General features: G+C 42.9%; 111 protein-coding genes and 2 tRNA genes (1 of these 113 running past the window's edge). 48 read left to right on the top strand and 65 right to left on the bottom strand.

Annotated elements, in window-relative coordinates; translation table 11 throughout:
* From CH373_RS09845 to CH373_RS09810, 8 genes are all read left to right on the top strand, one after another.
* Window positions 1–20: the end of a HEAT repeat domain-containing protein gene (locus CH373_RS09845; RefSeq protein WP_100713423.1), read on the top strand. 1462 nt of this gene lie to the left of the window's left edge; only the last 20 of its 1482 coding nucleotides appear in the window; its start codon lies beyond the left edge, outside the window; its stop codon occupies window positions 18–20.
* Between the two features lie 21 nt (window positions 21–41).
* Window positions 42–620: an LIC_11959 family protein gene (locus CH373_RS09840; protein WP_243393343.1), complete on the top strand. Its 579-nt coding sequence runs from the start codon at window positions 42–44 to the stop codon at window positions 618–620.
* Entirely contained in the window at window positions 617–1117 is a 501-nt protein-coding gene (locus tag CH373_RS09835) for a hypothetical protein (protein ID WP_243393342.1), read from the top strand. The genes CH373_RS09840 and CH373_RS09835 overlap by 4 nt, the downstream gene beginning before the upstream one ends.
* A 56-nt stretch (window positions 1118–1173) precedes the next feature.
* A tRNA-Ile gene (locus CH373_RS09830) sits at window positions 1174–1247 on the top strand.
* 589 nt (window positions 1248–1836) lie between these two features.
* Window positions 1837–3714, top strand: a complete 1878-nt coding sequence (locus tag CH373_RS09825) for an alpha/beta hydrolase (RefSeq protein ID WP_100713422.1) — start codon at window positions 1837–1839, stop codon at window positions 3712–3714.
* 59 nt (window positions 3715–3773) lie between these two features.
* On the top strand, window positions 3774–4349 hold the full coding sequence (locus tag CH373_RS09820; protein ID WP_100713421.1) for a bifunctional nuclease domain-containing protein: 576 nt from the start codon (window positions 3774–3776) through the stop codon (window positions 4347–4349).
* Between the two features lie 92 nt (window positions 4350–4441).
* Entirely contained in the window at window positions 4442–4798 is a 357-nt protein-coding gene (locus tag CH373_RS09815; protein WP_100713420.1) for a phasin-related domain-containing protein, read from the top strand.
* A gap of 88 nt (window positions 4799–4886) precedes the next feature.
* Window positions 4887–6188 (top strand): MFS transporter, encoded by a 1302-nt coding sequence (locus tag CH373_RS09810; protein WP_100713419.1) that lies wholly within the window; start codon window positions 4887–4889, stop codon window positions 6186–6188.
* Window positions 6189–6193: 5 nt separating this feature from the next.
* Here CH373_RS09810 and CH373_RS09805 read toward each other — a convergent pair whose 3' ends face one another.
* The 7 genes from CH373_RS09805 to CH373_RS18645 form a co-directional block, all read right to left on the bottom strand.
* The gene (locus CH373_RS09805) at window positions 6194–6802 is read right to left on the bottom strand and encodes a hypothetical protein (protein ID WP_100713513.1); all 609 of its coding nucleotides are present in this window, start codon (window positions 6800–6802) and stop codon (window positions 6194–6196) included.
* Window positions 6803–6938: 136 nt separating this feature from the next.
* A complete protein-coding gene (locus tag CH373_RS09800; protein ID WP_100713418.1) occupies window positions 6939–8126 on the bottom strand; it encodes an Lsa36 family surface (lipo)protein in 1188 nt (395 codons plus the stop codon).
* A gap of 34 nt (window positions 8127–8160) precedes the next feature.
* On the bottom strand, window positions 8161–9291 hold the full coding sequence (locus tag CH373_RS09795) for an acyl-CoA dehydrogenase family protein (RefSeq protein ID WP_100713417.1): 1131 nt from the start codon (window positions 9289–9291) through the stop codon (window positions 8161–8163).
* Window positions 9292–9308: 17 nt separating this feature from the next.
* Window positions 9309–11459: a cAMP/cGMP-dependent 3',5'-cyclic-AMP/GMP phosphodiesterase gene (locus CH373_RS09790; protein WP_100713416.1), complete on the bottom strand. Its 2151-nt coding sequence runs from the start codon at window positions 11457–11459 to the stop codon at window positions 9309–9311.
* A 33-nt stretch (window positions 11460–11492) separates the two neighbouring features.
* The gene (trxA, locus tag CH373_RS09785; protein WP_100713415.1) at window positions 11493–11807 is read right to left on the bottom strand and encodes a thioredoxin; all 315 of its coding nucleotides are present in this window, start codon (window positions 11805–11807) and stop codon (window positions 11493–11495) included.
* Between the two features lie 49 nt (window positions 11808–11856).
* A complete protein-coding gene (locus CH373_RS09780; RefSeq protein WP_100713414.1) occupies window positions 11857–12666 on the bottom strand; it encodes a hypothetical protein in 810 nt (269 codons plus the stop codon).
* A 4-nt stretch (window positions 12667–12670) separates the two neighbouring features.
* The gene (locus CH373_RS18645) at window positions 12671–12844 is read right to left on the bottom strand and encodes a hypothetical protein (protein WP_165778811.1); all 174 of its coding nucleotides are present in this window, start codon (window positions 12842–12844) and stop codon (window positions 12671–12673) included.
* Between the two features lie 123 nt (window positions 12845–12967).
* On the opposite strand from CH373_RS18645, the gene CH373_RS09775 reads away from it, so the two are divergent.
* The 3 genes from CH373_RS09775 (at window position 12968) to rktP (ending at window position 15189) form a co-directional block, all read left to right on the top strand.
* A complete protein-coding gene (locus CH373_RS09775; RefSeq protein WP_100713413.1) occupies window positions 12968–13201 on the top strand; it encodes a Sec-independent protein translocase subunit TatA/TatB in 234 nt (77 codons plus the stop codon).
* Window positions 13202–13280: 79 nt separating this feature from the next.
* On the top strand, window positions 13281–14081 hold the full coding sequence (tatC, locus tag CH373_RS09770; RefSeq protein ID WP_100713412.1) for a twin-arginine translocase subunit TatC: 801 nt from the start codon (window positions 13281–13283) through the stop codon (window positions 14079–14081).
* A 4-nt stretch (window positions 14082–14085) separates the two neighbouring features.
* Window positions 14086–15189: an Arg-Lys translocation region protein phosphatase RktP gene (gene rktP / locus CH373_RS09765; protein WP_100713411.1), complete on the top strand. Its 1104-nt coding sequence runs from the start codon at window positions 14086–14088 to the stop codon at window positions 15187–15189.
* Window positions 15190–15196: 7 nt separating this feature from the next.
* On the opposite strand, the gene clpX is transcribed toward rktP, so the two are convergent.
* The 8 genes from clpX to CH373_RS09725 all read right to left on the bottom strand — a co-directional run bounded on the left by clpX (window position 15197) and on the right by CH373_RS09725 (window position 20966).
* Window positions 15197–16468, bottom strand: a complete 1272-nt coding sequence (gene clpX / locus CH373_RS09760; RefSeq protein WP_100713410.1) for an ATP-dependent Clp protease ATP-binding subunit ClpX — start codon at window positions 16466–16468, stop codon at window positions 15197–15199.
* Between the two features lie 18 nt (window positions 16469–16486).
* Window positions 16487–17080, bottom strand: a complete 594-nt coding sequence (gene clpP, locus CH373_RS09755; RefSeq protein ID WP_100713409.1) for an ATP-dependent Clp endopeptidase proteolytic subunit ClpP — start codon at window positions 17078–17080, stop codon at window positions 16487–16489.
* On the bottom strand, window positions 17077–18432 hold the full coding sequence (tig, locus tag CH373_RS09750; RefSeq protein ID WP_100713408.1) for a trigger factor: 1356 nt from the start codon (window positions 18430–18432) through the stop codon (window positions 17077–17079). The genes clpP and tig overlap by 4 nt, the downstream gene beginning before the upstream one ends.
* 39 nt (window positions 18433–18471) lie before the next feature.
* Window positions 18472–18543 (bottom strand) — tRNA-Gly (locus CH373_RS09745).
* Window positions 18544–18639: 96 nt separating this feature from the next.
* Window positions 18640–19281 carry a molybdenum cofactor guanylyltransferase gene (locus tag CH373_RS09740; protein WP_165778810.1) on the bottom strand — a complete coding sequence of 214 codons (642 nt, stop codon included), beginning with the start codon at window positions 19279–19281 and terminating at the stop codon, window positions 18640–18642.
* Window positions 19259–19705, bottom strand: coding sequence for a molybdenum cofactor biosynthesis protein MoaE (locus CH373_RS09735; protein WP_100713406.1), 447 nt, complete (start codon window positions 19703–19705; stop codon window positions 19259–19261). The genes CH373_RS09740 and CH373_RS09735 overlap by 23 nt, the downstream gene beginning before the upstream one ends.
* 5 nt (window positions 19706–19710) lie before the next feature.
* Window positions 19711–19953 carry a MoaD/ThiS family protein gene (locus CH373_RS09730; protein WP_100713405.1) on the bottom strand — a complete coding sequence of 81 codons (243 nt, stop codon included), beginning with the start codon at window positions 19951–19953 and terminating at the stop codon, window positions 19711–19713.
* Window positions 19954–19955: 2 nt separating this feature from the next.
* A complete protein-coding gene (locus CH373_RS09725) occupies window positions 19956–20966 on the bottom strand; it encodes a GTP 3',8-cyclase MoaA (RefSeq protein WP_100713512.1) in 1011 nt (336 codons plus the stop codon).
* 88 nt (window positions 20967–21054) lie between these two features.
* On the opposite strand from CH373_RS09725, the gene CH373_RS09720 reads away from it, so the two are divergent.
* Both CH373_RS09720 and CH373_RS09715 read left to right on the top strand, forming a co-directional pair.
* Window positions 21055–22146, top strand: coding sequence for a HesA/MoeB/ThiF family protein (locus CH373_RS09720; protein WP_100713404.1), 1092 nt, complete (start codon window positions 21055–21057; stop codon window positions 22144–22146).
* Window positions 22147–22311: 165 nt separating this feature from the next.
* Window positions 22312–22956: a hypothetical protein gene (locus tag CH373_RS09715; RefSeq protein WP_125169952.1), complete on the top strand. Its 645-nt coding sequence runs from the start codon at window positions 22312–22314 to the stop codon at window positions 22954–22956.
* On the opposite strand, the gene CH373_RS09710 is transcribed toward CH373_RS09715, so the two are convergent.
* Window positions 22953–25115 carry a molybdopterin-dependent oxidoreductase gene (locus CH373_RS09710; protein WP_100713511.1) on the bottom strand — a complete coding sequence of 721 codons (2163 nt, stop codon included), beginning with the start codon at window positions 25113–25115 and terminating at the stop codon, window positions 22953–22955. The two genes, CH373_RS09715 and CH373_RS09710, sit on opposite strands and share 4 nt — an antisense overlap.
* Before the next feature lie 54 nt (window positions 25116–25169).
* Entirely contained in the window at window positions 25170–25766 is a 597-nt protein-coding gene (locus CH373_RS09705) for an arylesterase (RefSeq protein WP_100713510.1), read from the bottom strand.
* 267 nt (window positions 25767–26033) lie between these two features.
* Between CH373_RS09705 and CH373_RS09700 the strand changes: the two genes are divergently transcribed.
* Both CH373_RS09700 and hemW read left to right on the top strand, forming a co-directional pair.
* Window positions 26034–27797 carry a glycoside hydrolase family 3 N-terminal domain-containing protein gene (locus CH373_RS09700; protein ID WP_100713402.1) on the top strand — a complete coding sequence of 588 codons (1764 nt, stop codon included), beginning with the start codon at window positions 26034–26036 and terminating at the stop codon, window positions 27795–27797.
* Entirely contained in the window at window positions 27794–28969 is a 1176-nt protein-coding gene (gene hemW / locus CH373_RS09695) for a radical SAM family heme chaperone HemW (protein WP_100713401.1), read from the top strand. The genes CH373_RS09700 and hemW overlap by 4 nt, the downstream gene beginning before the upstream one ends.
* 73 nt (window positions 28970–29042) lie before the next feature.
* Here the strand turns inward: hemW and CH373_RS09690 are convergent, their stop codons facing one another.
* Window positions 29043–29423 carry a TIGR04452 family lipoprotein gene (locus tag CH373_RS09690; RefSeq protein WP_100713400.1) on the bottom strand — a complete coding sequence of 127 codons (381 nt, stop codon included), beginning with the start codon at window positions 29421–29423 and terminating at the stop codon, window positions 29043–29045.
* 458 nt (window positions 29424–29881) lie between these two features.
* Here CH373_RS09690 and CH373_RS18640 point away from each other — a divergent pair, with 458 nt between their 5' ends.
* Complete coding sequence (locus CH373_RS18640; RefSeq protein WP_165778809.1) at window positions 29882–30037, top strand: hypothetical protein; 156 nt, start codon at window positions 29882–29884, stop codon at window positions 30035–30037.
* An 11-nt stretch (window positions 30038–30048) separates the two neighbouring features.
* A complete protein-coding gene (locus tag CH373_RS09685; RefSeq protein WP_100713399.1) occupies window positions 30049–30588 on the top strand; it encodes a GNAT family N-acetyltransferase in 540 nt (179 codons plus the stop codon).
* Between the two features lie 56 nt (window positions 30589–30644).
* On the opposite strand, the gene ilvN is transcribed toward CH373_RS09685, so the two are convergent.
* The gene (gene ilvN, locus CH373_RS09680) at window positions 30645–31124 is read right to left on the bottom strand and encodes an acetolactate synthase small subunit (RefSeq protein WP_100713398.1); all 480 of its coding nucleotides are present in this window, start codon (window positions 31122–31124) and stop codon (window positions 30645–30647) included.
* A complete protein-coding gene (gene ilvB / locus CH373_RS09675; RefSeq protein ID WP_100713397.1) occupies window positions 31121–32830 on the bottom strand; it encodes a biosynthetic-type acetolactate synthase large subunit in 1710 nt (569 codons plus the stop codon). Before ilvB ends, ilvN begins: the two co-directional genes overlap by 4 nt.
* Window positions 32831–33208: 378 nt before the next feature.
* Between ilvB and CH373_RS09670 the strand changes: the two genes are divergently transcribed.
* Window positions 33209–34333, top strand: a complete 1125-nt coding sequence (locus CH373_RS09670; protein WP_100713396.1) for a tetratricopeptide repeat protein — start codon at window positions 33209–33211, stop codon at window positions 34331–34333.
* Here the strand turns inward: CH373_RS09670 and CH373_RS09665 are convergent.
* Window positions 34330–35310 (bottom strand): metallophosphoesterase, encoded by a 981-nt coding sequence (locus CH373_RS09665; RefSeq protein ID WP_100713395.1) that lies wholly within the window; start codon window positions 35308–35310, stop codon window positions 34330–34332. The genes CH373_RS09670 and CH373_RS09665 overlap by 4 nt on opposite strands.
* A gap of 166 nt (window positions 35311–35476) precedes the next feature.
* Here CH373_RS09665 and CH373_RS09660 point away from each other — a divergent pair, with 166 nt between their 5' ends.
* Complete coding sequence (locus CH373_RS09660; protein WP_100713509.1) at window positions 35477–35749, top strand: hypothetical protein; 273 nt, start codon at window positions 35477–35479, stop codon at window positions 35747–35749.
* A 29-nt stretch (window positions 35750–35778) separates the two neighbouring features.
* Here CH373_RS09660 and CH373_RS09655 read toward each other — a convergent pair whose 3' ends face one another.
* The gene (locus tag CH373_RS09655) at window positions 35779–37782 is read right to left on the bottom strand and encodes a phenylalanine--tRNA ligase subunit alpha (protein ID WP_100713394.1); all 2004 of its coding nucleotides are present in this window, start codon (window positions 37780–37782) and stop codon (window positions 35779–35781) included.
* Between the two features lie 202 nt (window positions 37783–37984).
* Between CH373_RS09655 and CH373_RS09650 the strand changes: the two genes are divergently transcribed.
* Genes CH373_RS09650 through CH373_RS09625 form a run of 6 tightly spaced genes read left to right on the top strand, consistent with a single transcriptional unit; the run spans window position 37985 to window position 45826 of the window.
* On the top strand, window positions 37985–39286 hold the full coding sequence (locus CH373_RS09650; RefSeq protein WP_100713393.1) for an ABC1 kinase family protein: 1302 nt from the start codon (window positions 37985–37987) through the stop codon (window positions 39284–39286).
* Complete coding sequence (locus tag CH373_RS09645; protein ID WP_100713392.1) at window positions 39283–39525, top strand: FeoA family protein; 243 nt, start codon at window positions 39283–39285, stop codon at window positions 39523–39525. The genes CH373_RS09650 and CH373_RS09645 overlap by 4 nt, the downstream gene beginning before the upstream one ends.
* The gene (gene feoB / locus CH373_RS09640) at window positions 39522–41669 is read left to right on the top strand and encodes a ferrous iron transport protein B (RefSeq protein WP_100713391.1); all 2148 of its coding nucleotides are present in this window, start codon (window positions 39522–39524) and stop codon (window positions 41667–41669) included. The genes CH373_RS09645 and feoB overlap by 4 nt, the downstream gene beginning before the upstream one ends.
* 42 nt (window positions 41670–41711) lie before the next feature.
* Entirely contained in the window at window positions 41712–43688 is a 1977-nt protein-coding gene (locus tag CH373_RS09635; RefSeq protein ID WP_100713390.1) for an LTA synthase family protein, read from the top strand.
* On the top strand, window positions 43689–44708 hold the full coding sequence (locus CH373_RS09630) for an N-acetylneuraminate synthase family protein (RefSeq protein ID WP_100713389.1): 1020 nt from the start codon (window positions 43689–43691) through the stop codon (window positions 44706–44708). It abuts the gene before it with no gap.
* Entirely contained in the window at window positions 44705–45826 is a 1122-nt protein-coding gene (locus CH373_RS09625) for a M23 family metallopeptidase (RefSeq protein ID WP_100713388.1), read from the top strand. The genes CH373_RS09630 and CH373_RS09625 overlap by 4 nt, the downstream gene beginning before the upstream one ends.
* Here CH373_RS09625 and CH373_RS09620 read toward each other — a convergent pair whose 3' ends face one another.
* The 3 genes from CH373_RS09620 to CH373_RS09610 form a co-directional block, all read right to left on the bottom strand.
* Window positions 45827–46558, bottom strand: coding sequence for an SGNH/GDSL hydrolase family protein (locus CH373_RS09620; protein WP_100713387.1), 732 nt, complete (start codon window positions 46556–46558; stop codon window positions 45827–45829).
* A gap of 220 nt (window positions 46559–46778) precedes the next feature.
* Complete coding sequence (locus tag CH373_RS09615; RefSeq protein WP_100713386.1) at window positions 46779–47690, bottom strand: DUF4349 domain-containing protein; 912 nt, start codon at window positions 47688–47690, stop codon at window positions 46779–46781.
* A 67-nt stretch (window positions 47691–47757) separates the two neighbouring features.
* The gene (locus CH373_RS09610; protein WP_100713385.1) at window positions 47758–48474 is read right to left on the bottom strand and encodes a TrmH family RNA methyltransferase; all 717 of its coding nucleotides are present in this window, start codon (window positions 48472–48474) and stop codon (window positions 47758–47760) included.
* Between the two features lie 220 nt (window positions 48475–48694).
* Here CH373_RS09610 and fliF point away from each other — a divergent pair, with 220 nt between their 5' ends.
* The 7 genes from fliF to CH373_RS09570 all read left to right on the top strand — a co-directional run bounded on the left by fliF (window position 48695) and on the right by CH373_RS09570 (window position 55713).
* Window positions 48695–50395, top strand: coding sequence for a flagellar basal-body MS-ring/collar protein FliF (gene fliF, locus CH373_RS09605; RefSeq protein ID WP_100713384.1), 1701 nt, complete (start codon window positions 48695–48697; stop codon window positions 50393–50395).
* On the top strand, window positions 50395–51366 hold the full coding sequence (locus tag CH373_RS09600; protein WP_100713383.1) for a FliG C-terminal domain-containing protein: 972 nt from the start codon (window positions 50395–50397) through the stop codon (window positions 51364–51366). The genes fliF and CH373_RS09600 overlap by 1 nt, the downstream gene beginning before the upstream one ends.
* A gap of 3 nt (window positions 51367–51369) precedes the next feature.
* Entirely contained in the window at window positions 51370–52293 is a 924-nt protein-coding gene (gene fliH / locus CH373_RS09595; RefSeq protein ID WP_100713382.1) for a flagellar assembly protein FliH, read from the top strand.
* 195 nt (window positions 52294–52488) lie between these two features.
* Window positions 52489–53853, top strand: a complete 1365-nt coding sequence (locus tag CH373_RS09585; protein WP_100713380.1) for a FliI/YscN family ATPase — start codon at window positions 52489–52491, stop codon at window positions 53851–53853.
* A gap of 3 nt (window positions 53854–53856) precedes the next feature.
* Window positions 53857–54429, top strand: coding sequence for a flagellar export protein FliJ (gene fliJ / locus CH373_RS09580; RefSeq protein ID WP_100713379.1), 573 nt, complete (start codon window positions 53857–53859; stop codon window positions 54427–54429).
* Window positions 54430–54607: 178 nt separating this feature from the next.
* The gene (locus CH373_RS09575; RefSeq protein ID WP_100713378.1) at window positions 54608–55249 is read left to right on the top strand and encodes a periplasmic-type flagellar collar protein FlbB; all 642 of its coding nucleotides are present in this window, start codon (window positions 54608–54610) and stop codon (window positions 55247–55249) included.
* A 116-nt stretch (window positions 55250–55365) separates the two neighbouring features.
* Window positions 55366–55713, top strand: a complete 348-nt coding sequence (locus tag CH373_RS09570; protein ID WP_100713508.1) for a transporter — start codon at window positions 55366–55368, stop codon at window positions 55711–55713.
* A gap of 24 nt (window positions 55714–55737) precedes the next feature.
* Here CH373_RS09570 and gmk read toward each other — a convergent pair whose 3' ends face one another.
* The 18 genes from gmk to asd form a co-directional block, all read right to left on the bottom strand.
* Entirely contained in the window at window positions 55738–56274 is a 537-nt protein-coding gene (gmk, locus tag CH373_RS09565) for a guanylate kinase (RefSeq protein WP_279305867.1), read from the bottom strand.
* Between the two features lie 17 nt (window positions 56275–56291).
* A complete protein-coding gene (locus tag CH373_RS09560; protein WP_100713376.1) occupies window positions 56292–56573 on the bottom strand; it encodes an extracellular matrix/biofilm biosynthesis regulator RemA family protein in 282 nt (93 codons plus the stop codon).
* A gap of 1 nt (window position 56574) precedes the next feature.
* A complete protein-coding gene (locus CH373_RS09555) occupies window positions 56575–57741 on the bottom strand; it encodes a V-type ATP synthase subunit I domain-containing protein (protein WP_100713375.1) in 1167 nt (388 codons plus the stop codon).
* 112 nt (window positions 57742–57853) lie between these two features.
* Window positions 57854–58219 (bottom strand): hypothetical protein, encoded by a 366-nt coding sequence (locus tag CH373_RS09550; RefSeq protein WP_100713374.1) that lies wholly within the window; start codon window positions 58217–58219, stop codon window positions 57854–57856.
* Window positions 58220–58225: 6 nt separating this feature from the next.
* On the bottom strand, window positions 58226–60211 hold the full coding sequence (locus CH373_RS09545; protein ID WP_100713373.1) for a FapA family protein: 1986 nt from the start codon (window positions 60209–60211) through the stop codon (window positions 58226–58228).
* Window positions 60212–60227: 16 nt separating this feature from the next.
* The gene (whiG, locus tag CH373_RS09540; protein WP_100713372.1) at window positions 60228–61028 is read right to left on the bottom strand and encodes an RNA polymerase sigma factor WhiG; all 801 of its coding nucleotides are present in this window, start codon (window positions 61026–61028) and stop codon (window positions 60228–60230) included.
* Window positions 61029–61184: 156 nt separating this feature from the next.
* Complete coding sequence (locus CH373_RS09535; RefSeq protein ID WP_100713371.1) at window positions 61185–61673, bottom strand: hypothetical protein; 489 nt, start codon at window positions 61671–61673, stop codon at window positions 61185–61187.
* The gene (locus tag CH373_RS09530) at window positions 61670–62584 is read right to left on the bottom strand and encodes a MinD/ParA family protein (RefSeq protein ID WP_100713370.1); all 915 of its coding nucleotides are present in this window, start codon (window positions 62582–62584) and stop codon (window positions 61670–61672) included. Before CH373_RS09530 ends, CH373_RS09535 begins: the two co-directional genes overlap by 4 nt.
* Before the next feature lie 38 nt (window positions 62585–62622).
* The gene (flhF, locus tag CH373_RS09525) at window positions 62623–63909 is read right to left on the bottom strand and encodes a flagellar biosynthesis GTPase FlhF (RefSeq protein WP_100713369.1); all 1287 of its coding nucleotides are present in this window, start codon (window positions 63907–63909) and stop codon (window positions 62623–62625) included.
* A gap of 58 nt (window positions 63910–63967) precedes the next feature.
* Window positions 63968–66091, bottom strand: a complete 2124-nt coding sequence (locus tag CH373_RS09520; protein ID WP_100713368.1) for a flagellar biosynthesis protein FlhA — start codon at window positions 66089–66091, stop codon at window positions 63968–63970.
* A gap of 17 nt (window positions 66092–66108) precedes the next feature.
* On the bottom strand, window positions 66109–67308 hold the full coding sequence (locus CH373_RS09515; RefSeq protein WP_100713367.1) for an EscU/YscU/HrcU family type III secretion system export apparatus switch protein: 1200 nt from the start codon (window positions 67306–67308) through the stop codon (window positions 66109–66111).
* Window positions 67305–68087: a flagellar biosynthetic protein FliR gene (gene fliR, locus CH373_RS09510; protein WP_100713366.1), complete on the bottom strand. Its 783-nt coding sequence runs from the start codon at window positions 68085–68087 to the stop codon at window positions 67305–67307. The genes CH373_RS09515 and fliR overlap by 4 nt, the downstream gene beginning before the upstream one ends.
* Before the next feature lie 9 nt (window positions 68088–68096).
* Window positions 68097–68360, bottom strand: a complete 264-nt coding sequence (gene fliQ, locus CH373_RS09505; RefSeq protein ID WP_100713365.1) for a flagellar biosynthesis protein FliQ — start codon at window positions 68358–68360, stop codon at window positions 68097–68099.
* On the bottom strand, window positions 68357–69130 hold the full coding sequence (fliP, locus tag CH373_RS09500) for a flagellar type III secretion system pore protein FliP (protein ID WP_100713364.1): 774 nt from the start codon (window positions 69128–69130) through the stop codon (window positions 68357–68359). The genes fliQ and fliP overlap by 4 nt, the downstream gene beginning before the upstream one ends.
* A 78-nt stretch (window positions 69131–69208) precedes the next feature.
* Window positions 69209–70027: a flagellar biosynthetic protein FliO gene (locus CH373_RS09495; RefSeq protein WP_100713363.1), complete on the bottom strand. Its 819-nt coding sequence runs from the start codon at window positions 70025–70027 to the stop codon at window positions 69209–69211.
* Window positions 70027–71094 carry a flagellar motor switch protein FliN gene (gene fliN / locus CH373_RS09490; protein ID WP_100713362.1) on the bottom strand — a complete coding sequence of 356 codons (1068 nt, stop codon included), beginning with the start codon at window positions 71092–71094 and terminating at the stop codon, window positions 70027–70029. Before fliN ends, CH373_RS09495 begins: the two co-directional genes overlap by 1 nt.
* A gap of 280 nt (window positions 71095–71374) precedes the next feature.
* Window positions 71375–71722, bottom strand: a complete 348-nt coding sequence (locus CH373_RS09485) for a DUF971 domain-containing protein (RefSeq protein WP_100713361.1) — start codon at window positions 71720–71722, stop codon at window positions 71375–71377.
* Between the two features lie 2 nt (window positions 71723–71724).
* The gene (gene asd, locus CH373_RS09480; RefSeq protein WP_100734090.1) at window positions 71725–73947 is read right to left on the bottom strand and encodes an archaetidylserine decarboxylase; all 2223 of its coding nucleotides are present in this window, start codon (window positions 73945–73947) and stop codon (window positions 71725–71727) included.
* A 56-nt stretch (window positions 73948–74003) separates the two neighbouring features.
* On the opposite strand from asd, the gene CH373_RS09475 reads away from it, so the two are divergent.
* The gene (locus CH373_RS09475; RefSeq protein ID WP_243393341.1) at window positions 74004–74954 is read left to right on the top strand and encodes an LIC_11366 family protein; all 951 of its coding nucleotides are present in this window, start codon (window positions 74004–74006) and stop codon (window positions 74952–74954) included.
* A 38-nt stretch (window positions 74955–74992) separates the two neighbouring features.
* Here CH373_RS09475 and CH373_RS09470 read toward each other — a convergent pair whose 3' ends face one another.
* The 8 genes from CH373_RS09470 to CH373_RS09435 form a co-directional block, all read right to left on the bottom strand.
* Window positions 74993–75649, bottom strand: a complete 657-nt coding sequence (locus CH373_RS09470; RefSeq protein WP_100715062.1) for an START domain-containing protein — start codon at window positions 75647–75649, stop codon at window positions 74993–74995.
* Window positions 75650–75738: 89 nt separating this feature from the next.
* Window positions 75739–77901, bottom strand: coding sequence for a 7TM diverse intracellular signaling domain-containing protein (locus CH373_RS09465; protein WP_100715061.1), 2163 nt, complete (start codon window positions 77899–77901; stop codon window positions 75739–75741).
* Window positions 77902–77996: 95 nt separating this feature from the next.
* A complete protein-coding gene (locus CH373_RS09460; protein WP_100715067.1) occupies window positions 77997–79178 on the bottom strand; it encodes an acyl-CoA dehydrogenase family protein in 1182 nt (393 codons plus the stop codon).
* 103 nt (window positions 79179–79281) lie between these two features.
* A complete protein-coding gene (locus CH373_RS09455; protein ID WP_100715060.1) occupies window positions 79282–80475 on the bottom strand; it encodes a sterol desaturase family protein in 1194 nt (397 codons plus the stop codon).
* Window positions 80476–80496: 21 nt separating this feature from the next.
* Window positions 80497–81279: an SDR family NAD(P)-dependent oxidoreductase gene (locus tag CH373_RS09450; protein WP_100715059.1), complete on the bottom strand. Its 783-nt coding sequence runs from the start codon at window positions 81277–81279 to the stop codon at window positions 80497–80499.
* 165 nt (window positions 81280–81444) lie between these two features.
* Window positions 81445–82242, bottom strand: a complete 798-nt coding sequence (locus CH373_RS09445) for a hypothetical protein (protein WP_125170044.1) — start codon at window positions 82240–82242, stop codon at window positions 81445–81447.
* Between the two features lie 4 nt (window positions 82243–82246).
* Window positions 82247–83008, bottom strand: coding sequence for a hypothetical protein (locus tag CH373_RS09440; protein WP_100715057.1), 762 nt, complete (start codon window positions 83006–83008; stop codon window positions 82247–82249).
* A gap of 3 nt (window positions 83009–83011) precedes the next feature.
* Window positions 83012–83629, bottom strand: a complete 618-nt coding sequence (locus CH373_RS09435; RefSeq protein ID WP_125170043.1) for a hypothetical protein — start codon at window positions 83627–83629, stop codon at window positions 83012–83014.
* Between the two features lie 100 nt (window positions 83630–83729).
* On the opposite strand from CH373_RS09435, the gene CH373_RS09430 reads away from it, so the two are divergent.
* Window positions 83730–84383, top strand: coding sequence for a glutathione S-transferase family protein (locus tag CH373_RS09430; protein WP_100715055.1), 654 nt, complete (start codon window positions 83730–83732; stop codon window positions 84381–84383).
* Window positions 84384–84452: 69 nt separating this feature from the next.
* Window positions 84453–84689 carry a hypothetical protein gene (locus CH373_RS09425; protein WP_100715054.1) on the top strand — a complete coding sequence of 79 codons (237 nt, stop codon included), beginning with the start codon at window positions 84453–84455 and terminating at the stop codon, window positions 84687–84689.
* A gap of 26 nt (window positions 84690–84715) precedes the next feature.
* On the opposite strand, the gene CH373_RS09420 is transcribed toward CH373_RS09425, so the two are convergent.
* Window positions 84716–86680, bottom strand: coding sequence for a M3 family metallopeptidase (locus CH373_RS09420; RefSeq protein ID WP_100715066.1), 1965 nt, complete (start codon window positions 86678–86680; stop codon window positions 84716–84718).
* A 122-nt stretch (window positions 86681–86802) separates the two neighbouring features.
* On the opposite strand from CH373_RS09420, the gene lsa23 reads away from it, so the two are divergent.
* Window positions 86803–87396 carry a surface adhesion protein Lsa23 gene (gene lsa23 / locus CH373_RS09415; protein WP_100715053.1) on the top strand — a complete coding sequence of 198 codons (594 nt, stop codon included), beginning with the start codon at window positions 86803–86805 and terminating at the stop codon, window positions 87394–87396.
* Between the two features lie 98 nt (window positions 87397–87494).
* Window positions 87495–88673 carry a MaoC family dehydratase gene (locus CH373_RS09410; RefSeq protein WP_100715052.1) on the top strand — a complete coding sequence of 393 codons (1179 nt, stop codon included), beginning with the start codon at window positions 87495–87497 and terminating at the stop codon, window positions 88671–88673.
* Between the two features lie 88 nt (window positions 88674–88761).
* Here CH373_RS09410 and CH373_RS09405 read toward each other — a convergent pair whose 3' ends face one another.
* The 3 genes from CH373_RS09405 to metK form a co-directional block, all read right to left on the bottom strand.
* On the bottom strand, window positions 88762–89076 hold the full coding sequence (locus CH373_RS09405; RefSeq protein WP_100715051.1) for an ATP-dependent Clp protease adaptor ClpS: 315 nt from the start codon (window positions 89074–89076) through the stop codon (window positions 88762–88764).
* Between the two features lie 65 nt (window positions 89077–89141).
* A complete protein-coding gene (locus CH373_RS09400; protein ID WP_100715050.1) occupies window positions 89142–90104 on the bottom strand; it encodes a transketolase family protein in 963 nt (320 codons plus the stop codon).
* The gene (gene metK / locus CH373_RS09395) at window positions 90104–91264 is read right to left on the bottom strand and encodes a methionine adenosyltransferase (protein ID WP_100715049.1); all 1161 of its coding nucleotides are present in this window, start codon (window positions 91262–91264) and stop codon (window positions 90104–90106) included. Before metK ends, CH373_RS09400 begins: the two co-directional genes overlap by 1 nt.
* Window positions 91265–91460: 196 nt before the next feature.
* On the opposite strand from metK, the gene CH373_RS09390 reads away from it, so the two are divergent.
* The 3 genes from CH373_RS09390 to CH373_RS09375 all read left to right on the top strand — a co-directional run bounded on the left by CH373_RS09390 (window position 91461) and on the right by CH373_RS09375 (window position 95127).
* Window positions 91461–91859 carry a ParB N-terminal domain-containing protein gene (locus CH373_RS09390; RefSeq protein WP_100715048.1) on the top strand — a complete coding sequence of 133 codons (399 nt, stop codon included), beginning with the start codon at window positions 91461–91463 and terminating at the stop codon, window positions 91857–91859.
* Window positions 91860–92187: 328 nt separating this feature from the next.
* Window positions 92188–92994 carry a major surface lipoprotein LipL32 gene (gene lipL32 / locus CH373_RS09380; RefSeq protein WP_100715046.1) on the top strand — a complete coding sequence of 269 codons (807 nt, stop codon included), beginning with the start codon at window positions 92188–92190 and terminating at the stop codon, window positions 92992–92994.
* A 369-nt stretch (window positions 92995–93363) separates the two neighbouring features.
* Window positions 93364–95127, top strand: a complete 1764-nt coding sequence (locus tag CH373_RS09375) for an acyl-CoA dehydrogenase family protein (protein ID WP_100715045.1) — start codon at window positions 93364–93366, stop codon at window positions 95125–95127.
* A 154-nt stretch (window positions 95128–95281) separates the two neighbouring features.
* On the opposite strand, the gene CH373_RS09370 is transcribed toward CH373_RS09375, so the two are convergent.
* The gene (locus tag CH373_RS09370; RefSeq protein ID WP_100715044.1) at window positions 95282–95998 is read right to left on the bottom strand and encodes an oxidoreductase; all 717 of its coding nucleotides are present in this window, start codon (window positions 95996–95998) and stop codon (window positions 95282–95284) included.
* Window positions 95999–96218: 220 nt separating this feature from the next.
* Between CH373_RS09370 and CH373_RS09365 the strand changes: the two genes are divergently transcribed.
* Complete coding sequence (locus CH373_RS09365) at window positions 96219–97496, top strand: adenylate/guanylate cyclase domain-containing protein (protein ID WP_100715065.1); 1278 nt, start codon at window positions 96219–96221, stop codon at window positions 97494–97496.
* Window positions 97497–97513: 17 nt separating this feature from the next.
* Here CH373_RS09365 and CH373_RS09360 read toward each other — a convergent pair whose 3' ends face one another.
* Window positions 97514–97849 (bottom strand): Mpo1-like protein, encoded by a 336-nt coding sequence (locus CH373_RS09360; RefSeq protein WP_100715043.1) that lies wholly within the window; start codon window positions 97847–97849, stop codon window positions 97514–97516.
* 254 nt (window positions 97850–98103) lie between these two features.
* On the opposite strand from CH373_RS09360, the gene groES reads away from it, so the two are divergent.
* Together groES and groL are read left to right on the top strand one after the other, a co-directional pair.
* Window positions 98104–98391: a co-chaperone GroES gene (gene groES / locus CH373_RS09355; RefSeq protein ID WP_100715042.1), complete on the top strand. Its 288-nt coding sequence runs from the start codon at window positions 98104–98106 to the stop codon at window positions 98389–98391.
* A 22-nt stretch (window positions 98392–98413) separates the two neighbouring features.
* Complete coding sequence (groL, locus tag CH373_RS09350; RefSeq protein WP_100715041.1) at window positions 98414–100051, top strand: chaperonin GroEL; 1638 nt, start codon at window positions 98414–98416, stop codon at window positions 100049–100051.
* 84 nt (window positions 100052–100135) lie between these two features.
* On the opposite strand, the gene CH373_RS09345 is transcribed toward groL, so the two are convergent.
* From CH373_RS09345 to lipB, 6 genes are all read right to left on the bottom strand, one after another.
* Window positions 100136–105769: an LA_1737 family protein gene (locus CH373_RS09345; RefSeq protein WP_100715040.1), complete on the bottom strand. Its 5634-nt coding sequence runs from the start codon at window positions 105767–105769 to the stop codon at window positions 100136–100138.
* 25 nt (window positions 105770–105794) lie between these two features.
* Complete coding sequence (locus CH373_RS09340) at window positions 105795–106016, bottom strand: DUF167 domain-containing protein (protein WP_100715064.1); 222 nt, start codon at window positions 106014–106016, stop codon at window positions 105795–105797.
* Window positions 106017–106039: 23 nt separating this feature from the next.
* Window positions 106040–107629 carry a murein biosynthesis integral membrane protein MurJ gene (murJ, locus tag CH373_RS09335; protein ID WP_100715039.1) on the bottom strand — a complete coding sequence of 530 codons (1590 nt, stop codon included), beginning with the start codon at window positions 107627–107629 and terminating at the stop codon, window positions 106040–106042.
* The gene (locus tag CH373_RS09330; protein ID WP_100715038.1) at window positions 107629–108336 is read right to left on the bottom strand and encodes an STAS domain-containing protein; all 708 of its coding nucleotides are present in this window, start codon (window positions 108334–108336) and stop codon (window positions 107629–107631) included. The genes murJ and CH373_RS09330 overlap by 1 nt, the downstream gene beginning before the upstream one ends.
* Window positions 108337–108342: 6 nt before the next feature.
* The gene (locus CH373_RS09325) at window positions 108343–109419 is read right to left on the bottom strand and encodes an LIC_12071 family protein (RefSeq protein WP_100715037.1); all 1077 of its coding nucleotides are present in this window, start codon (window positions 109417–109419) and stop codon (window positions 108343–108345) included.
* Between the two features lie 90 nt (window positions 109420–109509).
* Window positions 109510–110175 carry a lipoyl(octanoyl) transferase LipB gene (gene lipB, locus CH373_RS09320; protein WP_243393339.1) on the bottom strand — a complete coding sequence of 222 codons (666 nt, stop codon included), beginning with the start codon at window positions 110173–110175 and terminating at the stop codon, window positions 109510–109512.
* On the opposite strand from lipB, the gene CH373_RS09315 reads away from it, so the two are divergent.
* From CH373_RS09315 to CH373_RS09305, 3 genes are all read left to right on the top strand, one after another.
* Window positions 110174–110707 carry a type II toxin-antitoxin system antitoxin SocA domain-containing protein gene (locus CH373_RS09315; protein WP_100715035.1) on the top strand — a complete coding sequence of 178 codons (534 nt, stop codon included), beginning with the start codon at window positions 110174–110176 and terminating at the stop codon, window positions 110705–110707. The two genes, lipB and CH373_RS09315, sit on opposite strands and share 2 nt — an antisense overlap.
* A 13-nt stretch (window positions 110708–110720) precedes the next feature.
* Window positions 110721–111086 (top strand): aspartate 1-decarboxylase, encoded by a 366-nt coding sequence (panD, locus tag CH373_RS09310; RefSeq protein ID WP_100715034.1) that lies wholly within the window; start codon window positions 110721–110723, stop codon window positions 111084–111086.
* A 160-nt stretch (window positions 111087–111246) separates the two neighbouring features.
* On the top strand, window positions 111247–112107 hold the full coding sequence (locus CH373_RS09305) for a hypothetical protein (protein WP_100715033.1): 861 nt from the start codon (window positions 111247–111249) through the stop codon (window positions 112105–112107).
* A gap of 71 nt (window positions 112108–112178) precedes the next feature.
* Here the strand turns inward: CH373_RS09305 and CH373_RS09300 are convergent, their stop codons facing one another.
* Both CH373_RS09300 and CH373_RS09295 read right to left on the bottom strand, forming a co-directional pair.
* Window positions 112179–112409, bottom strand: coding sequence for a hypothetical protein (locus tag CH373_RS09300; protein ID WP_100715032.1), 231 nt, complete (start codon window positions 112407–112409; stop codon window positions 112179–112181).
* A gap of 80 nt (window positions 112410–112489) precedes the next feature.
* Window positions 112490–112783, bottom strand: coding sequence for a hypothetical protein (locus CH373_RS09295; RefSeq protein WP_100715031.1), 294 nt, complete (start codon window positions 112781–112783; stop codon window positions 112490–112492).
* 119 nt (window positions 112784–112902) lie between these two features.
* Here CH373_RS09295 and CH373_RS09290 point away from each other — a divergent pair, with 119 nt between their 5' ends.
* Both CH373_RS09290 and CH373_RS09285 read left to right on the top strand, forming a co-directional pair.
* A complete protein-coding gene (locus CH373_RS09290) occupies window positions 112903–114384 on the top strand; it encodes an HDOD domain-containing protein (RefSeq protein WP_100715030.1) in 1482 nt (493 codons plus the stop codon).
* Entirely contained in the window at window positions 114371–115177 is an 807-nt protein-coding gene (locus CH373_RS09285) for an ABC transporter ATP-binding protein (protein ID WP_100715029.1), read from the top strand. Before CH373_RS09290 ends, CH373_RS09285 begins: the two co-directional genes overlap by 14 nt.
* The last annotated feature ends 166 nt before the right edge of the window (window positions 115178–115343 follow it).

Below are 115343 nucleotides of genomic sequence, written 5' to 3'. Positions count from 1 at the left end.
AGGAGCTGGAGGGTCCCTGACCTGAGCGCCCAAACAGAGAAATGAGAAGTTTCTCAGACAATCGGTTCTGGTGGTTCGAAAACTTAGGGAAAATTCCTTTACTCCAACGTATATTAGGAATTCATTCTATTCTTATTTTTCTTAGCTTTTTTCTCGCAATTTCCTTTGCGACTCCGAATCTTCTTTCGAATTTGAATGCAGACTCGATTGAAAGTACTTATCGCGGAACCATTTCCTTGGAAGAGGCCAGAACCTTAGATATCAAAATGGGTCTTTCGGAATCCACTCCAGATTTTCCGGATAAGCAAAGGTTATTTTTCCAAGGGTTAGAAGGAAACTATGCGATCTTTTATGATTGGAATGGTCACACTGTTTATTATCAGTATAGAGAAAACAAGTTTGATCGGAGATACAGAAAATATGTTTCCAGACTTTCTGGAGGAGCTCCTTATTTAGTCTCCGGAGAGTATTTAGGGGTGTTTGTTTTCGAAAACGGAGTCGTGCGAAGACTAAAGAAAAAGGGTCAAGACAACCTCGCCGATCGAAAAGAGAAATACTCCATTCCGATTTTTCAGCTGAAGGAATACAAAGAATTGATATTGGAAGAGATCTTATTTTGATCAGAAGTTTCCTTTTGTTTTCTCCTTCTATTTTTTGGATCCTTCTTTTTGCTTTTCCCTTGACCTCCGTTCCGTTGGATCCGGACCAAAAAGTATATCATCTGGAAGAGACCTTCCAAAAAGATTTCTTTCAAATCTCTTTTCCAGAAAACTCGCTAGTTCGATCTGAATCCAGAAATCGTTGGAGAGCCGTCCCGTTAAAAGGCAGGAGTTGGTTAGTTGTTTGGCGAAAACTAGATAGAACGGGAGAATTCGAATCTGCAAAAAAATCTTTGGCAGAAGTATTTCCAGGCAAAGCGCCCGAACAATTTTCTGTTCAAGGAATAGAAATTTTCAGATGGGAAAAATCGGATCTTTCTGGCGGAAACCCTCTCAAAATATTCTTCTTTTTACTCCAGAATCAATCCTTTGCCTATTCGGTGTATGTAAGCTTTTTTCCAGACCAAAAGAATCTAGAAGATTGGTTTGGCGTTCCGAATCGCTACGTGAAACCTTAGCCGAGAATGGGATTTACGCTTGAATCCGATCGCCTTCCGAAAAAACTGGAACTGTCGGGCCTATAGCTCAGTTGGTTAGAGCGGCAGACTCATAATCTGCGGGTCGAAGGTTCAAGTCCTTCTGGGCCCAAAATATTTCATTTCTCATTGTTCTGTGCCGCAGAACACAATCTCCGGGTTGCCGGTTCAAGTCCTTCTGGGCCCAAAATATTTCCTTCCTAGTAACAATTTCAAAGGACTTGAAGCTTTCGAGCGAAAGCGATTGCAGCGACCCATAGGGAGCGTAAGCAATCGCGGACCGAGTCCATGGATGGACTGAGAAAGACGCCGTGGAGCCCAGTTCGACACGAAGTCGGACTGCGTAACGGCAAGTCCTTCTGGGCCCCTTGAGATCAGCTTGCCCGGCGTTGCCCGGCGGTACTTTTTACTGGAAAGCCCCACCCGATTTGGGAGGGGGCCGGAGCGGCAGCGGTGGTACCCCAGCTCAGTTTCACAAATTTCCTTTTTCGGCAACCAAATTTTTCTGCCAAATCCGTGTAGGAGCTCCTACAAATGGATTTCCAAGTTTTGATTAGGAGATTCTAATTCAATTAGCAGCGTTTAGTTGGTCCGCGAATAATACTGGAGTGCTAGAAATTGATTTTTATTTCCAATTTTCGTTTCAAAGAATCGAATGAATCCGTATTGCCACGGAACAGAGCACTTTAAAAACTTATTCTATGGATCAAGTTGCTACACGAAAACCAGTGTCCAAGTCCAAAAGAAAAGCAAATGCCTATACCGTAGCGGCGGATGATATTTACATTTTTCCGATCCCCGAGTCTACGAATCTATTCCTCATGAAAGTGTGGAATTCCTTCGTGAACAAAATGGTCGCTATGACTTTTCCCAATGGAAAACCGATCTTTCAGTATGCAGTTTTCGAAGCAATCCAATCCAAGAATCTCAAGATAGTTGCTTCTTCTACTCATTTTAAAATGAAGGAAGTCACGGATCGAATCGGACTAGAATCGATTGAAGATTTTATTCGTAAGACGCTTCCGATTTCAATATCAGATCCTGATAACGTTTCTGCAAAATACCTAAGAGAAGCGATCATTTCGGTGGAAAAAAAATCCAGACCAGAAGTGTATTTTCACAGTCTTCATGACGAAAGGCTTCACCCGAATCTAAAGCAACTTCTTACAAAGACAATGAACTACGCTGCGGGAATTCCTCTTTTTGTAAAAGGAGTTCCGATCGGAATGCTCTGGGGAATCCGACGGGATAATATGAGCGAAGTGCAAGAGGAAGAAGTCAGGCAGCAGCTATTTTCGCTGTATGATGTGATCGATTTCGTAATTTCTCGGGAAATGGATGATAAGGGAGATCCTTACTATGCGAGAAAAAACATTGAAAAGGCGGATTTGTTTTCTCGCGCAAAGCATCTTTTTTATACGAGGGGCTTTGGACAAAGCGAGCCAGTGACCACGATCGTATTCGATTCACATACTTACGATCGTTCCTATCGATTGGATGCGAGCTATCTTATACCTTCCGGCGATGGGTTTTCGGTTAGCTTGAAGCGAATGGAGCCCAAGGAGAAGAACGACACTAAGAAAAATCTGCTTATCATTCCTGGATTCTTCTGTCGCAGATCCGTCATGGACCGAGTCGCTCGAGAATTGGCCCTGAGACATGGATACAGAGTCTTTTCCATGGATATGAGAGGAAGATCCAGAAGAACCCTACCTTTTCTGGGAATCCGAGAAGGTTGGACTGTCGACGATTTTATCCAGGAAGATTTTCCTGCAGTCCTTTCTTGGATCTCTGAAAATTTCCCCAACGAGGAACTAGTAGTCATCGGCCACAGTATGGGTGGAATGATCCCAAGATTTTACTGCTCTGCATACGAAGAGATCGTACGTAGAAAACCTAACTCCAAAGTTCCACTCCCAAAACCAGAAGGACTTATATCAGGAATTGTATCGATCACTTCGCCGAACTTTATTCGACTTCAGGCGCAAATTCCAGGGCTGAATGTTCTGAAGACCGGATTGAAACTTCTGCCCTCCAAGATGATTTCCGATTTTCTCTTTGACCTGACTTCCTTTTCTCTGCAGACCACTTTGCCTACCGTGGATCTGAACAAATTCTTCAAATTTTTATTGGGAATGCATTCCTCTTTAAGAGGGATGTCTTTTGACCTGCAGACCAAGGTCGTAAACTTGAGGGACTTCGTAGGTTACAAACAAATCTCTCCACCGGAATGGTATTTGCTGATCGAAGATATTTTTTGCGAGGAATCGACGAAAGTGGTTTTGCAATTCCTAAAATCTCAGCTCAGCCAAGATCATTCCTTTCTTTCGTACGATGGAAGCTTAGACTATACCGCGCTTCAAAAAAATCTGAAGATTCCGATATTTTCCATTCTAGGATCTCTCGATAAAGTAGTTCCGAGCGAGACGATTCGCAAAGATCTAGCAGCACTTCCGCAGGAAAAAAATCGAATTATTTCCTACGAGCAGGGTCACCTGGGTATCGTATTTCACATGCCAACCGTCAGAGAAATGTGCGCAGAAGTAGACACTTGGATCCGCGATTTGGACAAGGATTGAATCTGAGGGTTAGAATACTTGACATTTCGGGAAACCAACTATAGTCTCGAAAACTAGGAATGGATCTAATCGAAGCGACAATATACAATATCTCCCTGACAAACGTCGGATTTGCAGTTTTCTTAAAAGCGAAAGACGATTCTGATCAAAGGGTGGTGCCGATCTTTATAGGTCCTCTGGAAACTCATTCGATCACCTCAGTATTAGAAGGAACGAAACCTCCTCGCCCAATGACCCATGATTTAATGACGATCCTCTTGACTACTTTGGGAATCCAAATTGTAAAAATTGCGATCGAAGAAATCATCGATAATACTTTCTACGCAAAAATCACCTTGCGAAAGGATGAAGAGTTGATCGTGCTGGATGCTCGTCCGAGCGATTCCATTGCCCTAGCTCTAAGAGCAAGCGCTCCAATTTTCTTGGCCAAAAAAGTAATCGAGGAAGCTGGAATCGTAATGAAGGACGATGAGATTCCTGGAGAGACCATCGGAAAAGAAAAAATCTCCCAGCTTCCTAAATCACAACTGGAAATTCTTCAGGATTCTCTAGACAACGCATTAAAAGCCGAAGATTACGAGACGGCCGCTAAAATCAGAGACCAAATCCGAAAGCTGTTAGAAAATCCCTCCTAATTCCAATTCTAAGAATAGAAATTCTTCGATTTCGCTTGTAGGAATTCCAACCAAGAGTTAGGGTTGGAAACCCAATTCAAAGGAGGCGAGCTATGGAAAAGGCAGTAATGGATTTATTAAACGCAGGAATCGCGCTATTTCAATCTGGTGAAGGAAAGCTCAAACAAACCTTGCACGATGTGGAAAAGGTGTACGATGAGCTAAAAGCAAAAGGAGCATTGGATCAATCGGAACAAGCAAATCGCTTGAGAGATTTGGTACAAAAAACGGTTGCAGATGCTCAATCTAAATTGCATACAGCTAGCGAAGGAAGCCAAGCAGTGTACCAACAACTGAAGGACAATTTTCAGAAAATTTCTGTTCAAGTGGAAGAAATGGTTCCTCCCGATCTGAAGGCAAAGGCAAAGAGCGCATTAGACGAATTAAAAAAATTAACGAAGAAACCTTAGCTTCGGTTCCCTCTGGGCGGCAGAAAATTTCGGGACAAACAAAGCCCGATTCAGATACTAGGCGAAGCAATTGGATCGCCGACCGCCCATGAGGAAACAGACTTTTATTCTAGTCTTAACTGTACTGATCGACATGATGGGGTTCTCCCTCATCTTCCCCATTTTCCCTGAAACTCTATCTCATTTTCTAGCGCAAGCAGGAGATCCAATTCTGGATCTTTTCACGAGCTGGACTTCTACTCTTCTGACTCGGGGAGAAACTGACTGGAAACTATTCGTTGCACTTTTCGGTGGGATCGTTGCTAGCTTATACTCGATTTTGCAATTTCTGTTTGCTCCGATCTGGGGAAAACTTTCCGATCGCGTCGGACGTAGACCTGTCTTAGTCTTTACATGCACCGGAAGTTTGATCGGATACTTTGTCTGGTTACTGTCCGGAAGTTTTTCTTTATTCGTATTATCCAGAATCATTACAGGATTAATGGGTGGAAATATTTCCGTCGCGACCGCAGCAATGGCCGACACCACGGATGAAAAAAATCGGGCAAAAGGAATGGGAATGATCGGCGCCGGAATCGGCCTTGGATTCATCGCAGGTCCATCTATCGGAGGGATCTTGGCACATACGAATCCTTCTGGCTTTTTGCCATTTATTCCCTGGGAAAGTATGACGATCTTTCCATCTGTTGCATTAGCTGCATTCGGCGTTGCGCTGCTGAATTTGCTCCTCGTATTTTTCTATTTTCACGAAACTCTACCAATCGGAATCAGAAAAAAACCGGAAGGAAGGCTGCATCCAATATTAGGAGTTCTTGATATTGGTTCCAGAGAAGTGTTAAGCGCGAGTCTATTGTACTTTTTGTTCGTTTTCGCCTTTTCCGGTTTTGAATTTTCTCTCAACTTTTACCTCAACCAGTTCTTAGGATTTAGTCCCAAGTCAATTGGATACACCTTCGTCTACATAGGTATGATCATCGTACTCGTTCAAGGTGGAGTGGTTCGAAAACTGTCTGGAAAAGTTCCGGAGAAAAAGATCGGCATTTTTGCGGGGATTCTGCTCATAATCGGATTCTTCCTGCTTTCTGTAGGAAACTCTCATTTTTATCTATTTTTGGCTCTTACTTTCTTAGCTACTGGAAGTGCGCTCTTGCACCCTGCTCTTTCCACGATCGTTTCTCTTTTTTCACTTCCTCAAGACCAAGGGAAGAATTTGGGCATTTTTCGCAGTTTAGCTTCTTTGGGAAGAGGAATCGCTCCTATCGCGTTTTGCTTAATCTACTCCCAAGAAGGACCAGAAAAGTCCTTTTTTGTGTCAGGAATTTTGAGCGTATTCTTTTTGGTACTGTTTGGTTTCATCAAACAGCCGTTACACGGCAAGACGAATCACTAATTCATCTACAAAACAGAAAGCAATGCGTCTTTCAATTTGGGAAAAAGACTCTTTTCGTCTAGCTTAGAACCGTTTTCCATTCTAAGTAAAAATGTATCTCTTACTTGACCGGACTCCGTAACCGCCTTGAAAGACAGAATATCTACTCCGAAGAGAAAGAATATTTGAGAAATTTCGAATATAATCCCCAAACGATCTTTCATCCGAAGATCCATCACAGTCGAATCGCTGATATCAGAATTGAACAAGAATATCTCTGGAGTCTCACCGGTTCTGGATCTCAATCCTTCGGTTTTTTCGGGATAGCGACTGAGATAGTTCATTACGGATAAACCTCCGTAAAATAATTCCTTCAAATCCGAATAGATATTCTCTAAATCAGCATCGGTCATATCAGACCCGTCTACCCTTCGAACGATAAAGATGTCTTGAATATAACCGTCCTGAGACGTTTCCGCGATGGCTTCTTCTATATTCCAGCCTCTGACATACAGCACTGCCGTGACTCGGTAGATAATCCCTACTTCGTTCTTAGAGATATTTACTTTTAGGGCATATGAGTTCCCCCTGGGAATACAGGAAATATGAAGAGGTTTATCAGGGGTTTGTATCATTTTAAATCCTCTTTTATGCGGAATGCTGAACAAATACGCAGCAAATGCAATTATCCAGGCAAGCAAGCATGCTTACATTAAAACTGCAAAACACGTGCCTGGAAATACTTTTTAGGAAAAAAACTTTGTGAAATTGTTAAAGAGCGAATTTTACGCCAATATTACCTGAATAAACTTTTTCAGAGGCCATGGCTTCGACGAGAAGCTTAAAGGCAAAAAGGTTCAACTCTATCCCGCCCAGAATGTAGGAAGTCTGGCTCCTTACTTCAGCAGAGCCGTTAGTTCGAATGGTAAGAGTACCGCTCGCACCGCCTGAATACATTTGTATGAGCTGAGGAGGGAGATTGTAAGCCGCCGGATCCACCGTCAGATACAACGGACCGGTTCTTTCTAAATGGATTTTGGTATTGCCAGTGTTGTTGCTAACGCCTAACCCGGCAAAGACGGTAAGAACATAAAGCGCGCGGAACCCAGTTCTGATATCAACAGGAACCGATTGAACATAAGAGCGGTAGCCAAAATTCACGTCTCCATCCCATTTTCCCGCGGCATTTCCGAAGCTAATGCTTGTCGCAGAACCTGGATGGTAAATCAAGTTTAACTCTTCCCACTTTCTGTGAAAACCTATCCCTAAGCTTAATCCAGTGAATCCGAACAAATCCGCCTTCGTGTACCTTTCCCGAATGAGCTGGAACCTCAATGTGGCACCGAATGAATTGATATTACCTAGTAAATCTATGTCCTTGGAAGACTGTCTAGTGAGTGCCCTTAGATCTCCGGAATTCAAATCGGATTGGAATCCGTGCACGTACAAGCTAAGTCTATGCAAAAAGGATCTTTTAGAATCTTCCTGGTCTGACTGGCCTTGCGCGGTTAGCCAACCTAAATTGACTGCTGCCATAAAGGAAGGGTTCAGAGAAAATCCTACATTTGGAAACTTCGGAATATTCGTATCTTTATATTTTACTGTGATATCGTCGTTCTGTACACCCGAGATACTGATCCCAGCACCTACTTGAAAACGATTTACAATTCCAGGTCCCATCATAGAGGCATTAATATTCGATAATACAGAAGCTTCCGCCATCGACTTGGTAACTTCGTTTAAGTACTGAGTACGAATAGCCTCTTCCAATCCGTTGAAATCGTTTTTAACATTTGCAGGAATTACAGAACAAACCGAGGGGCCACTTGCCGGAGGAGTACAAAAAATTTGAGCTTCGAGTTGCCCTGGAGCAACATACGCCAGTAATGTTCCTATGAGCACAGCGGCACTTGACAAGTACCGCTTTGTAAAATTCTTATGGAGAGCCATCACGTCCATCCTATCCTTAGACGATGGCATTGTCCAGGTTCTTTCAGAGACCTAAACTACTGCCAATAATTTCTTTCATAATCTCGGTCGTTCCGGCATAAATGGTCTGAATTCTGGCATCTAAATATGCTCTAGCGATCGGATATTCCATCATATAACCGTAGCCACCGAAAAACTGAAGGCAAAGATCCGTATGTCTTTTTTGCATTTCTGTCGCGTAATATTTCGCCATGGATGCTTCGACAGTCACTTTTTTTCCTTTCATCAATTCGATCACAACCTTATCGACGAATGTGCGGCACATCTCTAATTCAGTAACCATTTCCGCCATTTGAAATTTTATGTGCTGGAAGGTTCCGATCTTTTTGCCGAAAGCTTGTCTTTCTTTAATATATTGTAATGTCATTTTGTGAACAAGAGCAGTACTTTCCACAGCTGCAACAGCCAGGACCAAACGCTCTTGCGCAAGTTTTTGCATTAAATATCTAAATCCTTGGCCGGTTTTCCCTATTACATTCTCTTTCGGAACCTTTACTTCGTGAAAATAAAGTTCAGAAGTATCTTGGGCCTTCAAACCCATCTTCTCAAGATTTCTTCCTCTTTCGAAACCTTTCATTCCTTCCTCTATCATCAAGAGAGAAATGGTCCCATTATCATGTTTAACAGCTGTGATCACTAGATTTGCAAGCTGTCCGTTAGAAATGAAAGTTTTTTGACCGTTTACTAGAAAATAATCACCTTTGTCGACCGCAGTCGTACGGATATTTTTCAGGTCGGATCCGGCTCCCGGTTCTGTCATTGCAACCGCGAGAATATTTTCACCGGAACAACACCCAGGGAGCCATCTCTTTTTTTGCTCGTCGTTGGAATACGCACTAATGTAAGGTGCGATCACATCGTTGTGCAGAGAGATAAAGAATCCGCTGTTTCCTACTTTAGAGGATTCTTCTATTACAACTATATTATATAGAAAATCCGCTCCCGAGCCACCATATTCCTCCGGAATATCCGGACAAAGCAAGCCCGTATCCCCCGCCTTTTTCCAAAGTTCCCGAGGAACCATTCCGACTTTTTCCCAATCGTGGTGAAATGGAGCAACTTCTGTTTCGAAAAATTTCTTTGCGACACCACGAAAGGTTTCGTGTTCTTCCGTAAATTGCAGGACTCTGTCCATGAATCGACCTCCGTCGTTTAATACACGGTATTCATTCTCATGTAAACGCCGGGATTTTTCTTGATGTACTGGATAAGCTCGTTTTGAGAGATGGAATACAATTCGGTTTCCGTTTCTGCAGTAAACGTATAATTCGAAGCCAGTTTTTTAGAGATCACGTAAATCTCTCCGACAAAATCGCCGTCACTCAGTTCGGCCAGTTTTTTGCCTCCCTGATAAACGCTTACTTTTCCATCACGGATAATATATGCCTCGTCGTAAAATGCTTTTTCCTTCACCAATACTGAACCTGCGTTCACTCTAGAAAGCCTCATGATCATTTCCAACTGGGTGACTTGATGGCTTGTCAGCCCTTTAAAATGTCGGGATTCGATTAACGTTTTCCAGGAATTACTATCCCGAATGCTGTTTAAGCGTATTAAATTCTGCCTAAGGTCCGTATTCCGGATAAATTGTAGGAACTTATTCTTTTCGATAGTGAGCGCAAGAACATCCGTTTCTGCGAATACATCGGCAGCCCTAGGCAAATCTAGTACCAAAGAAGCTTCTCCGAAATATTCGTATTGTCCGTACCTTTTTATAGGCACCAATTCGGAACTTCCTTCTAATCCTTCAAATTTGACGTTCCCGGACGCAATAATATAGAATTTATCGCCTAACGTACCTTTTTTGATAATCTGATCGCCGCGTTTGTATTTTTCCTCACGAACCATCAGCAAAAACTCTTTCGCTTTTTCGATCGGAAAGCCGCTAAATATATCAATTTGACTTAATATATCTAAAAGATTGTAAGCTTCGATATGCCTTGGAGGAGTAATTTCGGGATATACTGTATTTTCTATCCCGAACTTAGCCAGTTTCAAACGAGTACCCGAAGGCATATCCTTTTTCGCGATATGATATACAGTGATCTTGTCCTGAATTTCTGCAGGCAGGCTCGCCAAATAACTAATTCTAGTGTGTAACGGAGGAATTCCAGCTTCGTGATATATGATCCTTCTATCCCAGGGAAATTCTTTTAAAAACTTCCAGCGAGATTCGGGCAAAAAACCACCCTTGTACATTTTGTCATGGATTTCCGGTTCGTTCAAATGGTCCGATGTGTACACAAAGGATTGGTCCTGAAAAAAGAACTCAAATCCTACGGACGGAATGGAATGGAGTGCATAATGAAAATTGAATTCACCTCCATTGATCATCACCGGCTTGCCAATAATTATTGGCTGAAAGTGAAACAATTCTAAAAGTTCTTTCTTCGGAATCTTGGTAAGCGCGGAGTATTTTCTAAGAAAACTTTCCATGACTGTCGCGGTCGCATGGATTGTGATCTTGTTTTCCTCTAGGATTTTCTGGAATGTACCCGCGTCATGATCAGCGTGGCAGTGGGTCAAGATGACGTGATTGATCAGTTTTGGATTTACGTTCGAATCCCTGAGCCATTCTGTAGAGTTTACCGGAGGATCCACCATGATTCCTTGGTGATTCAACCAGATAATAAATCCGGAAGTGTTATCCTCAGGATCAAATCCGTGAGAAGGTCCCAAACAAGTAATTCCCAATAAAGGTGCTTGGAACGGTTCCTCCAGCCTTTGTCCGATATCGAACTTGATATTAAAGCCTACTTCTCCTGGGATCTCGGTTCTCTTAGAGCCGTCCCGAATGGAAAAATCTCCTGAAGGTAGCTTGTGAATGACTACGTCCCCGATGGAAACTTCATTAGAACCATTGAATACTTTAAAATCTACTACATCATCGAGACCTTTGTAGCTCCTAAAGTAATTCATCTCCGCCTTCATATCGGGGAAGCCATAAGCTTCCGCTCCGGAAAGATATTCAGACTCCAAGTTGATTTCCTCGGGACCCATTAAGGATTCCTTAAGTACCGTCAATAACTGATCTTTCTGTTCGGAAGTACAGATGATGGTGGTCTTTTTCTGGCGCAAAAAGAAGTTAAAGTAAATCGGAAATTCTAGCTCGGCGGTGCTAATTCCTTTTTCTACGTGAAAGAATTTATTCGGTAGAATGAATACGAGAGGAGTTCTTTTCTCCGCCATCGTATCCTTAATAGTTTCAGGCGGAGATCCAATTTGAAAGTAACCTTGGCTGGTCTCTACAAGATATCCACCTCTCGGTAGTTCTACATAACCCTTAGTTTGCTCTTTTAGCATATACAATTTCCGTACGGCACTAGCCGTCCCGATTTATTTGTGTCTTTCTATAAAATTCCGAATTTGCGCCTTAGGTAGGGCTCCTATAATCTTATCGACCAACTGACCTTCCTTAAATAAGAGCAGCGTAGGTAAAGATTGAATGCCAAGCTTTTGAGCAGTGTCTTGATTATCGTCCACATTGAGTTTCTTAATTTGTAGGACTTCCTTCATTTCTCCGGAAAGCTCCTCCAATACTGGGGAAACCATTCTGCAAGGTCCGCACCATTCTGCCCAACAATCTACCAGGACCATCCCGTTAGATATTTCAGTAGTAAAATTTGAATCGTTAATTTCTGGCAGTGCCATTCTTTACTCTAACTCCTTTTCTCCAGTCTTTATAACAGATAAACAAGGTCTATTTTTTCTTTTTCTTCTTCTCTTTCTCGGCTTCGATCAATTCTACTTTTTCCTTTAAAGATTCGATCAAAGTCTTCGTTTTGCCTAAGTCTTCGGTTTCACCTGTGGTTTGTAAAATTTTCCTGTTTACCTCTAAAAGAACAATGGATTTCTTTAGGTCGCTCGCGTCCTGAGTGGATAAATCGAATTTAGCCCGATATTCCTGAGCGGCATGGTTACATAGTTCCAAGACCAAATTGTAGTGTTCTTGTCTAGGGTAAAAGTATGGATTTTCTAAATCTCTTTCTTTTTCGAAAGCGCGGAAGTCGAAAAGATTTTTACTTAAAATCGCGATCTTAAAATGAATTTCCGGAAAACTCCATTTCCATTTTGAATTCGCGCCAAAAGCCTCGATCGTGTTATTCGTGCTCAATCTGAGCCCTTTTACAAAGTTCAATCTCTGGATCGGATTAAACTCTTGGATTTTCAAAAGAAGATCCTTATTCTCAGCCAAACCTGATTCGTAATCTACTCCGACCACTTTTTCCATATACGAGATCGCGCTATAAATTTCTTTCCTGCCCTGGTTTAGATACGTATCCGATTTTAAATCCAAAATCGACACAGAGATTTCATTGATGAGCAAGCAAGTGTTGATATTCTTAATCGAATTTACGGAAAGAGCAATATTAAAATATGGCTCCATTTTGGGTTCTTTTCTGGACTGGGATTTTAGCAGATTCGTTTCTTTCTTTAGGTCTTCCAAAAAGTTTCTGAAATCTACAAGTTTCTCCTGAAATTCCTGTTTCTGTTCTTTCGTTAAGGCCATTCCATCATACCTGAATATTGATAAGGCTTCCCGTGGATAGAGCGTACATATAGTCAGAGTGGACCGACTCTTCTTCCCTTGTAGAATGTTCGGGATTTTCGATGGTCGGTTCGGATCCTTGCGGCATCACAACCGGAACCGCGTAAACTGCCTCTAACGGGCCTGGTTCTACTCTCATTTTTGCTCTCTGACTTAGTCCTTATTTCGCTCGAAAGGGACTCCCTTAGAATTATCGGTATTTACCTACTATCTATTTGACAGATAAAAAGGACCGGAAATCCTAACAAAGGAGGATCTTCGAATGTACTCACCACTGGCATTTGTGAACCTGGGATGGCCGGAAATCGTCATTATTCTGTTTTTAGCTCTCCTGCTTTTTGGAGGCAAGCGTCTTCCCTCTCTCGCAAAGGATTTAGGAGACGGAATTCGCTCTTTTCGTAAGTCGATTTCGGGCGAACCGGACGATCAGCCTCCAAAACTAACGGAAAAAGAACCGGAACCTACGAAAAAGTCGAAAGGCAAAAAATCGGCCTGATCTGCGGAATTGCCGAAATCTACTTCATAAAACCATTATAAACGAAGCATTTTAAGAGCGGACATTCTTACTCTACAGAATGGCAGTAAAAAAAACTAAGCCGAAAGTCCTTTCCGTAAATACACCTTCCCCGGCACCAGAAGCAGTGCCATCCAACGATAGAGAAAAATTCATGACCTTGGGAGAGCATCTCGAGGATTTGCGGATGGCGCTAATACGGACGTTGATCGTATTCTCCATATTTTTCGTGGCTTCTCTGTTTTTCGGAGAAGAGGTTCACAAGATTTTCTCTAAACCCTACAAAAACGTACTCGGACCAAACGCTACATTCTACCAAATCAAGTTAATGGCTCCATTCATGGTCTATCTAAGGACCAGCTTTATGTTGTCCGTTCTGTTTAGTTTTCCTTTTACACTGTATTATCTTTGGGGATTCGTTTCTCCGGCATTCGAACCAAAAACAGAAAAGCTAGGAAAGGTACTCATTCTATTCTCGACCGCCTTATTCTGGTTAGGTATTTGGCTTTGCTGGACTCAAGCTTTTGAGAATCTTTTGAGAATCTTCCTGGTGGCGTTGAGACCCTTGGACATAGAAACAAAGTTACCGATCGACGAATATTATGATGTATTTTTTAACATTCACCTAATATTCGGATTGGCCTTTCAGCTACCGGTTGTACTTGTTTTACTCGGCGCAATAGGAATCTTAAAGTCGTCGTTTTTGATTGCACATTGGAGAGAAGCATTAATGGGACTTGCAGTTGCTTCAGCCGCACTCTCTCCCGGTCCAGATGTGATGTCGATGATGATGCTATTTATACCTTTAATTTTTCTATTCGCTATCTCGTTAATTTTGATGAAAGTAGTAGAACGAAGGTAATCCGTTGTTTCAACTGCATCCTAAATATAAACTAGCCTTAGCGATCTTTACGGCATCCTTTTCTTTCTTTCTCGTATTCGTGCTGATAGACGATCTATTTTTAGGAGACGTAAATCGAATCGAATTTCGAAAATTTTTGTGGATACGATTACTCGCCGGTTTTGCATTTTCTATTTTGTTAGGCGGTCTTACATTTTATTTTGTAAATCTAATTTACCGATCTTTAAAATCATTGGCTCATCTCTTCCGCGCTTGGAGTGCAGAACAAGATCCAGAAGAAGAATTCGGGATTACCGGTGGAAATGACGAAATCGGCGAATTATCGAGAAGCTTTCGTCTCGCCTTGTTTCAAAGAAGCGAAGAAGAAGTATCCGAGCAAACAGAATCCAAATTGCACCAGGAAAAAGAGTACGCGAACAAACTCCAGTCTCTATTCTTCAAAATTAAACTTCATAAAATTAGAAATCTGGATATTACTGTATTTCCTAGATCCTCCGAAAACGGAGAGACTGATTATGCGAATATCATTCCGACCGCTGATGGTTGTATGGGAATTCTCGCAGGATTTCCGAACTCAGGTTATATAGAAGCAGGCTTGAAAGCACGAATCGAAGGGATGGTTTCTTTAGCTCAGGAAATGACCGGAGTCAGAGGAGAAGACTTGGTCTACAAGTTGGATCGATCGATTCGTTCCACACCGATTTCCGGTTTGAACCTGACGCTATTTTATCTGGAAACAAGAAACGGAGAATTAGGATATTTGCAGTACCAAGAGACTCCGATCCTGATTTATAAGAATGCCAGGATTTCGGAACAAGAAGTATCTAAGCACAGGTTCTATGACTTTCAGTCTGCGGGAAAGGAAATCCGAAAATTAAACCTCAAGCCGAACGAGTATTTTATCCTCGTGAGCGATCGAGTACCTGAAATTTGGAACAATAACATTGCGATCTCTCTGCAAAAAATAAAAACCTGGTCCGAAGGAAAAGATTACAAGAATTCTAGAGAAGTCGTACTAGACTTGGCGAGATGCCTAGAGTCCGAAGTCGGCAGGTCTGAAATGTCTAAAGCCGCAATTCTTTGTGTACAAAGAGTGCGGAACTCTTGAAAAATAATTAAGCGATCTTAGGCTCTTTCTTCAGGATCAACTTCGGAGGCTTGATTCCATTAACGGAATCTTCTGTAATCACAACCTCTTCTACGTCTTTCCGAGATGGAATTTCGAACATAAGATCCAGCATCAGGTTTTCCACGATCGCACGAAGTCCTCTTGCACCTGACTCTCTTTCAATTGCAAGTTGCGCGATCCTGTCTATGGCAGGCTCTTCGAACGTAAGTTTTACATTTTCCATCTCTAGCATTTTTGCATACTGACGCAAAATGGAATTCTTAGGCTCTCGGAAGATTCGCTTGAGTATATCCACATCCAAATCTTGCAAAGTAGCGATCACAGGCATACGGCCGATGAACTCAGGAATCAGTCCAAACTTCATTAAATCTTCCGGGATCACTTGAGAAAGTAATGCTCCCTTGGAATCCGCCCTCAGAACCTTTGTCTCTTTTTCATCTGAGCCGAATCCGATGGTCTTTACACCGGTTCTAGTCTTGATGATATTTTCCAGGTCCACAAAAGCTCCGCCTAAAATAAACAGTATATTCTTGGTATCTACCTGCAAATATTCCTGATGCGGATGTTTTCTTCCTCCTTGAGGAGGCACATTTGCGACGGTTCCTTCTATAATTTTCAGGAGAGCCTGCTGCACTCCTTCTCCGCTCACGTCTCTAGTGATAGAAGCACTATCCGATTTGCGAGCGATCTTATCCACTTCGTCAATATAGATGATTCCGATTTCTGCTTTCTTGATATCGTTGTCCGCGTTCTGGATGAGCTTTAGGATAATGTTTTCTACATCTTCTCCTACATAGCCGGCCTCTGTCAAAGCAGTGGCATCCACGATCGCAAAGGGAACTCGAATGATCCTAGCTAAGGTTTGAGCCAATAAGGTTTTCCCTGAACCGGTAGGACCAATCAATAATATATTCGATTTCTCTAATTCAATATCGGACTTCTTATCTTTGAGTGAAATTCTCTTGTAGTGGTTGTAAACTGCTACCGAGAGAGCTTTTTTTGCGTGGTCCTGACCGATTACATATTGGTCTAGGATTGTCTTGATCGCAGCGGGATTCGGGACCTCTCCCAAAAGCTCTGTGCGTTCTTTATCCTGCTCAGGCTCTTCTGCGATGATCTCGTTACAGAGAGAAATACATTCGTCGCAAATATAGACTCCGGGACCGGCCACTAGTCTTTTTACTGAATCTTGTTCTTTTCCACAAAAAGAACAGAAAAGCTTTTGTTTGCTACTGGTTCCGGTCGGTTTCTTTGCCACGATTCTAATCCTACTGAATTAATCCTTTTTGCGATCGATAGAAATTACGTTATCGATAATGCCATATTCCTTGGCTTGGTCTGCAGTCATGTACAGATCCCTCTCCGTGTCCTTTTGAATCTGGTCCACGGACTTACCGGTATGCTTTTGATAGAGTCCGTTTAAGGATTCCTTCAACTTCAATACTTCTTTTGCCTGGATCGCTATATCCGAAGCCTGTCCCGTCGCCCCGCCCATTGGTTGGTGCATCATGATTCTGGAGTGTGGAAGCGCAGATCTCTTACCTTTTGCACCACCAGCTAATAATAACGCAGCCATAGAGGAAGCTTGCCCGACGCACAGAGTCCGAACATCCGCCTTAATATACTGCATTGTATCATAAATTGCAAGCCCCGCAGTCACATAACCGCCGGGAGAATTGATATAAAGATAAATATCTCGATCCGGATTTTCAGCGTCCAGAAACAGAAGCTGAGCGATGACAACATTCGCGTACTCGTCAGAGATTGGATTTCCTAAAAAAATGATCCGATCTTTTAAAAGACGAGAATAAATATCGTAGGATCTTTCACCTCGTCCCGTTTGCTCAATGACGACTGGAATTACGCTCATACTCCTCCACTTTCCTTATTTGACAGGAATTCCTTGAGTTGACGGATACTCATCTTTTCGTTGTATTTCTTTTCTACAAGCTCGAAGAGCGTATCGTCTATCTTTTTTGACAAAAAAGTATCCCGGTAGTTCGCCAGAAGTTTTCCTTTTTCTAGCTCTTTCCTAAAATCGGCTTCCGACATGCCGTATCTTGAGGCAAGAGAGGTGATTTCCCGATCAAACTCCTCATCGGAAAGAATAATCCCCTCCTGTGCTGCCAACTTTTGTCTCGCAAAATACCCTTTTAGTCGGTTTTCTGCGATTGTTCGGAAGGAGGATTTGACTTCTTCCAAACTCTTCTTGGCCATCTCCGCATATTGCTCCATTGTAATACTTGGCAAACGCAATTCTTGGATCATGTTCTGGAATACATGTTCCGATTCCTCGTTCAAATAAGATTCCGGGAAAATGAATTTGGAATCCGTAACCAATTCCTTGTAAATCTCTTCCATCTTTTTGTTCTTAACCGCATCAGAATAATTTTTCTTTAGGTTTTCGCGTAATTTGTCTTTAAGAGAGGATAATGTTTCTGAACCGTCAAATTCGTTCGCTAGGTCATCGTCTACTTCAGGTAACACTTGTTTGTAGATCGCTTTTAGACTCATGTCAAATTCTAAAGTTTTTCCTGCGAGATCTTCCCGCGGATAATCTGCAGGATATGTGTAAGCGAAGGTTTTTTCTTCTCCTACTTTTAGTCCGTAGAGATGGTCATCAAATCCCGGCAAATTATTGGACTCTCCCAATTTATAATCCGAAGATCCGTTCTTAGCACTTTTCGGCTCCTGGCCTTCTTCCTTAACTAAGAATTCCATATCCACGATATCGCCAGCTACCGCACCTTCTTCCGGTTCGCGCAAAAGTTTGCGCGCTAGTTGCTTGCGAATCTGCTCGATTTCGTCCTGGAGATCGTCATCTACAACTTGTACTTCTGGAAGCTTTATCTTGATTTTCTTATATTTTCCTAAGCTAACTTCTGGCTCAGTATCATAGACCGCGGTCGCAATCAAAGTCTTTCCAGGTTGATAATCTTGGATCTCAAACTTGGGAAATCTGACCATCTTGTGTTCCAAATTTCCAGAGATCGAGTTCATACTGTCTACGAGTAGAATTTGAATTGCGTCACTCGCCACTGAATCGCCTAAGTGACGCTTTACCATCGGCAACGGTGCCTTGCCAGGTCGAAAGCCCGGAATTTTTAGTTCTTTTTGTTTTTGAAGATATGCCTTATCAAAAGCTTTATCCAGATCGCTTTGATCAAAGGTGAGCTTAATGTCTACGGATGCGTTTTGGTTTTTTTTTGTCTTGAATTCCATTGGTCAGAAAAAGCGCAGAAGCGCGCATAAAATAGAAAAAGCGGGAAACGGGACTTGAACCCGCGACCCCCTCCTTGGCAAGGAGGTGCTCTACCACTGAGCTATTCCCGCGTACTTGGTACCAACCATCTTTTTGTCCTATTTATGACTGTAAACCGGTTTTTAAAAAGAACTTTGGATGTTTTTCCATTTTATAGGATGTAGACTCTAATCCGTACTTTTAGGAGTCAGGTTTTGGTGCTCACTAGGGGTATTGACATTTCTAAAGAATTTCTTTTCGTTTTCAGGAAGTTCGAGCAATCTAGGACCTAGCTTTTCCAGTAATTCCTTGGGAGAAAAAGTACTGAGTCGACCGGAATCTAGGAGGCGAGATAGGTTATCTAGAGTTTGAGAATGATACAGACCGCAGAGTGGTTCCAATTGATTCTCCGTTTTGTAAAACACTCCAATCTGAGAAGACACTTGTTCTCTTATCAATCTTTCCAGTGTACGAATTCGGACCAAGGGCATATCGACCGGAACCACTAGAATCGATTCCATTGTTCCATTCTTTTTTAAGAAACGATAGGTACTCAAGATCCCTTTCAAGGGTCCTTCGAGAGGTAGCTCTTCGTCCAAAATCAGATTTTCAGGAGAGATTGCAGAAAGATAATCCGAAACCTGCTCCTTTCGAAGAGAAATGTAAACTGTCTCACATAAGAATGATACTCTTTGCAGAACAGACTGCAGAAATGTTTTCGAATCGAAATTGGATCGGACGCGCAGAAAGGATTTGTCCTCTCCCATTCTGGAAGAGAATCCTCCCACAAGAATGAGTGCGATTGTTCTAGTTTTGTTTTTTGTGTTCATGGACACAGCCCACTGCCCAAGCTGTGGATCCATCCGTATAGGTTTCTTTCTTCCAAATCGGAACTTCGTGCTTTACTCTATCTATGATATAACGATTGGAAGCGTAACACTCGTCTCTGTGCAGTGATCCTGTCGTAACTACGACAGCGAGTTCTCCGATTTCCAACTTTCCGAGTCTGTGTTGGCAATCTGCGTACAATAAATCCCATTTGGATTTCGCTTCCTCGAGAATTTCTCGGATCATCTTTTCGGCCATTTCCGGAAATGCTTCATATTCTAAGAATGCTACTTTCTTGCCTTCATTGACATTCCGAACGATTCCTGTGAAAACCAGATAGGCTCCTGTCTCCGGAATATCCGGAACTGTTTTCGGAAGTTCTACAGCTTGCGTACGAATATGATTTAGTATTGGTAGAACCTGCATAGATATCAACCTCCGCTGGAAGGTGGCAGCACGGCCACCACAGATCCGTCGACCAAAAGATCTTGTTCGTTCACGATGGACTGGTTCACTGCAAATCTGCTTACTTCGAGCAGTTCAGCTGCTTTTGGCTCTTTACTTTGTAGGAATTCCTTCAGATCGGCTACTGTTCCAATTTTATCCAAGTGCAAATTTTCAGAAGCAGGAAAGAAGTCCTTTAATGCAGCAAAACATAATAAGGTAATATTCATTTTCAACCGCCGATATATTTCATCGAAAGTTCACTTCCGGTAAACTGATTTTTTTTACTCATCATTGCCAATCTTAGGGATTCTTCCACTTGTTCTTCGTTTTCCGAAAGAGAATAAGAAGTGGTATCGCTCAAGCAACCGTAGATATTTCCTTTTACGTCCATCCTCAATCGGTTGCAGCCTTCGCAAAACGGTTCGGTATGATTTCCTATGATTCCGAATCGATAGCCTTCTGTTGTCCTATAATATTTCGCGGTGGACTCTAATGGAGTATCCTCTGCCTCGAAGTTAAATTCGTGTCCGATCTGATCTCGTATCTCGAGAGCGGAATAAAAAAGTTCTTGGTGTCTAGAAAACAAGGGGCCCATCCTCATTAACTCCAAATAACGAATCGGAACTCCTCTGTCTCCGGTCCATTTTAACAATGGAACTACTTGGTCTTCGTTATATCCCCTGAGAACTGTGCAATTCACTTTCACATTCATTTTCAGGGAAATTGCTTGCTCGACTTTCTCTATGAGTTTGTGGACGGGTAATTTTTTTCCGCTGATTCTTTGGAATCCTTCCTGAGATAATGAATCCACAGAAAAATTCATTCGATCCAAACCTGCGGCCTGTAACTTGGAAAGCAAAGGTTCTGGAAAAAATCCGTTGCTAGTCAGAGCGACCTCTGGAACTCCAAGCTCTTTGACAAGGCTTACGATCTCCGGAAGTTGCTTATGATTTGTAGGTTCTCCACCGGTAAGGTGGACTTCCTTGATATTCAATTTAGAAGTAAGTATTGTAAGATTTCTTCTGAGCAGATCCAAGGATAAATGCGCAGAGTGTGATTCTCTGAATGTATTTAGAGCCGAAGGATCTTCACTTGAGGTTCCCGGTGCGCAATATACACATCCAAACCCGCATGTCGAAGTGACACTGATTCTGAGCACTTCGAATTTTCTAGGAAATGCCTGCAAATTTGCGGTTCCGGCGCGGGTGCTCCCCGGACTCAGTGTTTGCCTTTCTTCCATTTGTATGTCTAGGTTATCACAAGAGTGAGTACTGAAAATGAAAAAAAGAATGAGTTGCAGAAGACTTACTAGGCGATAAAACATCATTATGGATGAAACTAGGAAGTCCTACTTTGCCAGACAGATCCGACTTCCCTCTTTTGGTGAAAAAGGACAGGAGAAGTTGCTGAGTTCTTCAGCATTAGTCATCGGTCTAGGCGGATTGGGAACCCCTGCAGTTATGTATCTTGCGAATTCTGGAGTCGGTAAAATCGGAGTTATGGACTTCGATACGGTGGAAATGAGCAATTTGCATCGCCAACCGATTTACTCACTTGCAGATTTAGGAAAAAGAAAAGCGCAAGTAACTTCTGATTTTTTAAAAAACAGAACCCCAGAAATCGAAATTAAATCATTCGAGTTTCCATTTACAGAGGAAATCGGTTCCGACTTTTTAAAAGAATGGGATGTTGTATTAGATTGCACTGATTCGCTTTCTTCCAAAATGGCCGCCAACGATCTTTGTGTGAAAGCAGGAAAACCTTTCGTATTCGCTTCGGTTTTTAGAATTAGCGCGCAAATTGCCCTATTTTCTGGAAAAGGAAAACCTTGTTATCGCTGCCTGTATCCGAATCTAGAAAACTCTGCGAGCTTGATGAGCTGCGAAGACGGCGGCGTACTCGGAATCATTACCGGATTGGCCGGAATGCAGCAGGCTTCTTTTGCAATCCGATCCCTATTGTCTCAGAGTGAAAATATAGAAGGCAAATTGTTCCAACTTGATTGGGACTCTCCTGTTTTGTACGAAACGAAAATCCAGCCAAATGTAAAGTGTACTATTTGTTCTGACAAATCAAAGAATCTGTTTGAAATGAAGCAGCTCAATCCTGAAGAGATCACGTTTTTTGAATATTCTACACTTAGCAAATCAGAACCAACATTTTTGGTAGATGTAAGAGAAGAAGACGAACAGTTCGCGGAGCCGATCTCGGGCTCCTGTTCTCTGCCTCTCTCTCAGATTGAGGCCGGGACAAGACCTTCTTTTCCTAAAGACTCGACCATCGTTGCGATATGCGCGACCGGAGTTCGTTCCAAAAGGGCAGTGAGTTTATTAAAAAGTTCTTATGGATCCGTGTATTCTTTTAAAGGTGGAAAAAGATTCTTTGATTCTTATTCCAATTCCAGGGAAAAAAAAGATTAAAGTGAATCGACGAAGTCTGTGCAAATTTTTCGAAACAGAACTGTTGTTGCAAGGATGAGAAGGTTTTTCTTTTTCAGATTATCGCTAACCATTCATTTTGTAATGTTTGGATTTCTTTGCGATTGCATCAGTGCTCTTCCTAGAGAAATTCCTCAGGATTTCTCGATGGGAGTATTCCAAGGCGGCGGGATGACTCCAAATTCGGAGAGTTTTTATTTATCTTCCGCGATTTCCTATCACAAAATTCGAGATTATAGGAAGGAAAGCATACTTTTCTTTCAGTCCGATCCCAAAATCATCCAAGAACTATACGAGCAAATTCGTTCTAACAATTTCGATAATATACAAGTTAGACAAGAGAAAGTCTATGACAGAGGCGGAATCAGTGTGCAAGTCACTGCAAACAAGGAAGTATACAATAAATCCGACTCTGGAATGACATTCATTCGTACTCACTGGAGAACTAGCTGGAAAAACGTACTCGAAGCCGCAGATCTTGCAAAATCCAAATCACTCGAAGGGAAGTCCAAAATCCCTGTATCTCTGCAATTGTCCGTAAATAAGGAACCCTATTCTCTAGGAATTACAATTGGTAGAATTTCCGTATATTATGAATACCAAATCTTTGAAGGAAGTCCTCCAGACACAAAGTTCGAATTTGTACCTGGAAAATATTCCCTAGTGATAGAGACTTACGCCAAGGGCATCCCTTTTATGCGAAGGAATCTAGAGTTAGCGATTCCTCCAAACATAAAGCAAGGAATCATCAAGATCGATTCCACGAACGCGGTTTTTGAGGCAATTCCTTAGGAAGCTTTCCTTACTTTTACAGGAATTCCGCTGAAAGCAGCGTTTCCAGAAAGCTCATCCACTTCTTGGTCATCTGTCAGATCGTTGATGCTCGCTCCTGCGTGTTGTGCGGCCACATTCAAGTTAGTTCCATTCTGCCCGTGACCAAATCCGTGAGGAATACTGACGACTCCTCTCATCATATCTTCAGTAATTTCCGCATGGATATGAATTTTTCCCACTCTGGACTCTACGATAACCTCTTCTTCTTCCTGGATTCCCAAACGGCTCGCATCCTCAGGATGGATCATCAAAGTGCATCTTTCTTTTCCAGTCATGAGCTTGGGCATGTTATGCATCCAAGAATTGTTATTACGAAGATGTCTTCTTCCAATCAGCAAGAATCCTTTCGCAAAATCTTCCTTCTTTACATCCGCTTCCCAATTTTGGAACTTCTGTTTGAGGCGAGGAAAATCCTTCCGCACTTCGGTAGGCAAAAGTTTGATCTTTTTGTCCGCCGTACACAACCTCTCCGGCAGGGAGGGAGACAATGGTCCCAGATCCACACCGTGAGGACTATTTTTTAAGAGTTCTAGACTCATTCCCATTTGCTTTTTCCCGTTTGCGCCGTAAGGCCCGCCCTTCAATGCAAAATCTATAATAGACTCCGGAGTCAGTCTAGTTTGGATTCTTTCTTTCGGTAAAGATTTCTTGGATCTCAATAGTTCTAGTCTTTTGGTTAAGTCCGAAAATATCTCCCAGTCATGAAGCATTCCGTCCTCAGGAGCAAATACAGGCGGAGAATATTTTGCCGTGTTTCGCACTGCAAATACATTAAAGATCAAATCATAATGATCGTGCTCCAATGCAGAAGTTGGCGGTAAAATATAATTCGCGTGTTTGGTAGTCTCGTTCAGATAGAAATCTACGCTCACCATGAAATCCAAACTGTCCAAAGCTTTTTCCAACTGAGATCCGTTCGGAGTAGAAAGCACTGGATTCCCCGCAGAAGTAACTAACGCGTGTATCTTACCTTCTCCGGGAGTAAGGATTTCCTCTGAAAGAGCTGCCACTGGTAACTCTTCGTTGAACTCTGGCAATTTTCGAACCCTAGATTGAAAGTGATTGAAGCTTCCGGGAGAAGTCCTCATAGAACTTTTCGGATCGATCACGTCTACTGCAGGAAGGGTAAAAAGTACTCCGCCCACTTTATCAAAGTTTCCAGTAAGTATATTGATTAAATTAATCAACCACTGGCAAAGAGCTCCAAAGGGCTGAGTAGATACTCCTACCCTGCCATAGCAAACCGCAGCGTCCGCCTTTGCATATTCCATCGCGAGTCTTTCGATCGAAGCCGAAGAAACTCCGGTGACTTTTTCCACTTTGGTAGGGCTGAATTCACCTACGAAATTCCCGATTTGCTGTATTTCTTCTGAAGAATAAAGTTCGTTTTTCTTGATTAGATTTTTCGCAAACAGTACATGCAAAAAAGCTAGCAGCAAATACACGTCGGTTCCAGGGCGGATAAAAACATGTTCGTCCGCGTGCGAGGCGGTTTCGGTCTTTCTCGGGTCAACGACTACGTACTTGCCTCCCCTCTCCTGCAGTTCTTTGAGTCTCTTTTTTACGTCGGGCACGGTCATCAAACTTCCGTTAGATGCAAACGGATTGCCGCCTAGGATTAAAAAGAAATTCGTATTATCGATATCAGGAATTGGGACCAACAACTGATGCCCAAACATCCAGTAAGAAAGAAGCTGGTGAGGAAGCTGATCCACGGACGTGGCGGAGAATACATTCTTAGTTTTGAGTCGGTTCGTAAATCTTTGTCCGAATAACATGGAACCGTAATTGTGCACATTCGGATTCCCGCTATACATCGCGACAGAGTCGTTTCCGTACTTTTCTTGGATTTCGTATAGCTTCGTAGCGACTTCGGTGAGAGCCTCTTCCCAAGAAACTTTTACCCAACCGTCTTTGGTTCGTTTCATTGGATGTTTGATCCGATCCGGATCTTCGTATAAATTCTTTAATTCGGGACCTTTTGCACAAAGGTGGCCTCGGCTGAAATGGTCGTCTTTATCTCCACGAATTGCAGTAACAACCCCGTCCTCTACTTCGATCCGCAAGCCGCACATGGCTTCGCATAATGTGCAGGAACGATAATGAGTGCTTCCCATAGATCCTCCGAAGGTAGGATTTATTTCATCCTTTTCGGAGCTTGAATGCAAGTACTAATGCAATTCTTTAGATAGAAACGGAAGTACGTTCTTTGCCAGAATTTTATGACCGTCCGCGGTCGGGTGGATTCCGTCTGATTGATTCAAGCTCCTAACACCTGCCACACCTTCTAGAAGAAAAGGCAGATAGCTTACCTTTTCTTCCGCGGCGACTCTAGGATAAATCGCATCGAATTCTTGCTTGTACTTCTTTCCTAGATTCGGAAAGGTTTGCATACCCAACAATAGGATTCTGGCTTTCGGGTATTTATTTCTAACTCTTTGGATGATGGTTTTCAGATTCTCTTCAGTGGTTTTAGGAGGAACTCCTCTCATTGAATCGTTTGCACCCAGCTCTAGGACGAACAAATCGAGTGGTTTGGAAAGTACCCAGTCGAGCCTTGCGACTCCTCCTGAAGAAGTTTCCCCGCTCACTCCGGCATTTGTGTATTCCAAACCAGGATTTTCCTTTTCCAATTTTTTCCAGAGCAAATGTGGAAATGCTTCCTCCGGAGAATGCAACCCGTAACCAGCAGTCAAACTATCTCCAAAAAATAAGATCCTTTTCCCTTTTTCCGTGGGAAGGTCCTTCTCTCCCACACTTAGCTGCATCTCAGCAGATGCAGAATTCTCCGATTTAGATTCATCCACTCCGGATTCCTTTTTGCAGTCCAACTGCGCGATGCATAAGATTGCAAAGAATAGAAGATGAAATGAAAAAGCCTTTAGAGATTTCGGTGAAACTGAAAAAAACAAGAATCCTCCAAGTGGTTCCAGACTGCGCTTTCGAGCTTAGACCCGTAGAAAGCCTTTCGGGTCCGATCTCTTCCCAAAGAAGTTGTGCTTTACGGAACCGAGACAGACTGGGATCTGTCAACCATGGCCAAACGTATTTTATTTGCGGCTTTATTTGCAGCACTTTTTTTGTTCAGTTTTCAATGGATCGGTCAGTACAGAAACGAACTAGAAGCACAAGACATACAATCCACCTTGCTCGAGCAAGCACAGGAAATCACTGATAAGCTCAGCCCGGAAGAGCTCGTAGGCCAGGTAATCCATGTGGCAATTCCAAGCACAAAATTGGATCCCACTGCCAATTCGGAATTGGAAACCATTCTACCCGGTGGAGTGATTCTATTCGGAAGAAATTTAGGTTCTCAGTCCGAAATCCAGTCCCTCAATTCCAGTCTGCAAAACAAATCTCTATCGACCTCCGGACTTCCATTGCTCATTTCGGTCGACCAAGAAGGCGGTAGAGTCATTCGGGTCAAAGACGGTGTAACACAGTTTCCGGGCGCGATGGCGTTGGGCCAGACTAAGAATTCAGAATTTGCAAAGAAGGTAGGATTTGTTACTTCTTATCAATTAAGAAAACTAGGACTGAATTTTCTTTTTGCACCGGACCTGGATATTAACAATAATCCGGACAACCCCGTGATCAACACTAGGTCCCTCGGAAGCAATGTAGAGACTGTTTCGATTGCTGGAGTCGCCTACGAAGAAGGCGCGAGAATGGGCGGCTCTATTCCGGTCATTAAGCATTTTCCCGGGCACGGAGATACCAATGTGGACAGTCATTTGGGTCTTCCCAAAATCGAAAGATCCCTAGAAGAGCTCAGATCTTTAGAACTAATTCCGTTCCAAACCGCAATTAGAAACGGCGCAGACGCGGTGATGAGTGCTCATATCGTATATCCAAAGATTGATCCGAATTTTCCGGCTACGCTCTCTCCTAAAATATTAACGGACATTCTCCGAAAAGAGCTAGGTTTTCAAGGATTGATTATCACCGATGCAATGGAAATGGACGCGATCGATGAGCATTTCCAATCCTATGATCCAGGCGTCTTAGCGTTGTTAGCTGGTGCAGATATCATCTTAATGACAAGCTGGGGAAGTACGACCCTGAATATGAGAAATCAGATTTTGAAAGCTTACAAAAAAGGGATATTGGAAAAAGAAGGAAAAGATCTTTTGAAAGAAGCTGTAAAGCGCCAAATTCTTTATAAACTTAAGTATGGAATCATCTGGGAATACTTCAAGTCTAACAAAGAAGGAAAAAGCAAGGGAGTGCTCGCGCTGAACTTGTCAGAATCAGTCTCTCATTATTTCCAAGAGCAGGATTCCACTAGAAGCAAATTGTACACCGAATGGAACACTCCTTTTCTAAACCGAGAAGTGAGCAGAAAATCCATCGTGGCTTTTCCGGAGAAATTTATTCCAACAGAGATTTCGTTAAATGAAACTGCATTTTCCGTAAAAGGTGCAGAGTTTGCCGATGAGCTGAAAAAAAGAGAAATTTCGAATCTAAGCGTAGCCCAGATCTCTAAGAAGCTGGAAAAAGGAAGTATAAAAAGAGTAGTTCTCACCACCTTTACTCAACTAGAGATCAATCTTGCCGCTTCTTTGGCTAAAAAATTTCCGAAGGCAGAGATCCTAGCGCTTCATTATGGAACTCCGTTTTTGGACCTTCCAGTATATGCAAACTTTAAGATATTGTTTTCTTTTTCCCCTACTTTAGAATCTAAGAATGCACTTTTGTATTCGGTGTTAGAAAGAAAGGAAGAAATTCCAAAAGTGGATTTAGTTCTAAAAACGAAAGTAGAAGAAAAGGAACAAGAAGCCGCTCAAAGTAGCCCTTGAATCCGACTTCTTCTCAACTTCCTATCATCCAAAAAACAGGAAAGGCAGGAATTTATCTGCATTATCCTTTCTGTGTTCACAAATGCTCCTATTGCGATTTTTATTCGGAAGGAATCGGACTCGGGCCTTCCGAGTCGGAAGAGATTCTTTTTGGACAGTACGAGTCGGAAGTTATGGAGAGAATCAAGAGAGACAAACAGGTTTCTCAACTTTCCTATGATACAGTTTTTTTTGGTGGAGGAACTCCTTCCAAAGCCTCTCCGGAAAGATACGGTCGTTTTTTGAACTTTTTACGAAAGAATTTAGATCTTTCTCCCAATTCGGAAATTACCCTCGAGTGCAACCCAGAGGACCTAAGTCCTGAGCTTTTGAAGGAACTCCACCAAGCTGGAATCAATCGGGTTCATGTCGGAATCCAAAGTTTCTCTCCAAAGAATCTTCAATTTCTGGAAAGATATTATGATCCCGAAAGTTACCCTAGAATTTTAGACGCGTTTTATTCTTCCCCGATCCAAAACTTTGGTGCAGATCTAATGTTCGGAATTCCGGGTCAGACCGAAGAAGAATTCTATCAGGATGTGGATAGAATTTTAGAAGCGGGAGTTTCTCATATTAGTCTCTATGCATTGACCGTAGAAAAAGGAACAGAGTATAGCAGAAAGGTTTCTGATCATATTTCTCCTGCGCCTTTGGAAGAATTGCAAGCGTCTATCTTGCAAAACCTTCCTACTTATTTGAGAGAACGAAATATTTCCCAGTACGAAGTTTCCAATTATTCTAAACCGAATCTTTATTCAAGACACAATATGAAATATTGGACCTACGAATATTATCTTGGAATCGGTCCTGGGGCTCACGGATTTTTGCCAAGCGGAAGATATGCAAATCCTAGAAATACGAATTCTTATCTGCGCGGGAATATGGATTTTAAATACCAAGCCTCCGAACCTTTCGAAGAATTGGTGCTTTCACTCTTTCGGATTTTTTACCCGATCGAATTACGATCCTTTTTGGAAATCATACCGGAACAGGCGGACTTTTTGCTGGATCGGATCAAAGCAAAACGAGAACTCGGAATCTGCGAGCTGGAAGGCACCTTGTTTCGTTGGAAGCCGGAAGCTGTGCTATATTTAGATTCCCATATATTAGAATTTACTGAATCTTTGCAGTGAGTCGGATGCATCCGATACCTATTCTAATAAACACATTCGGAAACCACCTCCCGCAACCCGCGCCGGGAAAGTTCTAATAGCCTTTTGACTTTTCTAATTTACAACTTGCCGCGACAAAAACAGCTGCGTTCATATCCGCTGTCACAGCAAGAACTGTAGTAATTTGTTTTGCACAAGCCTTGACCTTCTCTTCCTCGTAATAAGCAGTTACATCTTTGGAATCGATACCTGCAATCGATGGCAAGGAGGATAGAACTGCGAAGTTACCGGTCAACTGGGTACCAGAAGGCAAAACGATCAATCCGGTTAAGATTGCAATATCTAGATTCGCTGCTGCTTCTCCGGATAAGATTTGCTTTTTACCGAGACCAAGATTGGACATCATAATGCAATTCAAAGTGGCTACAAAAAGTAGAATGAGTAGGCCTGTAAGAAATAGTTTCATTCGTTTCATCGTTTAAGAACTTTCCCTTTACACAAAAATATCAGATTGTTCGCAAGAGTAGGAAATTTATTATTTTTGTCGATAGGTAAGTTCTGCGGATCGGTCGTTTCTGCCGATTAAGGAATGACAGACTTACTAGAAGAAATGAAGTTTATAAGATTTTACTGATGGAGGAGAGAAGGAATCGAAAGACAGTCCTAATTTTCAAAGTTGAGCAGTGACCCGCAATATTTGAATTTAATATTGCAGCAAGAAATTTTAAGGAAAAATGGGGGTTATCTGAAAGACCTAATATACTATGTTCCTATAAATTTCCCAGAATCTGTCCCCCAAATTTATTAAGAATGGCATCTTATTCAAACGTACGGACGACTGTACTTTTTTGAACATCTCCTTAAATAGGTGTTTACTTTTTCGAGTAAACGACAATCCAATAAATAGAATCCATTTAAAAAATCGATCAAACTATGGCTGCAACTCCTATTCAAACAATTCCTGCTTTAGAGGGCGAAAACGCTGAGCAATTTGTCACGAAAGCGGATGCTAAGAAAAGACCAGAAATTCCAATTTCTGAGCAGCAAAGAAAAATTTACCAAGCCCTTCTTTCTAAATCCAATTCATAAATCCTAAAAGAATGGAATTACCCAAATTCGGTGATTTTTCTTTTAAAAGTATTACACAGAGTGATCTTGATCTCTTTACCTGTGATTCCATACTAGAAAAGTATTTTAAATCGGATGCCATTGACACTGAAAACGAGCTAATCGCAAAAACGTATTTCCTCTTTAAGCAAGGAATTTTAGAACCACTCGTCGGTTTTTCTGTAAGCAATCATTCCCTTTCTGCAAATATCGAAATTAATCAACTAATTCCATATGGCTCTCATTACAAAACCTATCCGGCAGTCCTTATTGGAAGATTGGCAACCCATAATAATCACCTCAGAAACGGTTATGCTCGTTTAACGATCGATATCATTAAAGCCTGGTTTACGACAAGCAATAAAACCGGGTGTCGCTTCATTATAGTCGACGCAAGAAAAGATGCCGTAGATTTTTATAAAAAGAATGGCTTTGAAGAATATCCTGCTGAAATGGAAACAAATCAGAATATATTACTTTATTTTGATTTGATGGATTACTTGATCCAACAGAATAAGTTATTAAACCGGTAATTTAACTATTTCTGAAGCGGGTCTTTGCCAATCTACTCTAAAAATTCCTATCCCAACTACAGAGATCTATATCGCAAAGCGATCTGACCGGTACGAGCAATCTCTTCGATTCCGTAAGATTTTATCATCTCAATGAACGCATTGACTTGCCTTGTGTTTCCGGAAAACTCCACTGTCAGAGTTCCGTGGGTCATGTCAGCAATTCTGGCTTTGAAACCGTCGCATGTAGAGATCAGGTCGGTACGTTTTTCTTCGGCGCATTTGACCACCACTAGAACCAACTCTCTGCTGATACAATCGTGATACGCAAGATCTTCTACTTCGATTACATCCGGAAGTTTTAATAGTTGTCTTTTTACCTGTTCTACAACTGAGTCATCCCCTTTGACTACGATGACCATGCTGGAAACATCCGGATTTTCAGTGACTCCGACTGCGATCGAATCTATATTATAACTTCTGCGAGTAAATAGCCCAGAAACGTGACTCATGACTCCGGGATCGTTGTTTACAAGAATTCTTAGGATATGCTTCATTTCTTTTGTTCTCCGACCATATCTCTGAATTCGATCATATCTTTTTGGGACTTACCTGCAGGGATCATCGGAAATACCTTTTCTTCGGCAGGAATCATTACTTCCAAAAAGCATGCCTTGTTATCTTCCAAAAGAAAATCGATCCCTTTGTCGATTTCTGATTTAGAGGAAATTCTCATAGCTTTCATAGAATAAGCTTCTCCCAATTTTACAAAGTCTGGATTGTAATTCCATTCAGACTCGGAGAACCTTTCTTCATAAAACAGCTCTTGCCATTGGCGAACCATTCCTAGAAAGTTATTGTTGAATACTACGACTTTGACTCCCAGTTTGTACATCGCAATTGTTGCGAGTTCCTGGATATTCATTTGGATGGAACCATCACCCGAAACACAGATCACTGTATTGTCCGGATTTCCAAACTGAGCACCTATGGCAGCTGGTAGTCCATAACCCATTGTTCCGAGTCCACCAGAAGTTAGCCAGCGATTTGGTTTATCAAATAAATAGTACTGTGCAGCCCACATTTGGTGCTGTCCCACATCGGTAGAAACAATGCACTTTCCTTGGCTGCGTTCGTATAGCTTCTGTAAGAATGATTGAGGCTTGATCGTATCCGAAGTTTCGTCGAACTGGAGTGGATGGTTCTTTTTTATTCCATCCAAAAAGGAAACCCACTCTTTTCGATCCACAGCTTTTACATGCGGAATCAGCGCCTTGAGAGTATCTTTTAGATCTCCGTGCAAGAGATAATCCACAGGGACTCTTTTGTTGAATTCCGCAGAATCTATATCGATATGAGCTCGAACTGCTCTTTCTGCAAATTCTCCCGGTTTTGCAACCCTATCATCAAATCTAGCGCCTAGATTTAGAATATAATCACATTCTAATACTGCTTTATTTGCATACGCAGTACCGTGCATTCCAAGCATTCCGACGGACAGTTTGTGAGTCCCCGGAAAAGAACCGATTCCCATCAAAGTCGTAGTTACCGGGATACTTGCCTTTTCTGCTAGTTCTAAGATCTCCTTAGAGGCATTCGCATTGATCGCGCCACCGCCAACATACAACAAAGGCTTCTTGGAGCGGTTCAATGCTTCTGCAAATGCAGGAATATCCCCGGAAATCGGAGGCTTTTGGTAATGCCTTGGATTGATTTTCAGTTTCACCGCTTTCCTAACATCTGTTAGTTGGGTCTGCACATCTTTGGGAAAATCCAAGAGCACAGGACCGGGACGACCTCCAAGCGCGACCAGAGTAGCCTCTTGAAAGTGTCTAGCGATTTCATCTGCGGATCGAATGAGTGCATTGTACTTTGTGATCGGGATAGTGATTCCGAAAATATCAGCTTCCTGAAATGCATCGGTACCAATTGCATTCGTTGCAACCTGACCGGTAATTGCGAGGACAGGGACCGAATCCATTTTTGCATCGGTTAAACCGGTTACCAGATTCGTGGCTCCAGGACCAGAAGTAGCAATACAAACTCCTAGTTTGCCGGTAGATCTAGCATAACCTTCCGCCATATGGATGGCGCCTTGTTCGTGTCGGACGAGTATATGCTTTATTTTCGTGCTTTTATAAAGTTCGTCATAGAAAGGAAGGATAGCACCGCCGGGATACCCGAAAACGATATCTACTCCGTATTCCTCTAAAAGCTCGACCATTAGTCTTGCGCCGGTGATTTTTCCTTCGCTTTTCGACATGATTTCCTCGTCAAAATCCATTCCATGCGCGACTGGAGCCATGTCAAGAGGTTACTACGGGAGCGAAGTGCAGTCCACTCACACCCGCACCTCCATTCGGGAGGATGATCGGAGTCCGGGCTATTTGAAAATCTTTGAAATCCGTCCCTCCTAGATTTGCAGGGAAAGATTGAAACCATAATTATTTCGATTTACTTTCATCATTTTTCAATAAATAATGATGCACTGCTTCAACTTTTTCTATAGTTCCAAATTTTCTTTACGGAATTCTGTACAGGTAAAAACTCTCCCAATTCGTCATACATATACCATAAAAAACGAATCGAGAATAGACGGCCGAACCTCGAAAGTACATTGAAAAGGAAGCTTTGGAGTCCAATGAGTGAACCGATCGAAAAAACACATGCTGGTAAGGAAGAAGAGGATTCTAATTTCGCGCAAATTAAAAACCTAGCAAAGGAGGCCTACCGCTATCTGGACAACCGTCAGTGGGACAGAGCGGAATCAAAGCTCAAGGAACTTCTTTCCAAGGAACCCGCTAACACCTACGGACTCGTTGGGATGGGTGATCTACATTTCAAGAGAAAAGAATTTAAACAAGCTATAGATTTTTATACGAAGTGTATCAAAGAAGATACTTCCAATAAATTCTCTTTGATGGGACTCATGAACTGCTACCGAGAAATGAACATGTTGAATCGTGTGATCGAAGTAGCGGAAGAATACCGACATATTACGATCACCGACGCTTCTATTCTAAGTAGAGTGGCGGACGCTCATAGAAAGTTGAAAAACTTTAAGGAATCGGAAGTGTATTATATGCAAGCACTTCAGATCAATCCGAAGGACCAATATGTAATCGTCGGATTGGGCCACCTTTACTTTGCCTGCCAAAGATACAAAGACGCGATCCATTGGTGGGAAAAACTTTTAGTCATTCAACCAGACAATATCAAGATTTTGACCGAGATCGGGAACAGTTATCGCAAGATTAAGGACTTTGACGAAGCGATCAAATACTATAAAAAAGCGGCAGACTTGGATCCAAAAAACTTCTTTGCATTATATGGATTAGCAGAATCGCACCGAGGCAAAAAGGATTTTAAAATCGCAAACGAATACTGGGAAAGAATCCTTGAGTTTGATCCAGACAATAAACTGATCATAAACCGCTACGCCGATAGCTTGAGAGGCATGGGCGAATACGATAAAGCATTAGAATGTTTTAATAGAATTCTATCCGAAGGCGAGGACTACTTTGCTCTCTTGGGAAAAGCTTCTTCTCTTAAACTCAAAGGAAATAGAGACAAGGCTGAGGAAATTTATATCGACCTTCATAAAAAGTTTCCAATGGACCCTAGACCCGTCCTGGAACTTTCCGAACTGTACATTGATATTTCCAGAAAGGAGGATGCCTTGAAACTTCTGGAAGATTTCCATAGGAAGCAGCCTTTAAACGAGGAAGTGAAGGGAAAATTAGATTCTCTGAGAGAAGAACATTAAATTTCCTTTTTGTTCTCTTTCTCCGTTCTCAGAAATTTAGGGAGATCGGAATCGTGAATTTCGATAACACCGTTCTTTAAAAAGACTGCCTCGGCTTTCCAAGTTCCTTTTACTCGAGACAAGCGTACATGATGGTGCCAAAGCATTCCATCCTTGTCCTTAAAAATTCTTGGAACACGAGCCGCGTTGACGAACAAAGTTCCTTCTTTCTTCACGCACCAGGTTCTAGAATTTCTCAGGTGCCTAGCGTGATGGTGCATATGGCCCGCGATCACCACAGGTACACGCGTTAGACTATTATTGCAGTGTTTAAGAAAATCCTGCAAATCGCGATCTCCCCAGTCTCCTCCTTCCTTTTTAAAATCGCAGCCCCAAATATCTACGGGCCTTTCTCCTAATCCAAAAGGACCGTTGTGTGCTAAAACCAATATTTCCGAAGTAGATCCGATCTCTTTGGAAAGAGAGACTAATTTCTCTGTGGATTCTTCCAGAGTGTTGATCCGATACACTGACTTTAGGTATGGTTGAAAATTTAGCCTGGCTCCCATAGAAAATGGCCTTGCGCCAAGTATCTGGATTCCGTAATTTTCAAAATCTGAATGCACTGAGTAGCCGCAGAGTCGCACATCTCCCAAATTAGAAACCAATTTTTTGAATCTATATTTTTGACCGAATACACTCCCCTTAGTCCATATAGGATTCCATCCGGAGATTTCCCCTAACAGCTGAAAAATGGAAGTAGTATCGTGGTTTCCCGGAATCAGATACTTAGGTTTGCGAATTTGAGAAATGGATTTTGCGATTTCAAATTGATTTTTAGGGTTTCGATTTCCGAGATCACCCACGAAAAAGATTCCGTCGTAAGAACTGGTGGAGAAATACTCTACGTCACTCTGGTTCCAGAATCCGTGAATATCTCCGACCACAGCCAAAGATAGGTCTGCCTTGGGCGGCTTCTTTAGATCTAGCTCGCTCATAGTTTCCATTTCTTGCTGAGCAAGACTGAGACCCCAACGCAAAATTCTTTTCCCCGTAAAATTCTTTCCAAGGAAAATCCGACGCTTTGTAGCAATCGATCAGGAACTCCTTACAAATAAAAGGAAACTCCTTGCATTTTAAGCAATTCGCTGTAGCTTGCGCATTATGGAATGGGAAAAGATTCTTAGAGATTCTGTTAGGGACAGCTCGATTAAGGAGCTTCATTTAAGAAAGGTCCCAACCCTGAAAACCTGCGACGACTGGAACAAAGTCAAAGAAATCGGCCTTATAGATCACAAAACAAAATATGCCCATTACAAAGGCGGTCTGGTAAAATTCGGAGAAGCGTTATTCTTCGTGAGCGAAGAAAGGCTCCAGGCTTTAGCACCCTTTCGCAAATGGGAATTTAAGACTAAGATTAAAGTTACTACGGATTAAACCGCTTCGGTTAACAAGATAGACTAAGACTACCGAGTCAATTTGATGATCAGATTCAGTTTTTCTGCAATGCTGATCACATCTTGCACTCTAGACTGATCGATCAGTACCGCATTCGGACTAATTTCATCTAAAACGATTTTCTTGCCTTTGATTTGTCCGAGTAGGAGCTCCATCACATTCTGATCCTTCGTGCGAACCAGTACGCAGTCTTCTGCCACATCTACGACCGGCAGGTTTCCTCCCCAATCTTCCAACAAGAATAAAAGGTTCTGTGCAAGTTCCGCCTTGCTAGAGGCTTTCAAGAAATCGATGAATTCGTCCGGTTTGTAACCCAAAAGAATCCCTAGCTGATACGCTTCTTTGGTCAAAACAAAGGTGTAGACTCTGTCAAAGTCCTTTAGCTCGGTAAAAGCTTTTAGCAAATGAATTCCGTTGATAGATACTTTTTCAGGAAACGCTATGACAGAGAAGTCCGGATTGATCGTGATTCCACCTTTCTCAGTGGAATTGGAAAGCTCTCCGGTTTGAAAGAAATACTCTCCCAACTTGGAAAGAGATAAGAATCGATTCGGATACTCTATTTCTAAAAGACCGAAAAGGTGCAGATAGAAGATCGCGCTCATGATTTCCTTTCGAAGATCTGCCAGATCTGTCTGGAAATTCTTGGTCCGGAATCCGGGCGAAAGTATCAAATGCTCGCGAATGATATTGGAGAATATTACGGAAAGATGAATTCGTTTGGACTTGATGATGAGGTTCACGCATTTGTCCAAAATCATCTTATCATAGAAAGGCATTTCAGTTGGCTGGAATACTTCCGGCGGATTCACCCTCTTCATTCTAGCTTCGTTTACTTCGTGAATCACGATCTTCATGATCTCGAAGATATCTTTTTTGAGGAATCCGTCCAGATCTCCTTTTAGAATGATATTCTCTCCTTTTTCGTCGGCTAGATTCAATAGTCGAAGAATCGGGAGGATCAGCTCCATTTGGTAGATCTGACTTTTTTCGGGGAAAATGCCTATATCAGGATTTAGTAATTCTTGTTCTGTTCTTTTGTGATCAGCCTGCTTTACCTTTCCTGACTTAGCGAGTACCAAACCTTTTCTACTGATATAAGAAATGAGCTTTTTGGTGTTTAAGAAAAAATCGAGCTCGTTGGTTGCGAGCTTTTCCTGGCGCTGTCTGGTTCCTTTTTTGACAGAAGGTAAAATCGGGTTATGCTGGATATATTTAGAGAGTTCTTCCGGAAGCGCAAATACGCGCACAAACTTCTCGTCCACGAAGCATACGTCCGCGACCAGACCCTTTTCGACCAAGGCTGGCACTACTTGCTCGTATTTTCCGCGGTTCATCACTATAAAGCTGCGGATATCGTCCGCGTCGGAAACTCCACCGCTCAGATAAATCCGCACCAAAGTGTCTTTTTCTAACTCTTGCAAAGAATTTAAAGCGGATTCGAATGCTTCCGCGGTAATTGCATGAGAATAGAATTTACGGATTGTATCTAATTTTGCGGGAGCCTTGACCGCTTTTTTCCATTCCGGAGAAATATCCGTGAGCTTTTTGCGATCCAGGATTTTTTCGACGGTAACCTTGTATTTTTCTCCCTTTAGATTTTGGTCCAAAGGAACAATACCTGCCAATTCATCAAAGGCATGATACTTATCAAGGTTATTGGTTAATCTCTCTCGGTTCTTTCTCTGGTATACGAGTTGGTATTTTCTGAGTAAGTTTAATTCCATCTCTACGTTGATAGGAGGAATATTTACTTTTCTAGAAATTTCACCGAGAGTGAGTACGTTCTTATTTTTAAGAATAGAAGTATAGATATTAACTTGGAGAACGGTCAGTTTTTCCAAGACACCTTTGAGATAAAATTCGTCTTGGAAAATATCATACAAGAACTTGATGTTCTTGTTTTTTTCCTTAAAGGGAAGCTTGGGGATATTCCAGAGTGAGGCGATCTTTTTTAGGTCGTTAAGTTCGAGTTTTTCGAGTTCTTGTAGCAAAACTGATTCGCCGCCCATTTACACACCGACCGAAGTAAATCGTTCGAGAGCCATACTCTGATTCGTGATAATTACGTAAACTAAAATACAGTACTGGGACACTTATTCATTCAAAATCATGCATGTGAAACCTCGGTCTACAGACTCGAAATTCGAAAGCGATTTTGTTCTGCGATTTGATTTGGATTGTGCTCACAACCTTTCCTCTTAATTTGGGAGTATGGCAGGATTTATTGAGAACCTGCGCCTAGGATTAGGCGGTGCGAGCCGCATCGTATCTAGTGGACTCGTATTTTCCACAAAAACGATCTTGCTGTTGAAGGATCTTGCCGTCGGTGGAGAAGCCTCGCACAACTTTCCGGTACGATTGCGAGAAGCTTTTGAAGAGTTAGGAGCTACCTATATCAAATTAGGTCAATTTATTGCTTCAGCCCCATCTTTATTTCCGGAAGAGATCGTCACCGAAATGCAGAAATGCTTGGACCAGGTCCGTCCAGTTCCATTCAAAGAAATTGAAAAGACAGTAAGGACCGAATTAGGCGGCAAATTAGAAGACCACTTTCTAACTTTTGATCCTGAACCGATCGCTTCCGCTTCGATTGCGCAAGTCCATTCTGCAACTACAAAAAACGGACTAGATGTTGTCGTAAAAGTCCAAAGACCTGATATAGAATCCGCGCTGGGTGCCGACCTTCACCTACTCTATCTCGCCAGCCTTTTATTCGAGAAATTCGTGCCTGGCTTAAATCGCTCCGGACTTTCGGACATGATGAAAATGTTCCAATCCTCGATTTTAGAAGAGATAGATTTTATAAAAGAAGCGGACAATATAGAAGAATTCGAAAAGGTACTTCTTTCTTACGGAGAAACCAGAGCAAGAGTTCCAAAAGTATACAAGGAACTTAGCACCAAAAAAGTCCTGGTGATGGAAAGATTTTACGGTGCTCCGATTACAGACGAATCTTCTCTCAGGGCATATTCCCAAGATCCGCAGAGAACACTTTCCAATGCACTTGAAGTATGGTTTTCTACATTGGCAAAATCCGGCTTCTTTCACGCGGACGTACATGCAGGAAACTTAATGGTGCTTAAGGATGGCACCATAGGCTTTATCGATTTCGGAATCGTCGGACGAATTTCTCCGAAAGTCTGGGAAGGATTGATGACCTTTCTGGAAGGTCTCGCGAATAATCGAGCAGATAGAATCGCGCACGGATTAGTCCAGATGGATTCGACCGCTCACGGAGTAGACGAAGCCCGTCTTGCCGGGGATTTAGAGAAAGTATTTGGCCAGATGACGGATATGGTGATTGGAATCCAGATGGGCGCTTTAGAAGCCTTTGATGAAAGCAAACTCAATGCGATCCTTTTTGAATTCAGGGAAATCGCTCAAAGAAACGGCCTACGAATTCCAAGAGAATTCGGCCTACTTATCAAACAGATCATTTATTTTGATCGTTATGTTCGCACCTTCGCGCCAGATATTGACTTGGTCCGGGATAGAGAGAGATTTATTAAATGAGCAAATCTTTGTTTGACCTTGAGGTTGGACAGGAAGGCGTCTTGAGCAATCTAAAGGAAGTTCCGGGGACGGAAGGAATTCTGAAAAGTCTGCTCGATATGGGTTTTTTACCCGGAATGAAAATTCGAGTAGTAGCAAAATTTAAAAGTCAGGGTAAACTGGTAGTAAAGCTCGGACTAGTTGAACTTGCATTAAGAAAAATTGAAGCAGATTTGATCGAGCTGGGAGATACAAAGTGAAAGTCGCGCCCCGTAGGGAGAACCGACAGAAAACCGAAATTCGTCCTAAATCCTTCAGACTCTTGCTGACCGGAAATCCGAACTGTGGTAAATCTACCCTCTTTAATGATCTGACCGGACTCCGCCAAAAGACCGGCAACTACCAAGGTGTCACAGTAGAAAAGGCAGAAGGAAAAATTATCCACGGAGATGAATCCATTTCTTTGATCGACCTTCCGGGTGCGTACAGTCTCGGAGGAGAATCGGAAGACAAACAGGTAACTACAAGGATGCTCTTGTTTAGAGAATCCTCAGATCGAGTTCTATTCCTTCTAGACGGAGTCGCAGTAGAACGGGGCTTACAATTTCTATTACAAATCTGCGCTCTAAAAATCCCGATGCTCGTTGCGGTGAGCATGAAAGACACCTTGGAAAAAAAAGGACTTAGATTAGAACTTTCTAAACTATCCGAAGAGTTCGGATGTGATTTCGTATTCGTCAACCCAAGAACCGGAGAAGGAGTTGATGAGCTAAGAGAAACTCTGTTTCAGGAATCCAGTTACAGGATTCCGAATCCTACATTTCAGTGGGATTCTAAACGACAGAACTTCTTGGATAATCTGGTGAGTAAATTCACGAGCGACGATCTAGATTCTTTTCGATTCGTTTTGGAAAACTCTCTCAAAGAATTGTCGGGAGAAAAATTGCAAAACGGTTTGCCCGGTCTTTCCATTTTGCCAGAAAGAGCCAAATCAGTATTGGTATCCGAATTCGAATCCTCAGGATTGCGCTTCAGCTACAGAGAAGAACTGATCCAAAGATCTATATGGATCAAAAAACTACTTTCAAAAAGCCTAATAGGATCCGAAGTAAAATCCGGATCATTACTATCAAAAGCAGATCGAGTTCTATTGCATCCTTTTTGGGGACTACTTTCCTTTTTGGGAATTATGGCTTTGGTATTCCAATCCTTATTCTCCTGGTCCGAGTTTCCGATGAATTGGATCGACACCGAGATCGGACATCTTGCGGATACGGTCGGAACTCTGCTGCCGAATGGTCCGGTTAAAGCTCTTATCCAGGAAGGAGTGATCGGAGGAGTCGGAGCTGTGCTCGTCTTTATCCCTCAAATTAGTCTGCTCTTTTTCTTTATAGGGATTATGGAAGAGAGCGGTTATATCGCGAGGGCTTCCTTCGTAATGGATCGATTTATGGGAAGGTTTGGACTTTCCGGAAAATCTTTCATTCCTCTTCTCTCTTCTGCAGCCTGCGCAGTTCCCGCGATTATGGGAACTCGTACGATCGAAAACAAAGCAGATCGAATCACGACCATTCTTGTTTCACCGTTGATCACCTGCTCGGCAAGATACCCGGTATACATCTTAGTCATCGGAACAGTATTCCCTTCGACACCTATCTTCGGTTTTTTTCAGACAAAGGCTTTGGTGCTATTCGGTCTCTTTGTGCTCGGGATGATCGCTTCCATGTTAGCCGCACTGGTTTTTAAAAAGACCTTTTTCCAATCGGAACCTTCTTATTTCTTAATGGAACTTCCTAGATACCAAATTCCATCTATCAAGGGACTGGTACTGACAGTATATCGTAAGATCAAAGCTTTCGTTGCGAACGCCGGAAAGATCATACTTTTCATTTCTATACTCCTTTGGTTTTTAGCGAACTATCCGAGAGTGGAAGAAAGCAAATTGCAAATGCATTCTCTAGCAGAAGCTAAATCGATACAAATTTCCGAATCGTATGCGGGAAGATTTGGAAAAACCATGGAGCCGATTTTGAAGCCGATCGGATTCGGTTGGAAGATGGGAATCGGACTACTGACTTCCTTTGCAGCAAGAGAAATCATGGTCTCTACTTTATCCATAGTTTATGGAGTGCAAGGCGATGATTCCGAGGACCAGAATTTGAGATCGGCTTTAAAAAAGGATATGGATCCGATTACAGGAAAGCCTGTCTGGAACTTTGCAAGCGGTGTGAGTCTACTTATCTTTTTCGCTTTTGCTTGCCAATGTATGTCTACGCTCGCAGTGGTTCGCAAAGAGACAAATTCACTTTTTTGGCCGTTTTTTTTATTCGCCTATATGACGATACTTGCTTATGGTTCTTCACTCTTGGTCTACCAAACTTTCCGACTTTTCGGAATGGCGTGACCATAAAAAAGTTCCGACAAACTTCGTGCCTATCAATACCTAATGAAACGACTTCCGAGCAATTTTAAAATCGTAGGGGCGTATTCGCTCCTTTTCTTCCTTACACTCACGATCTACCGATTTATTTTCTTTATCGTATACTTTGATAAGCTGGACGGCTCTACAACAGCACAAGTTCTGAAAGCATTTTTGATCGGAGTTAGATTCGATCTATCAGTGATTTCCATGGTAATTGGCCCGATTTGGCTGCTTTCCTCTATACATTATCTGAATCGATTCAAGGCCTTCCATTACGTTTGGGGCCTTCCTGCGATCCCTCTTTTTCTTTGGATGATCGGACATCTAATCGGAGATATCATCTACTTCGGAGACGCGAACAAACATTTGGGATACGAAGGGATCGTGTTTCTTGGTCGGGATCTGTTGATCGTAATCGCTGCTGCTCTCAAGAACGATCCGATTAAAGTTGTGTTAGGATTAACCGGAATTTTTGTAGGACTTCCTTCTTTAATCTTTGCATATATTAAATTTTCTCCCTACCAATATTCAAAGGAAGCCAGGATTCGGGAGTATGTTCAGATTCCGATCTCAATCCTCGTTGTATTTTTCCTATTTAGAGGCGGAATACAGCCCAGACCGCTCAGACCTACTGACGCAATCCAATCAGAAAATAATTTTTTGAATAACCTTCCTTTGAATGGTGTGTTCACCACTACGATGGACATGAAGTCCAAAAGCATTCATCCGGACTTGCAGATGTCCTTTTCTGATTCCCTGGACATCGTAAGAAAAGAAATCGCTTATCCAGGTGCAAAATTCATAGACAATGAATATCCATTGTTAAGAGAAACGACCGAAACAAGAACAGGAACTCCTCCCAATATAGTCCTGGTCATTTTGGAAAGCTGGACCGGAAAGTTCATAAGACCAAACGGCCCCGGGCTTGTCGATGGAATAGAAGTAGCTCCAAATTTTAATCGGCTGTTGAAACAGGGCCATTATTTCAACAGATTCTTTGCGACCGGAGGACGGACCACCAACGGACTCATGTCCATTCTGACCGGAATTCCGGATAGGCCTGGAATCACAGCGGTAAGAACTCATCAAGTATTGGGGAATTTTTCCGGATTAGGAACTATCTTAAAACAAGCGGGATACCATACTCTATTCGTGCACGGAGGAGACGTTAGTTTTGATAATATGAGTTTCCTTTTTCCGCACTGGGGATTCGATACAATCATTGGTCAGGAACAAATCGAAAAGACCGGCAAATACAAAGCCGGAGCCTGGGGATTTTTTGACGCAGATGTACTTGAGGAACTGCACGAACAAATCTCCAAGGCCCAAAACCCCTTTGTAGCGGTGGCACTCACGTTAACCACCCATTACCCTTATCAAGTTCCTGCTGATTACAAAAAAGTGTTTGATGCTTCAACTCAAGAGGAAGATTATTTTAACACTTACCATTATGCGGACTACGGAATCGGAAGATTCATCGAAAAGGCAAAAAAATCAAAATATTTCGAAAATACTATCTTTGTTTTTGTAGCAGATCATACCCACCATAGAAACTTGGATCCATACTCTGACAGAAATATCCCTTTATTGATCTATTCTCCGAAATATGTCAAACCGGCAATAGATCAAAGGATATCTTCGCAACTGGATTTGATACCGACCATCTTAGGCCTCGTGAAAAAGAGATTCAAATTCTCCGCGATGGGTAGGGATTTGTTTTCTTTACCCAAGGATTCTAATGGTGGAAGTTATTTTGCATTCTCTAGTGTGGTAGGCTGGGTGGAGAATGACTTTCTATTGTATAAGTATACTGATGGAGAATTAAAAGCGACTTTTCCCATGCCTCCTAGTAAAGAAAAAAACCATTGCGAAGTCAGGCTGAAAGACTGCGAGGATCATCTTCGAAAAACCAAATCTTTCTTAAATTTGAGTTACGAATTGATGAATAGAAATCGCGTCTTTCCCTTTTCAGTAGAAACCATCAGTGAATCAGGAAAATAAATCGTGTTCTCTAAAAACTTTCGGCTAAAAAACAACAAAGAGATCGGAGTGGATTCGCCTCCTTTTCTAATCGCAGAAATCGGTCTGAACCATAATGGAGACGAAGAGATTGGAAAACGAACCATACAGGCCGCAAAAAGAGCCGGAGCAAACGCGGTCAAATTTCAGAGCTATATCACTGAAGAATTTATCGACACCAACAATCCGAAAGCGAAAGTGCTGATCGAAATATTCAAAAAATATGAATTATCAGAAAGGATGCATCGGTTTTTTCAAAAGACCGCGGAGGACGAAGGGCTTTTCTTTTTTTCTACTCCTCTTTGCTCTTCGAGCGTGGATCTTTTGAAATCCATTGGAGTCGGAGCTCTAAAAATAGCTAGTGGGGATATCGTGAATCGGAGTCTGATTGAAAAGTGTGCGAGCACAGGACTCCCGCTCTTTTTGTCAACGGGTGCCGCAGAAGGTTTCGAAGTGGTTAGAGCATTAGAATTTTTGCAATATCTCGGAGTGAAGGATTTAGCCTTATTTCATTGCGTTTCCCTCTACCCTACTCTTCCGGAAAAGGCAAATCTAAGGACAATTTCCTATTACCAAAAGATCTTTCCGGGACCCTTGGGATTTTCCGATCATACTTCCGGTGCAATGGCCGGTGGCCTTGCGATCGCCCTCGGAGCAAGTGTATTAGAAAAACATTTTACTCTAGATAAAAATCTCGACGGACCAGATCACGGGATTTCTGTAAATCCGGAAGAATTCAAGACCTACTCCGAAAACGCCAAAATAGCGTATAAGATGAGAGGAGAAAGTGAAAAGATCGTTCAACCAGAAGAAGCTTCCGGAAGATTTTTCGGCAGGAGATCCCTCTATGCAGGAAAGGACGGTGCATCAATTGCATTACGCCCAGATCTAAGCCAAGAAGATCCGAGCTTTTTGGACTCTTGGAAAACTCAAGAAGCCGAAGCGATTCTTTCCTCTCACGCTCCACTAGAACCTGGAACCCCGATTCGATCTAAAAAATGAAACGAATCGGAATCTTATCGATCCTTTGGATCGCGTTTTTCAGTTCAAAAACGCATTCTAACCCGATCTCCCCTACTTTCGGACAATTAGGTTCCGAAGTAGATTATTTGGATTTTGGAAGATGGACAACTGCACCGTTTACTTATTCAGTATCTAGTTCTCTATTGCCTGAGTTGGGTGCATTCAATTTATTTGATACGAATCCAAAAACATACTGGTACTCGGGTGTCCAATCCGGACCGGAATGGATCATCGTGGACTTCGGTTCCAAAAGGTTGATTAATGGGGTAGAGATCAGTGTTCCTATTTATAAGGGAAAGCGCTCCGTCTCTTCTTATGAAATCCAAGTGTTATACCAAGAGAACTGGAAAACGATTCTGAAAAATGAAACGGTGGATCTGAACAACTTTCATCAGCTTCGTCCGATTGATGCTTCCGTATTAAAAATCACTTTTCCGAAATCAGAAGGAGATAGCGTGGTCATAGGAGACTTTAAGATTTTCTTAAATACTTCTATTTTGAACGGAGTTCCTTCCAGACTTACAGGTTACTATTTTCCGATTCCGAATGGAATTTTACCACTCAGAGATTACGAACTGCCGGGCGCTCCTAGGGAATATAGAAACGGTATCCACAAGGGATTGGACATTTACTACTGCAGAGACCAAGATGGAACTATAAGAAAGGTGAATCCGAAAGATTCGGTCATATCGCCGGCGGACGGAGTGATCGTGAGAGCCGACTGGGATTATTCACCCATGACTATGGAAGAATTCCGTTACCATTCCGAAGTGGCGCAAAAAAACGGAGTCACCTATGTAGAAAAGGACTTCGGCGGAAGACAGGTCTGGATCGACCACGGGAACGGCGTTATGAGTTCGTTTAATCACCTCTCTACAATTAAGGGAGACGTGCTTGTAGGAACAAAAGTTAAGGCTGGGCAACATATCGGCACTGTAGGAAACTCAGGCCTTATGGGAGAAGCGAAGGGAACCGAGGAAAACACTCACTTGCATTTTGAAATCTGGATAGACGGCGAATATCTAGGCGCAGGAGTTCCTCAAACTCAAGTCCGAAAACTGCTACAGTTTTTCTTTTCTAGATCGAACCTATTCTGATCAAAAATCTACTCCGCAAGAAGAAGAGATTGCACTCTTGATCTCGAAGCTGACAAAACTATTGTAGTGTAAAGGATCCCGCATCAGATTTAAAGGAGGCCTTTCTTTTTCCTTAACTCCAAAAAATGGAAGAGGATCTATATAGCAGGTATTTGGCTGCTCACTTAGAAATTCCTGAACTGCGTGATTCACTTCATCCTTTCGGTCGTTTCCGTAAGGTGCAAAACTTGGATGTACTCCGATCACGACTAGCTTAGCTAACGGCCAGCGATTTCGAGTGATCTGGACTAGCTTCTTGAATGTATCGACCACGATTTTAGAGGGCAGGTTCCAAGCCAGATCGTTCCCGCCGTTCGTGGAGTAAATGATCGCCTCGGGTTTGCTCGAATGAATGTTTGAAATTTGTTCGATCATATCGCATGTAGTATTGGAACTGACTGCAACGAACTGAGTTGTCAAAGGATTATAAAAGCCCGGATATTTACGAGCCAGGTCCATACTCGAATCCTGACCAACGATCACCTTATACTCCTGAAAGTCGTTTACGATTCTGCAAAAATAATCCTCTGCATAATAAGCCGGATTTCTCGCGGCTTCTCCTCCGTAAATCGTACGACAAGAATCATGGGAATAAGCGGTTAAGTACTGAATCGGATCGCAGATCCTTTTTTCCTCTTTTCCGAAGGAGCAGGAACAAAAAACGAAAAGGAGTGCGATCAATAAAACTTTCATAAAGTTCTCTTTCGAAGAATTTCACTTCAAGAACTTTTAGCCTCGGTCGACTTGTCTTTTCGCTATATATTAGACTCCTTTAATACATCGCAAGGTTCCAAAAGAAAATTAGATCAATGTTAATAGACATAGGTCGGTCTTGTCGCTAATCATAACCGACCTTGTAATTAGAAAGGTTTAAAATGAAACCGACCCTGTGACAAGAAATGGGTTCGGTAACTTACTTCAAGATCTCTTGGTCTTTTAAGAATTGTATAAATTTCTTAAAGAAGAACCAGCTGATGAGGGCTCCAGCACATGCAAATAAATACACAAAAGTGAACATTAATGAGTACTCGATCGTCCACTCCAAAGAAATTTTAACTTTCTTTAACAGACTGTAAATGAAACTTGGACTATAGTCCGATTCACTCATCGAGAATTTAATCGTACAAAATTCGTTCTCAGAATCGAACTCACCTAGCTTCACTCCTAGGTCCTGAATATTCTTTTCGGTTTCTAGAATTTCCTTTTCTAGAGTAATCAATTCATCTATTTTTCCGCCCCGCCCTTTCAGAGACAAAAGTCCTTTTTGCGATTTCTCTAAAGACAATCGTTTCGCAGTAATATCCATGTACTCATTCGTCTTATCTGTCTTGTGTACTGAGATAGATTGAATCTTTCCGATTGCGCGGATTGCCTCGACCATAGAATCAAATTTCTCTGGTGGAACTCCTATGCCAAGCTGTACGACTCGATTTCCCGGAAGTCCAGAACTGAGCTCGTACTGAATGATTGCTTTGAAATCCTGGACTGTTTTCCTGGCTTTCTTTTCGTCCTCTTCAAAGTCTCCGCTTCTAGAAGAGATATTCGCGATCTTTTCGTACTTCTGAGAACTTTGGGCATCTATGGATTTGCCAGTAGAAAGTTTTTCGGATGCGTAATTCTTTCTAGAATAACTAAATTCACCTCCCGAAACGGAGGTTTCAGTTTGAGTTTGAATTTGGTTGTGATACTGTACGGGCTCTCTTCTTTGAACTGTGTCTTCTACTACGTACGCATAAAGCAGCCTGAGCAAAAAAAGCACTCCGAATAGAATGGCAAAAATGATTCCAAATTTTTTTAAGAAAGAAAGTATCTCTTCTTTAGTCATTGTTTTCCTCTTTTGGATAGGTACAAAGCAAACTGATCCTATTTGATCCGATCGAAACACAAAAGGTTCAAGGGGAAAATTCTTTTCCTTTCTTTCTTTTTAGGAACTCAGAGTGTATGAGCTCCCCCCTGGGAATCGTTTTACGAAACCATTCATTCTTTAGGAGCTCCTTTTCCACCTCGGATAAAAAAGGATGGGAGACTTCTTTTCGGATTCTTGCCACCAGATTAGAAAGCACAATCGCAACAGAGACAGTAATATTATAACTTTCCGTAAATCCGAACATCGGCAATTTTAATCTCAGATCAGATTCTGCGAGAGCAACTTCGGACAGCCCCTTTTCCTCTGCTCCAAACAAGACCGCAATCGGCTGGTCTAAAGGAAGGCTTTCCAAGTCCCAAGTTTTCTCACTCTGCGTCGGAGATGTGGCGACGATCCGGTATCCTTGCTTTCTCAATCCGTCGATGCAGGTCTTTGTGTTTTCTTGTTCCGGCTCGCTGTATCTGTGAAGATTCAACCATTTCTCGGCGCCCATGGTAATCCCGCTCACAGGCCTGTATTTATTCCTGTGCTCGACAACATGAATATCACAAAGCCCCCAGCATTCCGCAGTACGGAGTGTAGCGCTCGCGTTGAACGGTTGAAAGATATCCTCCAAAACAATTGTTAAGTACTTGGAACGATGAGAGAGAACGTATTCCATTTTTTCTAGTCTCTCCTGGTTCAAGAGAGTTTGAAAATATTCGTTCACAGAACGCAGATCATCGAAATCCTGTTTAGACATATTGTGAAGTGTCGGGAAAAACTTCCGAAAGCATCAATCTACACAGTCATTCCTTAAAATCCGTTACGCACAATAGAAATTTTTTGGCTATCCCACTAGACAAAAACAACTAAACAAATGAATGCGTATTCAATTTTTCTAAAGTTTTTTTAAAAAGGAATTGTACTTTCTTTCCGAAAATCTATTATGTCCCGTAATTTCGTTCAGGCGGAGAAGGATTATGCCAGAGCAGTTGCAGAAAATCTTAGATAACATTAAGGAGTTCTTCGGATCCCTTGATATGACAAAGAAGCTCATTCTAGGAGGTGTCGCGCTCACCATCTTAGTCGCTTTGGGCCTACTCGCCACGGTTTCTTCCCAAAAGAACAGAGTGGTTCTATTTAAAGACCTCACTTCCAAGGACTTTGCAGATGTGAGCAAGAAATTGGATTCTATGGGATACTCTTACGGCTCCTCGGACACCAGCATGATCACTGTGGATCCGGAACAAAGACAGGAGATCATCACAAAACTCGCCCAGGAGAATTTGATCCCGGCGGGAGTGCAAGGCTGGGAACTATTCAATGTGGAAAAATTCACAGAGACCCAGTTTGACAAGGACATCAAAAAATACAGGGCACTCAAAGGAGCCATCGAGCAATCCTTGATGACTTTACGACCGGTCGAAAAGGCCTATGTAAACATCGCGATGCCCGAAGAGGAACTCTTCTCCTCCAACAGCTCCCCGGTCACTGCTCACGTAATCCTTCATTTTATCCCAGGAGTCGACGGAATCTCCAAAAAGGAAGTAAAAGGGATCGTATACTTGGTATCTCGCGCGGTGCCAAGATTGAAGCCTGAAAACGTAGTAGTCGCCGACGCGGATGGAAAGATCATCTCTGACTTTGAAGAAGACTTAGAAAAAGAAAGACTCGAGCTTAGAGTAGTCCAAGAAAAACTCAGAATCCAAGAAGAACAAAGGGTGCAAAGATTACTCGATGTTCGCAATACACTGCGTTGGTATCTGGGCGGCGAGGACAGAGTAGATATTACGAGATTTGAATATATGTTAAATTGGGACAAGGAGTCTTTCAAAGACAATACTGTCACTCCAGTAGTAGCGACTCCCGATGACCCTAACACTCCTTACTCAGAACTTAAACTCGTAGACGGATACAGCCTAAAAGTTTCCTCTAAAGAAACCACCGAGGAATTTACGGGAAGAGGATTCACTCCTGACGGACCCGCAGGAACCGAACCAAACCTTCCTCCTGGTTACAAGGACACCGATTACCAAAAAGCTGAGTACAAAAAATCCGAGAATATCAATAACTACGAATTCAACCGTAGGGTCAGCGAAGTGCAAAAGCAACCTTGGAAAGTGGACAAAGTAAATCTTTCCGTGGTAATCGACGGACAATGGGAGAAAAAGGAAAAAGAAGACGGAACCGGCTATGATAGAAAATATATTCCAGTCTCAGAAGATGAACTTCGCTTAGTCCGCAAAAACTTAGAAGCAGCCGTCGGAATCGACAAAGCGAGAGGAGATCAGATCTCGGTCATCAGCATAGCCAAAGATAGAAGCGCACAGTTCGCATTAGAAGACGAAGAATTAAGAAAACAGAAAGCGATCAGACAGATGGTCATCGCATCTCTCGTAATCATACTCTTCCTGATACTGACCATTCTCATCTACAGAGCAATCAAGAAAGAAATCGCACGTCGCCGCAGACTACGCGAAGAAGAACTTGCTGCAATGCAACAGATGATGAGAGAAGCAGCCCTCCGAGTCATGGACGACGGAAGCGCAGAAGTAGAGCTCTCCCTAGACGAAAAACTAAGAAGAGAACTTCTCGAAAATGCGATCACCCTCGCCAAAGAAAAACCGGAAGAAGTAGCGCAGCTGTTACGCACCTGGTTATCTGAAGAGGAAGCAACCTAATGGGAAGCCCGTCCGAAAATTTACATCGGGCGGGGAATATCCTCCGGATTTTGGGACAACATCTCCCGCCGGAGGTATTCACCCACCTTGGACCCAAGGATACCAGCAGACTTTTAGAGAGCTTTCATAAGACCGGAAAGTTAGATCCAAAAAAGGAAAGGGAGCTACTCGGCTCCTTTCTGCAAGGGCTACAATCTTCCCTCCCGAAGGAAGGGACTGACAAGGATACCCTAGCACTGATCCAAGAACTGGAATCCATTTTAAAGGAAGATGGAAAGTCCGAACCGGACTGGATTTTAGAACTGCGGAGTTACGACAAAGAACAGCTCTCCAGAATTGTAGCAGGAGAAAGCGCGAACCAAATCGCACTGGTTCTCTGCTTTGCAGACCCTGAAAACTCTGCGAGGGTATTGGAAGAATTTCCGGACTCTGATCAAGAAGAAATCATCCTACAAATCAGAGATCTGGACTTATCTTCGGACCTGGAACAGGATAAATTAGAGAGATTTCTTCGGTTCAAAAAGCAGGTATTGGAGCACAAGGGATCTGCCACAGCCGTTAGAGACAGAATTGGAAAGACCGCGGCCGACCTGCTGACAAGAATGGATCCTCAGGATTCCCAGAAATTATTCCACCGGATACGCGAAAAGAACCCCGGATTTGCCGAAAATATAAACGAGCACCTCTTCCGAATGGAGGATCTGCTGGACTTACATCGGGAAATGTTAAATCGTTTCCTTTCAAGGATACATCCGATCGTAATCGCAGTGGCACTCCAAGGTACTGAACTGGAGACCAGAAGGATTCTACTCGAAAAGCTGGATCCTGCGCTGGCATCCTCAGTCAGATTGGAAGGGAACTCAATGGGTCCGGTTTCTCTTGCAGAAATTGAAACCGCTCAGAACGGAATTCTGGAAATTTTCAGAGATTCCGTGCAATCGGGAAGTATCAAATTCCGGAGAACTCTTTGATTTATGGCAAAGCTCGTTTTTAAACCCATCCAAATCGCCGACATGAAAGATCAGGTCGAGCTACAGATTCCGGATAAGTACAAAAAGTACCACCGTGACGAGGATGCGGAAGAATTCGAAGTAGACCAAGAAGGAAATATCATTGAGCAATACCAAGGTCCTTCCATCGAAGAAATCGAGGCAGAGCTAAATCGTTATAAAGAAGAAACAGAGCAGAACATCAAAGAGATGCTCGAAGAATCTCGCCGTAGATCGGAGGAGATTGAAGAGGAAGGAAGAAAGAAAGCCTTCCAAATGATCCAAGATTCCAAAGAGAAAATCAAACTCGAGGAAGACTCAGGAAAAGCAAAAGCGGAACAAATCTTGGAAAGAGCCAAGATGGAAGCCGAGAGAATGATCAAGGAAGCCGAAATGAAAACGGCGGAGATCGAACACGAAGCCTATCTAAAAGGATTTGAAGCAGGAAGAGAAGTAGGCTTCAGAAAGGGACAGGGAGAAGTAAGACGACTCATCGACCGTTTGGGAACCATCGTTGGAAAGGCGATCGATATTCGCGCAGAATTGATCCAAGCTTCCGAAAAACAGATGGTGGAGATGATCTTAATCATCGCCCGTAAGATCATCAAAGATGAAATCATTGAACGTAAAGAAATCGTACTCAATAACATCCGCGAGGCTCTGAAGCGGATCAAGGACAGAGACCGAGTGGATATCAGAGTCAACTTTGCTGACTTGGAAATCACCACGGCTCACAAAGACGAACTCATCAAACTTATGGAATCTCTGCGTAAGGTCAATATCTACGAAGACTCACGCGTCGACAGAGGCGGTGTCATCATCGAAACGGATGTCGGAGCGATTGACGCAAGAATTTCTACCCAGCTCAAAGAAATCGAAGAGGCGATTCGAAATGCAGAGCCGATATAATCGATCCTTCTCCTTTGTTTATCTCGGGAAATATCCCACTCCTACCCGGCCGGAAATCCAGGCCGGGTATGGAGAATCTCTTGCTTCCCTGTTCTTAGAAATAATTAGGCGACATAATTCGATTACTTTCCCATTAAAACTTGACTCTTGGAAAATTCTCTCCGACTCTAACGGATTACAGGGAAAGGTCTCGCCATGATCGAAAGGAAGTTTTACGAGAAAGTAGACATTATCTCCAAGTACTTCCTGATTTTAGATCGGACCGAAACGATACGCAAATCCGGGAGAGTGGTCCGAGTTTCTGGAAATGTGATTTATTCAGAAGGACCTCCAGACTCCAAGATCGGTGAGATCATGGATATCGAAAAGGCAGGTACCGAGAGCTACCTACAGTGCGAGATCGTAGGCTTTGAAAACCACATTTATACACTAATGCCCCTGGGTCCGGTGGAAGGAATTTATCCGGATGCTTTCGTGTTTTCTTCCGGCAGAAAACTGAGCGTGCCAGTTGGCAATGAGCTTCTCGGCAGGGTTCTAAATGGAGTAGGAAAGCCGATCGACAAAAAAGGACTCATCATCACTTCCGAAGAAAAATCGCCGGACGCGGATACAATCAATCCATTGGACAGGCCCATCATTCGGGATATTTTACTCACTGGAATCAAAGCGATCGACGGAATTCTGACTGTAGGCAGAGGACAGAGGGTGGGAATCTTTTCTGGTTCTGGTGTAGGAAAGTCCAGTTTGCTTGGTATGATTTCCAGATTTACGGATGCAGATCTAAACGTAATCGCACTGGTAGGAGAAAGGGGCCGAGAAGTAAACGAATTCATAGAAAGAGATTTAGGCAAAGAAGGACTCGCGAAGTCGGTTGTATTTGCGGCGACCTCGGATTCCCCCAAAATGGAACAGGTCAACTGTGCCTTGCTAGCTACTTCTGTAGCAGAGTATTTCCGTGAAAAAGGACTTCACGTAAATCTAATGATGGATTCACTCACTCGATTTGCTCATGCAAATCGGGAGATCTCTGTTTCGAATCACGAACCACCGATTACGAGAGGATTCAGTTCTTCTGTGTTTACTAAACTCGCAAAACTGGTAGAAAGATCCGGAACTTCTAAATCCGGAGGTAGTATTACCGGATTTTATACAATCTTGACCGATACAGACGAAATGGAAGATCCGGTCGCTGACGCAGTCCGAGGTTATATTGACGGACATATTGTACTCTCAAGAAAACTCGCGGAGAAAAACCAATACCCTGCGGTCGACATCCCAGCCTCCCTATCCAGGGTCATGCAGACTATTGTGCAAGAGGATCAGTTCATGAGAGCTGGATTTATCCGGGAACTAATTTCTACCTACAATTCTGTCGAAGAATTAATTTTATTGAATGCATATGTAAAGGGTTCCGATCCAAAAGTGGATTTGGCGATTCGAAAAAAGGACAGGATAGACACTTTTCTAAAACAGAGGCTCCAAGAAAAAAGCACATTTCCTCAGACTCTGAACGGTTTGAAAGACATCCTAAAAGACGAACAAGAGGAAGAGGAGTTCTAATCTGTGAAGAGATTTCGATTTGCGCTTGAACCTGTTTTGCGTCTTAGAAAAATTAAAGAAGACCAAAAGTTAGAGGAACTGGCAAAGCTGGTCGCTGAGGTAAATCGTCGCAGATTCGAAATCGAGGAAAACGAAAATAGAATTCGGACAACCTCCTCTGCCCCGCTCTCTGCAGATGCGAATTTAAAAGACTATTCCTATTTGCAAACTTACATGCGCCAGTTGCTCACTCGAAATAGCGAGTTAGAGTCTGAGATTGGCACCTTCGACCAACCGATCGAATCAAAGAGAAAAGAAGTCACGGACGCAAGAAAAGATCGTCGCGTAATGGAATTATTAAAGGAAAAAAAATACGAACAGTTTCTGAAAGGATACAAAAAGCGAGAACGGATTACAGCCGAAGAAGTTTTCCTTTCGAAACTGGTGCAAATTAGGCGGGAGGAAGCACATGAGCTCGATAAATCTAAGCGGGATCCGAAAATTTTTACCTTCGATACGAGAGATTTCGAACGAACAGGTCAAGAAGATGCGGGACTTTCTGAACTCAGAAAGCTTTACGAGCGCTATAAAAAGTGAACTGCCTCTCTTCCAAGTAAAGAAGACCGGAACTAGCGACCCGGTCATAAATTCTATGGTGAACCTCCAGGAAAAAATCACCGACCTTAAAGGTAAGGCGGAAGAGCTGGAACGAAAGATCTCGGGCTCCAGGATCGATATCCGGGTCTGAATTTAGATTGGCGAGAACATTCAGAAAATGGCAAGTTTAACCGAAAAAGCCAGAGCGGCATATTTAATCATTCTTATCTTTTTTCTTTTAGCGATCGGATTCTTTGCGTTCGACTATTTCCAGCTCATCGACGCAGCTGATATATTCCCCTTTCTTCGCAAAGAACCCGGCTTAGTAAATCCTGACTCCGAATCTCCTTCCGAGCTCGAAAAGTTAGAATTCCAAAAAGAGATGGAAGGACTGGCAAGAGAAAAGGACGAGATCCAGCAGAAGGAAGAAGAACTCAGACTGCAAAAGGAAAAGCTGGAAGCGGAACTGGAAAAAATAGAACAGCTCAAACGAGGTCTCCAAGCCAAAGAGAGCGAGCTAAAATCCGCGGAGTCAGAAAGGAATAGCCGGGAAAAATTGGTCAAGGTCCTCGCAGACAAGGTCGCAAACATGCCACCGGATTCTGCGGTGCAAATGCTGATTAATTGGCCGGATAAAGACATTATTGACGTGTTTATCCAAATGGATAAAGATGCGGAACAGGATGGTAGGCAAACGATCACCACGTATCTTTTGACCTTGTTCCCGGCTGAGCGTCGGGCCACGATTACCAACAAGTGGCTTTCGCGTTCTGATGCAATTCGCGCACCGGAATCCACTCCTGAATCAGAGGAATTATAGTGAATCAAAATGTTCCGAATCGAAGCTGGAAAGAGATTTTCCTGAGAAACCGGTTGCCTTTGCTTAGACACGGTTTTCTAAGCGCTGCTGCTGTCGTAACTTCGACCTTTTTTCTAATTCACCTACCGACAGTGTCCCAACTTTCCGCAAAGGAAAAGAAGGTAAAGATTATACAAGGAGAGGATCTGGTTCGAAATCCATCCAAGGCTGTCGGCGAAACCGTAAAGATCAGCGGTTACGTTTCCCATGTTTTGTACAAAGGGAATTCAGTTCGCTTCGTGATCTTGTTTTCTGGAAAGCCTGTAGTTTTGGATTCGGACGATTACGGATTGATCAATAGAATCTATGTGGGCAGTTACGTACAGGTGTGCGGGTTTTATTTAAAAAATAAGAAACTAGAACTCGATGGAAAAAGGACGGATATGCCTTCTATCGTTGTAGACCAGCCTTATTGCACCAACTGAATTTTTCAGGATAAGATAAGTCCGTCAAATCTGGAAAAGAATCGATTCTAATTTCGAAAGAGCCTTTTCCAAAGTATCGTTTACCAAAATGAAATCAAACTCTTCTTTTCTGGCCAACTCTGCTTTGCCATTCCGAATTCTTTTTTGAATCTCTTCTTCGGAATCTGTACCTCTCCCTCTGAGGCGGTTCTCCCATTCTTTTTCGTTTGGTGGTAGAATAAAGATACTGACTGCCTTTTCTCCTAATTTTTGGCGTAAGGAAGCCGCGCCTTGCACATCTAAATCCATGATCACCGATTTTCCCGAAGAAAGGCAATCTTCTACGAACTTAAATGGGGTGCCGTAGTAATGATCGTGGACTCGAGCCCATTCTAAGAACCTGCCTGACTTGATTCCTTCTTCGAATTCTTCTTTTGAAAGAAAATAATAAGAGAGCCCTTCTGTCTCTCCTTGTCGGCGCTCTCTTGTGGTACAAGAAATGGAGAAAGCTATCTCCGGATGTTTTTGCCGGATCAGTTGGATCAGCGTAGACTTTCCTCCTCCGGCCACAGAAGAAAGCACAAATACTTTGGGGGAACTCAGTCTTTTTCTTCCTCGTCTTCAGCCACCGAGTTGTCTCTACTTTCGATTCTTCGAGTCAAGGCTTCCACTCTTAGATTCGACAGAACAAGATGATTCGAATCGGTGATAATAATGGATCTTGTTTTTTTCCCCTGGGTAGCGTCTATTAAACTATTATTGCTTTTCGCTTCGTTGCGAATTCGTTTTGCGGACGCTGAGTCGGAGTGGATGATTCCGACAATCTTTGAGACCATGACTATATTTCCGAAGCCAACGTTCAGGACGCTGAATTGGGACATTTCAGACCCTCCTGTTTCTTTCTAACCTGAACCTCTCGATGATGTCCACCTCGCCCAAGGCTAGGTCCAGAGCTTCGGAAATTTCTGCATGGGTATAACCTTTTTTCAAGAGGAAAACTACCTTCTCGATTTTTGTGGCTTCGGATCCCAAATCGACCAGAGCTGCTTCCGCCGAAATTTTTATCGAATCGGCCTTTTGTACCTTCCGACCACTCATTTCCCTTTCCAATACTCTTCCAAAATCCTCTTCGATCGGCTTTTTATGATCCCTGATTTTTAGTTTGCCGAATTCTATTTTCGTATCCGGCTCTGTAGTATACTCTGATTTGGATCTTAGGCTGCCTGTGTTTTCCCCCGGTTCCGAAAACGGTGCGCCTAGAAAAGGATCTTGGTCCAAAGAAACATCAAAGGTGGAGCTCTGGTTGTACATAGGCCGGGGGATTTTGTTTCCGTCTGGCTTTTCCATCAGCTCGGAAGTATCCATCCAACCTATCGCCGACTTCAGACTTTTTCCGAAATTCTTGAGAATATTGACCGTGGTGGAATCTGAATCGACCGGAGGTTTCTTAGATCGCGAATCGCTCTTTGGTTTTTCCGAAATCTTGGCTTCTTTCGGATTTTTGGAAACAGAATGCAAAGACTCCGGAACATTGCTCTTATAAATATATCCTACACTCGGATCTAAAGAGGTGCCTGCGAGCTCTGACACAGATTTTTCGATCACTTCCTTTCTTTCTTTTTGTTTCTCTCGGATCAAAGTAAGCAATTCGTTTGCATAGTTTTCCTGTTCCCTTACCTCTTCAACTGAATCAGAAACATGAGAAATCTCTTCGGCGAGCATGCTGCGTTCCTGGACGAACGGATCCGGATCTTCGTGTAAGATTTTTTCTACATTGGGAAAGGACTCCAGTTTTTTTAGAATCTCTTGCAGTCTAGATTCCAATGGTTCGGATTTTTGAACCAAAACCTTGTAGGCTTGTACTTTAGAATTCAATAATTCTAGATGACTCTCCGTCTCGTTTTGGATCTCGTCGACTAGGGTTCGAATCTCGTCGTTGATCTTCCGGATCATATGAGTACGGATCCGCTTCGTTACCTGAGCTGTAATTCCGACGTACAGCCCTACGGCCAATATCGCATTTAAAAATAGGAGAACAAAGATTTCCATCTAGCCCACCTCCGAATCGCTTCCAACAACATTCCTTCGGTCGGTTAGATGATTTTAGTATTTCAATTCAAACGAATTCTCTTATAAAGTTCTTTGAAACTGTTTCCTCTCTCTATGCCAAAACATCAATCTTGGATTGCAATGGAATATTGTACACAGTTTTTCTACCTCCGGAATCGTAGGAAACAATTCTCTCTTTCCCTCCTTCCGGTCTTGGTCCCTTAAAAGATCGAATCTCTTTCTGTATTTCTCCGATCCTTTGTGAATAAGATTCCCTCATTCTTTCCCTGTATTCCGGAGAAAGTGAGACCAGCTCAGTGTACATCCGAACTGCATATTTTTTTTGGACATCAGCGTCTCGAACTGCTCTCGCATTTTCAGCGATCATGTTCGTGAGAGTATGAGGATGCTCTATTAAACTGCGTCGGATCTGGTCCGAAGCGGCACCATAGCCTGACAACGGTTCATTGAGCCTCATAAGATATTATTTACCCCGAGATCTGTTTTTTCTCCAGTCTTTTTTATCTGGATCCGGGTCCTCATAAGGCAGCTGACGAATATTGCCGTTTTCCTCTAGGAAAGTCTTGTTTCGGATCTCGTTTCTAGTCTTGTATTCCGCATTTCGGATCTTGAGAGTAACGCCCCCATACAAGGTTTTCTCTACGCTGATCTTGCCGTTTGCGGCCCTTTCTTCTACATAATTTCGGAGATTTTGGATCTCTTGCTCGTATTCACGAACCCGGATCTCGAGTTTTTCCACCGCTTTTGTAGTCTTAGTCAGTTGGTCCTCGTGTTCCTTGGTAAACGAAGCCGGGTCCGTTTCCTTTCTAGCCTTCAAGGTCTTTTGGCTCTTAGAAAGCTGCTCATACTTGGACTGGCTCTCGGCCATTTTCTCTTCGTAGTCAGCGATTTGTTTGATCAGTTTAGGATCTGTTCCGACAATGAGTTCTGTTTGTGGGTTCGCGGAGGATCCGAGCACTTTGGCAGCGATTAATTCGGATGCCCTTACGCTTCCTCCTACGATCTGTCCGCGCTTTCCGTTGGAGATTACTTTTCCGCCTGCGCTGATAAACGAATGCAAAATTCCTTCTTGAACAATCACATCTTTCTCGGTGATTACTGTTGCGTTCTGGATGAACTTAGCTACGACATTTCCGCCGGTGGATTCGATACGAGCCTCATCCCTACCAGAAACTCCTTGTCGGATAATAATATCTCCATCCGCTTCTACGTTTGCCTTTTGTACAGTACCATAGATCTCTATGTTTCCGGCAGCTTTTACAGAGTAATTGTCCTCGACGTTACCAGTCACAATTACGGAGCCCAGGAAGGTAACGTTTCCTGTTTTAATACCAATATCTCCGTTGATTCTGTAAGTGGTTTCCACAGAAAGTCTGCCCGCGGCATAGACGACTTGCCCGTTCACTTCAGCAGTCAACTTGGTCCTGTCGTCAGAAAGGATCGTACCCTTTCCTTGTTTCAATTCGGTATCCAGACCGTCCTTCGCAGGAATCAGTTCACTGAACAAGGTCCTTCCGTACTTTCCCTTTTCTGCAGGAAGTTTTTCTGCGAGAAGCTGTCCAACGACCACGTTTTCTATCAAGTCTAGATCTTTGAAGTCCACTCTTCCAGACTCGTCCTCTCTGAACGAAATTTCTTTTTGAGTTCTTACATGGTACACGATTTGCGCATTCTTACCATTGATCGGAGGATCTCCTTCGGCAGCAGTAAATGCTTGGTTAAAGTATTCTTCCTCGAGTCTGCGCTTGATCTCTTCTTCCTTCATCCCATATTTGATTCCGGCGGCTTTGAGCTGATTGACGACATCTTGGACTTCTAAGTCTCTTCCTCCGGGTTTCGGTTGAATCAAAGTGACTTTGGCCTTCATTCGATCCGGAGCAATATCCAGGAAGATCTTGGCTTCTGCGCCAACCTTCGGCTTCATATTGGAAATATAAATCGGCTCTCCCTTGGCTTCCTTTACGAGCTTCTTGATCTGGCCCTCATCCACCTGGGCCACACCTCGAATCGAAAGCTTTCTGGAAACTTCGGACATTTCGATAGCCTTGCCCGTTCCACTCTGTGGAAAAATAGTCAGATAGACACCGTTTCTTAAAATCTGAACTAAAGCTCTTCCGTCTCTATCTTTCGGTTGCAGGATCTCCTTCAAATCCTTGGAGACTAACTTGCCGCTTCCTCCGGTTAGTTTCTGATCCAACTCGGTAAGCTCATCCAAGAATGTATCTTCCGGAAGAAAGGAGACTCTAATATGCCAAGGCTCAGATCCGAATAATTTCTTTTTTCCGCGCTTTAGAACTTTATAATCTAGCTCGTGTATTTTTTTGCGAAAGTGTTGAGAAGCAAGCCTCAGACAATTGTCCAATGTGTCGCCGATGACTTCGACCTGCTCGTTCTGTAGTTTATCGAGCTCTTTGCCTTGGTCTTTTAAAAAGGAAGTTAGGCCGCCCATCGTCCTGCTCTCGGGCTTATTTCTTGGTAATGACGGATTTCACCTTACCCAACTTACTTCTCAGTCGAGCCACCGCTCTGGTGTGAAGTTGAGAAATCCTGGATTCCGTTACTTCCAGAACTTCACCGATTTCTTTTAAGGTTAGATCTTCATAATAATATAATACGATTACTTTTTTCTCTTTATCCGGAAGAGTTTTGATCGCTTCTACGATTACACTCTTGATCTCTTCTTTTTCTATAATCGTATCCGGATTCATATTCATCGGAGATTCCAAAGTTTCCATAAAGGAAACCTCGTCGTTCTCGTCCCCGAGGAACCAAATGTCGTTTAATGAAACTAAAGAAGTGCCGCTGATTTTTGTTAAAAGACTGTTAAACTCTTCTACGGAAATTCCCATTTCCTTTGCGATCACTTCATCCTCTACGTGCTGCCCTTCTTTGTTCTCGAGCATTCCGATAATTTGCTCTAACTGTTTTGCTTTTTGGCGAATCGATCTAGGAATCCAGTCTATGGATCTTAGTTCGTCAAAAATAGATCCGCGAATTCTAGTCATCGCGTAAGTTTTGAATTTGATTTGTCTTTCCGGATCGAATTTCTCGATCGCATCTAACAAGCCAAATACTCCATACGAAACTAGATCATCGAACTCTACGTTCTGAGGCATTCCGATCGCAATCCGGCCAGCCACGTGTTTTACTAGAGGAGAATATTTTTCTACGAGATAACTGCGGATATTCGGGTCTTTTGATTCCCTGTAAGTTTTCCACAGTTCTGTCTCATCCGTTGCATTGTATTTATCAAAAAGTTTGGACATATCATCGAACTGGGAATCTATCGACCCCTTGTTTAAGAGTGTCGTTGCCCGGTACAATTTGCAAAAGCATTTTTTGTCTCAAAAAGGGGAAATCAAGCAGTTTTTTGTCTCATTAGATCGAAATCCCCAAATGGGCACATTTAGAAAGAGGAACTTCTATTTTTCCTGGCTCATTTCGTCTTTGGCGAGCATGGTGCGTATCGCTTCGGCCATTAATTTCGGTTCGTTCTTAATTGCGATATTTTCCACCATGATATGGTCACCGAATTTTTCGGCTTTCCTACGAGGAATTCCAGCAGCTGCTGCCCTCGCCTCTCCTTCGCCTCTGGCAGATGCAAATCCACTTTCTGAAGAATCAGTATCGGAACCAAGGTCTTTGGAAAATCCGGATTCTTCCGAATTAGAGGAGGCCGTAGAAGAACCGGAGTAAGACCCGCCTATATTACTTAGGAAATCCAAAAACTCTGGAACCTTGGATTGCAAAAACATGTGGAGTCCAAATCCAAACCCAGCCATTACGAGAGTTGAGAGCAAACTAACTACTACGATTCTTCCCAGCCCGTTCCCGACGAAAATTCCGCAGGCCGTACTCACGAACAGCCCGATCACAGAAAAAATAATGAGAAATCCTATTTGAAGGTTCAATTATCCTCTAAACTCTTTTCCAACTGCTTCTCGCGAACATCCACGAAGCTAAAGAATTTCTTAAAGAAGCCTCCAATCCCTGAATCTTCTTGAGAATCCATTTCCTGGTTCAATAAGGAATAAGTAATTCGATTCAGACACGCAGTTGCCTTGCTTTTCGGAGAATGAATGACATAGGGTTTTTGCTCCCGGATGCTCTTTTCTACGTCCTCGTCTTGGAAAATGAATCCTAGATTCTCTACCTGCACTTCTAAAAATTGACCACTGATATCAATCACTCTATCTGCGACCTTTTTTCCTTCGATCGCAGAGCGGACCCTATTTACTACCATCTTTAGGTTCTTATCCCTGCTTTGGGATACGATGGCTTTGATCAATCCATAGGAATCGGTGATTGCAGTCGGCTCCGGAGTGGTAACCACGATCACGTCATCTGCAGGTAAGGTCAGTCCGATCACGTTAGAACTGATTCCGGCTCCTGTATCTATGATCATATAGTCGTAGTTATCCAGATCTCCAAATCCTTTGATCAGATTACCACGTTGTGTATCATTTAGATTCGCTAGCTGGGAATAGCCACTTGCACCTGCGATGATGTCCACTCCCTCAGGAGTTTGGATAATGATGTCTTTTAAACTTTTATGCCCTTTTACAACATGATACAGATTGTATTTCGGGATGATTCCGAGAATTACGTTTACGTTAGCTAGACCTAAGTCCCCGTCAAAAACCAAAACCCTTTGTCCAGCTTTGGCCATTGCAATCGCCAGATTTACAGAGATAGTACTTTTCCCTACCCCTCCTTTTCCCGAGGCAATTGCAATAATTTTGGTCGTAGGTTTGGCAGAGGAAACAAGTTTTAGACTTGTATTTCCTTCAGTAAGCTTACGCAGCTGTGTCGCCTGGTCCATCCTTCACCTCTTTCAGGCATTTTCTAGGCGGGCAGATTTTAACCGTTTGCGGAAAAAACCTCACCCCTGATTTCCGTGATTTTCTCAGGAGTTACCACGCATTCCGCTAAGAGGTGCCTGCTCGCAGGTATCATATCAAAAGGCACTTCTTGACCGACGCTTAAATGGGTAAAACCCTTATTAAGTGTATCGGCTAGTTCCAGAAATCCACCTAAAAATTCCGTCTCATCTAGTTTGGTTAATAAAATTCTTCTAAATCCGATCGGTTCGTAAGATTTCATCACAGAGTGGGTATGATGATAAGCAGACGTGGCGGATAATACAAGGATATTTTCAACACAGTCTCTTTCGCCGAATGCAGATAAGAAATTATGCATCTTGGAAAGTTGTTCTAGATTCTTGTGACTATATCCCGCTGTATCGATCATTATAAGTTCTGATCCATCTCTAGCTAACGTTTCCTGAAACCTCTTGGTATCTTTTATTGCGTAAAAAGGCATTTCCATGGTATCTGCGTAGCGTTTTAGTTGCTCGACTGCGGCAATTCGATAGTTATCTGTCGTATAAAGAGAAACAGCTTTTCCCATATGCAAATGATACTTTGCCGCAAGTTTTGCGATGCTCGTGGTCTTTCCGCTACCAGTAGGTCCAACAAAAAAAACTACCTTTCTCTGTCCTCTTCCGGTTCCGCGAAAAATATCCGGATCCGCTTGCACTCGATCGGAAAGAACTTCTATCGCCTTTTCCAAAACTGCAGTCGCTCTACTTCGATCCAAAGCTGACAAACGTAGGTCAATCGCGGAAATAATTTCTTCCGTATAAGAAGGAGACATCCCTTCTCTTAAAAATCTTTCTTTCAATCGAAACAAATGCGGAGAAATTTCCGGCTTTTTTTGTAACAAAGGTCTTGTGGTAAATTCTTCTGAAAAAGATATTCCTACTTTTTCATTCTCCTCTAGCGGGTCTTCATTCGAGAAAGCTTCCTCTGGCAAGGAAGACTCAAGTTTATGGGAAGAGCGCCGAGTCCTTTCTTCCCAGGAGGTCACGTCGTTTAAAGTCTTTCTCTTTTCGGTAGACTGGACAGATTTTTGTTTTAGGAGCTCCTTCAAATCTTGGAGCTTTCTCTCGACCCTTTCTCTTGAAGTAGCTTTTTCTGGAATTCCTACTTGGATCTCAATCACCTTCTTGGCCATGAGCCCAGTGCCAAAGACTCCGCCTTCAGTTACAATCCTATGTTCGATTACATGAGCCTCGGGTCCGTATTTCATTTTCATCTGCATGAGGCAGTCTTGCAGGTCCTTTCCGCGTATTTTTGCAAAGTCCATTGCTATTTCCCCCTTGATTCGTATTTCGTTTTAGTTTCCGTAGATTGAGCGAAACAGATCATGCGTTCACTCCTCCGGCGGCTTCGGTGCTAGCTGTCTGAGAAATTTTGAGTTCACCGACGATGGTAGTCGGAACGGAAGAATGCACTTCCTCCAAAGCAAGCACCGCAAAATTCCTAGGCGGAAATTCTTTTGCCAGGAAGTAGGCAAAAGGCATTCGAACCTCTCGATTGACCACATAGATTGGGAATCCTCTTTGTTCCTGCACCTTTCGATTCATTTCTGCGACCGCTTCCAACAAACGTCTTTGAAAATCAGGAGGGAGCACTAAAATGTCTCTTCCTTCCAAACGGTCCTGTGCCAAAGACTTATTCAAACGATCCAATACCCGACTTTCTACAACGAGAACTTGCAACTTTCCATCGACCATATAGTCCTTTACGATCGTATTAGAAATTGCTTGGCGAACAAACTCAGTGAGCACATAAGGATTCGGATACTTGGACATCTTGTTCGCGACGGTCTCTAAGATCGGAACTAAATTACGAATTCCTAATCCTTCTCTCAGCAGATTCTGAAGAACCTGTTGCAACATTCCCAGATTTCCAGCTTTGTCAGGTTCCAATTCTTGGATCAAAGTAGGATACTGCGTACGGTAGTGATCGAGCAATTTCTTGACTTCCTCTCTTCCGAGTAAACCAGATGCGTGAGTTGCCAGTAATTCTCTCAAATAAGTAATGATCACGGTAGGAGCATCGACCACGATGAAGCCTTTGCCTTCTGCCTCGCCCTTGGTATCTGCGTTGATCCATTTTGCGGTTCTGCCATAGGCAGGCTCGGTAAAAGTTTCTCCTTCGATTTGGGTAAGATCCGGATTTTGCTCGGAAGGCATTGCCATGAGTTTGTCGGGCCTGACTGTACTCGAGCCAACTTCTACTCCGTTGATCTTGATCGTAAAAGCATCGGGTGGAATTTCCAAATTATCTAAAATTCGGATCGGCGGGATGACGATCCCACTCTCTCTCGCAAACTTTGCTCTTAAATTGGAAATTTGATCCATAAGAGTTCCACCTTGGCTTGCATCGACCAATGGAACCAAATGATAACCGAATTCGATTTCGATCGGCTCGATCCTGAGTTCATCATAGTAATCTCTCGGTTTTCTTTCGGAGATAGATTCCTTTTCCTTTTTCTCGAGTACTTCGAGCTGTTCCTGGACAGTTCTCTCGAGGGAATACGCTAAATACGCCAGTCCTGCAGAAAGCATGATCATCGGTATAAACGGTAACCCTGGAATAAAGGCCCCGAGTCCTAGGGAAGCGGAGACTACGTAGAGTACTTTAGAATTATTGAATAATTGCGTCTTGAACTGTTTGGCGAGATCGCTTTCGGATCCGGATCTAGTTACGATCATACCTGTCGCGACAGTGGTTAAAAGCGCAGGAATCTGAGAAACTAGTCCATCACCGATCGTAAACTTGCCGTAGGTTTCTATCGTCGCCGCAAAGGATTCGCCTCGTATGCTCGCACCGATGATAATTCCACCGATCAAATTGATCGCAGTGATTATTAACCCAGCTCGAACGTCACCTTGTACGAACTTACTCGCTCCATCCATGGAACCGTAAAAGTCCACTTCTTGTTCGATTCTTTTTCGACGTTTTCTAGCTTCCTCTTCGTTGATGTTTCCTGTGGACAACTCCATATCGATTGCCATCTGCTTGCCGGGCAATGCGTCCAAAGTAAATCGAGCTGCGACCTCGGAGATCCTGGTCGCACCTTTCGTGATCACAAGCACTTGCACGATGATCAAGATTAGAAAGATGATAAAGCCGACCACATACTTGCTCATCCCGGACTCGCTCCCTACTATAAAGGACCCGAACGCATCGATCACATGGCTGTTTACCGCAGGACCCTTGGATAAAATTTGTCGGGTCGTGGAAACGTTCAGTGCAAGTCGGTACATCGTAGTGATCAAAAGCAAACTAGGAAAAATGGAAAACTGAGCTGGCTCCTTTACGGACAGTGATGTCAAAAGGATAAGTAATCCGATCGCCATGCTCACAAGAATCAAGAAATCCAATACAAACCCAGGAAGCGGAATCACCAACATTGCGACAATCGCAACGGCTCCGGTGCCAAGGATGAAATCAGATTGCATGTACCATTTGTTTTCCATTTCTTACTCCTTGGAATTTACGACGCGTTGGCGAACGACTTCCTGAAAGATTCCAGTTTCGTAAAGATCACACTCAATGCAGTGTAGAACTTCGTAGGAACTTCCTGCCCGATTTCCACTTCGTCGTGTAACATTCTTGCCATGGGTCTGTCTTCTACCGTCGGGATCTGGCTCGACCTCGCGACACGGATGATTCTAAGTGCAAAATCGTCGACTCCTTTGGCGATCACAACTGGGGCCTTATGAATCGAAGGTTTATAAGCCAAGGCCACAGCATAGTGAGTCGGATTGGTAATGACCACGTCCGCTTCCGGAACCTTGGTGAGCATTCGACTTTTGTTCATCGTATCTCTTGCCATCTGTCGGCGCCTTGCTTGCAAGGAAGGATCTCCTTCCTGCTCCTTCATTTCTCTCTTCGCTTCGGAAGGAGTCATCTTCAGAGCTTCTTCGTATTCGTACTTTTGAAAAAAGTAATCTCCTACGCTGATCGCAAGCAGTAGAATGCCGACTACGACAAAGATTTTGAACGCCGTATAAGTGATCAGGGTGACAGATTCTTCAAGTCCCATATTTCCGAGCATGAGAATTCGAAAGAAATCCTGTTCGATAATGATATAAGAGACCCAAGCGATCATCCCTACCTTAGCTAAGGACTTGCCTAGATTAAAAAGAGTCTGGCGGTTCGGGAGAACCTTTTTAAAGTTCGGACGAATCCGGCTAAAGTTAGGAGTCATCGCTCGAGGCGCGAAAAGAAACCCTACTTGGACTACGTTCCCTACGATCGCGGCCACCATCGTAATTCCGAAGAGAGGCAACAGCAGTAGAGTAATATCCCAGATCGCGTTTCCACCGAGCTCTGAGACTGTCTCCATTCCGATTTGCTTAAAGGAGGTAATACCGGCAAAATACTTTCGCAAAAGATAATACGAGCGAAAGAAAAAGTATTCTCCCATAATATAGATTAGCACGATCCCGGAGAGCAAAACGATAGCTGAAGGAACCTCTCCACTCTTTGGAACATTTCCCTTTTCTCTTTCTTCCCTTCTTCTGCGTTCGCTACCGGGCTGAGTACGACCTTCGTCCTCTGCCGCAAACAGCTGTAAGTCGATCCGAAAAATTTCAGCTGAACTCAATGCGACTGCTTGTCTTTGAAAAAAAGATTTTTTGAAACGAGCAGAATCTTGGATACAGGATGTAATTTTCCGAAACAACTTCATTTGCTTGGCCACTCCGAAAGTAAAGAGTGGATCCGATCAAAGGAGAGCTGAAAAGCTGACTCCATTTGAGAGATCAAAAACGGAACGATCAAAATCATCACGATCAATCCGATCGCGATCTTAATCGGAAAACTTAGCTGAAGAATATTGAGCTGAGGGGCGGCCTTTCCCATCAAAGCCTCGGAGACTGTCACTAGAAGCAGCACCCCGAGAATCGGCAAAGAAATCTTGAAGGCCACCAGGAACATGGTTCCGACCGCACCCTCCATTGCTCTGTACAGACCGTCTTGGATTTCTGGAACCAGTTTCAACACTTGCAATTTTTCGAATGAATACGCAAGGCTTTCAAAAAGATATCGATATGCTCCTAAACTCAGAAATAGCAACATTCCGAGCATATTTTTCAGTGTGCTAATTACTGGAAGGCTCGTCTGAGAAATCGGATCTAAGATCTCCGCATATCCGAAACCGAGCTGCACGTTGAAAAATTCCCCAGCCATTTGAAAGGAAGCGAAAACTAAGCTGACCAAGAATCCGATCAGAATTCCGATCAATATTTCTCCGATGACTACAAGTCCGTAGTCGATCATGTTTCCTGGAATTGCAGGAACAAAACCTGCGATCACAGGGAATAGAATTACGGAGACCAAAAATCCGAGAGTCATTCTATGCGCGAAGTAAATGGAAGGAAAAGAGAATACCGGGGCAACCGATAGCAATCCTACGATTCTGGCGAGAATCAAAAGAAACACCTGGAAGTTGCCTACAAAGTATTCCATATCTTACTTCTAAAATTTCTCAATCATGAGAAACAAATTCCTTGTATAGTCCGTAGCCGTTTGAAGCATCCAAGAGGCGAAAATAATAATGACGACAAAGATAGAGAGCAGCTTAGGAACGAATGCAATTGTCGGCTCCTGGATCGAAGTGGTGGTCTGCAGAATTCCAATCACCAATCCTACCGCCATCGCGGTTAGCAAAATCGGAGAAGAGAGCTTTAGAGTTACATACAAAGCGTCTCGGATCAGAGTGACTGCGTCGAGTTCCGTCATTTGTAGCTCCTGACTAATTCATAAACGATCAGGTTCCAACCATCCACGAGTACAAACAAAATCAATTTGAACGGAAGGCTGACCATGACGGGTGGCAACATGTTCAAGCCCATAGAAAGCAATGCAGAGGCGACTACCAGATCGATGACAATGAAAGGTATGAATATAATGATTCCGATCCAAAAAGCTTTCTTAATCTCAGAAAGCATAAAGGCCGGAATCAGTACATAGCTCGGAACATCATCGAATGACTCCACCTTCTCTACTTTTCCGATTTTCAGAAACAGCGCTACGTCCTTCGCGCCACTGGTTCCGATTTGTCGGATCATGAATTCTCTGATCGGGACCATGGACTTATCAAAAAATTGATTCGTGTCTATCTTGCCTTCGATATAAGGATTCAGCGCCTTTTCATACACAACAGTGAGAGTCGGAGCCATTATAAAGAAGGTCATAAACAGGGCCAAGCCCACCATTACCTGATTAGGTGGAAGGTTTTGGATTGAGAGCGCTCGCCTAACAAAATCTAATACGATTACGATCTTTGTGAAGGAAGTCAGAGACATGACAATCGCGGGCGCCAAAGACAAGATCGTTACTAGGAAAAGGACCATTAGAGATAAACTAGTCTCTCTAGGAGTCTTTGCCTCGTTCACGTTGATATTCAAATTCGGAATAGGAATGCGCGGAGTATTCGCCTGAGCGGATATTCCGGAAGAAAAGAAAAATAGCAGAAGCAATAGAATCCCGGGAGCAGAAATCGCCCACATAATAGTTTTATGTCTCTTTAGCCAAGAATCCAAATTCCGCGCTTTTCTTTTAATACTTTCTCCCAATTTTCCCCCCGCCTAACTCAGATCAAAAAGACCCTTTTCTAGATGGTCTCTTTCCCGCTTGATTTCGTCTAACTTCTGTTTTAGTTTTTTCTGTTTTTCTTTTCTCTCTACTTGAACCGATGAAGAAACTTCCGCATCCGAAACGGACTTTCCACCGATTCGAGTATTCAAATCTTTTAATTGTTCCAGAACGGATACGATGAATCCTCCTTCAGGTGGGTGATATTCATCCTTCATTCTTTGAATCTTGGCCTTTGTTTCAGGATCGGAAATCTCAGAAATCAGAGATATTCCGTTGTCTGCGACTCCTAGAATAAAAACCTGACCTGTCACTTCTACGATTTGCAATTGTTTGTTTGCGCCCAGAACCAGACTTCCGAGCAGACTCATCTCTCCCTTAATCGGGAGCTTTGCTTCCCTGGAATTGGAAACAGTTCGGAGTAACCAAAAAGCAGCACCGCATAAAACCCCGAGCACCAGTACGATTCTGAATAAGATTCCAATCAGACTCGGACCTTCTGAGATCGGCTTGTATCTTTCTTCTACAGGATTTGCGAGCTCGGCAGTAGTTCCTTCCACATTCTTGCCTTGGTTCCCAGTGCCAGAATTGTTTTCGCTCCCAGAAGTTTTTGCTTCATTCTCAGGAGAATTCGGCTTCTTTGCATTCTCTCCTTTGAGTTCCTTTTGCAGAATCTCATCCATCGCCTCCCTTTCGCTAGATTGGGCCAAGACTGATTGCGAGCCGAGAATAGCCAACCAGACTAGAAGCGAAATCGCAAGGGCGCGAATTCCAGATTTGAAATGAATTGATAAATAGATCCGAGAGTCCATTAGCCCCCGGGTTCCGGTTTGATCCTGTCTGCTGGGCTTACGATATCGGTAACGCGAACACCAAAGTTTTCGTCGATGACCACGACTTCTCCCTTCGCGATCAATTTTCCGTTTACAAGTAGGTCTACAGGTTCACCGGCAAGTTTGTCCAACTCGATGATCGAACCTTCACCCAAACCTAAGATATCTTTAATATACATCTTGGTTCGGCCTAATTCCACAGTGACGGACATCTGAACGTCCATCAAAAGATTTAGGTTCGGTGCACCTTGAGCGCCACTCGCTGTGGATAGGTTCGGAAAAGAAACAGATTTCATTCCGATCTGCGCGGCACCACCTCCGGCACCCATTCCTCCGGGATAACCGCCGCCACCAAAATCTCCACCTGCTCCGCCTCCGCGCTTGGACATGGAGAGGATATCGCTCGCCATAGCCAAAGACAGTAGAAACTGCACCCTAAAAGAAGGAAGTCCTTCAATCGAAAGATTAAAGAAAGTCCGAATGATAGGATCTCCTTCGGGCAATACGAGTGCTGCTGGCGAAGTTACATTTCTCGTTTCTGCGCTGGTTCCGTTTACGTTTCCGCCGATTTTAGCCGCAATCTGAGATTGCAAAGCTCCCATGATTGGGACTAAGCTATCCTTTAGAGTCTGAAGTTGACCTTCGTCCAGACCACCGGAATCGAATCCGCCCATCATCATGTTCGCGATTCTGGCTGCGTTGTCGGAAGACATGGCCAATACCACCCGGCCGTTCAAACTTCCGGAATAGGTAGAATATAATAAAAGTGTGTTAGACTTTAGCTCTGCTTCTATATCCTTTCTTCCCTTTGCTTCCGTGGTGGGATTTAAGAAACTAGAAGTCTTGGACAGTATCGCGCCGAGAGTATTTCCCGCGGTTTGAAAACATTGAAGAAGAAAATCCGCCAAAAGATCTCGATCGACCGGGGACAATCCTGCGGCTTCCTTCGATCCTCCCGCAGCAGCCATGCTGCCCGGATCGAAAGTTTCATTTGCACCGGCTAATAACGCGTCTATCTCTTCCTGGGAAAGGGACCCTTCGCCCATATTGGGAACTCTCTATAGAAATTTGGTTTAGGAGACATAAGAAAAAGATTTTTGTCGACCCTTTTTTTTCTTGCCCCGGAAATCGGGTCAACTTGGAAGATCAGAATTGATTCTATCTTCTGCAGGAAATAAGGACAAGGAAAAAAGGTGTGAGGAAAGGGCCCCGCCCTTTCTTGGGTGGGGGGCTGGTGGTGGGCAACCCGCCGCTGCAAAAACCCCTTTTTCACAGAATTTCAATTTCGGCAAGGAAATTTTATAAGGTGCGCCCTTGTAGGAGGTCCTACATTTTAGGCAGTTCTCCCGGCCTCCCAAGCTCTCCCTCCATTCCTTCCCAGAACATCCTCAGAGAATCATAGGAATAGATTCCGGTGTTGTGGTAGTCGGACCACACCAAATTGATCGCATATCTACCCACTTTCGAAAAGGAAAGTAATTTGGCCGAGGTAATGGATCCGGTAGCCGCGCCCACCTTTCCTCCGTGTCCCCCCTTGCAAACAACGCAAGGGCAACGCTTCCTAAGTTCCAATAACTGGTATTTTGACTGTACTCCATCCTTCCATAAAATCGAGAGACTCTCTTCGTCAAAATCGATCACATCTGGAGTTGTTGCCTTTAAACTGAGTGTCATATTTATTTAGGGAGTTGCACGAGTTTTTTTCGGAAATGACCAATAGTAGTTCCGTAGGTTACCTTTTCATTCAAGGGAAGATTTTCAAAATCGAAGGTGTCCCTCTCTAAAACTAAAATGACTGTTGACCCCATCTCGAACCTACCAAGCTCCGAACCCTTTTCGATCATAATAGAAACATCCTTATATTCCACAGCTTTGGATGTTCTGATCAGTGTGTTCGTAACGATCTTAGAATCGTAAGTCACCCGAATTCTACCCACGTTAGATGCACCTACCTTTATCACCGCGACCAAACCATATTCGGTCTGCAAAAAGGTAATTAGTCTTTCGTTCTTTGGAAATAGTCCTCGAATCCCGAATACAGCCAATTCATTTACCGGGAATAATTTTCCGGGTTCGTAGTAGTAGCCCAAAATTTTCCCGTACGCAGGAGAATGGATCCTATGATAATCCTGAGGAGAGAGGTAGAAGGTAATATATTTACCATTTTGGAATTTCGGAAGAAATTTTTCGACTCCGATCAACTCTTTCAGCTGATAGTCTACGCCTTTCGCCTGTAAGATGACCTTATCATTGATGTCTCCATAACCGGTAATCTTTGCGTCGACCGGAGAAACTAAAGCATTTTCATCTGAGTCGATAATTCGAGCGCTCGCTTTTAACGCACGAGTAAAGAACTGATTCAAAGAATTATACTCTCGGATCTCTAATTCGGCTTCGTCCAAATTGATTTTGTAAGCTTTTGCGAAAGCTCGCAAGATAGGAATCATAAGAAATCTGGAAAGTTTGAGAGAGGCAAGGACTCCGAACATCCAGGATACAATATTTTTCGGAAGTATGGAAAGGAGCAAAAGATACAAGTCCTTTAAAATTTCATAATGAGCCCCTCCCTCCAAAAACTTTCTGAGTTCTGCCTGAGCTACTTTGACAAGTAGTACAAGGCTGATTAAAACAGGAACTGCAGTGATTAAGGCGAGACTATATCCTATTCCAAAGATCTCGAGCAGGATCTCCTCTCCGAACTTGATATAAGCATACGCAGAACCAAGTATGCTCCCAATAAATAGGATTCGATAGGCGTTAGCAAATTTCTCACCGAAGATGTATCTCGCGTTCTGTTCTCCCGTATAGAACCATCCCGAAATCGCTACAATTCCGAATAGCAAGAAGGATAGAAAGAAAAGCATATGCGCTGGGTGAGTCGTTCCATTCACCAAAATTCTGATAAACGAATACAGACTTTCTTTATCTCTTGCTCCGAATGAATACAGCGCATAAATGACTAGTGTAGAAACTACAAAGCCTTCGAAAAATGTAGCGAGCATACTGACCAGACCATGCTTCGCTGCCGAATCTGTTCTGACGACTCCAGCGATCCCGGCGCTCTTCCCTAAACCGGTTTCTGTAGCTAGATAAAACATCCCTGTGCCTGTGCTAAATAGTCTAAGTCCCGAAAAACCTCCTCCTACAAGTAAAGCAATCGGACTCACAGCTTCGTTCCATACGATTCCTAAAAATGGAAAGAATCCGATTAGTTGTTTTCCAAATAACAGAATATAGCCTGCAAGAAAGCAGAGCAACCCGATCGGAGCGAGATAAGAGGAAACTCGACCTACTCTTCTAATTCCTCCGAGTACTACGAATACTACGATGATCGATAATAAAAATGGTACAGTCATCCCTTGGATTCCGAATCCATTTTGCGCCAAGTATGCGATCCCTAACATTGGAATTGCTCCGCCCATGGAAAGAACTGTCAACAAGCCTGCGAGCGCGAATGCGATCGCAAGCCAACGTGCACGCAAAGCCTTCTCTATAAAATACATCGGACCAGAAAGATATCTTCCGCTCTCTAACTGAGTTCTAAAACGAATCGCCAAGGTGGAAGAAACCAACCGAAGCGGCATGATTAAGAAGCTAGAAATCCAAATCCAAAGCAGAGCTCCTGGACCCGCCAATAGATATGCGAGTGCTGATCCAAAAACTGCACCTGGAAGCAAGGAAGAGCCTGCACCCGCAAACAAGGCTTGGGAGTGAACTAGACGACCTTTCGAACCTTTGTAGTCCATGTTTCCGGAAAAGATTTTGATCGCTAGGGGAAACAGTCGAATCTGCGGGAATTTAAGACGGACAGAAAGATACAGTCCTATAAAAATCAAAAAATAGAAGTACGGTTTTAACAGATCCAGATCTAGGAAGGGAAAAAGTTTGATTGGTTGCATCCCTGTCTTTCTTCCTCGCAAATAAAGGCTTTTTAGAATAGAACCCGGGAGAATCTTTGACACTAAGCATGCCGGGTTCCTACAAAGATTTCTTGAACTCGATCCTCCCTCCACTCATTTTTAAGTGTAGGAACTACTATCGAGTCGGTTCTGTTTCTAATTTGAAAAGACTGATTGTATCTACTTCTCTACTTCTTTCCGCGAATTTTCCACTTTTCGCCCAAGAACCCAGTTCTTGGGCATCTGGAATTTCCAGAACTGACAAGAGCGATTCTGCTTTGGATGTGTGGGAGTTTGGAGCTCGATTCGGATTCGGCTGGAGAGGCCCGAATCGATTTGATCAGAACCTAGATGGGTTCAGCTCCACTCTTAATCCTAGTATACCGAATCACACGAATGTGCAAAAAGGTCTCGGAATGGCCCAAGGCGAGATTTTTTTTAGAACTAGAATTTCGGAGAATTTCAAAGCTGGATTTCTCGGAGGGTACAGATTGTACCAAAATTTCGGACTCACGAACATTACTTCGGAACCATTTTACACGAAGTTAGAATTCGGAATGCAAAGCATTTATCTGTTGGCTATGGTATGGCAACACGGAAGGGTCAATCGTTGGCTCTCTTGGGAAACAGGACTCGGCCTAGGTTATACGAGTGCAAAGTGGACCTCGAAAGGTTGGGCAACTGACTTTAAGGATTATTTTCCTCAGGAAGGGAATCTAAGCGGCTCCGGTCTGGAATTCAGATTGGAAGGAGCTCTTTCCACAAAAGTATCGGATCACGTTTCCCTGCAGCTCGGAGTGCTTCTTGCTTGGGTAAATATTACCTCTTTTGACGGTTCCTTTAACGGTGATACCTCTAGTTTTTATGTTCGAGAAGACGGAAGGGTCACACCGCTCACAAGTTCGGCGAACCAACAGAATATTCTAATATCCCAGCAATACTCCAGAAAACTAGACATGCAATCCGCCTACGGCGGATTGTTTTTTGGTGCAGTCTATCGCTTGTAATCAGCGTTTGTAGCTGCTGCAAATTCAACTTTTTAGGTTTACGGAGTGTTCGAACCAGTTCCTGGAGTAGGCTCGATTACAAAGCTAGATTTTGCGTTTTTATATTTCGGTTCTTCTAACTTTTCCTTCATCTTGCGCAAAGTGTCATACGGAATATCTACCACAACCGCATTTGCAATCGTAGAAGGAATGCTGCCGCCTGGCTCTGAATGAACTTGGTAAGTAACTTCTACCTCTTCACCTTTCGGAACAAATTTCCAGTAACCTTTTAACTTAGCTCTTACGATTCCTTTTTTCTCCGGGATTGCTTTTTCGACGGACCTCATCGTATACGTAAGAGTTCCGCTCGTTTTGTCCTGAATCAAAGTGGAATGGACCACGAAATCTCGATCATCCAAAGGCCAGGGAACTCCGTTTAAAATATAAATGTATTTTTCCTTCGGGTTTAGTACCTTGATCGCTTCGGCTTGCTTACAATCTTTGAGCCAAGTTGTATAGGCCGGATTGTCCTCCATCAGAGCAATCACTGAATGCATGCTCGCCTTCACTTTTGTTTTACCCCGGAATTCTTTTAGTTCAGAACCCTCTACTTCGCGAGTGTGAACTGTCACACCGTTTTTTTCCTTAGCCAATTCCCAACCAAATGCAGGAAAACTAAATAGCAGAAATGCTGCCAGAATGATCCATTTTTTCATGAAATGCCACCAGAAGATTTAACAATTGGATATTCATCTTTGGACCGATTTGGTCAATCGATTTCCGGAGCAATCTTGCAAATAGACTTTTAGGTCTCTTCTCTTTTGTATTTGAGAGGCTTCTCGAGATATTTGATGAGTAATACTCGATTCCCCTTATCATTGAACTTAACGATGTCGAACACCTTTCTGGTCATCATGATCCCTCTGCCATGAGTAATACTCTCCTCATTCAGGCGATCTCCATCCAAGTTCAGAATCTTCTTAAAGTCGAAGCCCTCTCCCTCGTCAGAAATTTCAAAACCGATTCGCTTTGCATTGAGTGAATAAGCAACCCTAACAGTTCTCGCTCCATAAAAAGCTTCTTTCTGGCGCTTTTGAATAAACTCCATATAGTTTCCCTGTTTCATAGCGTCAGTCTTTTCATCGAAGCTGATTCCTAGATTTCCGTGTTCTATCGCGTTGATGAGAACTTCTCTTACACAGGTGCGGACCGCAGTGACAACCTCAGATCCTACAAATTGGGACAAATTTGAAGTAAGTTGGCGGCACAATACATCTGCATTTTGCAGGTAATTATTGAGAGTAAAGTGCATGCTTTCGCTTAACAAAAATCTAGAGAGGATATCCTCGGAAATTTCGGAAATCTTTCCTAAGAACAGTTTTTTTCCCTCCGATTCAAAGGGCTGCAATCTGATTCGAACCGGTTTCGGTTCCATTACATATTTATGCTTGAGTTCAGCATGGAATTCGACAGTCTTGCGAGTTTTTAACTGTTCTTCCAAGCGATCGTTTGCGATCAAGCTCCCATAGGAATGATTCAGACTTTCCTGGGCGAAAAGCAAATCTGCGAATTTAGTACCGATCATCTCCTTCGGCAAATGCCCGGTCATCCTGGAAACGCTTCGGTTAATATCTATGATTTTTCCTTCCTGGTCCAAAGTAATCAAAAGTTCTTCTGCGCCCTCGAACAAATTCCGAAACCTCATTTCTGACTGTTCCACATTCTGCTTTGCTTCGTTTAGGTCCTTTACCCTGGAAGTTAAATCCTTAGATAATTCACTCACTCGATCTGCGATACCCAATGCCAGGAGAAGAATGTGTAAAGAAGATCCCCATTCCACTCCCCAAAAAGCCAATCCGAAAGAATGAGGCAGTACATTCGCTAATCTTAATATAAATAAAAAATCTCCCAATAGCAGGGTTATCCAAGCGGAGAGAAAAAAAGCAGCTGCGTGCAAATTCAAAGAGAGCGCTTGAAAACCTAAATAGAGCACCAAGACCAGGCCAAGAGAAGAAATCCCGAAAAACGCTGCGATACTGAATCGACCTGGAATAAAGTAGGAAGCGATCACCATCATAAGGCAAGCCGACAAAATCGTCTTGAGTGCTAGATCGATTCGAGGGTTAGTCCTCTTGGTAGAAAAATAAATTCTTACAAAATCAACGCAGGTCGAAAGAGAAAGGTAAATAAAGCAAGGAAGAGATTTGCTCGCCCACTCTGTTGCATTCGGCCAGAGGTATTGAAACGCGTATCCATTCAAAATGCATTGAAGAAATGCACCCACTCCCACATAGAGCGAAAAGGAAAAGTAGATCCTCTCTCTCGTCGAGAGAAACAAAAAAAGATTGTACATCGCCATCACCAAGATGGATCCGAAATAAATTCCGAGTAGTATCTGCTCCGAATTCGCTCTAGCGAAAAAATCCTCCCTTTGATACGCGAACATTGGAAAATTGAGAGCGCTGTGCGATTCGATTCTGATAAAAATCTCGTCGGAAGTTCCAGGGCTTATTTCAAACGGAAAACTGGGAAAGCGATATTGTATAGGTCTGACTGCAAACGGATAAGAGTCACCTGCTTTATAAATCGGTTCCTCTCCTTTGGAAGCAAGATATACATCAAGTTTATCTAATGGGCCATATTGAACTTCAAGGACCCACGAAATGTTGTCAGCACCCGAATTCCGAATCGGGATTCGAATCCAATGAGGTTTGGAAGAGTAACCAAAAGATGTAGTAGATGCAGGAAGGAATTTAGACTTGTCCAGCAAATAGACGCCGGGCTTCTTCAGAACTTCTCCTTCTTCCGGAATCCACACCTCGAATCCCGAGGTAATAAATAGTCCTTCGGAAGGCAAAGAGGAGAGTTCTAATCCGAAAATTCTTCCCGGGAAAATGAAAAGTAGAAAAAGCGCTCCGGTTAAACTGTAGGTTCGTATCACCTGGAAAATTCTATCGAGGAACCCCATTCCACCGTCCAAACTTTCAAATCGAGGGGAAGTTTGGCCTGAATCATCGTCGCCTTCAAGCCAAATATTTGGTCACGAAAAACGTGAGCCTACCCCTAGGATTTCTTTGTTTTAGACGCAGCTTCTCTAATTAATCCAGCAGCAATTTCATTTCTCTGGATTTGGCTCGTACCTTCGTAGATCTGCAGAATTTTGGCATCCCGATAATATTTCTCTACCGGATACTCCTTAGTATAACCGTAACCGCCAAAAATTTGCACCGCATCCGACGCTACCTGAACGGAAGAATCAGCCGCGAAACATTTGGCCATAGCTGAAAGTTTTGCAGCTTCCTTATTCATGGATTCTGCATATACACCTGCTTTGTAAGTCAATAACCTGGAAGCTTCTATCTTAATCGCCATATCCGCGAGCATGTGCTGAATTGCTTGGAAAGAAGCGATCGTGGTCCCAAATTGCTCTCTTTCTCTTGCATAATCGACTGCGGCATCAAACGCACCTTGCATCACTCCGACGGCTCCTGCCGCAACCGCAGGGCGCGATAAAATCAAAGTTTTGAATGCGTGTAAAAATCCTTGGTTTTCCCGAAGTCCCACCAAGTTTTCCGCGGGAACTTCTACATCTTCAAAAATCAATTGTCTAGTTTCCGAACATCTAATACCGAGTTTGTCCTCTTTCTTGCCGAAAGAAAAACCTTTAACTCCTTTTTCTATAACAAAGCAGGAAATTCCCCTGGGACCTCTCTCTTTTTCGGTCATTGCGAATACAGTATAAAAGTCGGCTTGTTTCGCGCTACTAATCCACTGCTTTGTACCGTTAATAATATATCTATCACCTTTTTTTAATGCAGTTGTACTCATACCCGGAACATCCGAACCGGCGTTTGGTTCGGAGAGGCCAAATGCAGCTGTTTTTTCTCCGGTGACCAAAGGAGGAATCCACTTTTCGATCTGCTCTTTTGTACCTCCGACTTCGATCGGCAAGGCGCCAAGTTTGGTAGAAGTGAAAGCAGTATTGACTCCCAAACAACCCCAAGAGACCTCTTCCGCCAATACGATTCCACCTAACATTCCTAAGCCGAGTCCACCTTGCTCCTCGGAGAACAGAGCCTGGTACAAACCAGCCTCACGAAATTTGTCCAGGATCGGTTTTGGATACTCGCTTTTTTCATCGTAGTACATTCTGTTCGGAACTACTTCTTTCCGAACCACTTCCCTTACCAAATCTCTTAGCTGTAATAGTTCGTCGGTCAAATCAAATTGTAGATATTTATGCATACAAGGCGCTCCTAAATTTACTAGCTCAATTCGTGTCGCATTTGCAAAATCTAAATAGAGTTCCTCTACAAGCAATCACAAGATCTTCACTTCGTTTTCCATTTCATATTAATAGAAAACAAATTGGTAGGAGGACCAAAGCCCAAGACAAAATAATCCAGAACTTAGAGGTCTTGGAGCCATCTAGTAATCTCCCCGTAGCGAAAAAAGAAAGAATCAACCAGATCGCCCAGATCGAAAAAACTTCGGCATCTATCCTACCAGACTTAAAAAATTTAAGTAGCGCGAGGGAAATTGTACTGAGCAACAGAAACTGAACAACTCCGGTACTAAGCTTTCCACTGGAAATTTGCGGATCGTACTTATTATAGGTTTTGGCATCGACCTTTGGAATTCGAATCGTTCCGCCCATAGAATCCGGTCTCCAATCGGGCTTTCTAAAAAGAATGGAAAGTTTATCTTTCCATTTCGGAACCGAAGAAACCAATTTCCAAAGATTTTTATACACATGCACATTCGCATAGACTGGTTCAAAAGTTCCGAGAGGCGTGGTCAGACCATAAACCGGCTCCTTCGTTTCCTCGGCAAACGTCCCAAACCATTTGTCCCACAAAATCAAAATTCCTCCGTGATTCTTGTCCAAATACTCTGGATCCCTCCCGTGGTGCACTCTGTGATGCGAAGGAGTAAGTAGGATCTTTTCCATCCAACCGAGTTTTCCGATCAGCCTGGTGTGTACCCAAAATTGGTAGATCTTTAGAATCCCATGACAAAGCAGGAACATCCACCAAGGAACTCCTGCAATCGCCAAAGGCAGGTTAAATGCATATTCGAACACCCTTTGAAAACTATTCTGACGAAGTGCAACAGATAGATTGAACTCTTCACTAGAATGGTGGGTCACATGACAGGCCCAAAGAAAATGAACATCATGTGTGGATCTGTGGAACCAGTAGTAAACAAAATCCACAGCGATCAGAACCAATAGCCAGGAAATAGTCTCACCAGTATGAAACTCCCAGCCGGCTGCACCTTTCGTAATAGGAGAACCGGAAGGTATTTCAGAAAAACCGAATATAGTTTGAACCGAGAAATGTATACGAGCCTGCTCGTACAACCAAAGCGAGCCTAAAGTTACAAAAATTCCAGTGAGTGAAAATAAGATTCCAGTAGAAAGATCCGAAATCGTGTCATTCCAACGATAAACTTTTTTCCCTTTCCATTTACCGTAAGCGGCCTCCGCTAAAATTAGCAGCAAAAAGAACGGAACCGCCAGGTCGATAATGGAATCTTTCATGCTCCCCACCCATGGATGCTTTTAGGCACCGCTGTTAAGAAATTTCGCAATCTTCCGAACCAAAAATCTAGGAGTGATTCGAATGGATTGAGCTAATATTCTATTTGCGATTCCAGAAATAACAACCACTCTACCAGATTTTACACCCTCGTAACCGATTTTGGCAACTTCCGCAGGTGTCATTTTTGGAACCAGAGCACTGTTCAGTAGTGGAGATTTAGAAACTCCGGCTCTTTCAAAAAATTCTGTTTGAGTAGGTCCCGGGCAAAGGCAACATACAGTAACTCCTTCCTTCCGAACTTCTTCTGCCAAGCCCTCCGAAAAAGAGAGTACGTATGCCTTCGTTGCATAGTAATTTGTCATCATTGGACCGGGCTGAAATGCGGCGGTCGAAGCTACGTTTAGAATTTTTCCGGAACGTCTATCGACCATGTCTTTCAAAAACAAATGAGTAAGTTCGACTAGAGCGCTTACGTTCACTTGAATCATTTCCATTTCTTCTTTCAGGTCCAGCTTTGAAAATTTTCCATTCGAACCAAATCCAGCGTTATTCACCAGTAGATCCACGATCGCTTTTTTCTTTTTGGAAAAATCGAAAATTTTCTTGGGAGATTTCGGATCCCCTAAATCTGCAGCGAGCACTTCCACGGAAGCACCCTTAGATTCTAATTCCTTTTTTACTTGGTTCAGCTTTTTGAGATTTCGTGCTACTAGGATAAGATCGTATCCATCTGCTGCAGCGAGTTTCGCTATTTCGTATCCAATTCCCGTACTTGCACCTGTCACCAGAGCGGTTTTCTTCATGAAGGATCTCCTATTTCGCGAAGTTCAATCGCATTCGGAGGCAAATTTATGGTGAATCGTTAGGCGAGGAAAGTAGAAAACAATGCGATTCGAACATCCGAAGTTTTTCTGTTCCAACCATTCTCATCGAGATTATAAAATCAGAGACAGCCGACTCTTGTGCTCTTACTCCGAATCACGAGAAGGTGAGAGCAAACCTTCCAAAAGAACAAGATTCACCTTTTCAAAATTCGACTGATAGGCAGGAAGTTGCAAAACGGCTTCGAAGGTTTCCGATACCCGGACCACGTTACCAGTATTTGCGTCGATTAATTCTAGTCGAATGCCGAACATTCCACCTACGGAGTGTGTGGTGGTGGTCCTAGTGGAGACTGTAGTAGTTCGCCCATTCTGATTCTGTTGAGTTGTCACAACTTTCGTGTATAAATCGGTGGAAGGAGTTCCAAACGCTAAAGGGAGCAAAATGTATTTTGCCTTTCTTTTGCTCGCTTCTTCCTGCATTGATTTCGGAAAGAAGCCAAAAGAACTGTTCCAATATTTTTTAGCTTCAGACTGTATCTTCTTTTGATCTGCTTCCGCGGTTTCCAACAGAGTAATCTTCGATTCCGTGGAGCCCAAGGCTTTTTTCCAATTTACGGACCAATTACTCTCGATGAATTTTTCAAAAGTTGTCCTTTGGGCGTTATCCAGAGGCTGCGGCCGAGTCTTCATCTCTACAATCGGCCCGGAATTTTCGCTAAATTTAATATAAGGATTCTTGTGCTCGGGAGATACCAAATAATCGGAATACACCACTGGTAAGATCCAGACGGATCCTGAGATCTCTTTTTCCGTACTTGCATTCCTAGTAATTCCAGCAGAATAATGTTTTACAGAATAACAATTCGCAAAGAATACAAAAAGGAAAGATAGAAGAGCTATAACTCGAACGAAATGGCTTGTCTCGATTTTTCTAAGTTCCATCTGATTAATTCTCCAGAACATTCCTCAAAATCCCCTCCAGCTGTTCTTGCCTGGAGTCAGAACCACCTACTCCGAATAAAATACGAACCGATCGAAGAGATTTTCCGTTCTTTGTGTCGAATACGTAAAAAGTCATTCTGTACTGGTCCAGAACCGAATTACTCCAGTAGGGAAACAGTAGCAAAAGCAAGGTTATATTTTTATAATATGGATCGTAGAGAGCCACAGCTGGTAAAATCACGATATCCGAATTCAATTTCAATTCGCGAATTTCTTTTTCGATTCCGGTGGGATCCTTTGGTTTCAGGTCTTTCCAGTCGCTATAATTGAACGCGAGTATCTTTGCATCTTTTCCTGATTCCAAGTGTTGTACATTATGGGTTTGAGAAAAGAGAGCGTCCAGTGCAGGTCCTACAGTCTGCCAATCTTGATTCTCCTTGGTCCAAACCTGATTGTACAATTTTGCAAGTGCGAGCTTTTTGACTGGGTCAGCGATTAGCTCGGACCTCAAAACATTCGGAGTTTTCTTTACTGTTGTATAATTCTGCTGAATTCTATCGAAAGTGTCGTCTATTTCTTTTGCAGTTCCGGCCAATGTAGAAACGGACAAAGTAGGAAGAATTACTACAGTCTTATCCCCAGTCCTTACAAGTTTCGGCAAGGGCTTAGAGTCCGTAATCGCTAGTTGCAAAGGAATTCCAGAACAGGATCCGAAGATCCCAAGACCAAAAACAACCAATAAGAATATTCTAATAAACGAATACATATCTCAGTTCCAGTCTCCAAATATTTTAGAAACAAGCTTTTTAGAATAGAGCTCGCTTCTAGAAGGAAGTGTAAAGCCATAGATCGGAAACTTGTAAGCAACTTGACGGTAAATAGAACCTGAACGCAAATCGATCCAAGTTAAACCCACAAATGAGCCCGGCACATACCCGTTATTCTCCTGAGATCCGTTCGGAGCATAAAATCCGGAAGTAAAAGACATGTGGTCTTCGCTGATCGTCAAAATGAACAGATCGCTCGCACCAAATATCTGAGCTATTTTTTCCAATTCTGTTTTGCGAGATTCGATCGCAATGCTGTCCGTATAAGGAAGTGCTAAGAAAGTAGATTCTAAGGATTTGGCTCGAATCAATTGTTTGGTTTCCGAAGGATCCTGTAGAGTTCCTTCATACTCATTCTTTAGTAGTTGAAAAATTTTTCTTTCGGCGGATCTAGAGTCCAAGAATCCGTACTTTGGCATGGTTCTGTCGTCCACAAGTAGGATTGCCTTTTTCTCCGCGGTTTGAACCGGAGCCGGATTCCCATACTTCATATAAATAGGAGATATACATCCGGCTAAAATGAGACTCACAAAAAGGATGACGAAAGGGTACTTTAACATAGAATGCGTCCGATTGAACACACATGTTTATTTTAATAAATAATTTATGCAATTCTAGTTTGTAATCTATTTTTGGAAAAGAGAAGGAGCTTTTGGATTTATGGTAAAACTTTATGGATTTCCGATCAGCAATTATACAAATAAAGTAAAGTTAGCTCTATTAGAAAAAGGAATCGAATTCGAAGACGTAAGAGTTCCTTATTCCCAGGAAGAGGAATTCCTACAAAAAAGCCCGATGGGAAAAATTCCGGTCCTGGAAGTGGATGGAAATTTTTTGATCGAATCCCAGGCAATTCTGGAATTTTTAGAAGCAGCTTATCCAAATACTCCGAAACTTTTTCCGAGTGATCCATTGCGCGCTGCAAAAGTGAGATCTATCCAATCCGTAATCGAGAACTATGTGGATTCTCCCGCTCGAAAAGTTTACAATCTTCTTTTAGATAATAAAAAGCCCGATCCTGTATTGACACAATCTACGATCGTGTCTCTGAAGCGGAGCACAAAAGCACTCCAGAAAATGGTCTCTTTTTCTCCGTTCATTGCAGGTTCCGAATTCACTGCTGCGGATTGTACTGCTTTTGCGACCTTTAGTGTAATTTTAGATGGATTCAAAGACCTGCAAATGGAGAATCCGTTGCTGGAATTACCGGGCCTGACTACGTATCTGGAATTTCTAAGTACGAGACCTTCGGTAGCTAAAGTCGAAAAAGCGAGGCACACAATTATGAAAGCTCTCGCAAGAGTGCGAAAGTAAGTTCAGAAATCCTCTTTTCAAAAATCTGGTTGACTTGGGTCCTTCCGGAATTAACTTACGGGAGTCTTTATGGAACCAGAAAAAGTCATTTCAGTCCCCATTAGAGAACTTCCCCACTTAAAAGTCATCCTAGCAGGTTGGTACAATTTCCTCAAGGACAGCTATGACCACAAAAATATAGACGCGGTCGCGTTTAAGGAAGCTCTCAAGACGAATGTAGTCTATAATATTGATTTAGATCAGATCGAATTGCTGCTTTCCGGCACGGAACAGTTACTTCAAAACTTCAGAAAGAATCTTTCATAAAGAATTTCATTATATACTTGTTCGCATTATGCGACTAAGTCGTACAATTTCAGCAGGGCTTCTGGGTTCGGATCTCTTCCCAAGAATTTTCTAAATAGATCCATAGCGTTTTCCGAACCTCCTTTTGCCAAAATTTGCGATCTGTATGCTTCGGATAATTTGGGGTCGAATAACCCCTTATCTACGAAGGCAAAAAACGCATCTGCTGCTAGTAATTCTGCCCATTTATAGCTATAATAACCTGCCGCATATCCTCCGGAGAAAATATGCGAGAAGCTGTTCTGAAATTTATTATATTTCGGAGGGACAAGTACGCTTACTTCTTGTCTTACCTGATCCAGAATGTTTTGCACTTCGTCCTCGGAATGCTTACCAAAATGAATTCGCATATCAAAGATCGCAAATTCCAGCTGCCTCAAAACACCGAGTCCTGCCAAAAAGTTTTTTGTCCCCTTTAACTTAGATACTAAATCCTGAGGCATTGCTTCCTTCGAAATGTGGTGAAACGCAAAGAATTGGAGAACTTCCGGTTCGTACGCAAAATTTTCCAAAAACTGAGACGGAAATTCAACCGCATCCCATTCTACCCCGTTGATTCCACTCACCGGAGGTTCCTCTATTTCTGCGCAGAGATGATGGAGTGCGTGTCCCATTTCATGAAAGAAAGTAACTACATCACTATGCTTCAGCAAAGAGGGAACATCCTTTTTGGAGGAAGGAAAGTTACACACAACGAAAGCAGAAGGTCGAGCAATTTCGGCGCCTACTTGATTTCGTGCCGCCCAATTGTTCATCCAAGCTCCGCCTTGTTTATCTTTTCTTGCTTCCAAGTCTAGATAGAGCCTGGCCCTAACTTGGCCGTTTCTTTTCAAATCATAAACTTCTACTTTCTCGTTCCATACTAAACCTTGAGTTTTTTCCAATCGAATTCCCAATAGTCTTTCTAAAAATTGAAAGGTGCCGTTTACGACTTGGTTCTTCTCGAAGTAAGGCCTGGTTTGTTCTTCGTCGAAATCATACTTTCTCTTTTTCAGTTTTTCAGAAACGTAGGCGGTATCGAACGGTTGGAGTTCCTCGATTCCGAGAGACCTGGCAAACTCCTTCAGTTCGGAAAGTTCTTCTACTGCGAACGGCCTTGTCTTTTTGCCGAGCTCGTTTAGAAAATCCAAAACCATCTGGGGAGTATCCGCCACTTTCGTGGCCAGTGACAGTTCGGCAAAATTAGAATATCCTAATAATTGAGCTTCTTCGTTTCTTAAATCTAGAATTTCTTCGATCAGTTTTCCATTTTTCGGAGCACGTGTTACGTACGCCTTATACAGTTCCTCTCTCTTAGAACGATTGGAACCGTAGGTCATGTAGGCGATATAGCTCGGAAACTGAAGAGTAAACGTATAGGTTCCGTCTTCATTTTTGTTTGCGGCGCGATCCGATTCCGGAAGCTCTTTTACGTCCTCTTCCGAATCGATTTTCATTTCAAAAGAATTGGTCGCATCCAAAACGTTTTGCGAGAACTGATTGTCCAAATCGGATAGCTTGAGCTGGATTTCTTGTAAGCGTTTTTTCTTGTTAGGTTCTAACCCCACTCCGCCCAATTTGAAATGTAGAATTCCGTCTTCTAGTACCTTCTTTTGCGCCTGGGAAAGTTTCATTTTCTCAGAATCATAAATTCGTAAATATGCCTTGTTGAGCTCCTCGTTTTGACCCAGCTCAGAATAGAACTCAGTGATCTCAGGGAGAATCTCCGTATAATTCGATTTGCTTTCTTCGGAATTCTGGACGCTATTCAAATGGGAGAGTACGGTAAACTCGATATGCAAGTCCTGCATAGAATCGTTGAGAGGTTTTATGAATTTGGAATACGTAAGCTCAGAATTTTCTAATAACTTTTTCAGTAATTCCTTAGAGCTTTGTATGCAGTTTCTAACTATTTCTTTTTGATTGGAAAGGGAATGATTCGGAAATTCCTTAAAAGGCAAGAGTGCTTCCATCGTTACCAGATTGAAATACTTGGATTCTTTCGCATCTATTTTATACAATGAATCCCTTGACAAACCGATTCTTTTAGAGTCGAATTCCTTCGGATTGATGCTGCTTGTCGGAACTATACAAAATGAAATTTGCAGTCATCTTATTTTCTACGATTGTCCTGTTGGGTTGCTCTAATCCCGGCCTACCTACTTTTCATAACCAAACCTTGCCTTGTTCCAAATCGAATCTTCCGATCTTAGAGCAACCGGAAAGGGATATCGTAACCGGGAACGGTTTAGTCGCTTGCTACTGTGTGTCTTCTTCCATCTCGCAAGGAACTTCCTTGGAGCTATCTTTTGTATTTCAGGACGAGGTTCATCCTTCCGTCTGGAAGGACAAGTTCTACAGAATTTACAGAAGAATCGTATATGGAAGGACCTACGATATTGAATCATTTCACTTAATATTCGGAAACGATCGAAAACTAAGGCTCGCAGATCTCAAGGATGTATATTCAAAGGGTCAGTTCTATTTAGAAGATCCGGTAGAACACTATGACTCGGTTTTGAATTCTCAAGAAATAGAAATCAGAAACGGACGTCCTGTTTTTTACATAAATACTTGGAATCATCTGTTTTCGGAAAAGGACGCAAACCCGAACCTGGCCAAACGAGAATGGGTCGAATACGAATTGAGAAAGGGAAGCAGAGAAAATTTGGATAACTATTTCCAATAAATCGAACTGAATCGAACCAACCTTCCCCCCAAAAAATTCTTTTCCGGACTGCTGATGCCTAAATCCTAGGAAAAAACCGAACAAGGCAGTTAAGACTCATGGCGAGCATCCCTACAACACCCTTTGCGGAACTAGCACCCAAAACACCTGTGGACACAGGAAAAGTAAAAAGAGGAATCTACGGAAGATACTTAGAGGAATTCACCGAAGGAGCAATCTTTGAGCATCCTCGCGAGCTAACAGTTGACCGTTCTTTTGCTCAGGAATTCGCGACTACTTTTATGGAGGCAAATCCTCTATTTCTATCAGCGCCTTACGCGCAGGCTCACGGCTTCAAAGATCTCTTGGTTTCTCCATTAATGGTTTTTAATATTGCACTTTCACTCGGGGTCCAGAACGATTCCGAAAAAGCACTCGCAAATTTGGGCTACTACGACGTCCAATTTTTAAAGCCGGTGTATCCGGGGGATACACTATCCGCAAAAACAAAGATATTAAAAATAGACGATAAAGGCGCAGACAAACCGGGCATTGTGCATGTTCGGACCTTGTGCATCAACCAAAACCGCGAACTGGTTTTGCAATACGAGCGCAAAATCATGATTTATCACTCGAACGGAAAACCGAAGGGCACGCCTAAGCCGGTCGTAAAAGAAGCATTCTTTCCAGAAACAAACAGCCCGAGCATTGAAATACCTTCCCTAAAATTTCCGAAGGGATTCGAGACAGCTACTTGGTCCGATACTTATTTCGAAAGTTTCGAACCTGGTCAGATCTATGTACACCAGAACGGTAGAACGATTACGGACGAACATTTTCCTTGGACCTATCGAGTCGGAAATACACATCCACTCCACTATGACAAATTATACTCCGCCGGAATTTCTGGACCTATGGGGGGAGAACCAGTGGTCTACGGAGGATTGGTGTTTGCTTGGCTTTGCGGGTTAGCTTCTAGAGATACCACGGAAAATATGCTTTGGGATCTGGGATTCACTGAAGGATATCATACTCAACCATCTTTCAGTGGGGACACTGTGACTGCGATCACTAGAGTATTAGCTACGAAAGATAGAGGAACAGAATTCGGAATTCCAGCTGGAGAAATTCATCTACAGTTCATCGGATTGAAGAACATCAAGGCAAACGATGCATTCGAAAAGTTCGGAACGGATCTATTTCTAAAGGAAAACGACAAGAAGAAACTAGGCAAAGAAAAGCTGCCTGAAAAAATCTTCGAGATCGAGCGCAAGATTTTAGTCAAAAAGAAACCTTAACAAGCTCTGTCGATTCGGGAAGCGGTTCCGATTTCTGGCAAATCACCAAGAAGTCCTGCTGCTTCCCGATTGTGTCTGAAAAAAAAATCTACTTTTCGAGTGTGGCGCTCATGGATCCTTTTGAGTTGGACATCCTGTGATCCGGACCATACTGAAGAATCAAATCTTGGATATGCTCCGCATGCTCGAATTCTCCCGCAAATACTACGGTTCTTTTCTGAGTATCCACTTCTACCGCATGCATGAAAGCTTCTTCCATTGTCATCTTGCAGACTTCCATTAGCATTTCGATTACGTAATCGTAGGTGTGCTCGTCATCGTCCCAAAGTACTACGCGCCAAGGCCCACCTGTAATGCTCGGGTCCTCTACGGTGATCTCTTCCTTTGTCGGAGTGGTCGCCATCTTTCCCTACTTTGGTTCGTTCCCCATCTGATCAAAGCTGCAAGAGAAGAAATTAGAAAATTTTGCTATTTCTTTGTTTGAACCGCTTTCTGAGCTAATTCCACAATATTTTTTGCGCGTAAACCGAAATAATCAAGCAGTCCTGACCATGTTCCGGATTTTCCGAATTTGTCCTTCATTCCCAAACGGAATACTCTGACAGGATATTCTTCGGAAAGTAACTCGCATACAGCAGAGCCAAGACCGCCTATGATATTGTGCTCTTCGCAAGTGATCACTACACCGCATTCTTTTGCATATTTTAGGATTTTTTCATTATCGATAGGCTTGATAGTCGCCATATTCAAAAGAGTGACCTGAATTCCTTGGCCTTCTAATTCTTTTGCAGCGATCATTGCCTCGTTCACGAGTACTCCGTTTGCTACGATCAGTACGTCCTTTCCTTCTCTGAGTACTTCCGCTTTTCCAATGGCAAACTGATAGTTCTCTCTTTCGATTACCGGAATATTCGGGCGACCTACTCGAACATAGACCGGTCCTTTGTAATCAGCGATCGCTTTGACCACTTGCTTGGTCTCATTGTAATCGGAAGGACAGATTACTACCATTTCAGGAATAGTACGCATCGTGGAAAAATCCTCGATACACTGGTGAGAAGCCCCATCTTCTCCCACGGTAACTCCACCGTGAGAGGCGACTAATTTCACGTTTAAGAAAGGATATACTACACTGTTTCTCACAATTTCCCAAGCTCTACCGGAAAGGAACATTGCAAAGGAAGATGCAAATGGTACAAATCCTGATAAAGCCAGACCGGCGGCATGTCCGACTAAGTTTTGTTCGGCGACTCCTACATTGAAGAAACGATCCGGAAACGCTTTTGCGAACTTATTGGTCTTCGTAGAACCCGATAAATCCGCATCCAATACTACTATGTCTTGGCGCTCTTTCCCTAATTCGAGAAGCGCGTCGCCATACCCGTCTCTGGTGGCCTTTTGGTCCGAAGTGGAAACTGTGGGGGCACCCATTATCCTTTCAAGGCTCCCGCTTTGTCTGTTTTTTCCCAAGTAAAGGTTTCTCCGCTTCGACCAAAGTGTCCGTAAGCGGCAGTCTCTCTATATTTGCGTCCTTTTTCGAGCAAATGGAGGGATTCGATAATTCCGCGAGGTGTGAGTTTGAAGTTTGCTCTGATTCGCTTTACAATTTCTTCTTCCGAAAGCTTTCCAGTCCCGAAAGTATCAACGTGAACCGAAACAGGCTCGGCTACTCCGATCGCATATGCAAGTTGTACTTCACATTGGTGTGCGAGTCCTGCAGCCACCACATTCTTAGCGATATAACGACCCATATACGCCGCAGATCTATCTACCTTGGAAGGATCTTTTCCGGAGAAAGCTCCTCCACCGTGGCGACCGTAACCGCCGTATGTATCTACGATAATCTTTCTACCGGTCAGACCAGTATCACCGTGAGGTCCACCGATGATGAATTGTCCGGTAGGATTGATAAAAAACTTTGTGCCTTTCAAGAAATCAGATGGGATCACTTTCTTAATGCATTCTTCGATGACCGATTCCTCGATTTGCTTGTGCGCCACATCAGGAGTATGCTGGGTAGAAATTACAACAGTATCTACTCGAACAGGTTTGCCGTCTTTATATTCGACAGTTACCTGGGATTTTGCATCCGGTCTAAGCCAAGAAAGCTTTTTGCTCTTACGAAGTTGTGCAAGAAGTTTCACCAATTCGTGAGAATAATAGATAGGCATTGGCATCAACTCAGGAGTTTCATTGATCGCAAATCCGAACATGAGACCTTGGTCCCCTGCCCCTTGCTCTTTGAACAATCCTTCTCCTTCGGAAACTCCTTGGGAAATGTCAGGGCTTTGCGCGTGGATATGTGCAGATACAACGGCAAACTCCGAATCGAAACCCATAGCAATATCTGTATAACCAATATCTTTAATCACTTCTCTCGCGATTTCTGCCGCGTCCACCTTGCCCTTGCTGGTGATCTCTCCTGCAACAACAACCAAATTCGTGGTGACCAATGACTCACAAGCTACTCTTGACTTAGGATCTTGTGCGAGATAAGCATCTAAAATTGCATCTGATATCTGATCACATACTTTATCCGGGTGACCTTCCGATACGGACTCTGAAGTGAAGATGAAGTCTTTTAGCGACATTCGAAGTTATTCCTGTTTATTGGATCTGTTCCGGATTGCAAAAAACCCGGCCTGAAAACTAGAAACCTTTCGGTGTCGGCAGTGTCAAGTGATTCCGACCGGAAACAAACCTGCACTTATTTCAGGAAAGTGAATTTTAGGCAAATAATAGGAAATTGATTTGTATGATTTGCTGTAGGGAAAATCCTTCACCGAAATGAAAATTAGAGTTTCGGACATTAGGGTGAGGAACCGTATCCGAAAAGACCTGGGCGATTTACACGGACTGCGAAACTCGATCCAGGAGTTAGGCTTACTTCATCCTGTTATTATAGATTTGGATAATACTTTAGTCTCCGGTGAAAGACGACTGGAATGCGTACGGCAGTTGGGCTGGGAATACGTCGACGTTCGGATCGTGGATGTGAGAAGTAAAAAAGAAAGAATCCTGATCGAAGCCGAAGAGAATAATGTCCGACTTCCTTTTACCAACGAAGAGCAAAACCGAGCTCAAGAATTATTGAGGAGATATTCTTACTCCGGGATTTTCGGGAAACTTTGGGCGTGGCTCTTAGATCTTTGGGACTGGATTCGGTCGCTTTTATTTCGCTCTTAATCTGACCTTTCTCAAAACCAAAAAAATCGGCCTGAGATGTATTCTCATGCATTCTTAACAAATCAGGTTTTCCAAGAAGAATCTAGCCTTGAATAGGCGAAGTTTTTGCCTGGGCAGTTGAAAATAGAATAATAAACGAACAAGCAAACCTTAAATCTTCTCGCTCGATTTTCTTAATTTTGTAATGAAGGTTTTCCATCCCTAGCCTTAAACCTGAAGCGGAGTTTTTTGCGCTGCCAAAAGGCCGGAGAAAGAAAAAATTATTAATTCGATTTACAAAAAGAAAACAATTCTCTAACTTGATCAATCCATACCAAGGAGAGTCCGAATGAAAAAAGTTTCGATTCTTGCTATCTCCGCCGCAATCCTCGTCAGCTTTGCTGCTTGTATCGGCGGACTTCCTAGCCTGAAGAGTACGATGGTAGTCGGGGAGCAAGATATCCCCGGAGTTGGAGTTCAAAAACTCTTTGCTCCATATTCAGAAGTAGTCAACTACTACGGATATGTCAAGCCGGGGCAAGCACCTGACGCAGTTGTAGATGGTAAGAAATCTTACTTCCTATACCTCTGGGTCCCTGCAGCGATCGCTGAACTCGGTGTTCGTATGATTTCCCCTACCGGAGAAATCGGCGAGCCATCTGATGGCGATTTCGTGAGTGATGCTTTTAAAGCAGCAACTCCTGCAGAAAAATCAATGCCAAACTGGTTCGACACCTGGATTCGCATAGAGCGCATGGCTGCTATTATGCCGGATCAAATCGCAGGTGCTGCTACTGGTAAAGCATTACAAAAACTTGGTGATAACGACGACGGTGATACTACATATACCGAAGAGCGTCACAACAAGTATAACTCCCTCTTACAGATCGCCATTCCGAACATCCCTAAGAGCCTTGATGAACTGAAAAACCTCGACACTAAAAAACTTTTAGTTCGTGGTCTTTACAGAATCACTTTCACTACTTACAAAGTTGGTGAAGTAAAAGGTTCTTTCGTTGCTTCTGTTGGTGTTCTTGCACCTCCAGGTGTTCCGGGAGTTAGCCCAATTCTCCACTCAAACCCTGCAGAGTTGCAAAAAGCAGCTGTTGCAGCAGAAGAAGCTCTTAAAAAAGCTCTTTCTGGTGGAGCTAACTAATCTCAAATTAGTTAAAAGATAGCAGGTTTGATAACCATGAAAAGTCGCCGAAAGGCGGCTTTTTTTTATGCCTTGGCATTCTCAGGACTCCATTTGTTTACTGCTCACTTTGTTGCCAGAAGCAAATCGGTCACTTTATAATCCCCTTTCATTTTCTCTTACAAAATAAATTTCTGAACGTAGTTCATTAGTGAATTAGAAAAATCTTACTTAGGATTGTGAGCTTGTCAGTTCTAGCTTCACATGGTATTCTAAGAAAGAATATAGGCCGGCGGTTCTGTTCTATTTTTCTATATCAGCGTAAAAACAAACCCTGAAAAGAATCGAACTGCATAAAAAAATCTCCGGACCTAAACCAGGAGCCATCAAATGATCGAGAATAATTATTTTCTAGAAAACGAAGACTTAATAGGTCATTTCGAAACTTTCATCGATTGGAAGGAAACAGTAGAATCCTTTGAACAAAACTTCAGAGATAAAAAAGAATTCGATCAGTCAGGAAAACCTGAACTAGCTATGGCTCCTAGTTCAGTAGAAGAAGCAGTAGAATACTATCGATCCATACTAGAATCCACGGGAGAAATCGCCGGCAAGGAAGTAGCTACCAGAGCAAAAGAAATGGACCAAGAAGGTCTAAAGTATTCTGAAGGAAAGGTGGAATTTCCCAAAGCAATGGTGGCCGCGGTGGATAAAATCAAGGAAGCTGGAATCTTGCCTTATAGTATTACTCGAAAGCACGGGGGCCTTGGAGTGCCCGCAGCAATTCAAGCAATGATGATGGAACTGATCGCGAGAGCAGACGGTTCCATTTCGATCGCTTTGGGTTGTATCAATCTCGGGGAAACAATCGAAAGATTCGGCTCCAAGGAAATGATCGAAGAGTATGTACCAAAGATGGCAACGGGAGAACTCTGTGGGGCGATGGCACTTACTGAACCGAATTATGGTTCTGATTTACCTAATCTGCAGACTAAAGCGATCAAACAGGCGGACGGTACATGGAGAATTACTGGAACCAAAAGATTTATCACTCACGGATGCGGGTTTGCAAATGCTCCTTCGGTCATTCTGACTTTGGCGAGGACAGGAGCTCCTACAAGTGGAGCACGGGGACTTTCCTTCTTCCTGGTAAAAAGCCAAGACGTGTTCATTGCAGGAATCGAAAAGAAAATGGGCCTCCATTGTTCTCCTACATGCGAAGTAGTTTATGAGAATGCGCCAGCGGTCTTGATTGGCGAAGAGGGATTTGGACTCGTGAAATATTCCATGGGAATGATGAACGGCGCCAGATTGTCGATCGCGGCGCAAGCTATGGGAATCGCGAGTGCAGCTTATTTCGAAGCAAAGAAATACGCCGAGGAGAGAGAACAATTCGGAAAGAAAATCATGAATATTCCAGCGGTTCAGAAGATTCTAGACTGGATGGATAGAGAGATCGTCGCGATGCGTTGCATCCTGCAAGAGGCTTCTCGCTCGATAGACTTGTACCACTGGAAAGCAGAGAGAATGAAGGAAGATGGAGTAGACGAAAGGGAGATTAAAAAGGATGAAACAGTTCGCAAATGGGAAAAGGTCGCAAATCTTTTGACTCCCCTCTCCAAATACTATATTACAGAAACAGCAAACAAGATGGCTTACGATTCTTTGCAGATTCACGGAGGAGCGGGCTATACGTATGACTATGACGTATCTAGAATATTCAGAGACGTTAGAATCACGAATATTTACGAGGGCACGACACAATTGCAAGTAGTTGCGGCGATCGGAGGTGTGGTGTCGGGTCTAACTCCGAAGGGACATCTGAGAAATTATTTGGACGAAGAAATGGATCGTTTCGCCGTCAGTGAAGAACTTAAAGAACTGAGAAAGATATTAGAAAGTTCTCATGAACGATTTACGAACATAGAAAACAGCTCCGATCGAGACCAAGTTGCTTTTGAGCTCGTCGAATCTGCTGCCAGAGTCCTGATGGGGCTTTTGATCGAAAGAGGCGCGAGCAAACAAATCGGAGACGCCAAAGAGAAAAGGTTCGGAATTAGCCGTGCCTATAATTCGGATAGCCTGGCGATCCTAGAGGCTAATTTAATTCGAATCAGGAATAAAGCCGGATTGAAAACTCCGGTGTTGACTTAGAGCCGTTTTTGGGGAAGCCCCGCCCTTCCTGGGCGGGGGCCGGTGCGGTGGCAGTACCGACCGCTATTTCAGAAAACTTTCCTCCGGTCAAGCACTTTCGATCCTGACAGTTTGTAGGAGCTCCTACAAACTTGCGGTCTGATCTCGTTCATGCTCAATTAGAGGGAAGGATATTCTTCAAGATTTCAGAAATTCTAGTTCTGGAATCGGCGGATCCGAGCTCTGCGATTTTATCAGATTCGAATACGAATGTTCCACCATCCAGTGCCCACGCTGCGTTTAACATTGCTTTTGCGACCACAAATCCAAGGATAGAGCGGTATTTTCGGAGCGGGCCAAATAGAAGTGGATTGATCAACTTCGCAAAAAACGATCCCAGTTTCTCTCCGAAGCGAAATTCTTCTCTGTCTCCCTCCAAAAGTGAAGGTCGAAAAATTCCCAAATATATGAACCCCAGACTTTTGAGAGAAGCTTCCATCTCCCCTTTTACCTTATTATAAAATACGAAAGAATTGGCGTCGGCTCCTAGTGCACTGACTACGGAAAAATGCGTTATCTGAGAAGATTTTGCTGCTTTCGCAAAGTCGATTACATATTGATAATCTACTTTTCTAAAATTCTCCTTGGAACCGGCACGATTCATGGTGGTTCCAAGGGCGCAAAAAGCATGAGTGGCATCCTTTGGAAAATGGTAAGATTGCAAGTCGTCCCAATTCATTTGGATCGGAACCAGTTTCGAATGCTCCCAAGGAGAAGGTTTTCGGACAAGGACGTACACTTTTTCCCATTCATTGTCCAGCAATAACTCTTGGATCAGATGCCTTCCGATCAGCCCTGTGCCTCCAGCTATGATTGCAATTCGAGACTTCATTCTGCGCTCCGAGATTACGATTCGGTTTTTGTTATTTTTATAGGAAAGACGACCGATTCGAACAAGTTAGAGTTCCTACTTTTTAAAAAATTAGCAATGAAGATTTTACTTTTTAAAATTGAAACCATATAGAAGTACCTTAGTCTAAGTCTTCATGCAGATACGAAAATATTTACCAGGATTTCTTTGCAACGTTTTGGAAACGACAGATCGATCCAGGATGGACGACTCGGTTAGGAAGGTTCTAGAAAACGAGGAAATGATCGGTGCGTATGTTTCGAATGCATTCCGATATTTACTACTTTTATTCTTTGGTTCACAGATCCTTGCCAATCTAGGCACCGGAAATCTGACCGCAAATATACTTGCGATTAGTGCTTACGCAATTGTCACGGTCGGACATTCCATTGTGATAAGAACCTGTCCGAAATGGGCGGTCTCCATTTTTGCGTATCTTGCATTAATATTCGATTTTTCTTTGATCACCGGGATCATACTTTACTACACATATTTTGCGAGTCCTGATAACTTCAGCTTTGCCATAAAAAATCCGATTCAGAATTTCTATCTGTTTCCTTTGGCATTTTCACTGATTCAGTTTCGCCTAAGGTTTGTTACACTAAGCCTTGTTCTATTTTACGCGGCTTATTTTGGGATTTTCTACTTCGGTTACAGCACAGGCAAAATTACTTTTGCAGAAGATTGGCAAGACTATTTGTTAGGGCCTAACCTTCTATTAGGTGATGCGATTGCAGGGCGGCCCTTGGTATATTTGGTCTTGGCTTGCATCTTTTGTTTTGGAATTTTTAGAACCTTAGTCATGATCCGCAGAATCGGAGAAGCCGAGGCGCAAAGAACCTTACTCTCTAGATATTTTTCTCCAGGCATGGTAGAAGAAATGATGACGAATCCGAATCTCCTTTCCGGAAGAAGACAGACAGCGACGATTCTGTTCACGGATATTCGAAATTTTACTGCGCTTTCTGAAAACATGGATCCGGTTGAACTGGGCAAATTTCTTTCTTCGATCCGAGAGAGATTAACAGAGTGTGTGTTCGAGTATGGAGGAACCTTGGACAAATACATCGGTGACGCGGTGATGGCCACCTTTGGAACACCTTACCCGGCTTCCGATCCAGCGATGGACGCAACTCAAGCCTTAAAATGCGGGATGAAGATGTTAGAAACTCTGGGAGAGTTCAATCGAGAAAGGGAGGCGAGAGGTCTGGAGGCAGTTCGTATTGGAATTGGAATCCACACCGGCGAAGTATTTTCCGGGAACATCGAGACCAGCAAACGAGCAGAATTCACAGTCATCGGAGACGCGGTAAATACTGCTTCCAGAATCGAATCTCTTACGAAGGATTTTGGAAAGGAATTACTCGTGTCAGAAGATACTTGGAGATTGGCCGGAACTACCTTTCGTGGGGAGGCAATGCCTCCCGTTCATGTAAAAGGAAAGGAGAAACCTGTAACAGTAGTCGCAGTGACTTCCTGACAAAGGAACGGTTTCGCCTACTTTACTCCGGCTTTTTGCAATTCCTTACCGATCTGTCCGGTAAGAATATAGAAAAACATAATCCAATCGCTGACGAAGGATTTAAACGGATAAGTAAAGGTCGCCGGACGATTCTTTTCTACAAAGAAATGGCCAGTCCAAGCAAAAAGATACCCGCTAAATAAGGCTCCTAGCAAGTACCAAGGATTTAAAAATGCAACTGCAGAGAGTATCCAGGCTAGTGCGATCGAAGTTCCGACAAAATGTAAAAATCGATTTAGCGGATTCGAGTGCTCCCTCAAATAAAAAGGCCAGAATTCTTTCAAAGTAGTATATTTCTTCTCTTCAACCATGATCTTCTATTCTCCGATTTCCTAGAATACTGGAGGGAAAAACTATCCGCAACCGCAAATCTGAGTTTCTGCGCTCTTCGCCAAAACTGCAAGATAAGAACTCTCTGTAAAGATTTGCCGAAATTATTAGCACTCTTGGGCACAAAGTGCTTGACACCCGAGGTGCTTTTGGATTCTCCTGGTAAAGGTAATAAGCACTCTTTTTCTTATAGTGCTAAACGACTCATGATTAAAATTTAAAAGGAGAATTTTCTATGGCAATCAAACCCCTAGGAGACAGGGTCCTGATCGAACCTAAACAAGAAGCTGAAGAAAAAATTGGAAGCATCTTTGTTCCGGATACAGCAAAAGAGAAACCCCAAGAAGGGAGAGTTGTAGAAGTCGGAAGCGGTCGTTATGAGGACGGAAAGCAAATCCCGATCGAAGTGAAAGTAGGAGATAGCGTTCTTTACGGCAAATATTCGGGAACAGAAGTCAAGGCTGACGGCAAAGAATATCTTATCATTCGCGAAAGTGATATTCTCGCGATCGTGAAAAAGTAAATTAGAGGATGGTTAAGTAAAAATGGCTAAAGTTATCGAGTATGACGAAACAGCGAGACGCAAACTTCTAGAAGGAGTTAACAAACTCGCAAATGCAGTAAAGGTCACTCTAGGACCTAAAGGCCGAAATGTTGTGATAGATAAAAAATTCGGCGCACCTACCATCACTAAAGACGGCGTAACGGTAGCGAAAGAAATCGAATTGGAAGACTCCATTGAGAACATGGGTGCTCAAATGGTAAAAGAAGTCTCCACTAAAACAAATGATGTCGCCGGAGACGGAACTACGACTGCTACGATTCTCGCACAATCCATCATCAACGAAGGACTGAAAAACGTAACTGCTGGTGCAAATCCGATGGCTCTCAAACACGGAATCGACAAAGCGGTAAGTGTAGCTGTAGAAAGCATCAAGAAGCGCTCCGTAAAAATCGAAAACAAAAAAGATATCGCGAATGTTGCTAGCATTTCTGCAAACAACGATTCCGAAATCGGAAGCCTGATTGCTGATGCAATGGACAAAGTAGGCAAAGACGGAGTCATCACTGTTGAAGAAGCAAAATCAATCGAAACTACTTTAGATGTAGTAGAAGGAATGCAATTCGACAGAGGATATGTTTCTCCTTACATGGTTACAGATCCTGAATCCATGACTGCGACTTTGAACGATCCTTACATCCTGATCTATGACAAAAAGATTTCTTCTATGAGAGATCTTCTTCCAGTTCTGGAAAAAGTAGCTCAATCCGGACGTCCTCTCGTGATCATCGCTGAGGAAGTAGAAGGTGAAGCTTTAGCGACTATCGTAGTAAACACTCTTCGCAAAACTATTTCTTGCGTTGCAGTAAAAGCTCCAGGATTCGGAGACCGTCGGAAAGCAATGTTAGAAGACATCGCAATCCTGACTGGCGGACAAGTGATTTCCGAAGATTTAGGAATGAAACTGGAGAACGCAACAGTTCAACAACTAGGCCGTGCAAAGAAAGTGACTGTAGATAAAGAAAACACTACGATCATCGAAGGCCAAGGAGCTTCCAAAGATATCCAAGGAAGAGTTTCTCAAATCAAAAAACAGATCGAAGAAACCACTTCCGAGTATGATCGCGAAAAACTGCAAGAGCGCTTAGCAAAACTCGCTGGCGGTGTTGCTGTGATTCATGTAGGAGCTGCTACCGAAGTAGAAATGAAGGAAAAGAAAACTCGCGTAGAGGACGCTCTTTCTGCTACCCGTGCTGCGGTAGAAGAAGGAATCGTTCCTGGAGGCGGTTTGACTCTCCTAAAAGCTCAAGAAGCAGTCGCATCCCTCAAACTAGAAGGAGACGAAGCTACTGGAGCAAAGATCATCTTCCGTGCATTGGAAGAGCCGATTCGTATGATCACTGCTAACGCAGGACTCGAAGGTTCTGTAATCGTGGAACAAGCGAAAGGCAAAAAAGGAAACGAAGGATTCAACGCACTTACAATGGTTTGGGAAGACTTAATCCAAGCCGGAGTCGTTGACCCTGCAAAAGTGGTTCGTTCTGCTCTGCAAAACGCTGCTTCTATCGGTTCCATGTTGCTCACTACCGAAGTTACGATTACCGAGAAACCTGAAAAAGAAGGCGCTGTACCTCCGATGGGGGGAATGGGCGGTATGGGAGGAATGGGCGGCATGATGTAAGGCAAATGCCTTCTCTCTACCCTACCTTTCCTTCAATAGGAAGTAAAAAGCCGGGAGTTTCTATCCCGGCTTTTTTATTACGAATTAGAACGGAACTTTGACCCCGAGAATTCTACTATAAGTTTTTCCTTCCCTTTCCGTAGTTCTACTATATAAGATTTTCAGAATAGACCAGCTTCGATACGAATTCTCCTCTTCTCTTTCATAATCGAAAAGTATTCCATCCCAGACACCGGGGATAGTCAAGATTCCCCAAGATTTATACCCTCTTGCTGCTTGCACTTCTTTATAGTAGAATAAGCCCGGCCCGACCAAGAGAGTATCTTCTTTTGCGCTGACGGATTGATTCCGATAGTACAGCAATCCTAAACCGAGAAGATCGAATCTTCCGTCTTTTTCCGAAGAGAAATATCCCAACACCGGAGGCACCAGAGCGGAATACTCTTCTCCTTCGCGATGGTAATAGTAGACCGGAAGGAAATTATGCAGTCTCTCATCTGGCGCGCTTCTGTATCTCAGCCAGAGCAAGTTCATGTCTGTCAAATCATGTTGGCTTTCGTAACCGGCGAGCAATCCACCCAAAATCGCCCAGCGAGTTCTATCCTGGTCGTAATTTCCGTGAAAAATTCCCAAGAATGCTTGGACCTGTTTTCTTTTGGTCTGTATTTCATTTTTTACATCGAGCAATCCCGCGAATCCCCATCTATCTCCATCTGTGTCAGAGTAACCGTAAAAACCGAAAGCCCACCAAAAAGAAGAGTCCATGTCCTTAAAACGAAGAACCAATGGAGCGAGTCCCCAACCGGAAGATTGAGTTCCGGAATAATGGAAGAGAGGTCCGAATATCGTTCTTCTTTTTTGGAGTACCGGATCGTTCGCAACATCTATCAGCAAAAGTAGATTTAAGTGGTAGGAAGTTCCTTCCACAAGAGTCTCGTGGTCATAATAAAAAGCAGGGAACAAAAACCACTTACCGTTATCCCCGAGTCCCTTCCCTTGGTTTAAGGAAGTTTCTCTTGCGTAGAGGAATGGAAACAAATAGAATCGAGTCACTTTTTCCGAAACGTCGGTACTTCGCTTTAAAGAAATCAATTTCAAGAAAGAAGTTTCCCAGGAACTAGACTGAGCGTAACGGTTCGATTCGTACATCAGCCCTAACCAAAACAGAAAGCTTTCGCTCGAAGTGTCAGATGTGTACATCGTCAAGAAAGGAAAAAAGTGAAACGAGCTGGATTTGTCCTCGTTCGGATTATCCTTTCTGCCCTCTTTTGAAAATACTCCGAATGGCAGCACAAGTACAGAATCCCAATACCCCGAAGAAAGTTCTGATTTTTCGTAATAGTACGGAAGTCCCCAAAGTACTGAACTCTTGTAACCGGATGTATTCGTGTCCGTCCTGGAATAGAAAGGAAACAGTGTGAAAGATTTTTTTTCTTTGGATTCGCTTCCGTTTAGCAGAATGAGAAAACTCCAAGAGTAGGACTCTTGGTTCAGTTCGGAATACCAAACGATGGGCACAATCGTTTCGGAATAAATCAACTTCTCCTTTTCTTTTCTTACTTTAGAAAAATAGAAAGGAAATGCGTAGAAGGATTCATCCACTTTATCTTTGCCAATCTTCGTAGATTCAGAAGCGATCAATCCTAAAAACGTGCGATATTGCGTCTCTTCGGTTTTGTCCGAGTAATAACCTAACGCAAATAATGTGGACGTAGTAGCGTCTCTCTTATAGTAAAAAGCCAGAGGATAAATGATGTCTTTCGCAGAATTTTCGCCTTCTTGTAATCCGGTATATCTAGTCCTATGATAAATTGGCGTCCAAAAGCTGCTGAAAGAAGTACCTTTTCCTTCACCATAGTCAATATCATTGGCTTCGTAACTCCACAATAGCGGCACTAAAGCTGACCATCGATTCAACGTCCAACTCGAAATAGTCGAAGTTCCGGACGGAACAGGATCGACGGCAGACCTTTCAATCACCGTTGTCCTAGTACTAGAATTATAAAAATAGAATGGAAATACTCGGAAGCTAGAATTTGCCTGGTTCGAACCTCGGTCTTCCCAAGAATAATCTACGATTCCTAAAAATCCCCAGGAAGAAGACCTAGGTTCCCTGAATCGATATGCTCCTAAAACAAAGAACGAGCTAGAAACATCGTCGCTACTATAATAAAACGCTAGGGGCCAAATCAAATGGCTTCTTCTTCTCTTTTCCTCGGACAATCCAGCTTCCTTTACACTGGAATAAGAATACAAAGGGAACAGTGGAAAAAGAAATCTAGTCTCTTCTCGGCCCGTAGAGTCTAAAACATTTTTATAATAAGATAATAGAGTAAGAAACTTGGACTCGCCGCTTCCTATCGTATTTGAAGAAGCATATTTATAATCACGATAGTAGAGAGGAAAAAAAGTAGAATAACCTTCTCTCTCCTGCAATCCGCTAGGTGAGGTTCGATTGATTTCTTTTGAATGAAATAGCGGAGGTAAAATGGAATGCCAAGAGATTACTTCTCCATTTTCGGCGGTCTCTCTTGTCCGAGTCAGAAATAAGCTCCAAGTCTTGGATCTTTCCGGAGAATAATCATGGACCACAAAAGGAAGAAGACGGAATCCCCAAGTTGTAGGAGATCCATACACTCGAAAGAAAGGCCAAAGTACTGAGTAATCTCTTTCTTCTCCTTTTTTCCCGCGTAAAAATCCGAGGATCAACCAGGCCTCCTGGAAGTCCTTCTTATCATCCTGCCTAGCAAAGAAAGGAAAGATCACTCTATAAGACTGTTCTCCGATCGTGCTCCAAATCGTAGGGGGCAAAAGCCAAAAGTTTACTTTATCCTTGGTTTGTTCCGACCAGGAAAACCAAGCAAGAGGCAAGACTCTCACATGTCTTTTATCATCTCCTCTTTCATAACTCGCGATTCCGAAAAGAGCGCTGATCCCTCTAAATTCCCTAGATGTCTCTCTGGAAAGTCCTGTGTATTTTCTAAGTCCATCCCCCGACTCAGCCGCCTGATTTTGCTTAGGTGAGGCTTCCGTAGCGATTGGACCGTTTGCTGGTGTAGAATCTCTTCGTGCTTCTTTCCCTTCCGAAACTTCACCCGTATTTGGCGGGCTTTCTTCGAGTGGCTTTGTCCACCAAAGTATTGTGTCCTTAGAAACGGGATCTCTACGAGAGTATCTAAAAATATTATAAAACCAGGATATATCTGTATCTAAATACAGATCTTTTCCGCTGCTTCCGATAGACGCGCCACCTTGTAGCGTACTCAAACTTTTAGAAAAAGAGAGACCTGCGATATTCAGATCAATGGATTTATCCGCTTCCTCGAATTTGATCCTGAAAGGAAGAAAGATCATCCCCTTGCTTCGCGGAGTGTCCCACTCATAATATAATGGCACAGCGTACAGGGAAGATTCCTTAGCTACACGATCCTCTTTAGAATAATAGAGCAAGGCCCAAGTTCTGTCTAACTTCGGACTTCTCTTTACGTAATGAAAAAGTCCAAAGGAACTGTAATCGTTCTGGTCAAATCCAAATCGAAAATAAAAAGGAAAAACTACGTTAAATTGATTTCTGCTATAGAAATAAAACGGAAATAAATAGGCGTATTTAGTGGCTCCGGAAGAGTCGCCTCCCCTTCCGGTTAAACCTAAGAAGTTCCAATAGGACCTGTAATCACTTTTTGCCGAATAGAAAAACGGATAAACACGAACAGAAGACTCAGTAATTTTTTCACTTACTTCTACCGGACCGTAAAGTGAGTACGATTCCGTTTTGGAATTTCTACCATAATACAACGGAAATATCACCGTCGTACTTTCTTGCTCAGAAACAGAACGATGAAAAATGGGAAGGAATGTATAATTACGCTCTCTAAAATTATTCGAATAATACCAAAGCGGAAAAATTACAAACCTGGTCCAGTCTCCGGTTTTAGCATCAGTGCTCCAATACGTATTCAAAACCAGTGTGCGACTCGAACTCGGGTCCGTGCTTCTGTGAAAGAGAGGGAACACGGTTCTCGACTCGGACGACTGATTCGAATCTTTATCATAAAAGTAGAATGGAAAAAATACAAACCGATTGGTAGAACCGTCTTTTGGATTCCGATTCCAATAGGTATTCAGGAAAAAATTCGTGGAAGATTCTGGAGACCTGTACGAATAGAAAAACGGAAAGAATAGAAAAGTCTTTGCGTTCCCTTCCGTGCTCCAGAAAAGGCTCGGTATCACAAATGTGTATTCTTTTCCCGGACTTTGAGTACTGAAATAAATCGGAAGGAATGTATTATATTTATCTTTTTTATAAAATACCAATGGGAAAAATACAAGTTCTTTGGTTTCTCCTTTGAGATCCCTCTCCCAATAGGTGTTTATAAAATATCTCTGAATTCCTGAAGAATTACTATTTCGAAAATATCCCAGTACGATCCAAGTCTTTTCAGAAGGTGTATCCTTCGAATAAAATAGAGGAAAAAATATGAGTGTCTTATTGATACCTTCTTTATTACTATAGTATGTATTCAAAAAATAGAATGTAGTCTCGTTCTGGTCTTTGTAATGATAATAAGGAGGCAAAATACCGAAAGTAGTAGAGCCAAAGTTGAAATAGAATGGGTTGATTACGAGAGATCTGTACCTTTCGTAAAAATAGAACGGAAATAGATAAGCGTTCTTTAAGTCTCCTTCCCTGTCCGTTCTCCAACCGGATAACAAGAGTAGGTTGGTTACTGTCCCGCTTTCTTTTTCGAAGTTTCTATAAAGCCCCGGAAAGAAGGTAGTAGAGCTTACCTTTTGTCCGTATTCTTCCGCACTGGAACGGAAAAATAGCAAAAGCGGAACCGTATAACGGTTGTATGTGCGATTCATAGGACTGCCGGGTGCAGACTCTTCCCAGTATCTGGTAAACAAAGGAGAAACGAACCTCCCCTTATTTCCGGATCTCTCGTCCTTGGAAAAATGGAGTAAAGGAAGAAAGGTAAAACTTCGGACCGATTCCCCGTAACTCCAGTAAAATAACGGCAAAACCGCACCGTAATCCTTGGATTGGTCCTTTCCTTTATGAAAAAGTAAAAAGTGGGTCCAAGTATCCTCCGGGGTCGTGCTCTTAAAGTAGAGCAGAGGAAGAGCATAGCTGAATGATTTGGTTCTACCTTCTATCGATTCATTAGAAGTTCCTAATAAAGGAAAGAAGGAAGGAAATCGAAGCTTCTCTCTTAAAAAGTTTCCGTTTTTTTGATACGAGTAATAATGCAAAGGAGAAAGATGCATGCTTTCTTCTGAAGCAGAGTCTTTTCCGATATTGTAGGAGCTCCCACTATAATAGAATAGTGGAGAGAGAAACGAGGTGTCTACACGGTCTTTCGTATCAATTTTTTGTGCACGAAAAAGTGGAAAAAACCAGGTTCTATAGGAATCTGATTTCTTAGAGCTGAGACTATAGATAAAAGGATAAGCGGTGAATTCTTTAAAACTAGGATAACTAGTGTAGCTAAGTAGAAAAAAGGCATCGATGGAAAAATGGTCCTGCCAATTTTCCACATTCACGATCATTCCTTTGACCGCGTATTTTTCCTCTTTTTCACTCCCGTAAATCGGCTTTCTTTCGGAAGTCAGCTTGTCGAAATGATCCTCTTCCGCAAAAAGATTCTGCGAAAACAGGCAAACAAAGACCAGGACTATGACAAAGGAATTTGTAAATCTTGAGAAAGAACGACTCAAGCAGGAACTCCTGCAATTTGGAGTCTTACTCCAGAATTTCTAGTAGTTTGATTTTTCCCTTCTGCCCTCTTAAAATCTGCACCCTGCTTTTCGGAACTCCCAGTTCTTCCGCAACCGCAAGGATCACTGCCTCGTTGGCTCTTCCATCCATGGCTGGCTCTCGAACGGCTATAACCCATTTTCCTTCCTCTATTTTTTCTACCGAGGGCTTCTTAGAATTCGGCTTTACCTTCACTTCCAGCTTCATCGCATTTCGGTGAATAAGCAACTCTATCGGTTTCGAAAAATCTTTCCAAGAATTAATTGTATCTCAGGAAGCTTCAAAATCAGACTAGTTCCAGAAAAAAAAGCCAAAGCAGGCAAGATTGCGAACACTAAGGAAATCCTGGAACAGTTTGCGTAGCTAAACCCAAAATCGGAAAGATAAACGATCAGTTTTTCGTGGAAGAAATACAAATAGGCAAGTAAAAACGAACTCATACAAAGCGTCGGGATCAAAATCCCGAACAGTTTTCTCAAAAAACTAGACCAGGGGAAGGATACTCCGTGCAGCCGCAAATTTCTCGCGAGCAGGGTCCAGGTAATCATGGCGGCGATCGCTGAGGAAAGAGCAATCGCAGAATGCTTTAACTGCCAAACCAAGGATAGATTCAAGAGAAGATTTACTAAAAAAGAAAAGGCCTGTATTTTCAGAGGAGTCTTCGTGTCCTGAAATGCATAAAAGGAAGAAATCAGAACCTTGTTCATGCTATAAAATGGAACTGCAAGAGAGTAAAAAATGAGCGGGGTCAAGGCTGTTTGAGTCGCTACATGATCCCATCTTCCCCCAAAATAAATAGCGTCTAAAATCGGACCCGCTAAGATCCCCATTCCAAGTGCCGCCGGAACTGTCAAAAAAGAAGCAAATCCGAGCACGCCCAAAAGCTCTCCGGGGACCTCCTTCATTTTATCTTCTTTTAAAGAATGCAAGAGCGCGGGCAGTGTTGTGGTGGCCAAAGCGACACCGATGATTCCGGTTGGGAGCTGGACCAATCTTTGTGCATAATCTAGACTGACAACAGCGCCTAACCCTGGATAGGTGTTCTGAACTAAATTCGCGAGAAAAATATCTACGAGCAAACCTAACTGATAAAATCCTCCGCCCAGAGCGGCAGGGAGCATCAGTTTGAAAATCTTAGCAATCGCCGGGTGTTTATAATTCCAAGTAAATTTCGGCCATTCTCCATTCTTGTACACATACCAGGCTTGGATCGAAAGCTGTAAAATTCCTCCGATTACGATTCCGAAGCAAAGAATCCGAACTTTGGAGACTAGATCCGTATCGATAAACGGTAAGATGCAAAGGAATACGACCAGATAACTCAAGTTCAAAACGATCGGCGATAAGGAAGGTACAAAAAATCTATTTTTGACATTAGAGATCGCCATGAAAATTGCGGACAAGCTTGCGGTTACTATCAAAAAAAATAATATATAGGTCAGCTCCACCACTAACGAGGAATATTCAGGGCTACCTCCTACAAGCAAAGGAAGTGCAGTCGGAGAAATCGCAAAGACCAGAAATACGAATCCGAGAAGCAATACAGCCAAAAAGCTTAAGACCGCACCGCTCATTTTTCTAGCCGCGAGCTCGCCTTCTTTCCCAGCTTCGGAGTACAAAGGCATGAACGATTGCGAAAGAGTTCCTTCCGCTAATAGATTTCGAAACATATTCGGTAATCTGTAGGCGACCGAAAATGCGGAGGCGACCATTCCGGTTCCAAAGGAAACCGCCATGAAGTGGTCTCTAAATAATCCTAGAATCCGAGAAATGAGAGTATAAAAAGAAAGTGCGAAACTTCGAGAGGCTGCTTTGGACATTATTGGAGGAGCTTTTCTAAGTAGCGAACCCCGCCCATGCGATTGACGTCAAACTGAATTCCACAAGAAGGACATTTGTATCTTCCCACGAGTCTAATTCTCAACCTGGAACTACAAGCTCCACAGTACAGTATTTTCTCCTGGGTAAAATCCTTGCGCATTCTTGCCAGATTTCCCTCTAATTTTTTTCCGGACGAAAATTCTTCGGAACCCACCGGCAAAGTTCTTACTTCCGGAATCCATTCCGATTTTGCAACCCCAGCCCTTCCTTCCGAGCTAGAGCCGCTGGAATAAAATTTCAAAGGCTTTTCTTGTCTTAGAGTTTGGTTGAGCCCGACCAGCAAGCCAGTTCGGTTGTCTTCGATATGAATTGCAGATAGCCAGACTTCTGCTTCTTCCGGGGTTCTAAAAATGGGAAGCTGTTTGTCTAAGCCAAACAATCCCAATATAAGATGGCTTTCTTCATTCCAGCCGCAGTATGCAAGACATCCGCCCTGTTTTTCCAGAGTACGCTTCAGTTCTAAGAGCAAGTAGATCCCGTCTTCTTCAATATAAGGAATCGAATCGCATACGAACAAAAATCGATGGTCCCCGGCTGATACTCTAGATTGCAGAAAACCTAATAGTTCCGGGGCCGAGAGAGAGTCGATCGGACCACTCGGATAGATTCTCAGAATTTTTTCGGAGCGAACAGTCTTGAGTTCCAATCAGGTTTATCCTAGGTAAATAGCGTCCAAGATTTCCGATCTCTCGGTCGAATGAGTATGACTGGTTCGCATCGGTCTTTCCAAAACTTCTTCGCGTTTTGGAACCGAGCGAATCCTTTCCTCTTGTATCCCGGTCTCCCCTCCCTCTGTCGAAGTTACGACACTAGGAGTGCGCGCCTCACTCTCAGCAACACTTGCCGATTGCCAGCGAAGAGGCCCCGGATCCTTGGAAAAATCTGCCTTTTCCCAAAGTGGCGGAGGATTTCCGGAAACTTTCACCTTTTTTGTGGGGGAAGGATTCGGACGATTCTCAGAAACGACCTGGCTTCCGGAAGAATAGGGAGAATACGAGTATGTGGTTTTTACACTCTTGACCAACATATGGACCAGACTGATCAATAGAGCGCAGATCAACGCAATCCAAGAATTATTTTGCGCGATCCACAGGAACAAATCTGTCTGCGACTTTACGAACTGCACAAAGTTTCCTCGTTCATAAATCATATGAAGCGAAGCGATTCTTTCTAATTTTTCTGGATGATACACTCCCATCGAAATCAAAACGTCGAGCTCCAGAATTTCAGGGAAGAAAGGCGCGAGATGAAGTAGCAGCGGACGCTCTCTAAACTCCTCTACTTTTCCGAGTAAAACAGGTGTGCCGGTTTGCCATTTTCTCAGCCGATGTGCAATCACATAAGAAGCAGATAAAAACTTGGACTCAGGCTTTCTTTTTTTTAGAGAGTGCTCCACAAAATCCGGATTCGAAGAGGCGAGAACTATCCCTTGGTCGCTGACAAGAGAAATCTCTTTGATCTCGAATCTATCTTTGTCCTCGGACGTGACTTTTACTAACCGAGTAAACGTAAAATTCAAATCGGTTAATTTAGAAACATCTAATTTAGATTCCGTCGATTTGGAAAGCGAGCTGATCGTGTCCCTAGCACGGTTGTCCGAGGAAATCTTGAGTAGTTGAAATGAGACGAGAGACGATTCAAAGAAGGACCAGGCAGAGGCTCCGATCGCTAAAGCTTCGCATAACAAAAGAGTGAACAGGAAAAAAAGTATATGTTTGAAAGATTGCACCTGATAGAGCCTCTCTCCACTAGCATCGGCCGGATCGGAAGATTCACTAAATGTAAAAAGGGTGCAAAAAGCCGGAATTTAGAAGTTTCTTCATTGGTTTTTTGCCGGATTCCTTTCCAAAAACTGCAGGAATTTTTCACTCACTTTAGTCTTCCAAAGTTTCTTTTTGTCCTCTACGCAGTCCAGACCGATGTTTTGGATCGAAGTCATGTTTTGCCAATTTCCGCCGCAAGGATGAATGCACGAAAATGCGGAAAAGTTATTCGAAACGTTAAATGCAACACCGTAGCTAGTGAACCAAGATTTGAAGTACACTCCGATCGACAAAATTTTCAGTCTGGGGTCCGACTCCAAATAAAGCCCCGGAGAATCTGGTTTAGAAACCAGGGAGATTCCCCAAACTTCCAAGGTCGCAGATTTACAAGATTCCAGAATCGCTTGCAAAAAGTCCGCGATTCCGAGCTGCCTGGATTTTAGGTCAATATGAAAGTAGGCGACGATTTGTCCTGGCTCGTGGGCGGTAAAATCACCTCCCCTTTTGATATAATTCAAGGAAATCCCGTGAAAAGAAAGGAATTTCGGTGCTACCAAAAGATTGTCGATATTGTAATTGATCCCAGCGGTGATCGTAGGAGGGTGTTCCAAAAATAGAATATTCTCCCTTCGCGATTCTCGAATTTTTTCTTGAAAAGAAATGTATCGAGGAACACCAATCGGGAGTCCTAAAAATAGAACCTTCACACTCTTAGTCTGCATGGAAAAGATCCTCGAAGTCATCTCATTTATCTTACAACGTTCTCCGAAAGGCCGAAGTCGCCAAGAACTAGCTAAGCTGATTTACCTAGCAGATGGTGTCTTTTTTCAAAAATACACCAAAGTTATTACGGGTCAAAAGTACATTCATTTAGAAGACTCACCTTACCCGATGGAATTAAATCAAGCGTTGCTTCATCTAAAGGACAACCGTCTAATAGACGTACAGCCTAAGCTGAGCGAAACTGGTATTTCTGGATATTTGCTCGCTTGGGTTGGATCCAAACACGAAGAAGAGATAGATCTGAATCGTCAGGAGAAACGGATTTTGCGAAAGGTTTTGGAAAATTTTAAGGGAGCAGTGTACGACGAAAATCGAGTATATCCAAATTTATACGAGAATTACGTGATCACTCCTCTCTTTTCCGAAATAAAGTTTAGTCGTGAAACTTTAAATACGAAAATCCATTTCTTCAAAAGAAAAACGCTTTTGAATATCTCGGGCAAAATATTTAAGGTACTTTTTAGCGAATAACCGGGGTGTCCACATGATTATAACGGTCTGTAAAGCCAAAATCCACCGCGCCACAGTCACAGACGCGGACTTAAATTACGAAGGTAGCTTAACCGTGGATATGGATCTGGTAGATGCTGCGGGAATGCACCCCTACGAAAAAGTTTCCGTCGTAAACGTAAATAACGGCGCCAGATTTGAAACCTATCTAATAGAAGGTAGACGTGGTTCTGGCGAGATTTGCCTAAATGGGGCTGCCGCCCGCTTAGGAATGAAAGGAGACAAGGTAATTATCATTGCCTACGCGAGTCTGGAAGAATCTGAACTACCGGTCGGTTACAAACCTCAGGTTGTACTGGTAGATGATGAAAACAGAATGAAGTCTCCAGAATATGCCTAACAGAATCTTGGTAGACGAATCCCCCTTTCCTTTATAGACTTTGTAGGATTTCCTCGGAAATCCTTTTGTATTTTCCAGAAAAAACCGCAGAAGTGGCTCAGTTCAAGACAATGACTGACCGATATTGTACCAGAAGAACCGTATTGGGATCCGTACACGTATGAAAATCGTCGCAAAGCTTTCCTTATTATTCCTTTTTCTAATTCTTGGAACTTCAGCCTCTGGCCAGACGAGTGCCGAAAGAGAAGGAAGCCAGTCCGGTAAGGGCTCCCAAGGTGTAGAGTATTATCCATTGGCTTACTTTGACGATCGATTGATGGTCAAAGACATATCTTTCTTCCGAAGGCATTCTGACAACGGTCAGGGAGAATTCCTGGACGTGATGGTGGAAATGGAGAACCGAGATTTTGACGCTGCAAATTTCTCCGTTTACATACTCGCTCTCAACGAAACTTCCAGGGCAAAAGTAGACGAGCGCAGGGAACTAGTTCCATTTCCTAAATGGAGAACCTACGACTTCGACGAAGAGACAAAAGTAGTAAACTTTCACAACTTGATGCCAACTGCTTTGGATAACAAGGCGGTCTGGGGAGAGCAGCGTTATAATGAAGTCAAAAAGACTTTCGAAGAAAAACTTGCTCGCGGTGACCGAGTAAAAATGGGTAATCCTGCATTAAACGAAATCGTTCATTATCTCACGAACAACCCTCAGACTTCTCTGCCCATTACACTGTACGGAGAACAAGGTCCTTCTAAGGATAAAGTACTGATCAGTAACTATGTGCCTCAAACAGAAGAGGAGTTAAAGAAACAGACCCACTCTTCTTTGAGCAAACATACGTACACGATCTACAACGCTAAATACAAAACTACGATTTTCTCTCACCATTATATTCCGTACCGCCCGGGGTACTTTACGTTTAACAAAGTCGTAATCTTGATCTTTAATCCTCTAAAGGAAAAGAACAAGCTCGTATTCCGCAGAATCATCGATATCGATGGAATTAAGTTAGTAAATTAGATCTGATTAGATTTCTCGGAGAGAGAATTTGAATTTCTCTCTGACCGATTCGACCGATTCAAGACGACTATTTAGAGTGGTGGATTTTGGTAGCGATCTATGCTACCTGGAACAAAACGAGTGGTCCACTGGTTTCGGTTGATATTCTTCTCAACCCAGCCCTTTCCGTGATCCCACCGACCGTCCGACAAGAAATCGAAAAAGTAGGAAGAATTCATATATCGATAAGAATCCATGAGATCTAAAATATCTCTTTTTTCAGAATCTTCCTTGGCGCCTTCGTAAAAGAAGCTGCTATCCATTCAATCAACCCTACTCTCTTTCTTTCGGAGATGTCTATCCTTTTTGAGATATGTGAACATAAAATGTCGCCAGCGGTTTTTTAGGTTCCTGTATCCCCATTTACTTGTTTCTGAGTTTCTCCACTCTGCTCCTTCGCGTTTTCCTGAGAAATTAGACAGAGAAATGGAAGACTGCCTTGCATTTGCTCCTTTTCCTGCCTTCTTTGTGATTGGACGGAGAATGGAGAACGTTTTCTCCTAGATTTTCTTAGCTCCTCCGCTTCTTCCAATAGACCTTCCAGTCTAGTTTCCAAAAAGAATCTAAGCTCCTCTTGCAGATCTTCTTCTTGTGTTACGGATTCTTCCTGAAGTCCTTCCTCTCTGTGCTTTTCCATCTCCAGTTTCCCCTCTCATAATGAATTGTAAAAATCTACCGGACAATCCGGTCGTTCCGGGGTTTGGTTCCGCATGTTTTTTTCTTGCCTGGGGCAAAAATTAAAGGATCTTACTCTGAATGCTAAACGTTTCCGAATTAACGGATACACTCACATCCGGAAAAGATATCGATCTAGAATACAGATTTATAACGGATGAGGATCACCAGCAGATCTACCTGCTCCTGCTGCAAATTTTAGGGCATTTGGACCGGCTCTTTTTGACAGAGGTGGTATCCACAGTTCTCAAAGAACTTTTGATGAACGCTAACAAGGCAAACGCAAAGAGGATCTTTTTTTTGCGCGAAGGCCTAGATATAGAGAACGCAGCCCAATACCAAAAAGGAATGCATCGCTTTTTGGAGGAAGTCATTCATAAATGGGATGACCAGGAAAAGATACTCCGTGGATCCAATTTGATCGTAAAATTGAGAGCCAAGATTCTAAACCAAAACTTGGTATTTCTGATCGAGAATGATGCTCCGCTACTTGTGCAAGAATCAGAAAGGATCAAGGCTAGAATCGAATCCGCGAGCAAATTCAACGACCTTTCCGAAGCATTTCTGACAATGTCAGATACTCAAGAAAGCGCTGGGTTAGGACTTGTACTCATCCAACTTTTATTGAAAAATTCTGGAATCGGAACGGACAAATTCAAAATAGAATCCGACGGAAAGCTGACCCGTGCTACTTTGGTCGTTCCAAAGCAAATTGTTCCTTTAGAAATTACTACTAAACTGAAAGACAGAATTTTGGCGGAAATAGAAGGACTTCCTCCTTTGCCGAACACTCTGACCAGAATCATCAGTCTATGCAACAACCCGGATTCGGACCTGGGTCTGATCGCAAATGAAATCGAAAAAAATCCGGCTCTGAGCGCAGACTTACTGAAACTTTCCAACTCCGCAGGATTCGCAAGCAGAAGCAAAATCAATACGATCGTCCAAGCTGTAAAAGTAGTGGGCCTAAAGAACGTTAGAAATCTGTTATATGTTTCCGGTGTCCGGAAAATCATGGAAGGAAGATACACAAAACTTCAGGAAGTCTGGAATCACTCGAATCTCGCAAGCTTTATTGCCAGACAGATTTCTCACCACGCCGGCAGAAGTAAATTTTCAGACATAGTCGCCGTAGGAACACTACTCCACGACTTGGGAAAGCTTGTCTTGCTATCCTTAAATTTTGCTTTATTTCGAAAGTTGAATTCATACCAGAGAAATAGAGACTTGTCAAACTCTACAATCTTAGAGGAAATTTCGATCGGAATTTCCCACCCTACCCTGGGGGCAATGCTCGCAAGAAAATGGGATTTTCCCGCAGATATAGTTCATATGATAGAGTATCACCACAGGCCGTTCATGACCGAAGGAACAGTATATTCTGAACTAGTAGAAACAGTATATTTGGCGAATATGATGTGCGACTACTTGGAAAAAAAGATCAGCTACTATGCAGTGGATCCAAGTATTTTAAAAAAGTTTGAACTAGACGATAAAACCAAATTCGAAGAGACTTGTGCAAAACTCGCGAAGGCGTATGAGTTATCGAATGAGGAAGTCTGAACCCCCGCAACTTTCCTTAAAAGGAATCAAATACTTTCGATCCGGAATTCCAATTTTAGAAAATATAGACTGGGAAATAGAAGCGGGTACTCATTGGGTCCTGCTCGGAAGAAATGGAGCAGGCAAAACTACACTTGTAAATTTGATCTATGGCTCGATTTGGCCGACTGCAGGCACGATCAAACTGTTCGGAGAAACTTTCGGAGAAACACCGCTCCAAGAACTTAGATTCAGACTTGGAATATTAGATTCTTCTCAACAAGAAAACGCATTACAAAGTAGATTGACTACTTTCGATGTTTTGCTTACAGGATTCTTTCACACGATCGGTTATTACAGAGAACCTAGCGCTTGGGAAGAAAAAGAAGCTGATCGAATTTTGGAAGAGCACGGACTAGGGTCCAAAAAGGGTCAACTTTTTAGAACTCTTTCCTCAGGAGAAAAAAAGAAAGTACTCTTTTTGAGAGCCATGGCGACTTCTCCAGACTTCATCATTTTGGACGAACCTTGCTCCGGTCTGGATTTAACAGCTAGAGAGGAGTTCCTGGATTTTCTCTCCGAATATCAGAAAAACCGAAAGTTCACTTCGGTTTATATCACGCACCGGCTCGACGAGGTTCCTAGATTCTACGATTACGCGGCTCTACTAAAATCAGGAAAAATTCTACATTCAGGGCCGATCCAAGAGGCTTTTAGCTCGGATAAACTGAGCGAACTCTATGACCGCAAGATTGATGTAGAAAATAAGGACGGAACTTGGATCGGGACAGCGGAAAGGGAGAAAAGGTATTGAAAAGTTCCAAGAAAAAGAAGTATTTTATCTGCTCCAGATTTCCGGAATGCGAATATGCTGAATATATTTAGATTACTTTCTTTGTTATAATCTTTCCGCTGTCCCGATCCAAGTTCCGTCCTTATTTTCTACATCAATCTTGCGGTCATAGAGTTCGCTCAGTTTA

This window comes from Leptospira perolatii (assembly GCF_002811875.1).
Taxonomy (GTDB): domain Bacteria; phylum Spirochaetota; class Leptospiria; order Leptospirales; family Leptospiraceae; genus Leptospira_B; species Leptospira_B perolatii.
Note: the sequence above shows the minus strand (reverse complement) of the source record. Positions and strands in the feature narration are given on the sequence as shown.

Bases quoted from the DNA above. Each gene is read 5' to 3' on its own strand.
- CH373_RS09285 (WP_100715029.1), top strand. From the start codon at position 114,371: ATGAGGAAGTCTGAACCCCCGCAACTTTCCTTAAAAGGAATCAAATAC.
- CH373_RS09620 (WP_100713387.1), bottom strand. From the start codon at position 46,558: ATGAAAGTTTTATTGATCGCACTCCTTTTCGTTTTTTGTTCCTGCTCC.
- asd (WP_100734090.1), bottom strand. From the start codon at position 73,947: ATGCAACCAATCAAACTTTTTCCCTTCCTAGATCTGGATCTGTTAAAA.
- CH373_RS09465 (WP_100715061.1), bottom strand. From the start codon at position 77,901: ATGGGGTTCCTCGATAGAATTTTCCAGGTGATACGAACCTACAGTTTA.
- CH373_RS09685 (WP_100713399.1), top strand. From the start codon at position 30,049: ATGGAATTACCCAAATTCGGTGATTTTTCTTTTAAAAGTATTACACAG.
- CH373_RS09390 (WP_100715048.1), top strand. From the start codon at position 91,461: ATGAAAATTAGAGTTTCGGACATTAGGGTGAGGAACCGTATCCGAAAA.
- CH373_RS09600 (WP_100713383.1), top strand. From the start codon at position 50,395: ATGGGAAGCCCGTCCGAAAATTTACATCGGGCGGGGAATATCCTCCGG.
- CH373_RS09530 (WP_100713370.1), bottom strand. From the start codon at position 62,584: ATGGACCAGGCGACACAGCTGCGTAAGCTTACTGAAGGAAATACAAGT.
- CH373_RS09740 (WP_165778810.1), bottom strand. From the start codon at position 19,281: ATGAACACAAAAAACAAAACTAGAACAATCGCACTCATTCTTGTGGGA.
- CH373_RS09315 (WP_100715035.1), top strand. From the start codon at position 110,174: ATGGAAAAGATCCTCGAAGTCATCTCATTTATCTTACAACGTTCTCCG.
- metK (WP_100715049.1), bottom strand. From the start codon at position 91,264: ATGTCGCTAAAAGACTTCATCTTCACTTCAGAGTCCGTATCGGAAGGT.
- fliQ (WP_100713365.1), bottom strand. From the start codon at position 68,360: ATGACGGAACTCGACGCAGTCACTCTGATCCGAGACGCTTTGTATGTA.
- CH373_RS09400 (WP_100715050.1), bottom strand. From the start codon at position 90,104: ATGGGTGCCCCCACAGTTTCCACTTCGGACCAAAAGGCCACCAGAGAC.
- CH373_RS09455 (WP_100715060.1), bottom strand. From the start codon at position 80,475: ATGAAAGATTCCATTATCGACCTGGCGGTTCCGTTCTTTTTGCTGCTA.
- CH373_RS09430 (WP_100715055.1), top strand. From the start codon at position 83,730: ATGGTAAAACTTTATGGATTTCCGATCAGCAATTATACAAATAAAGTA.
- CH373_RS09625 (WP_100713388.1), top strand. From the start codon at position 44,705: ATGAAACGAATCGGAATCTTATCGATCCTTTGGATCGCGTTTTTCAGT.
- fliF (WP_100713384.1), top strand. From the start codon at position 48,695: ATGCCAGAGCAGTTGCAGAAAATCTTAGATAACATTAAGGAGTTCTTC.
- CH373_RS09485 (WP_100713361.1), bottom strand. From the start codon at position 71,722: ATGACACTCAGTTTAAAGGCAACAACTCCAGATGTGATCGATTTTGAC.
- ilvB (WP_100713397.1), bottom strand. From the start codon at position 32,830: ATGTCGAAAAGCGAAGGAAAAATCACCGGCGCAAGACTAATGGTCGAG.
- CH373_RS09610 (WP_100713385.1), bottom strand. From the start codon at position 48,474: ATGTCTAAACAGGATTTCGATGATCTGCGTTCTGTGAACGAATATTTT.
- CH373_RS09440 (WP_100715057.1), bottom strand. From the start codon at position 83,008: ATGTATTCGTTTATTAGAATATTCTTATTGGTTGTTTTTGGTCTTGGG.
- CH373_RS09295 (WP_100715031.1), bottom strand. From the start codon at position 112,783: ATGGAAAAGCACAGAGAGGAAGGACTTCAGGAAGAATCCGTAACACAA.
- CH373_RS09435 (WP_125170043.1), bottom strand. From the start codon at position 83,629: ATGTTAAAGTACCCTTTCGTCATCCTTTTTGTGAGTCTCATTTTAGCC.
- CH373_RS09700 (WP_100713402.1), top strand. From the start codon at position 26,034: ATGGCCAAACGTATTTTATTTGCGGCTTTATTTGCAGCACTTTTTTTG.
- CH373_RS09660 (WP_100713509.1), top strand. From the start codon at position 35,477: ATGGAATGGGAAAAGATTCTTAGAGATTCTGTTAGGGACAGCTCGATT.
- CH373_RS09575 (WP_100713378.1), top strand. From the start codon at position 54,608: ATGGCAAGTTTAACCGAAAAAGCCAGAGCGGCATATTTAATCATTCTT.
- CH373_RS09615 (WP_100713386.1), bottom strand. From the start codon at position 47,690: ATGACTAAAGAAGAGATACTTTCTTTCTTAAAAAAATTTGGAATCATT.
- CH373_RS09545 (WP_100713373.1), bottom strand. From the start codon at position 60,211: ATGGGCGGCCTAACTTCCTTTTTAAAAGACCAAGGCAAAGAGCTCGAT.
- lsa23 (WP_100715053.1), top strand. From the start codon at position 86,803: ATGAAATTTGCAGTCATCTTATTTTCTACGATTGTCCTGTTGGGTTGC.
- CH373_RS09470 (WP_100715062.1), bottom strand. From the start codon at position 75,649: ATGAAAAAATGGATCATTCTGGCAGCATTTCTGCTATTTAGTTTTCCT.
- lipB (WP_243393339.1), bottom strand. From the start codon at position 110,175: ATGCAGACTAAGAGTGTGAAGGTTCTATTTTTAGGACTCCCGATTGGT.
- CH373_RS09670 (WP_100713396.1), top strand. From the start codon at position 33,209: ATGAGTGAACCGATCGAAAAAACACATGCTGGTAAGGAAGAAGAGGAT.
- CH373_RS09550 (WP_100713374.1), bottom strand. From the start codon at position 58,219: ATGAGGCTCAATGAACCGTTGTCAGGCTATGGTGCCGCTTCGGACCAG.
- CH373_RS09290 (WP_100715030.1), top strand. From the start codon at position 112,903: ATGCTAAACGTTTCCGAATTAACGGATACACTCACATCCGGAAAAGAT.
- lipL32 (WP_100715046.1), top strand. From the start codon at position 92,188: ATGAAAAAAGTTTCGATTCTTGCTATCTCCGCCGCAATCCTCGTCAGC.
- CH373_RS09365 (WP_100715065.1), top strand. From the start codon at position 96,219: ATGGACGACTCGGTTAGGAAGGTTCTAGAAAACGAGGAAATGATCGGT.
- tatC (WP_100713412.1), top strand. From the start codon at position 13,281: ATGGCAGTAAAAAAAACTAAGCCGAAAGTCCTTTCCGTAAATACACCT.
- CH373_RS09305 (WP_100715033.1), top strand. From the start codon at position 111,247: ATGAAAATCGTCGCAAAGCTTTCCTTATTATTCCTTTTTCTAATTCTT.
- CH373_RS09795 (WP_100713417.1), bottom strand. From the start codon at position 9,291: ATGGACAGAGTCCTGCAATTTACGGAAGAACACGAAACCTTTCGTGGT.
- fliR (WP_100713366.1), bottom strand. From the start codon at position 68,087: ATGGAATACTTTGTAGGCAACTTCCAGGTGTTTCTTTTGATTCTCGCC.
- CH373_RS09405 (WP_100715051.1), bottom strand. From the start codon at position 89,076: ATGGCGACCACTCCGACAAAGGAAGAGATCACCGTAGAGGACCCGAGC.
- CH373_RS09420 (WP_100715066.1), bottom strand. From the start codon at position 86,680: ATGGAAGCACTCTTGCCTTTTAAGGAATTTCCGAATCATTCCCTTTCC.
- CH373_RS09495 (WP_100713363.1), bottom strand. From the start codon at position 70,027: ATGGACTCTCGGATCTATTTATCAATTCATTTCAAATCTGGAATTCGC.
- CH373_RS09775 (WP_100713413.1), top strand. From the start codon at position 12,968: ATGTACTCACCACTGGCATTTGTGAACCTGGGATGGCCGGAAATCGTC.
- CH373_RS09520 (WP_100713368.1), bottom strand. From the start codon at position 66,091: ATGGAAAACAAATGGTACATGCAATCTGATTTCATCCTTGGCACCGGA.
- CH373_RS09805 (WP_100713513.1), bottom strand. From the start codon at position 6,802: ATGATACAAACCCCTGATAAACCTCTTCATATTTCCTGTATTCCCAGG.
- CH373_RS09560 (WP_100713376.1), bottom strand. From the start codon at position 56,573: ATGTCCCAATTCAGCGTCCTGAACGTTGGCTTCGGAAATATAGTCATG.
- CH373_RS09450 (WP_100715059.1), bottom strand. From the start codon at position 81,279: ATGAAGAAAACCGCTCTGGTGACAGGTGCAAGTACGGGAATTGGATAC.
- CH373_RS09790 (WP_100713416.1), bottom strand. From the start codon at position 11,459: ATGCTAAAAGAGCAAACTAAGGGTTATGTAGAACTACCGAGAGGTGGA.
- groES (WP_100715042.1), top strand. From the start codon at position 98,104: ATGGCAATCAAACCCCTAGGAGACAGGGTCCTGATCGAACCTAAACAA.
- CH373_RS09635 (WP_100713390.1), top strand. From the start codon at position 41,712: ATGAAACGACTTCCGAGCAATTTTAAAATCGTAGGGGCGTATTCGCTC.
- CH373_RS09705 (WP_100713510.1), bottom strand. From the start codon at position 25,766: ATGCAGCTAAGTGTGGGAGAGAAGGACCTTCCCACGGAAAAAGGGAAA.
- CH373_RS09810 (WP_100713419.1), top strand. From the start codon at position 4,887: ATGAGGAAACAGACTTTTATTCTAGTCTTAACTGTACTGATCGACATG.
- CH373_RS09300 (WP_100715032.1), bottom strand. From the start codon at position 112,409: ATGGATAGCAGCTTCTTTTACGAAGGCGCCAAGGAAGATTCTGAAAAA.
- clpP (WP_100713409.1), bottom strand. From the start codon at position 17,080: ATGAGCGTAATTCCAGTCGTCATTGAGCAAACGGGACGAGGTGAAAGA.
- CH373_RS09515 (WP_100713367.1), bottom strand. From the start codon at position 67,308: ATGAAGTTGTTTCGGAAAATTACATCCTGTATCCAAGATTCTGCTCGT.
- CH373_RS09555 (WP_100713375.1), bottom strand. From the start codon at position 57,741: ATGGAAATCTTTGTTCTCCTATTTTTAAATGCGATATTGGCCGTAGGG.
- ilvN (WP_100713398.1), bottom strand. From the start codon at position 31,124: ATGAAGCATATCCTAAGAATTCTTGTAAACAACGATCCCGGAGTCATG.
- murJ (WP_100715039.1), bottom strand. From the start codon at position 107,629: ATGTCCAAAGCAGCCTCTCGAAGTTTCGCACTTTCTTTTTATACTCTC.
- CH373_RS09815 (WP_100713420.1), top strand. From the start codon at position 4,442: ATGGAAAAGGCAGTAATGGATTTATTAAACGCAGGAATCGCGCTATTT.
- CH373_RS09665 (WP_100713395.1), bottom strand. From the start codon at position 35,310: ATGAGCGAGCTAGATCTAAAGAAGCCGCCCAAGGCAGACCTATCTTTG.
- CH373_RS09825 (WP_100713422.1), top strand. From the start codon at position 1,837: ATGGATCAAGTTGCTACACGAAAACCAGTGTCCAAGTCCAAAAGAAAA.
- CH373_RS18640 (WP_165778809.1), top strand. From the start codon at position 29,882: ATGGCTGCAACTCCTATTCAAACAATTCCTGCTTTAGAGGGCGAAAAC.
- trxA (WP_100713415.1), bottom strand. From the start codon at position 11,807: ATGGCACTGCCAGAAATTAACGATTCAAATTTTACTACTGAAATATCT.
- CH373_RS09375 (WP_100715045.1), top strand. From the start codon at position 93,364: ATGATCGAGAATAATTATTTTCTAGAAAACGAAGACTTAATAGGTCAT.
- CH373_RS09370 (WP_100715044.1), bottom strand. From the start codon at position 95,998: ATGAAGTCTCGAATTGCAATCATAGCTGGAGGCACAGGGCTGATCGGA.
- CH373_RS09645 (WP_100713392.1), top strand. From the start codon at position 39,283: ATGAGCAAATCTTTGTTTGACCTTGAGGTTGGACAGGAAGGCGTCTTG.
- CH373_RS09650 (WP_100713393.1), top strand. From the start codon at position 37,985: ATGGCAGGATTTATTGAGAACCTGCGCCTAGGATTAGGCGGTGCGAGC.
- CH373_RS09715 (WP_125169952.1), top strand. From the start codon at position 22,312: ATGGGAGTATTCCAAGGCGGCGGGATGACTCCAAATTCGGAGAGTTTT.
- panD (WP_100715034.1), top strand. From the start codon at position 110,721: ATGATTATAACGGTCTGTAAAGCCAAAATCCACCGCGCCACAGTCACA.
- CH373_RS09725 (WP_100713512.1), bottom strand. From the start codon at position 20,966: ATGGAAGAAAGGCAAACACTGAGTCCGGGGAGCACCCGCGCCGGAACC.
- CH373_RS09655 (WP_100713394.1), bottom strand. From the start codon at position 37,782: ATGGGCGGCGAATCAGTTTTGCTACAAGAACTCGAAAAACTCGAACTT.
- CH373_RS09690 (WP_100713400.1), bottom strand. From the start codon at position 29,423: ATGAAACGAATGAAACTATTTCTTACAGGCCTACTCATTCTACTTTTT.
- fliH (WP_100713382.1), top strand. From the start codon at position 51,370: ATGGCAAAGCTCGTTTTTAAACCCATCCAAATCGCCGACATGAAAGAT.
- fliP (WP_100713364.1), bottom strand. From the start codon at position 69,130: ATGTGGGCGATTTCTGCTCCCGGGATTCTATTGCTTCTGCTATTTTTC.
- CH373_RS09840 (WP_243393343.1), top strand. From the start codon at position 42: ATGAGAAGTTTCTCAGACAATCGGTTCTGGTGGTTCGAAAACTTAGGG.
- fliN (WP_100713362.1), bottom strand. From the start codon at position 71,094: ATGGGCGAAGGGTCCCTTTCCCAGGAAGAGATAGACGCGTTATTAGCC.
- CH373_RS09800 (WP_100713418.1), bottom strand. From the start codon at position 8,126: ATGGACGTGATGGCTCTCCATAAGAATTTTACAAAGCGGTACTTGTCA.
- CH373_RS18645 (WP_165778811.1), bottom strand. From the start codon at position 12,844: ATGAGAGTAGAACCAGGCCCGTTAGAGGCAGTTTACGCGGTTCCGGTT.
- CH373_RS09460 (WP_100715067.1), bottom strand. From the start codon at position 79,178: ATGCATAAATATCTACAATTTGATTTGACCGACGAACTATTACAGCTA.
- CH373_RS09710 (WP_100713511.1), bottom strand. From the start codon at position 25,115: ATGGGAAGCACTCATTATCGTTCCTGCACATTATGCGAAGCCATGTGC.
- tig (WP_100713408.1), bottom strand. From the start codon at position 18,432: ATGGAATTCAAGACAAAAAAAAACCAAAACGCATCCGTAGACATTAAG.
- CH373_RS09730 (WP_100713405.1), bottom strand. From the start codon at position 19,953: ATGAATATTACCTTATTATGTTTTGCTGCATTAAAGGACTTCTTTCCT.
- CH373_RS09585 (WP_100713380.1), top strand. From the start codon at position 52,489: ATGATCGAAAGGAAGTTTTACGAGAAAGTAGACATTATCTCCAAGTAC.
- CH373_RS09735 (WP_100713406.1), bottom strand. From the start codon at position 19,705: ATGCAGGTTCTACCAATACTAAATCATATTCGTACGCAAGCTGTAGAA.
- groL (WP_100715041.1), top strand. From the start codon at position 98,414: ATGGCTAAAGTTATCGAGTATGACGAAACAGCGAGACGCAAACTTCTA.
- CH373_RS09425 (WP_100715054.1), top strand. From the start codon at position 84,453: ATGGAACCAGAAAAAGTCATTTCAGTCCCCATTAGAGAACTTCCCCAC.
- whiG (WP_100713372.1), bottom strand. From the start codon at position 61,028: ATGTCCAAACTTTTTGATAAATACAATGCAACGGATGAGACAGAACTG.
- CH373_RS09445 (WP_125170044.1), bottom strand. From the start codon at position 82,242: ATGGAACTTAGAAAAATCGAGACAAGCCATTTCGTTCGAGTTATAGCT.
- CH373_RS09820 (WP_100713421.1), top strand. From the start codon at position 3,774: ATGGATCTAATCGAAGCGACAATATACAATATCTCCCTGACAAACGTC.
- CH373_RS09720 (WP_100713404.1), top strand. From the start codon at position 21,055: ATGGATGAAACTAGGAAGTCCTACTTTGCCAGACAGATCCGACTTCCC.
- CH373_RS09410 (WP_100715052.1), top strand. From the start codon at position 87,495: ATGGCGAGCATCCCTACAACACCCTTTGCGGAACTAGCACCCAAAACA.
- CH373_RS09340 (WP_100715064.1), bottom strand. From the start codon at position 106,016: ATGAAGCTGGAAGTGAAGGTAAAGCCGAATTCTAAGAAGCCCTCGGTA.
- CH373_RS09360 (WP_100715043.1), bottom strand. From the start codon at position 97,849: ATGGTTGAAGAGAAGAAATATACTACTTTGAAAGAATTCTGGCCTTTT.
- flhF (WP_100713369.1), bottom strand. From the start codon at position 63,909: ATGGACTTTGCAAAAATACGCGGAAAGGACCTGCAAGACTGCCTCATG.
- CH373_RS09780 (WP_100713414.1), bottom strand. From the start codon at position 12,666: ATGGCCTTAACGAAAGAACAGAAACAGGAATTTCAGGAGAAACTTGTA.